The sequence below is a fragment of the Rhodococcus sp. NPDC059968 genome (assembly GCF_042738615.1).
In the GTDB taxonomy this organism is placed as follows: Bacteria; Actinomycetota; Actinomycetes; order Mycobacteriales; family Mycobacteriaceae; genus Rhodococcus_F.
Genome location: NZ_JBHWUE010000014.1, coordinates 57,672 through 151,895, shown reverse-complemented (window position 1 = coordinate 151,895; position 94,224 = coordinate 57,672). Strand labels below are relative to the sequence as shown.

73 protein-coding genes, 1 tRNA gene and 2 pseudogenes are annotated in these 94,224 nt (G+C 65.6%); 33 read left to right on the top strand and 43 right to left on the bottom strand.

The genetic code is table 11. From position 1 onward, the window contains the following. The coding region (locus ACFWAY_RS15165) for a dihydrodipicolinate synthase family protein (protein WP_378511110.1) at nt 1–182 on the bottom strand (182 nt) is incomplete at its 3' end. 143 nt (nt 183–325) lie between these two features. Between ACFWAY_RS15165 and ACFWAY_RS15160 the strand changes: the two genes are divergently transcribed. Continuing rightward, entirely contained in the window at nt 326–655 is a 330-nt protein-coding gene (locus tag ACFWAY_RS15160; RefSeq protein WP_378511109.1) for a serine hydrolase, read from the top strand. Between the two features lie 476 nt (nt 656–1,131). Here the strand turns inward: ACFWAY_RS15160 and ACFWAY_RS15155 are convergent, their stop codons facing one another. From ACFWAY_RS15155 to ACFWAY_RS15140, 4 genes are all read right to left on the bottom strand, one after another. Then, nucleotides 1,132–2,169, bottom strand: coding sequence for an MBL fold metallo-hydrolase (locus ACFWAY_RS15155; RefSeq protein ID WP_378511115.1), 1,038 nt, complete (start codon nt 2,167–2,169; stop codon nt 1,132–1,134). Nucleotides 2,170–3,015: 846 nt separating this feature from the next. Beyond that, nucleotides 3,016–3,435, bottom strand: a complete 420-nt coding sequence (locus ACFWAY_RS15150; RefSeq protein ID WP_378511108.1) for a LysR family transcriptional regulator substrate-binding protein — start codon at nt 3,433–3,435, stop codon at nt 3,016–3,018. A gap of 81 nt (nt 3,436–3,516) precedes the next feature. Beyond that, a tRNA-Gly gene (locus ACFWAY_RS15145) sits at nt 3,517–3,590 on the bottom strand. A 96-nt stretch (nt 3,591–3,686) separates the two neighbouring features. Next, complete coding sequence (locus tag ACFWAY_RS15140) at nt 3,687–4,511, bottom strand: oxygenase MpaB family protein (protein WP_378511107.1); 825 nt, start codon at nt 4,509–4,511, stop codon at nt 3,687–3,689. A gap of 86 nt (nt 4,512–4,597) precedes the next feature. Here ACFWAY_RS15140 and ACFWAY_RS15135 point away from each other — a divergent pair, with 86 nt between their 5' ends. The 7 genes from ACFWAY_RS15135 to ACFWAY_RS15105 all read left to right on the top strand — a co-directional run bounded on the left by ACFWAY_RS15135 (nt 4,598) and on the right by ACFWAY_RS15105 (nt 14,131). After that, nucleotides 4,598–5,266 carry a TetR/AcrR family transcriptional regulator gene (locus ACFWAY_RS15135; RefSeq protein ID WP_378456246.1) on the top strand — a complete coding sequence of 223 codons (669 nt, stop codon included), beginning with the start codon at nt 4,598–4,600 and terminating at the stop codon, nt 5,264–5,266. Between the two features lie 9 nt (nt 5,267–5,275). Continuing rightward, entirely contained in the window at nt 5,276–5,845 is a 570-nt protein-coding gene (gene dcd, locus ACFWAY_RS15130; RefSeq protein ID WP_005238072.1) for a dCTP deaminase, read from the top strand. 124 nt (nt 5,846–5,969) lie between these two features. Beyond that, nucleotides 5,970–7,370, top strand: a complete 1,401-nt coding sequence (locus ACFWAY_RS15125; RefSeq protein WP_378511106.1) for a hypothetical protein — start codon at nt 5,970–5,972, stop codon at nt 7,368–7,370. Nucleotides 7,371–7,382: 12 nt separating this feature from the next. Beyond that, complete coding sequence (locus ACFWAY_RS15120) at nt 7,383–10,337, top strand: CHAT domain-containing protein (RefSeq protein WP_378511105.1); 2,955 nt, start codon at nt 7,383–7,385, stop codon at nt 10,335–10,337. Nucleotides 10,338–10,420: 83 nt separating this feature from the next. Next, nucleotides 10,421–12,358, top strand: coding sequence for a DNA/RNA non-specific endonuclease (locus ACFWAY_RS15115; protein ID WP_378456249.1), 1,938 nt, complete (start codon nt 10,421–10,423; stop codon nt 12,356–12,358). Nucleotides 12,359–12,380: 22 nt separating this feature from the next. Then, a complete protein-coding gene (locus ACFWAY_RS15110; RefSeq protein ID WP_378511104.1) occupies nt 12,381–13,646 on the top strand; it encodes a zinc metalloprotease in 1,266 nt (421 codons plus the stop codon). A 116-nt stretch (nt 13,647–13,762) separates the two neighbouring features. Next, nucleotides 13,763–14,131: a hypothetical protein gene (locus ACFWAY_RS15105; RefSeq protein ID WP_378511103.1), complete on the top strand. Its 369-nt coding sequence runs from the start codon at nt 13,763–13,765 to the stop codon at nt 14,129–14,131. Nucleotides 14,132–14,135: 4 nt separating this feature from the next. Here ACFWAY_RS15105 and ACFWAY_RS15100 read toward each other — a convergent pair whose 3' ends face one another. From ACFWAY_RS15100 to ACFWAY_RS15080, 5 genes are read right to left on the bottom strand one after another with little or no spacing between them, the layout of a single operon-like run. Then, on the bottom strand, nt 14,136–14,741 hold the full coding sequence (locus ACFWAY_RS15100) for a hypothetical protein (RefSeq protein ID WP_378511114.1): 606 nt from the start codon (nt 14,739–14,741) through the stop codon (nt 14,136–14,138). A 46-nt stretch (nt 14,742–14,787) separates the two neighbouring features. Next, the gene (locus ACFWAY_RS15095) at nt 14,788–16,476 is read right to left on the bottom strand and encodes an ABC transporter family substrate-binding protein (protein ID WP_378511102.1); all 1,689 of its coding nucleotides are present in this window, start codon (nt 16,474–16,476) and stop codon (nt 14,788–14,790) included. A gap of 30 nt (nt 16,477–16,506) precedes the next feature. Beyond that, entirely contained in the window at nt 16,507–18,363 is a 1,857-nt protein-coding gene (locus ACFWAY_RS15090; protein WP_378511101.1) for a dipeptide ABC transporter ATP-binding protein, read from the bottom strand. Then, complete coding sequence (locus ACFWAY_RS15085) at nt 18,360–19,286, bottom strand: ABC transporter permease (protein WP_268791322.1); 927 nt, start codon at nt 19,284–19,286, stop codon at nt 18,360–18,362. The genes ACFWAY_RS15090 and ACFWAY_RS15085 overlap by 4 nt, the downstream gene beginning before the upstream one ends. After that, the gene (locus ACFWAY_RS15080) at nt 19,283–20,260 is read right to left on the bottom strand and encodes an ABC transporter permease (RefSeq protein ID WP_378511100.1); all 978 of its coding nucleotides are present in this window, start codon (nt 20,258–20,260) and stop codon (nt 19,283–19,285) included. The genes ACFWAY_RS15085 and ACFWAY_RS15080 overlap by 4 nt, the downstream gene beginning before the upstream one ends. Nucleotides 20,261–20,397: 137 nt before the next feature. Here ACFWAY_RS15080 and ACFWAY_RS15075 point away from each other — a divergent pair, with 137 nt between their 5' ends. Further along, nucleotides 20,398–21,171, top strand: a complete 774-nt coding sequence (locus tag ACFWAY_RS15075; RefSeq protein WP_378511099.1) for a serine aminopeptidase domain-containing protein — start codon at nt 20,398–20,400, stop codon at nt 21,169–21,171. A gap of 39 nt (nt 21,172–21,210) precedes the next feature. Here ACFWAY_RS15075 and ACFWAY_RS15070 read toward each other — a convergent pair whose 3' ends face one another. After that, entirely contained in the window at nt 21,211–21,336 is a 126-nt protein-coding gene (locus ACFWAY_RS15070) for a hypothetical protein (RefSeq protein ID WP_378511098.1), read from the bottom strand. Nucleotides 21,337–21,474: 138 nt separating this feature from the next. Here ACFWAY_RS15070 and ACFWAY_RS15065 point away from each other — a divergent pair, with 138 nt between their 5' ends. Continuing rightward, on the top strand, nt 21,475–21,771 hold the full coding sequence (locus ACFWAY_RS15065) for a SelT/SelW/SelH family protein (RefSeq protein WP_105414154.1): 297 nt from the start codon (nt 21,475–21,477) through the stop codon (nt 21,769–21,771). A 2-nt stretch (nt 21,772–21,773) separates the two neighbouring features. On the opposite strand, the gene ACFWAY_RS15060 is transcribed toward ACFWAY_RS15065, so the two are convergent. Further along, nucleotides 21,774–23,165, bottom strand: a complete 1,392-nt coding sequence (locus tag ACFWAY_RS15060) for a wax ester/triacylglycerol synthase family O-acyltransferase (protein ID WP_378511097.1) — start codon at nt 23,163–23,165, stop codon at nt 21,774–21,776. A 332-nt stretch (nt 23,166–23,497) separates the two neighbouring features. Here ACFWAY_RS15060 and ACFWAY_RS15055 point away from each other — a divergent pair, with 332 nt between their 5' ends. Beyond that, a complete protein-coding gene (locus tag ACFWAY_RS15055) occupies nt 23,498–24,169 on the top strand; it encodes a type 1 glutamine amidotransferase (protein WP_378511096.1) in 672 nt (223 codons plus the stop codon). A gap of 96 nt (nt 24,170–24,265) precedes the next feature. Beyond that, the gene (locus ACFWAY_RS15050) at nt 24,266–24,670 is read left to right on the top strand and encodes a VOC family protein (RefSeq protein WP_378511095.1); all 405 of its coding nucleotides are present in this window, start codon (nt 24,266–24,268) and stop codon (nt 24,668–24,670) included. Between the two features lie 3 nt (nt 24,671–24,673). Here ACFWAY_RS15050 and ACFWAY_RS15045 read toward each other — a convergent pair whose 3' ends face one another. From ACFWAY_RS15045 to ACFWAY_RS15035, 3 genes are all read right to left on the bottom strand, one after another. Continuing rightward, complete coding sequence (locus ACFWAY_RS15045) at nt 24,674–25,657, bottom strand: sigma-70 family RNA polymerase sigma factor (RefSeq protein ID WP_378511094.1); 984 nt, start codon at nt 25,655–25,657, stop codon at nt 24,674–24,676. A gap of 62 nt (nt 25,658–25,719) precedes the next feature. After that, on the bottom strand, nt 25,720–26,220 hold the full coding sequence (locus ACFWAY_RS15040; protein ID WP_378511093.1) for an SRPBCC family protein: 501 nt from the start codon (nt 26,218–26,220) through the stop codon (nt 25,720–25,722). After that, nucleotides 26,217–26,534, bottom strand: coding sequence for an ArsR/SmtB family transcription factor (locus ACFWAY_RS15035; protein ID WP_378472576.1), 318 nt, complete (start codon nt 26,532–26,534; stop codon nt 26,217–26,219). The genes ACFWAY_RS15040 and ACFWAY_RS15035 overlap by 4 nt, the downstream gene beginning before the upstream one ends. A 192-nt stretch (nt 26,535–26,726) precedes the next feature. On the opposite strand from ACFWAY_RS15035, the gene ACFWAY_RS15030 reads away from it, so the two are divergent. Then, on the top strand, nt 26,727–28,139 hold the full coding sequence (locus ACFWAY_RS15030) for an alkaline phosphatase PhoX (RefSeq protein WP_378511092.1): 1,413 nt from the start codon (nt 26,727–26,729) through the stop codon (nt 28,137–28,139). 32 nt (nt 28,140–28,171) lie between these two features. Here ACFWAY_RS15030 and ACFWAY_RS15025 read toward each other — a convergent pair whose 3' ends face one another. The 3 genes from ACFWAY_RS15025 to ACFWAY_RS15015 are packed head-to-tail and all read right to left on the bottom strand — an operon-like array spanning nt 28,172 to nt 31,076. Further along, entirely contained in the window at nt 28,172–28,621 is a 450-nt protein-coding gene (locus tag ACFWAY_RS15025) for a GtrA family protein (protein WP_378456265.1), read from the bottom strand. Nucleotides 28,622–28,626: 5 nt separating this feature from the next. Continuing rightward, nucleotides 28,627–30,570 carry an MDR family MFS transporter gene (locus ACFWAY_RS15020; protein ID WP_378456266.1) on the bottom strand — a complete coding sequence of 648 codons (1,944 nt, stop codon included), beginning with the start codon at nt 30,568–30,570 and terminating at the stop codon, nt 28,627–28,629. Continuing rightward, the gene (locus ACFWAY_RS15015) at nt 30,567–31,076 is read right to left on the bottom strand and encodes a MarR family winged helix-turn-helix transcriptional regulator (protein WP_378511091.1); all 510 of its coding nucleotides are present in this window, start codon (nt 31,074–31,076) and stop codon (nt 30,567–30,569) included. The genes ACFWAY_RS15020 and ACFWAY_RS15015 overlap by 4 nt, the downstream gene beginning before the upstream one ends. 117 nt (nt 31,077–31,193) lie before the next feature. Here ACFWAY_RS15015 and ACFWAY_RS15010 point away from each other — a divergent pair, with 117 nt between their 5' ends. Together ACFWAY_RS15010 and ACFWAY_RS15005 are read left to right on the top strand one after the other, a co-directional pair. Further along, entirely contained in the window at nt 31,194–31,601 is a 408-nt protein-coding gene (locus ACFWAY_RS15010) for an ArsR/SmtB family transcription factor (RefSeq protein WP_378456268.1), read from the top strand. Then, nucleotides 31,598–32,611: a cation diffusion facilitator family transporter gene (locus ACFWAY_RS15005; RefSeq protein ID WP_378511090.1), complete on the top strand. Its 1,014-nt coding sequence runs from the start codon at nt 31,598–31,600 to the stop codon at nt 32,609–32,611. Before ACFWAY_RS15010 ends, ACFWAY_RS15005 begins: the two co-directional genes overlap by 4 nt. A 7-nt stretch (nt 32,612–32,618) precedes the next feature. On the opposite strand, the gene ACFWAY_RS15000 is transcribed toward ACFWAY_RS15005, so the two are convergent. From ACFWAY_RS15000 to ACFWAY_RS14985, 4 genes are all read right to left on the bottom strand, one after another. Continuing rightward, complete coding sequence (locus ACFWAY_RS15000; RefSeq protein ID WP_378511113.1) at nt 32,619–33,452, bottom strand: sulfurtransferase; 834 nt, start codon at nt 33,450–33,452, stop codon at nt 32,619–32,621. Nucleotides 33,453–34,118: 666 nt separating this feature from the next. After that, nucleotides 34,119–35,150, bottom strand: a complete 1,032-nt coding sequence (locus ACFWAY_RS14995; protein WP_378511089.1) for an IS110 family transposase — start codon at nt 35,148–35,150, stop codon at nt 34,119–34,121. A 93-nt stretch (nt 35,151–35,243) separates the two neighbouring features. Continuing rightward, nucleotides 35,244–37,583 (bottom strand): glycoside hydrolase family 65 protein, encoded by a 2,340-nt coding sequence (locus tag ACFWAY_RS14990; protein WP_378511088.1) that lies wholly within the window; start codon nt 37,581–37,583, stop codon nt 35,244–35,246. A gap of 2 nt (nt 37,584–37,585) precedes the next feature. After that, nucleotides 37,586–38,311 (bottom strand): HAD family hydrolase, encoded by a 726-nt coding sequence (locus ACFWAY_RS14985; RefSeq protein ID WP_378456302.1) that lies wholly within the window; start codon nt 38,309–38,311, stop codon nt 37,586–37,588. Nucleotides 38,312–38,455: 144 nt separating this feature from the next. Between ACFWAY_RS14985 and ACFWAY_RS14980 the strand changes: the two genes are divergently transcribed. Together ACFWAY_RS14980 and ACFWAY_RS14975 are read left to right on the top strand one after the other, a co-directional pair. Next, nucleotides 38,456–38,992, top strand: coding sequence for an ester cyclase (locus tag ACFWAY_RS14980; protein WP_378511087.1), 537 nt, complete (start codon nt 38,456–38,458; stop codon nt 38,990–38,992). A 344-nt stretch (nt 38,993–39,336) separates the two neighbouring features. Beyond that, nucleotides 39,337–40,470: a glycosyltransferase gene (locus ACFWAY_RS14975; RefSeq protein ID WP_378511086.1), complete on the top strand. Its 1,134-nt coding sequence runs from the start codon at nt 39,337–39,339 to the stop codon at nt 40,468–40,470. 81 nt (nt 40,471–40,551) lie between these two features. Here the strand turns inward: ACFWAY_RS14975 and ACFWAY_RS14970 are convergent, their stop codons facing one another. Beyond that, entirely contained in the window at nt 40,552–41,298 is a 747-nt protein-coding gene (locus ACFWAY_RS14970) for a hypothetical protein (RefSeq protein WP_378511085.1), read from the bottom strand. Between the two features lie 190 nt (nt 41,299–41,488). Between ACFWAY_RS14970 and ACFWAY_RS14965 the strand changes: the two genes are divergently transcribed. The 7 genes from ACFWAY_RS14965 (at nt 41,489) to ACFWAY_RS14935 (ending at nt 50,196) form a co-directional block, all read left to right on the top strand. Beyond that, complete coding sequence (locus ACFWAY_RS14965) at nt 41,489–41,854, top strand: hypothetical protein (protein ID WP_378511084.1); 366 nt, start codon at nt 41,489–41,491, stop codon at nt 41,852–41,854. A 531-nt stretch (nt 41,855–42,385) separates the two neighbouring features. Next, nucleotides 42,386–43,900 (top strand): sugar transferase, encoded by a 1,515-nt coding sequence (locus tag ACFWAY_RS14960; RefSeq protein WP_378511083.1) that lies wholly within the window; start codon nt 42,386–42,388, stop codon nt 43,898–43,900. A gap of 85 nt (nt 43,901–43,985) precedes the next feature. Beyond that, nucleotides 43,986–45,074 carry a glycosyltransferase family 4 protein gene (locus ACFWAY_RS14955; RefSeq protein WP_378511082.1) on the top strand — a complete coding sequence of 363 codons (1,089 nt, stop codon included), beginning with the start codon at nt 43,986–43,988 and terminating at the stop codon, nt 45,072–45,074. Nucleotides 45,075–45,127: 53 nt separating this feature from the next. After that, nucleotides 45,128–46,234 (top strand): DUF1972 domain-containing protein, encoded by a 1,107-nt coding sequence (locus ACFWAY_RS14950; protein WP_378511081.1) that lies wholly within the window; start codon nt 45,128–45,130, stop codon nt 46,232–46,234. A gap of 42 nt (nt 46,235–46,276) precedes the next feature. Then, nucleotides 46,277–47,686 (top strand): O-antigen ligase family protein, encoded by a 1,410-nt coding sequence (locus ACFWAY_RS14945; protein ID WP_378511080.1) that lies wholly within the window; start codon nt 46,277–46,279, stop codon nt 47,684–47,686. A 3-nt stretch (nt 47,687–47,689) separates the two neighbouring features. After that, nucleotides 47,690–48,901: a Coenzyme F420 hydrogenase/dehydrogenase, beta subunit C-terminal domain gene (locus ACFWAY_RS14940; protein WP_378511079.1), complete on the top strand. Its 1,212-nt coding sequence runs from the start codon at nt 47,690–47,692 to the stop codon at nt 48,899–48,901. A 17-nt stretch (nt 48,902–48,918) separates the two neighbouring features. Beyond that, nucleotides 48,919–50,196 (top strand): lipopolysaccharide biosynthesis protein, encoded by a 1,278-nt coding sequence (locus tag ACFWAY_RS14935; protein ID WP_378511078.1) that lies wholly within the window; start codon nt 48,919–48,921, stop codon nt 50,194–50,196. On the opposite strand, the gene ACFWAY_RS14930 is transcribed toward ACFWAY_RS14935, so the two are convergent. The 3 genes from ACFWAY_RS14930 to ACFWAY_RS14920 are packed head-to-tail and all read right to left on the bottom strand — an operon-like array spanning nt 50,187 to nt 54,142. Next, nucleotides 50,187–51,296 (bottom strand): polysaccharide pyruvyl transferase family protein, encoded by a 1,110-nt coding sequence (locus ACFWAY_RS14930; protein ID WP_378511077.1) that lies wholly within the window; start codon nt 51,294–51,296, stop codon nt 50,187–50,189. The genes ACFWAY_RS14935 and ACFWAY_RS14930 overlap by 10 nt on opposite strands. Further along, nucleotides 51,293–52,258: a glycosyltransferase family 2 protein gene (locus tag ACFWAY_RS14925; protein ID WP_378511076.1), complete on the bottom strand. Its 966-nt coding sequence runs from the start codon at nt 52,256–52,258 to the stop codon at nt 51,293–51,295. The genes ACFWAY_RS14930 and ACFWAY_RS14925 overlap by 4 nt, the downstream gene beginning before the upstream one ends. Before the next feature lie 51 nt (nt 52,259–52,309). Next, nucleotides 52,310–54,142, bottom strand: coding sequence for a DUF4012 domain-containing protein (locus tag ACFWAY_RS14920; RefSeq protein WP_378511075.1), 1,833 nt, complete (start codon nt 54,140–54,142; stop codon nt 52,310–52,312). Between the two features lie 412 nt (nt 54,143–54,554). Between ACFWAY_RS14920 and ACFWAY_RS14915 the strand changes: the two genes are divergently transcribed. Further along, nucleotides 54,555–65,354, top strand: a complete 10,800-nt coding sequence (locus ACFWAY_RS14915; RefSeq protein ID WP_378511074.1) for an amino acid adenylation domain-containing protein — start codon at nt 54,555–54,557, stop codon at nt 65,352–65,354. A 5-nt stretch (nt 65,355–65,359) separates the two neighbouring features. On the opposite strand, the gene ACFWAY_RS14910 is transcribed toward ACFWAY_RS14915, so the two are convergent. Both ACFWAY_RS14910 and ACFWAY_RS14905 read right to left on the bottom strand, forming a co-directional pair. Continuing rightward, on the bottom strand, nt 65,360–65,671 hold the full coding sequence (locus tag ACFWAY_RS14910; RefSeq protein ID WP_378511073.1) for a hypothetical protein: 312 nt from the start codon (nt 65,669–65,671) through the stop codon (nt 65,360–65,362). A gap of 48 nt (nt 65,672–65,719) precedes the next feature. Beyond that, nucleotides 65,720–65,878: a hypothetical protein gene (locus ACFWAY_RS14905; protein WP_317567875.1), complete on the bottom strand. Its 159-nt coding sequence runs from the start codon at nt 65,876–65,878 to the stop codon at nt 65,720–65,722. 233 nt (nt 65,879–66,111) lie between these two features. Between ACFWAY_RS14905 and ACFWAY_RS14900 the strand changes: the two genes are divergently transcribed. Further along, nucleotides 66,112–66,564, top strand: a complete 453-nt coding sequence (locus ACFWAY_RS14900; protein WP_378456286.1) for an SPW repeat protein — start codon at nt 66,112–66,114, stop codon at nt 66,562–66,564. A gap of 80 nt (nt 66,565–66,644) precedes the next feature. On the opposite strand, the gene ACFWAY_RS14895 is transcribed toward ACFWAY_RS14900, so the two are convergent. The 10 genes from ACFWAY_RS14895 to ACFWAY_RS14850 form a co-directional block, all read right to left on the bottom strand. Beyond that, nucleotides 66,645–67,835: a TerC family protein gene (locus ACFWAY_RS14895; RefSeq protein WP_378511072.1), complete on the bottom strand. Its 1,191-nt coding sequence runs from the start codon at nt 67,833–67,835 to the stop codon at nt 66,645–66,647. A 124-nt stretch (nt 67,836–67,959) separates the two neighbouring features. After that, nucleotides 67,960–69,453, bottom strand: a complete 1,494-nt coding sequence (locus tag ACFWAY_RS14890) for a gamma-aminobutyraldehyde dehydrogenase (protein WP_378511071.1) — start codon at nt 69,451–69,453, stop codon at nt 67,960–67,962. Beyond that, a complete protein-coding gene (locus ACFWAY_RS14885; protein ID WP_378511070.1) occupies nt 69,450–70,835 on the bottom strand; it encodes an aspartate aminotransferase family protein in 1,386 nt (461 codons plus the stop codon). The genes ACFWAY_RS14890 and ACFWAY_RS14885 overlap by 4 nt, the downstream gene beginning before the upstream one ends. Next, nucleotides 70,832–71,293 (bottom strand): Lrp/AsnC family transcriptional regulator, encoded by a 462-nt coding sequence (locus ACFWAY_RS14880; RefSeq protein ID WP_378456291.1) that lies wholly within the window; start codon nt 71,291–71,293, stop codon nt 70,832–70,834. Before ACFWAY_RS14880 ends, ACFWAY_RS14885 begins: the two co-directional genes overlap by 4 nt. 86 nt (nt 71,294–71,379) lie before the next feature. Next, on the bottom strand, nt 71,380–72,930 hold the full coding sequence (locus ACFWAY_RS14875) for an APC family permease (RefSeq protein ID WP_378511069.1): 1,551 nt from the start codon (nt 72,928–72,930) through the stop codon (nt 71,380–71,382). A 95-nt stretch (nt 72,931–73,025) separates the two neighbouring features. Continuing rightward, the gene (locus tag ACFWAY_RS14870) at nt 73,026–73,406 is read right to left on the bottom strand and encodes a cupin domain-containing protein (protein WP_378511068.1); all 381 of its coding nucleotides are present in this window, start codon (nt 73,404–73,406) and stop codon (nt 73,026–73,028) included. Beyond that, entirely contained in the window at nt 73,403–74,827 is a 1,425-nt protein-coding gene (locus tag ACFWAY_RS14865) for an NAD(P)/FAD-dependent oxidoreductase (RefSeq protein ID WP_378511067.1), read from the bottom strand. The genes ACFWAY_RS14870 and ACFWAY_RS14865 overlap by 4 nt, the downstream gene beginning before the upstream one ends. Before the next feature lie 182 nt (nt 74,828–75,009). After that, entirely contained in the window at nt 75,010–76,452 is a 1,443-nt protein-coding gene (locus ACFWAY_RS14860) for a family 43 glycosylhydrolase (protein ID WP_378511066.1), read from the bottom strand. Nucleotides 76,453–76,576: 124 nt separating this feature from the next. Continuing rightward, a complete protein-coding gene (locus ACFWAY_RS14855; protein ID WP_378511065.1) occupies nt 76,577–77,008 on the bottom strand; it encodes a nitroreductase/quinone reductase family protein in 432 nt (143 codons plus the stop codon). 10 nt (nt 77,009–77,018) lie between these two features. Then, nucleotides 77,019–78,863: an MFS transporter gene (locus ACFWAY_RS14850; protein WP_378511064.1), complete on the bottom strand. Its 1,845-nt coding sequence runs from the start codon at nt 78,861–78,863 to the stop codon at nt 77,019–77,021. Between the two features lie 350 nt (nt 78,864–79,213). Between ACFWAY_RS14850 and ACFWAY_RS14845 the strand changes: the two genes are divergently transcribed. Then, the gene (locus ACFWAY_RS14845) at nt 79,214–79,612 is read left to right on the top strand and encodes a hypothetical protein (protein ID WP_378511063.1); all 399 of its coding nucleotides are present in this window, start codon (nt 79,214–79,216) and stop codon (nt 79,610–79,612) included. On the opposite strand, the gene ACFWAY_RS14840 is transcribed toward ACFWAY_RS14845, so the two are convergent. Together ACFWAY_RS14840 and ACFWAY_RS14835 are read right to left on the bottom strand one after the other, a co-directional pair. Then, nucleotides 79,590–80,099, bottom strand: coding sequence for a hypothetical protein (locus ACFWAY_RS14840; RefSeq protein ID WP_378511062.1), 510 nt, complete (start codon nt 80,097–80,099; stop codon nt 79,590–79,592). The two genes, ACFWAY_RS14845 and ACFWAY_RS14840, sit on opposite strands and share 23 nt — an antisense overlap. 106 nt (nt 80,100–80,205) lie before the next feature. Beyond that, nucleotides 80,206–80,784, bottom strand: coding sequence for a cold shock domain-containing protein (locus ACFWAY_RS14835; RefSeq protein ID WP_378511061.1), 579 nt, complete (start codon nt 80,782–80,784; stop codon nt 80,206–80,208). 86 nt (nt 80,785–80,870) lie between these two features. Here ACFWAY_RS14835 and ACFWAY_RS14830 point away from each other — a divergent pair. Next, a pseudogene (locus ACFWAY_RS14830) lies at nt 80,871–82,186 on the top strand (DUF222 domain-containing protein). Between the two features lie 91 nt (nt 82,187–82,277). Here the strand turns inward: ACFWAY_RS14830 and ACFWAY_RS14825 are convergent. Then, nucleotides 82,278–84,896, bottom strand: coding sequence for a LuxR C-terminal-related transcriptional regulator (locus tag ACFWAY_RS14825; protein WP_378511060.1), 2,619 nt, complete (start codon nt 84,894–84,896; stop codon nt 82,278–82,280). Between the two features lie 286 nt (nt 84,897–85,182). Here ACFWAY_RS14825 and ACFWAY_RS14820 point away from each other — a divergent pair, with 286 nt between their 5' ends. The 4 genes and pseudogenes from ACFWAY_RS14820 to ACFWAY_RS14805 form a co-directional block, all read left to right on the top strand. Beyond that, nucleotides 85,183–85,605, top strand: coding sequence for a hypothetical protein (locus ACFWAY_RS14820; RefSeq protein ID WP_378458119.1), 423 nt, complete (start codon nt 85,183–85,185; stop codon nt 85,603–85,605). Between the two features lie 164 nt (nt 85,606–85,769). Continuing rightward, complete coding sequence (locus ACFWAY_RS14815) at nt 85,770–86,441, top strand: hypothetical protein (protein WP_378511059.1); 672 nt, start codon at nt 85,770–85,772, stop codon at nt 86,439–86,441. Nucleotides 86,442–86,578: 137 nt separating this feature from the next. Then, nucleotides 86,579–87,862, top strand: coding sequence for a S8 family serine peptidase (locus ACFWAY_RS14810; RefSeq protein ID WP_378511058.1), 1,284 nt, complete (start codon nt 86,579–86,581; stop codon nt 87,860–87,862). Between the two features lie 16 nt (nt 87,863–87,878). Then, a pseudogene (locus ACFWAY_RS14805) lies at nt 87,879–88,103 on the top strand (hypothetical protein); the annotation flags it as partial. An 852-nt stretch (nt 88,104–88,955) separates the two neighbouring features. Here ACFWAY_RS14805 and ACFWAY_RS14800 read toward each other — a convergent pair. Continuing rightward, complete coding sequence (locus ACFWAY_RS14800) at nt 88,956–91,097, bottom strand: acyltransferase family protein (RefSeq protein ID WP_378511057.1); 2,142 nt, start codon at nt 91,095–91,097, stop codon at nt 88,956–88,958. 1,322 nt (nt 91,098–92,419) lie between these two features. On the opposite strand from ACFWAY_RS14800, the gene ACFWAY_RS14795 reads away from it, so the two are divergent. Next, nucleotides 92,420–93,097 carry a serine protease gene (locus ACFWAY_RS14795; protein WP_378511056.1) on the top strand — a complete coding sequence of 226 codons (678 nt, stop codon included), beginning with the start codon at nt 92,420–92,422 and terminating at the stop codon, nt 93,095–93,097. 606 nt (nt 93,098–93,703) lie between these two features. Here ACFWAY_RS14795 and ACFWAY_RS14790 read toward each other — a convergent pair. Beyond that, a complete protein-coding gene (locus tag ACFWAY_RS14790) occupies nt 93,704–93,850 on the bottom strand; it encodes a hypothetical protein (RefSeq protein WP_378511055.1) in 147 nt (48 codons plus the stop codon). Between the last annotated feature and the right edge of the window lie 374 nt (nt 93,851–94,224).

Genomic DNA, 94,224 nt, shown 5'->3' with positions numbered 1-94,224 from the left:
AGCTGTGCGACTCGCTTGCGCTCTTCTCTGGTCAGGTAGGCGTAGCTACCGGTGGACCCGAGGGCGCTGATGGAATCGACCCCCGCGTCAGCCAGCCGCGAGATAATTCCGGAGAACGCGGGCTCGTCGATTTCTGTCTCGTTCATGGGCGTAAGGGGGAAGGTGGACAGTCCGGTGAACATCGGTCGAACCTCACTTCGCTCTGGTGTAGGAGAAAGTATGCAAGGGGTTGGCAGGGATTCCGATCGCCTCAAGCGCGACGGATCGGTGTCGTAGAGGTCATCGATCGAGAACGGGGGCATCCATCCGGGCAATCCCGAGGTATGTGACAACAGCCTGCCGGCGACTGGCTGCCCAGCAACCGCGCTGGGCACCGGGCCGAGAGGCCGGATACCAGGCGCAGAACTACGGCCACGTCATCGGTGAGCTCGTCCGGCGCACGACAGGCTGTCGTTGGGCAGCTTCATTCGGACAGAACTCGTCGATCCGGCGGGCGCCGAGTCTCCGCCTGGGCGCGCGACTGACGTCGACCTCCGGCGTATCGCGGAACTTGTTGGGCCGGAGACGGTCCGAATGTCGTTCCCGCCAGACCTGGATCGGAAAGCCATGGTCGACGCGTTTACAGCCCCCCGAGTCGACACCGCGGAGGCGATGACGACATGGTGGCGCGCAGCGGAGCTCGGCGCAGCGAACGGGCACGGCCACGCACGTTCGGTCGCCACTTTGCTGAGCGTCTGACCGTAGACGGTGCCATCGGCGACCGACGTCTGCTGTCCGAGGCGACGGTGGACGCCGTCTTTTATCCACACTCATCGGGACTCGACCGGGTGCTCGGGCTGCCCCTTCAATGGGGTTTGGGACTCGCCACAACAGCCGCTGCGAACCCCGCCCAGGTCCGGTCGGACGACGCCTTTTCTGGGGAGGCTGGGGCGGCTCGATGGTGGTCATCGCCCCAGAGAACCGAACGACGTTTGCATATGTCGAGAACAGCGATAACGGGTATTCCGTCACCTCGGATCGGACATCTGGTGCAGTATCAGGCCGTTACTGGTAGCCCTGCATATTCGACTCGTGCATATTCGTCGAGGCAAGTGGGATGGGAAGGAGCACAGCAACAACATCGGTCGAGGGTCATTCAACCGATGATGATGGTGCGCCCATCGAGTCGTCGAGCACGGGTCGGCTCCATGTCTGTTGCGGACCTTTGCCTTTCGCGACGAGGCCCAGCTCGCGCAGCTTGGCGATCGTCATCATGGTGTTGAACATGGGGTTCGGGTTCGCACCCGATACGCCAAGCGCCTGGGAGCGCGCAACGAAGGCGTCGACGAACGCCGGAAGGTCGTCGATGCCACCGCTGAGCAGTGCCTGTGCGGCGCCGTCTAGCGCCGAAGCCTGATCGAGCAGCGTCGACAGACGCCCGACCGCGGTCGGGCGATCGAACACCTCGAACGCATGGCCTTCGGTGACGATGTCGACAGCATCGGTCTCGACCAGCGTCAGCGCCTGGGCGAGCGCGGCGAAGATATTCATCTGGTTGGCGTCGTGCATCGCGCCGCACGGGCCGTTCGGTTCGTCGGACAGGTGCAGCAACCGCGCCTCGCGAAGGTGGACGACGACCTGGCCGGCGCAGTGGCCGTGGGTGCGGATGACCTGAACGGCACCTTCACCGAACGACCAACCCGACATGTGTTGAGAGCCGATGACGAGGTGCTCGAGCGGGAGTTCCTCGTAGGTCCGGGTGATGTCGGTGATGGGAACGTAGGGCTGGTACATGGCGAGAAGCCGGCGAGCTGCCGCAGACGGATCTTCGAAGCCCGGTACCAAGCCGGACACGCGATCAAGGCTCGTTGTCCAGTAGGGAAGCCCGTGATCGTGGTACTGGCTCGCGTCGTGCGCGCTGACGAAATGGTGCACGTCGGAGCGGTCGAGCCCGTCGCCGAGGTCTGTGATGATGTCGTTGTTCCCGACATGGTCGGGGTGACCGTGGGTGGTGAGCAGCAGGATCTTCGACCACGGAGCGAGGTCGTCGGCAGCGGATCGGATAGCGTCGCGGATAACGGATGTGACCCCGCTGTCGACGAGCACCAAGAGATCTCCGGCTCGGTGAACGATCACGTTGCCCACATCTGGCTGGCGAGCGGCCATATCGAGCTCTTGACCCACAATCATGCGTGTCCGAACGTCGATCTCGATCTGTTCGCCGAGTGCCACACCTTCGTTCTAACACGCCACTCGACTCGTGTGCGGCGGTTCACGACATTTCCGCCTGGCCCTTCCAGGCCGGCCTTTGGGTTTTACGGGACAGGAGCTTGACTGATGACCACTGCTTGCAGGCCAGCTTGACGTGCATCCGATAAATGCGGAGCAGTCTACTGGTAACCCTGCATATCAAGACTGGTCGTATTGCCTCGCGCCTCGCCGACGGTTCCCGGCGAGCACCGTCACCATCAAGATTTCCTGTCGGTGCCTGGTCTGACATACAACCGGGTTATCGGTCCCGACGGATTCGACCAGACGTAACACCGAGTTTATCGGCGGCCTCCCATCCGGATCGCAGGAAGCAACGGCGGCGGGCCAGCGATGCGAGTGCGGGAAGTATCTCGCCGAGAACTAACAACAGACAGCTGTGATGGTCACTGCGGGTCGGCAAGTGCCGCCAGCGTAGCGATTGCAACAGCTACAGATATCTTGCCAATCCATCCGATCGACAACCAGTGCTGCACGAGGCGCGCCCTCACCGCAGAGGACGTCGATGAGCCCCATGCCGGCCCTGCCATCCCCGATTCGGGTACTGTCCCGTCGTCGCGATCCCGGCGCCGCACAGGGCCATGCATCACCGCCGCAATATTCGTCCGGTCAATTGGTACCGACAATGAGAATAAGTACGAAACTTATTCATGACAGAGAACACTCGGACTTCACGCCCGTCTCTGGGCACGTTCGGACTGTCCGGAAGCCTCCCCGGAACACGCCTCTCGGTTGGCTGAAAAATGTATCCGTTTCCCTTTCTCGAGATCACTTCATCGAAAGGGCACCGTTTTCGAGCTGCCACAATTCGTAATTCCCGCATTCTGCCGTGATCTCGGCGGTCGCTTGCGCCGCGGTGAAGAAGTCGTTGGCCAGCGGCGAGGTGTTCGATGCCGCCATCGCGAAGCACACCTCGTCGGGCGCGAGTTCCGGGATGGGTACGTAGCTGATGTCCGGATGTGAGTAGAACATTGTCGCTGAACGGGCCAGGAACGAGATGCCCCGGCCGGCCGCGACGTGCTCGAGCTTCTCTTCCACGGCCCGCACCCGGAGCCCGGAGTCGGGGTGCGGGCGCCTGGTGGGCTGCGTGCTCGGATCGTCATGCCAGACCAGCGGCTCACCGGCCAGGTCGGCCTCGGCGACCTCCTCCTTGCCGGCCAACCGGTGACCTGCGGGCAGCACCACCATGAGCGGCTCGGTGCGCGAACACCCCACGCCGCGCGCGCGAGCTGGATGGATGGATGGAATGGAGTTCGTTCGTAGGATGGATGGAGCCGATGACGGGAATCGAACCCGCGTATTCAGCTTGGGAAGCTGATGTTCTGCCATTGAACTACATCGGCGCGCACGATATTGGGCGCCCGTAGGCAGGCCCAACACCCTGCGGCGGAAACATTATCAGATGGTGATCCGGACTACGTGAGCACACACGCGGAGTGTCATACGAGCGGTTTGCCCGCCTTCATTCTGCGTCGCAGATCGAACATGAGCAGGTTGTAGGGGAACTCCCGGATGCGGACGGGGATGCGCCTGCTGATGGCGCCGATGGTGCCGAGGGTCCGGTCGAAGCGCTTCTGATCCTTGTCGGTCCATGTCAGGTGCATTTCTTCGCGGAACTGCTGGGGCAGGAAGCCGTTGGTGAAGAACATGTTGAGCCGGCCGAAGATGCGGGACACGATGGCGGGCAGGAATTCGAGGCGCGCGATGGAGAGGACGTGTGCGCGGATGGTGTCGTCGATCGACACCTTGTCGAGGGCCTTGTTCCAGTACTCCTCGAACGCGACGCGGTCTTCGGGCCACATCTCCGGGGGCACCTGGAGAGTGGTGCCGAACGTGGCGCCTTCCTTATAGAAGAACTCGGCGGCCGCGGGGGAAAGGTTGCCGTGCAGGGCGCGATTGACGTCCTCGAACCCGCGGTAGATGCAGGCGGCCACCCACAGCTGCAGTTCGGGGTCGAAGGCGTTGTACTGCACGAGGCTGTCGGGCGTGGAGCGCACCTTTGCGTGGGCGCGGTTGACGCCCGTGCGGAAGGCCGCCTTCTCCTCGTCGGTGCCGCGGGCTGCCACCACGAGGTAGGTCAGCGTGGTGCGGGTCCGCTTGATCGGATGCCTGAACAGCTGGCCGCTCTCGACCTTGCTCTCGTATACGCCGTACCCGACACCGGGATGGGCGAGCTGCATGATGATGTTCGCAGCGCCTGCCAGTAGTCCGGCGCCGTCCATGACCTGATCGAGACGGTCCGGTACTTCGAGTGACGTCGACATTCTTGTTCCCTCTCCCCACCACGGATTCGCTATCTGAACACGACCGTACTCACATATATGTTCGCCGTCCAGAGTCCGGTGGAAAGATGGTGCGCATGGCTACCGCACCGGTGAACGCGAACGTCGGAAACTCGACGAGCGACGGTGGGCGCGTCTATGGCGGCCAGGAGCGTGACCAGCGCAAATCGGAACGACGCGGCCAGCTCATCGAGGCCGGACTCGACCTGCTGGGCAGCGCGGACGGCGACCACGCCCTGACCGTCCGCGGAGTCTGCAAGCAGGCCGGGCTCGCCACCCGCTACTTCTACGAGAGCTTCACCGACCGCGACGCGCTCACCGTCGCCGTCTACGACCACGTGGTGGACCGGATCGCCACCAGCACCCTGGATGCCGTGTCGAACGCCGGGCCGGGCGAACGCGACATCGTGCGTGCCGGCGTCAGCAACATCGTGCGGGAGGTTGCCGAGGATCCGCGTCAGGGCCGTCTCATGTTCTCGGTGGCGCAGTCGAGCGCGGTGTTGGCGCAGCGCCGCCTCGACAGTTCGCGGCTGTTCGCGGGCCTGGTCACGAAGCAGACGGTCGGCTACTACGAGGTGGCCGAGAGCCCTCGCCTCGACCTGGCCGCGCACTTCATGGTCGGGGGCCTCGCGCAGACCCTGACGGCGTGGTTGAACGGCACCGTGACCCTGCCCGAGGAGGAGCTCGTGGACACCTGCACCGAACTGCTGCTCTCGATGGCCATCCACACCCGTTAACCTCTACGTGTGCTCCTCTCCGATCGCGATCTCCGTGCCGAAATTTCCGCTGGACGTCTGGGCATCGACCCGTTCGACGATTCGATGGTCCAGCCCTCGAGCGTGGACGTGCGCCTCGACAGCCTGTTCCGGGTGTTCAACAACACCCGCTACACGCACATCGACCCAGCTCAGCGGCAGGACGAGCTGACGACGCTGGTCGAGCCGGCCGAGGGTGAGCCGTTCGTCCTGCACCCCGGAGAGTTCGTTCTCGGCTCCACGCTCGAGGTGTGCTCGCTGCCCGACGACCTGGCGGGACGCCTCGAGGGCAAGTCCTCGCTCGGCCGCCTCGGGCTGCTGACGCACTCCACGGCCGGGTTCATCGACCCCGGCTTCAACGGGCACATCACGCTGGAACTCTCCAACGTCGCGAATCTGCCCATCACCCTGTGGCCGGGCATGAAGATCGGCCAGCTGTGCCTGCTGCGGCTGTCGAGCGCGGCGGAACACCCGTACGGCAGCTCCGCCGTCGGCTCCAAGTACCAGGGCCAGCGCGGCCCGACGCCGTCGAAGGCCTACCTCAACTTCGCGCAGAGCTGAGCCCGCGCGGCCCGCAAAAATAGTTGCAAACCGAGTGGTCCGCTACTCGTGTGTATTGCGGCGGGTGAGAGAAGACTGAGATTCGAAGCCGCCCTCTCCTGGGCGTTCGATCCCGGAGGCCGCCATGAAAGACGTAGTCGTGTTGTTGCCCGGCATCGGCGGGTCGGTGCTCGCCCGTGACGGCAAGGACATATGGGCACCGACACCGGGCGTCGCGCTGGCAGGCGTGCTGTCGCTGGGCGGGAACATCAAACGCCTGAAACTCGACGGTGACGACCCGGACGTCGACGACCTCGGCGACGGCGTCGTGGCCACCCGCCTGGTCCCGGACTTCCACTTCGTTCCCGGGCTGGACTGGAAGATCGACGGGTACACGAAATTCCGTGACGACGTCGTCCGCCGGTTCGGGCTGGTTCCCGGCGACAACTATTTCGAGTTCCCCTACGACTGGCGGCGCGACAACCGGGTGGCAGCGCGGGCCCTGGCCCGACGGACCCACGAGTGGCTGGCGCGGTGGCGCGAGAAGTCGGGCAACGCGGACGCGAAGCTCGTGCTGGTGTGCCATTCGATGGGCGGAATCGTCGCTCGACTGTTCCTCGAATTCCTGGACGGCTGGCGTGACACCCGCACCCTCGTCACGTTCGGGACCCCGTACTCGGGCTCGGTCAACGCGCTCGACTTCCTCGTCAACGGGTTCCGGAAGGGCTGGGGTCCGTTCACCGTCGACCTCAGTGCGCTGATCCGGTCGTTCACGTCCGCCTACCAGTTGCTGCCGTCGTATCGGTGCATGGCGGGCGACGACGGGTCGTGGCTCGCGCTCGACGACAAGAAGCTCGACTGGTCGGGGACGGGTCTCGACGCCGGCCGGATGGGTGCGGCAGTGCGCCTGCACCGGGAACTGCGCGACACGGTCACCGCACGGCTGAATTCGGGACACGAGGGCTACGACATCCGGCCGGTGATCGGCGACTTCCAGCCCACCAAGTGGGCCGCCCGGCTCGCCGGGACGAAGGTCGAGACGATGACCGTGCGCGGACCCGACGAGAGCGGCGGCGACGGCACTGTTCCGAAATTGTCGTCCACCCCGCACGAGCTCATGACGGGATGGAAGAACGCGGCCTTCTTCAGCCAGCGGCACGGATCCCTCCAGAACGACGACCCGGTGCTCGACCATGTGGGCGGAATCCTGAACACCGCAACGCTCGCGCCTCCGAACGTGTTTCCGGCGGTGAACGAATCGGTCGCACTGGAAGTCGACGACGTCACGACCGCCGAGCCGTTGGTGATCCGCGCGCGCACCGGTGCCGGAGGCGCTCGGCTTCTCGCGACGGTCGAGCCCGTCGCCGGCGGCCCGAGTCGCGAACATCCGCTGGCGTCGACCGCAGACGGCTGGCAGCAGACCAGCCTCGACGGGCTGACCGCCCAGGACTACCGGATCACCGTGCGCGCACCCGGGGTGCACCCGGTCACCGACGTCGCGAGTGTGGTCGACCTCGACGAGATCGCCCGGTCCGTGGACGTCTAGGAGCGCCGACACATGGGACCGACACCTGGTTTCGAGGCATTGGAGATCAGCGTTCTCCGGGCGGGCGACCACGTCTGGCTGTCGGCGCAGTCGCGAATGGGTTCGGTCTTCGCGGTGCGGCGACCGGTCCCGGAATGGAAACTGTCGAACGACGTCACCGGACGGACGATCGACACACCGTCCGAGTGGTTGACCGACACCGTCCGGCACGCGCGCACCGACGCCGCAACCCATGCGCTCGACGTGGGAAAAGTGTTGACGGATCTGGTGTTCGGAGTCCCCGACATCGTCACGCTGCTGCAGCAGAGCCGGGGGTTGGCCCGCACCGAGGGAACCCAACTCCTCGTGCGCGTCCTCGCCGCGCCGCAGGAAGTGTGCGCCTGGCCGTGGGAGTTGCTGCTGGATCCGCAACGACCCGACCAGTTCCTCGCCATGGCACGCGATGTCCACGTGGTGCGGTCGGGACGGTCGCGCACCTACCCGTTGCGGCAGACACCGATCGAGCCGCCGCTCAACCTCCTGCTGGTGATGTCGAGCCCCTTGCGGGAGGGTCCCTCGGATTCCGAGGCCCCGTTCGACCTGTATGCCGAGAAACGCAGCCTGCTGTCGGAACTGCAGCCGCTGATCGACCGTGGCCTGCTGCGCGTGGTGGTCGAGGACCGCCCGTCGGTTGAACGGCTCCGCAGTCGAATGGGCATGCAGAGACGCGGTTTTCACCTCTTCCACTACCTCGGCCACGCCAATCCGGACGGGCTCAAGCTGGAGCGTCGCAACGGTCGCGGGATGTTGCTGCCCAGCCAGGAATTCGCGTTGCTGTTGCAGCAACTCCCGGACCTCCGGCTGGCCGTGTTCGCGGGCTGTGAGACGGCCCGCGCGCCGGACGGTGCCGCCGACGACGATCCCTGGCCCGGACCACTGTCTTCCGCCGACATCTGCGTGCGTGATGCGTGCCCGATGGTGATCGGGATGCAGGCGGTGCTGCCCTTCAGGACGGAGCGCCTGCTGACACGCTTCTTCTACCAGGCACTGACCGCCGGCCAGCCGGTGGCCGAGGCGTTGCGGCTGGCGCGGCTCGCGATCAACGGCGACGAGAACAGCGGTGACCCGCTGCTCGACTGGGCGGTGCCGTGCCTGTTCGTCGGGGGTAGCGAGCCCGGCGCGATCATCGACCCGGAGGCGAGGGCGCGGCCGGAGCCGCCGTCCCGGCGGGTCGGGTTGCGGCTCGGTATCCGCCAGGGCGAACTCCGTTTCATCTCCCGCCTCGCGGAGCTGCGCGAGGGGGTGGACGTGCTGTCCGGGCAGACGCCGGCGCGGTTGCTCCACGTCGTCGGAATGCCGTCGACGGGAAAGACTTCGCTTCTGGACCGGGTGCTCGACGAGCTCGACCCGCAGATCGCGCATCTGTACATCAGCGCGAAACGGCTGCTCGCGGAACCCGACCCGGTCCGCGAACTGGCCCGCCTCGTCGACGAGCTGATGCGCGACGTCGGGGTGCGCACCGTCCGGCCGGGCAGATTCAGCGCCGGCGACTGGTGGGAGCGACTGCTCGGCGACCTCACCGAAGTCCCGGTTGCGATCGTCATCGACGACGGTGACCTGTTGGTCGGCGACGCACCCGGCGCCCCGGGCCTCCTCGACGCGCTGGTCCTGCTGACGCAGCGGCGCAGCAAGGCGCGGCTCGCGGTGGCGGCCACCGCGGACCTGGTCGAACTGACGCGACCGCTCCGCCCCTCGGAGGTGCGGACGATCCGTCTCGACGCACTGTCGTGGCCCGAAGTGTGGCAATGGATCCGGCGCAATCTGCCGACCCTGACCCGCTATCCGGAGAAGGACCTGTCCCGCCTCTACGCGGACGTGCGGCACCTGGAACTGTGGGAGCAGTTGGCGGATCTGGCCGCCCAGAACGGCACGTTCGACCCGCGGGACCTGCCGGTCCTCGTCCGGCAACTCGGCGTCGGCGCCGCGAAACCGGCTCCCCAGGTATCGAACGGCTCCGACTTCTTCGGCGCCGAAACCGCTGTGCCCGAAGCAGAGGCGGCGGCGTCGCCGGTGCGGCGCGCGTTGCGGTTGGCGGTCGCGGGTCCGTTCACGGTGGGCCGACGCGAGGAGATCGCCGTCGCTGTCACGCAGTGCGCCATCAAGCACGGGGTTCCGGGGCGGGTGGTAGCCGGCGAGACGGGGGAGGGCGAATCGGCACTGGCCGAACTCCTGCCCCGCGAGCTGGCCTTCGGCGACGGTGTCCCGTCCGAGCACGACGTCTGCCGGTGGATGGAAGACGCCGCCCTCGCCGATGCCGACATCCTGGTGTTGGACTACGGCAATGCCGTGCCCTCGGATGCGCAGAATGCGGTGATTGCACGCCTGGTGAGCGACGGCAGACTGGTGATCGCCTCGGGCGACCACTCGGACGAGCCGACCTACCCCGCCTGGACCGCGGACGCGTTCGCGGTCGGCGCCATCGAGGACGACGGCACACTCACCCACGAAACCCCGTACTACCCCGACGTCGGTAAACCGGACGTCTACGCGCCGCGGACGATCACCGAGACGGCCTGCGAGCAGCTCGTCGACCGCCCGGAGATGGACGGCACGACGTTCGCCGCGCTGTACGTGGCGGTCGCCGCCATGCTGGTGTGGGCCACCGACCGCGATCTGGCAGCGCAGGAGGTCCGGGCACTGCTGGTCGAGACGGCGACACCGATATCGACGGCGCGGGGCGACACCGCGAGGCAACTCGACGTCGAGGCGGCACTGGACTACGCGCGGCGGCAGGTCATCGTCGGCGCCCTCGGTTCGGACGCACTCGAACTCGGCCAGCTCCTCGCGGAAACCCCCATCCGGCCGGAACTGGCGGTGCCGCTGCTCGACGACCTCGTGGCCGACGGCGACCGCATTCGACGGGTCGTCCGGGACGGCGTCGAACAGTACGAACGCGCCGACACCGTCGTCGGACCGAGAAACGAGTAGCCGACTACGCATGACCGACGTGCCCGCGACGAGAAGGCTCGCAATCACAGCATCGAGCCGCCGACCCACGTGAGGACCGAGTCATGACCATCGTCGACAACATCGGAGACGGACAGTCGCAGCGCGCGATGCCCGCGGGAACGTTCGAGGCGGAACGCCAGCGACAGCGCGATGCGGCAGAACTGCGTGCCCGCGAACGGGCACCGCAGCGGGGCGAACACGTGGACGCACTCAACGGTCCCGGCGGCGTCGCCGCGGCGGATACTCCCGAACGGATCGCGAAGCGGGTGGACCGGCTCGGTCGCTACTACGCGGCAGGGGACTGGGAGTCGGACACCCTCCCGGATCAGTTTCTCGAGAAAGTCTTGGGCACCGCCGATTTCGTCGGCGCCCGGTACCTCGATGCCGGCGTCGCCGCCGCCCGGTCGATCGGGCGTGTGAACATCCGGGACGCACGGGGAACCCTGCAGGGCTACGGCACGGGCTTCCTCGTCTCACCAACGTTGCTCCTGACCAACCATCACGTGCTGCCGGACGCGGATACCGCCCGCAGCAGCGTGATCGAGTTCGACTACCAGGACGGTATCGATGGGAAGCCACGCCCGGTGCAGATGTTTCCCCTCGACCCGGCCCGGTTCTTTCTCGCCGACCGCGAACGCGACTTCGCCCTCGTCGCGGTCGGTGCCGAACCCGGGACGCTCGCCCAGTTCGGGTTCAACCCGCTGATCCAGGCGGAGGGCAAGGCCATCATCGGCGAGTTCGTGACCATCGTGCAGCACCCCCGCGGCGAGAAGAAGCAGGTCGCCTTGCGGGAGAACCGCATCGTCGACATCCCCGAGCGGTTTCTGCACTACTCGGCCGACACGGAACCCGGATCCTCGGGTTCCCCGGTGTACAACGATCAGTGGGAGGTGGTCGCGTTGCACCACGCGAGTGTGCGGGCCCCGCAGCACACCGAGTTCGGCGGGTTCCTCAACGAGGGGGTGCGGATCAGCCGGATCCTCGAATTCGTGCGGGCCCAGAACCTGCCACCACACTCGCGCGGCCTCGTCGACGAACTCCACACCGCCGAGCGGACCCCACCGACCGTCCCGCCGGCGTTCGAACGCGAACGGGAAGTGACCGTGCGGGTGCCGCTCGAAATCACCGTACGCCTCGGCTCCGTCGAATCGCCCGCCGCTCGACCACCCGCTGCGCCCGAGGCGATCTCGATCGACCCGAACTACAGCACGCGCGGCGGGTACGACTCGAATTTCCTGCGTGTGCCGCTGCCCCTTCCGCTGCCCGGGGTTCCGTCGGTGGCCTCCCCGGAGTTGCGGTATCACCACTTCAGCGTCGTGATGCACCGCGAGCGGGCGCTGGCGCTGTTCACCGCCGTGAACATCGACGGAACGCAGTCGCAGAGCCCCCGGCGCGACAGCGACAGATGGATTCTCGACCCGCGACTTCCGGCCGATCAGCAGACCGGGGAGGACGTGTACCGCGACAATCCGCTCGACCGCGGACACCTCGTGCGCCGACTCGACCCGGCGTGGGGACCGCTCGCCAAGGCGGCGAACGACGACACGTTCCACTTCACGAATTGCACTCCGCAACATCACAATTTCAATGCAGGTCAGACGCTGTGGCTGGGCCTGGAGGATTACGTGTTGAAGAACGCGGACAACGCCGATCTCGCCGTCAGCGTCGTGACCGGACCCGTTCTCGCACCCGACGACCCCGAGTATCGCGGGGTGGCGCTGCCCCGTCAGTTCTGGAAGGTGGTGGCCATGGTCAAGCAGGACGGCGGTCTCTCGGTCACCGGATACCTGCTCAGCCAGGCTGCCTTGCTGGACGAGTTCGCCGAGGGGGAGGAGGCGTTCTCCTACGGCGCGTACCGCACGTTCCAGGTACCCGTGCGGCGAATCGCCCAGTTGACCGGTCTGGTCCTCGATCCCCACGTCGCGGCCGATCCGCTCGAGCACATCGAGACGAGCAGCCTGCCTCGCGAACTGATCCGCCCCCAAGATCTGATTCTCTGAAACCGGAAGGGAACCCGACGCCATGAGTACCAACGAATCAGCAGTCGATCTGCCGGCGCGCCGCACATGCGGGGCGATGGACGTGCACCGCCGGCTGTTGACCGAGTCGGAGTCGTATCGCATCGCCCGATCGGAGATCGAGAACCAGACCATCGACCTGGAATCGCTGCAGTCGATCGCCGCCCGCGGCGTCGCACGGATTCCGGTCGTCGTCCACGTCGTGTGGAAGACTGCGGCGCAGAACCTTTCCGACGCCCAGATCGCGAGCCAGATCTCGGTGCTCAACCAGGATTTCCGGGGCACCAACGACGACGTGGACACCGTCCCGTCCGCGTTCGAGCATCTGGTCGGCGACGCGGGAATCGAGTTCTTCCTCGCCGAGACGGACCCGGCCGGACGGCCGACGAACGGAATCACCCGAACCGCAACCGAAGTCGATTCGTTCGACCAGAACGACGGCGTCAAGTCGGCGGAGACCGGCGGCGCCGATCCGTGGACGACGCAGAGATACCTGAACATCTGGGTCTGCGCGCTCGGCGGTGGTCTGCTCGGCTACGCGCAGTTCCCCGGCGGTCCGGCCTCCACCGACGGCGTCGTGATCACGTACACCGCGTTCGGGACGACGGGCACTGCACGGGCGCCGTTCAACCTCGGGCGCACCGCGACCCACGAGATCGGCCACTACTTCAATCTCTTCCACATCTGGGGCGACGACGGCACCGGGTGCCGGGGCTCCGACGAGGTCGGCGACACCCCCAATCAGGGCGGGCAGAACGTGGGAATGCCGCGATACCCCCACATCAGTTGCGGGAACGGCCCCCACGGCGACCTGTTCATGGACTACATGGACTACACGGACGACGCCGGGATGGTGATGTTCACCCAGGGGCAGGGCGCGCGGATGGGAGCGTGCCTCGACGGGATCCGGAAGCAGTTGTGGACCGGACACGCCGTGAGCCCGGCATCCTCCGCCGTGATCGCGCGGGGCGCCGCCGGCCGTTGGGGGCATTCGTTCGAGGAAGACCACGACGGCCTCCGCGTGTACCGGCCCGCCGGCTTCGAGTTCCCACGGGCGCGGGGCCGCGGCGGTATCGAATTCCGGCCCGACGGCTCGTTCGTCGACTGGGCGATCGGCCGGGGAGACGCCAACGAACCACGAGAGGGTAGGTGGGTGTCCGACGACGGCGGGCGGCTCGAGGTGACCACGGCGGCGGGCGACTCGCGCACCGTCCGGGTGGTCCGGCTCGAGGAGGACCGTCTGGAATTGGACGTGGGCGACCCCTCCTGACCCTGGCGGTGGACGGTACCTGCGGGGATATAATTCTCTGACCTGGCATTCACACTCAGTGACGCGGTTCCGCCGTACTCGGGGAGACGGATTGGCGCGCCCCGAAAGGAATTCCGATGTCTACTCGACAAGTGGTGGGCCGGTTGGGCGCAGTGATCGCCGTCGCCGGCGCACTGTCGTTCGCATTGCCCTCGGCCGTCTCGGCGGCGCCCTTCATCCCCGGCTCGATGTCGACGTGCGCCCCCGGCGCATGGCTGACGTTCAACGCGGAACGGGTCGCGCCCGACCGGATCCGCTACACCACCGCCGCGCCGCTCGCGCAGTGGAACGGCGCCGTCGTGCAGTTCACGAACCTCACCACCGGGTTCCGGGGTGTCGCGTTCGTCAACGACCCGGTTCCCGCCGCCGTGGGATTCGGTCCCGTGCTGAGCGAGATCGCCGGACTGCTGCCGTGCTTCGTCAGCGCGGGTGTCACCATGTCCTGACCTCTCAGCTGGGGTCGGAGCCGCGGACGGCCGCCAACCACACCGCACCGGCCGCCGCGACGCAGGTCGCACCGGCGAACGCCGGAAGCCCCCCGCCCGCGACGTACACCCACAGTGCCCCGATGAACGGCGCCGCGACCGCGAACTGGGCATCGAGGACGAGCCGGCGGACCGGCCGAGCGGCCATCCGCGCGCGCACAGGGCCGTCCGGATCCGGACGCGACGGGTTGTCTATCAACCGCCCGGCCGGCTCCGAACGACGCGCTCGCCCGGAGGGGAGCAGTCGACGGCCTTCCCAGACGACGACACGGCGCCGCCCCGCGTGGTGCACCGTCGCCGCGGTCGGGGTCGGCAGGGTGACCAGGGCGGGATCGAAGAACACCGGAATCCACAGTGAACCCGGTTCCTCGCGAACCTCGATCCAGGACCTGCTGGTCAGCCGATTCTGCTGGCGGACCCGGTGCACCGTGGCAGGGCGACCCGGCTCCGACCCCGTCCGGGTGGCAGCGAACCACGTGTAGCCGGTGACACCGAGCACCGTCGCCGCCACGACGACCAGTGCGCTGAGCTGATCGGCGTCGGCGACCACGGCGAACGCGCCACACACCACCAGCGCACACACACCGACGGCGACGGGGTAGCGCACGGCCACGGGACTACTGATTCAGGAAGCCGATCGTGGTGTAGTCGTACGACGCGAGGCCCGGGGCGCCGAAGTTCGCCAGGTCGTCGCGCACCGCGACATTGCCGGGCGCCTGCACGAGCGGCAGCGAGAAGCCCTCCTCGAACACCGCCGTGTCCACCTCGTTCGCGAGTTCGACCGCCTTGTCCGGATCGAGTTCCGAGATCGTCCGCTCGATCAGCGCGTTCAGTTCGGGCGAACCGATCCGGCCGTAGTTGCCCTGCAGGTCGTCGGGGTTGTACGCGTAGATCTGTGGCAGGCCGCTGAGCGGGAACGGATCACCCACCCAGGAGAATTGGGCGATGTCGAAGTCGCCGGGCTGAATCACATCGGTGAAGAATCCGGTACCGCCACGGGTGTCGATGTTCAGCTTGGCGCCGATCTGCGCGAGGTTCTGCTGAAGGATCTGCGCGATCTGGACCCACGTGGTCGACTGGTACATCACGTCGCGGATCTCGAGTCTGCGGCCGTCCTTCTCGCGGAACTCGCCGTTGAGTTTCCACCCGAGTTCGTCGAGCCGCCGCGCCGCCTCCTCGGGGTCGTAGGCGACCGGTGCGCTGTTGTCCTGATAGCCCTGCTGACCGTTGAGATACACGTGATTGTTCAGCGGCTGCGGATCGTCGACCAGACCGTTCTGAATCGCGGTCGCGATGCCCTGCCGGTCGATGCCCTTCGAGAGTGCCACCCGCAGTTCCGGATCGGCGAGGATGGAACCCTCCGCTCCATTGAACGTGATGTGCGAGAACTGGTTTCCCGGTGCCCGGCGGATCGCGATGCCGGCCGAGCCCTGCGCCGTCTTCACTTCGTCGATGGTGGCCAGCCCCGACGCGTCGATTTCGTTGTTCTGCAACGCCGGTATGCGGGCCGAGTCGTCGAGCACGCTGTAGGTGATGGTGTCGAGTTTCGGCGTGTCACCCCACCACGCGGGGTCGCGGCCCAGCGTGATCCGGTTCTGCGCCTTGTCGATCGACTCGATGCGGAACGGACCCGACGTCAGCGTGATCCCGTCGCGCAGACTCGCGTTGAAGGCCTCGGGGGACGCGGTCACCGACTTCGGGTAGAGCATCGAGTTACCCGCGAACTGGCCCCGCCATTCGGCGTACGGCTCGGCGAACGTGATCACCGCCTGACGGTCGTCGACGCCGCGCTCGACCCGGTCGACCCGCTCGAACCCGGACGTGTTCGCGATCAGGAATTCCTTGTTCGTCCCGCTCAGCGCCGCGGCCTGGGACTGGATGTCCGCCCACGTGATCGGGGTGCCGTCGGACCACACCGCCTTCGGGTCGATCGTGTACGTGACCTGCTGGGGATCCGTGCCGGTGAGCGCCACGTCGGTGAAGTAGTCGTGATTCACCGACAGCGCCCCAGACGCGTCGGTGCTGAACGCCCGCGGCAACATCGGCTTCAGCATGCCGGCGATCTCGGAGTCGTTGCCGTCGTTGGACAGGGCGTTGAAGTTCGGGGGGAAACCCGACAACGCCAACCGCAGATTTCCGCCGTCGCGCAGCTCGCTCGCATCGTGCGGATTGATGTCGTTGGTGCTCCCGATCGACCCGGAGCCGGCGTCGACACCACCGGTGTCCGAACCCCCGCAGCCACCGACAAGCAGGCCGACGGCCAGAAACGATACTGCAAGGCGGGCACGCACCGAACGGATCTTCATGGCAATGGCCCTCCTCGACGTTCGCTGAACCTAGTGTGCCAAATACGTCGGATCCGGAACGGGAATTGCCTCGAGCAGTGCCCGGGTGTACTCGTGCTGCGGATCCTCGAAGATCTCTTGCGCCGGCCCCGACTCGACGATCCTGCCCCGGTACATCACCGCGACGTCGTGCGCGATGTTGCGGACCACCGACAGGTCGTGGGAGACGAACAGGTACGACATGCCCCGCTGCTCCTGGAGATCGCGCAGGAGGTTCAGCACCCCGGCCTGGATCGAGACGTCGAGCGACGACACCGGCTCGTCCAGGATCAGCAGTTCCGGATCCAGGGCGAGCGCCCGGGCGATGCTGATCCGCTGCTTCTGGCCGCCCGAGAAATCCGCCGGATAGCGATCGGCGTGCTCGCGTCGCAATCCGACGAGGTCGAGCAACTCCGGTACCCGGCGGCCGACCTCTTCGCGCCTGCGGCCGTCCAGCCGGAGCGGCTCGGCGAGGACGTCGAACACCGGCAGCCGGGGGTCCAGGGACGCCGTCGGATCCTGGAAGACGACCGCCATCTTGCGCCGGATCGCGCGCTTCTCGTGTGGGCTCAGCGCTGCGACGTCGGCACCGAGCACCTCGATCGAGCCGGATTCCGGCGCGGCCAGGTCGAGGACCTGCGTCAACGTGGTCGATTTGCCGGAGCCGGATTCGCCCACCAGCGCCAGCGTGCGGCCGGCGCGGATGTCGAAGCTGATGCCGTCGACCGCCCGGATCTCGCCCCGCTTGCGGCGGAACACCAGGCCGCTGGTGATCGGATACGTCTTCACGAGATCGGCCACCTGCAGCACCACCCGGTGCTCGGGGACCGTCTCCGCGGTGGAGGTGGGGGCCGGCTGGTCCCGCCGATATGCCGTGAAGAGGTCGCGGGTGCCCATCTCGCCGACGCGGATGCACGCCGCATGATGGCCACGCCCGGTCGAGACGAGTTCCGGCTCGGCGAGCAGGCAGGCGTCGACCGCGAGCGGGCAGCGCGGCGCGAACGTGCAGCCCGGTGGCAGCGAATGCAGCGCGGGCGGGGCACCGGCGATCGAGACCAGGCGGCTCCGGATCGGCGCATCCATCCGCGGTACGGACACGAGTAGCCCTGCGGTGTAGGGCATTCGGGGCTCGGCGAACAGCTCGCGCACCGGCGCGGACTCCACCACGCGGCCCGCGTACATCACCACCACGCGGTCGGCCAGCGTCGCGGCGATGCCCATGTCGTGGGTGATCATCACGACGCCGGCGCCGGTGAGGTCGCGAGCCTTGCGCAGCAGGTTCAGGATCTGCGCCTGCACGGTCACGTCGAGGGCGGTGGTGGGTTCGTCGCAGATGATCAGCGCGGGGTCGTTGGCGATGGCGATGGCGATCACGACGCGCTGGCGCATGCCGCCGGAGAACTCGTGGGGAAAGGCCCTGGCGCGCACCGCCGGATCGGGTATCCCGACCAGGTCGAGCAGGTCGACAGCGCGCTGCGCGGCGTCCTTCTTGCTGCTCGCCCGGCCGTGGACGAGCAGCGCCTCGGCGATCTGGTCACCGACCCGGTACACCGGCGTCAATGCGGACAGCGGGTCCTGGAACACCATGCTGACCGTCTTCCCGCGCAGCGCCGACAGCTCCCGGTCTCCCATGCCCAGCAACTCGCGGCCCTGCAACCGGATGGAACCGGTGACGCGCGCGTGCTCGGGCAGCAGACCCATCACGGCGAGGGACGCCACCGACTTGCCCGAGCCCGACTCACCCACGATGGCGAGCACCTCGCCGTCGGAGACGCCGTAGCTGACGCCCCGGACCGCTTCGATGCGGCCCTCCTCGCTGGGAAAGCTGACCCGCAGGTCCTCGATCTCGAGCAGTGGTTGCCCGGTCACCGCTTCGCCTTCTTCTTCCGCTTGCGGGACCGGGCGCGCGTCGAGCTGGGGTCGACCGCGTCGCGCAGGCCGTCGCCCACCAGGTTCGCCGACAACACGGTGATCACCAGCAAGCCGCCCGCGAACAGGAACAGCCACGGATAGGTGAGGGCGGATTCGGTGCCGTCGGCGATCAGCGACCCGAGAGAGATGTCCGGCTTCTGGACGCCGAACCCGAGGAAGCTGAGCCCGGTCTCGGCGAGGATCGCGGCACCGACGTTCAGGGTCGCGTCGATGATCAGAATCGACGCGATGTTCGGGACGATATGGCTGGTGATGATCTTGTGCGTCGGTGCCCCCATGTACCGGGCCGCCTGGACGAATTCCCGCTCGCGCAGGCTCAGCGTCATCCCCCGAACCATCCGGGCGGTGATCATCCAGCCGAACACTGCCAACAGCAGGATCAGCAGGACGATCGAGCTCGAGGACTTCAGCCGCGGAGTGAACACGGCGATGATGATGAAGCTGGGAACGACGAGCAGCAGATCGACCAGCCACATGATCACCCGATCCGGCCAGCCGCCGACGTACCCTGCCAGAGCACCGACGAGCGCCGCGATGGCAGTGGAGAAGATCGCGACGCAGATCCCGATGATCAGCGACTTCTGCAGCCCGCGCAAAGTCTGGGCGAGGACGTCCTGGCCGATCTGGTTGGTGCCGAACGGATGTTCGGCGCTGGGCGGCTGCAGCAGCGCGGTGTAGTCGAGTTGCTGATAGTCGTAGGGGAGCAGGTACGGTCCGACGAAACTGCCCACGAACAGCAGCACCAGGACGCACACCCCGGCAATGGCAGGCTTGTTCCGGAGAAACCGCCGCCACAGCAGGGTCCGGCGGCCGACGGCCGACACCGCCGCATCGGTGGACGCGATCTGGATCTCGGTCACCCGACACGCACCCTCGGGTCGAGCGCCGCGTACACCACGTCCGAGAGCAGGCCCGACAACAGTACGATCAGCCCGGTGAACGACGTGATCGCCACGACGATGTTGGTGTCCTGATTGTCGATGCCGATCACGATCCACTCGCCGATACCGTGCCAGCCGAAGATCGTCTCGGTGAACGTCGCGCCGACGACCAGCGCCCCGAATCCGTAGGCGAACAGTGTCGCCATCGGGATCAGCGCCGTCCGGAGCCCGTGCTTGAGCAGTGCCGCCCGCCGGGTCAGCCCCTTCGCCCGCGCGGTCCGGATGAAGTCGCTCCCCAGAACGTCGAGCATCGCGTTGCGTTGATACCGGCTGTAGCCGGCGATGCTGCCCAACGCCAGCGCGATGGTCGGCAGCACCAGATGCTGCACGCGGTCGACGAACTGCGGCCAGAACCCGGTGATCGTGCTGGCCGAGGACTCGCCGGTGTACAGGAAGATCTGACTGCCGGTGGCCGAGTTGATCTGGAGAGCGCCGTATTTGAGCAGTGTCGCGACGAGGAACACGGGCGCGCTGAGAATCAGCAGCGACACGACGGTGCTGAAATAGTCACTGAACTTGTACTGCCGGATCGCACCGGCGGCGCCGATCAGCACACCCAGTACCGCTCCGATGACGGAACCGAGGATCAGCAACCGCATGCTCACCAGGATCCGGCGACCCAACTCGTCCGACACCGGCTGACCCGTGATGGTGGTGCCGAAGTCGCCGTGGACCACGCCGCCCAGCCAGTTCGCGTACCGCACCGGGATCGGATCGTCCAGGTGCAGTTCGGCGGCCTTCGCGTCGATCACCGATTGCGGTGGCCGGGGGTTGCGCTGCTCCAGGCTGTCGAGCGGACGGAAGGTGAGCGAGGCGAGACTGAACGTCAGGAACGACGCGAGCAGCAACAGCACCACGTAGTTGAGCGCTCGTCGTAGCAGGAAGCCGGTCATCGGTCCACCTCGCAACTAGGGCTCAGGCCTGAAATTATAGGAGCGTGCCGCCGGGCGTCAGCTCGACTCGGCGAAACCGGTGCCGGGTCGGAGATCGCCGCCAGGCACGTCGCGTCCCCGCTTGTTAGCGTGGCGGGGTGACACTTCGTGCCGGGTCCGCCGAACCGCTGACGCGGCGCACGGCACACCTCACGACGTACGACGAGCACGCGGTGACGGTCCCGCGTTCCGGCGATCGTGCGCTGGTCGCGGTGCCGCGCGGGGTGACACCGTCGGCGGTCGCGTACTACCTGCATGGGCGGACGGGAGACGAGAGGTCGATCGACGATCGCGCCGGCCTGCGGGACGGCCTGCTGGACGCCGGATACCTGGTCGCCAGCCCGTACCTGCACGGCGACCAGTGGGGAAACCGGTGCGCACAGGACGCCGTGGTCGCACTGGACGAGTGGGTATCCCACCGGTGGCCGGTGATACGTCGGTTCCTGATCGGCGAATCGATGGGCGGCAACGCCGCCGCCAACGCCGTGCGCCTGCGTGAGGTCGCGTGGGACGGCGCCGTGTTCATCGCTCCGTCGCTGTCGCTGCGCGCGGTGTGGGAACGGGGCGAACATGGACGCGACACCGTGCGGGACGCCTTCCGCTTGTCCGCGGACGGACGCGACCTCGAACCGAAGACCGCGAGCTGGGACGCCGTCCGGCACGAGCCGGGAGACTATGTCGGAGTGCCGATTCGGGTGTACGCGTCGCGGGAGGACGAGGTGGCGAACATCGCCGGTGTCACGGGTCCGTGGGTCGAGATGCTCCGCCGCGGCTCGGACGCCGTCGAGTTGGTGGAGGTGAGCGGTTCGCACGTCTCGGAAGATCACTTCCGCACTGCGGAGGTCGTGCAGTTCTTCGGGTCTATCCGGTGAACGTGGGGAGGCCTTCTCGGCGAAGGTCTCCCCACGTGTTCAGGCCTCGGTCCGGTGCGTGGTGTCCAGCCGGAAGACGTTGGTGAAGAAGTCCTTGACGGCCTGGATCTTCTCGTTGGTCAGGTCGATGGCGTGGCGACGCGATTCTTCGAGCGCGGTGGACATGGCGGCTTCCTTTCGTCGAGGTGGCACAGCATGGCGTTCGACAGTCTGCCTCAGGATGCTGACGTCCGCATGACGAACAGGTGTCCTGCGTGCAACTCGAACAGCAAGCGGGGGAGCACGTTCGGTTAACCTGGCACGATGACGACGAGCAGCGCAGACGGCCGGGTCGCTATCACGTATTGCACACAGTGCCAGTGGCTGTTGCGCGCAGCGTGGATGGCGCAGGAACTACTCGGCACGTTCGGGCAGGAACTCGGCGAAGTCGCGCTCGTCCCCGGCACCGGCGGGATCTTCCGCATCACCGTCGACGACGAACTGATCTGGGACCGCAAGGAGCAGGGCGGCTTCCCCGATATCACCGTGCTCAAGCAATTGGTCCGGGACCGGGTGGCGCCCGACCGCCACCTCGGCCACAGCGACCGTAAGAGTCCCTAGGCTCAGATTCCGACCGCGCGCTCGAGGGCGCGCAGTTCGTGCCCCAGCCGGGCGGGGATCGACTTCAGGTCGGGCACCGCGCTGCGGCAGCCGGTGACCCCGAACGAGATGATGTCGTCGTTGCTGGTGCACGTGATGTTCAGGCCCTGGCCGTCGACGGGCACCGACAGCGGGTAGATGGCGTCGAGCCGCGCTCCGTTCCAGTACAGCGGCGCGCTGGGGCCCGGAACGTTGGAGATGATGAGGTTGAACGGCGGGCGGACCCGCGAGTTGTGCCCGAACAGCATGCTCGCGCCGATCGGTGCCGCGCCGAGAGCGCTCATCGCGAGGATCTGCGTGGCACTCATCGTCTCGTACGCCTCCTTGCCCTCGCGCATGGACGTCCGGATGGTGTCGAGGCGATCCGCCGGCTCGGGGAGGTGGGTGCCGAGGTTGCACATGAGCACCCCGATGTTGTTGCCGTTCGACGCCTCGCGCTGACTCTTCAGCGACACCGGCACCATCGCGATCAGCGGCTCGGCGGGCAGCGCGTTCTGATCCTCGAGGTAACTGCGGAGCGCTCCCGAGGACATCGCGAGCACGACGTCGTTGATGGTGGTGTCGGACAGCTTGGCGACGAGCCGGAGACGTTCGAGCGGCCACGACTGCGCCGCGAACTGGCGGGCACCGGTGATCGGCACGTTGAACGGGGTCCTGGGTGCGGACAGGGCGAGCGGGCCGCCCTGGTCGCGGAAGGCGCGGGACACGGTGCCGGCGAGCGCGGGCACGAGCCCGGCGACCTCACCGACGGTGTCGCGGGCGGTTCGGAACGTGGAACCGGCCAGACCTGACAGGCTGAACCCCTTCGACGGCGTCCGCTGCGGCCGCGGGCCCCGCGGCTGCCACGGAGCCGGCACGTCCCGATCCTCCGAGTTCTCGCTGAGTGCGTTCCGCAGCATCTTCATCGCGGTGACGCCGTCGGCGACCGCGTGGTGGATCTTGGTGTAGACGGCGAACCGTCCGTCGCTCAGTCCCTCGATCAGGTGCATCTCCCACAGCGGGCGGCTGCGGTCGAGCAGCGATCCGTGTAGCCGCGAGCACAGCGCCATCAGCTCGGCCTCGCCGCCGGGGGCGGGCAGTGCGTCGTGCCGGATGTGGTGACCGAGGTCGATGTCGTCGACGGTCTCCCAGCTCCACTGACCGAGCGACGAGAAGGACCGGCGGGCCCGCTTGGCGAGCCGGGGTGTGACGATCCCGTCGCCGTCGGCGAGCGCGCGGTCGAGCATCGCGCGCATGTCGTAGGTGTCGGCGCCGTCCGGGAGCTGGAAGATCTCCACGCCGCCGACATGCATCGGGTGCTCTCGGGACTCGCCGAGAAGGAACATCGAGTCGAGGGGGGACATGGGGAGCGGCATCTGAGCCCTTTCCATCCCGTGGACGACTTCCCGGATCGCGGGGGCTCGTCTGTGGTCTGAGGTAACGGGAGATGGTGACGTTCCGTTTGTCAGGAACTACCACCGGATAACTGTTTGGTATGGGACGGGTCACGAAAGAGTGACGCTCGTATTTCTACAGGTTTCGGGTGAGCCATGCCACTAGACAAGCGTCCAGTTTGGACGGTGTCATTCGGGTGGTGGACACTGAACATGAACTCCGTGTGAACATCCCAATTTTGTGCACTCAGTGCGGAATTCGCGAATCCGGACCTGCATAGGGCCGAAAGTCCCTACTCGGTAAGAATTGTGACATGAACAAGCCATGGGCAGTTGTTGAACATGTGTCGTTCGAAGGACCGGCGCTCGTCGGTACTTTGCTGGCAGAGCGGGGAATTCGCTACATCGAGTACCCCATGTACCGAGCGTGGGAACTCCCGGCCGTTCACGACCTCGGCGGCCTCGTGGTGATGGGCGGTCCGATGGGTGCACTCGATGACGTTACCCACCCGCAACTTCCGCGAGAGCGAAACTTCATCAAAGAATTTGTGGATGCCGGACTCCCGATGCTGGGAATCTGCCTCGGCGCTCAGCTTCTCGCCGCCTCGTTCGGCAGCGCGATCCGCCGGGGGCCGACCCCGGAGAACGGCGCCGGGACGGTCACGGTGTCCGAGGACGGGCCGCGCGACCCCGTGTTCGGTTCGGTCGGAGCCGAGGTGCCCGTCGTCCACTGGCACGGCGACACCTTCGACCTCCCCGACGGCGCGGTCCGGCTGGCGAGCAGTCACCTCTACGAGAATCAGGCGTTCGTGATCGGCCGCCGCGCGTACGGGTTGCAGTTCCACGTCGAACTGACCCGCGCGCAGCTGTCGGTGATGCAGGCCCACATGCCGCCGGGCACCGCCCCGTCGGGCGAGCACATGGACGACGTGGAAGCGGCCGGACGGATCATGATCGGTTCATTCCTCGACCTCGCCGAGAGCTGAGAGGATCGGGGAAGCGGTCACCGATGAGTTTTGTGCACCGCTGGGGTCTGTATCGATGACCGTCCGCACTGGGCGGAACCCGAGAAGGAGAATCACATGTCCCGGATGCTCTTCGTGAACCTGCCGATCAAGAACCTCGACGCGACCAAGACGTTCTTCGCCGGGCTCGGCTTCGAGTTCAACTCGACGTTCAGCGACGACTCCTGCACAGCCATGGTGATCAACGAGTACACGTCCGTGATGCTCCTCGTCGAGTCCCGGTTCAAGGATTTCATCGAAGGCGGCATCTGCGACACCTCGAAGTCCGTCGAGGCCCTGATGTGCATCTCGGCCGACAGCCGCGAGGAGGTCGACAGCCTCGTGGACAAGGCCCTCGCCTCCGGCGGGACATCGTGGGGCAAGCTCCAGGACGAACACTTCATGTATGGACGCGCGTTCCGCGACCTGGACGGTCACGTCTGGGAGGTCATGTGGATGGATCCGGCCGCCGTGCCGGCGTAGGGGTCAGGCGGGCGGGGTCTCCGGTAGTCCGAACTTCTCGAACAGATCGACGTCGAAGAAGCAGACGACATGGGAGACCCCGTCGGCCGTGACGTCCAGGACGTGGAGCTGGAACGGGCGGTGGACGCCGTCCTCCCCGCGCATGTACAGGCCGAGGGCCGGCTGTCCGTTGGCCGCCGTGGGCACCAGGCGCATGTCGCCCGCAGCGTTGGCCGGGCAGTTTCCGCTGATCAGGGTGCCGATCGAGGCGCCGCCGCGGTACCAGCCGTCGAACGGCGGCATCTCCCAGACGGCGTCCTTGGTGAACAGTTCGACGATCGCGTCGATGTCGTAGTCCTCGAACGCGGCGACGTAGCGGTCGAGGAGGTCGCGTTCCTCGGGGGATTCCGGTTCGACGAGCGTGTCGGCCGTCGGGGTGGCCAGTTCGAGTTGCGTGCGTGCGCGCTGCAGCAGGCTGTTGACCGCCGTCGTAGTGGTACCGAGAGCCGTTGCGACCTCCGACGCCTTCCACTGCAACACGTCGCGGAGGACGAGAACGGCGCGCTGACGTGCAGGAAGATGCTGAAGGGCGGCGATGAACGCCAGCCGCACCGACTCGCGCGACGTCACGACGTTGGCGGGATCGTTCGCGTCGTCGTCGATGAGGCGGTTGGGGAGCGGTCCGAGCCACGGCACCTCGTGACGTTCGACGAGGTCGGCGGTCGGGTCGGAGTCGGGAGCACCCAGCCCGCTCGGCAGCGGACGCTTGGATTTACTCTGCAGGGCCGTCAGGCACGTATTGGTGGCGATCTTGTACAGCCACGTCCGCAGCGACGCCTGCTGCTGGTAGCCGTCGTACCCCCGCCAGGCCCGGATGAAGGTTTCCTGCATCTGGTCTTCGGCGTCGTGAAGTGAGCCCATCATGCGATAACAATGGGCGAGCAACTCGCGCCGGTAGGGGTCGGCGAGTGCGAGGAAATCCCCGTCGAGCGACTGCGCAGCCGTCATGGTTGGAGCTTACTGCGGCCGTCCGACAGATGTCGGGCCCTCGCGCCCACCGACCCCCGCGCTCAGCCCCAGTTCACCATCGGCTGTCCCGTCTCGAGCAGAGTCTTCATTCCGCTCAGCACCTCGTTCCAGCCGCCGCCCGCGCCCTCGGACTCGCGCCTGCCCGCGACCATCTCGGCCAGGCCCGGTGCGTTGGTGAGGTCGTGTGTGACAGTCAGTTTCGCGACTCCGGGCCGGCTCGACTGCACGATCTCGTAGGTGAGCGTGGTGAAACCCTCCACGTTGTCGGCGTCCATCAGCATGCGCCACGTCTGGACCAGCTTCTTCGGCGGATCGGATTCGATCACCTCGCCGTCGACGATCACGTCGGGCACGCCCGGGTATTCCTTCATCGCGTCGTCTGCGCGCGACTGGAACGCGCCGCCCGCGCGGAGGTCGTAGTCGACCAGGCCGCCGTAACCGTACTGCTGCGACCACTCGGGTTTGGTGATGGCGTCCCAGATGGCCTCCGGCGTTGCCTTGATGTAGACCGCATAGATCTGGATTGCGTCGGCGGTAGTCATTTCTCTTCCTCCAGTTCGGATTTCAGCTGAGCGAGCGCAGTGGTGTGACGCTCGGTGTATTTGTCGATCCACCGGTTGTGGATCAGCTGTATCGGCACGGGGTTGAGATAGTGAAGTTTCTCCCGGCCGGAGCGGCGCGTGACGACGAGTCCCGCGTCTTCGAGCACACGCAGATGCTTCATGACCCCGAATCGCGTCATCTCGACCTGCGACTCGAGTTCGGTGAGCGTCTGACCATCCTGGGCGAACAATCGGTCGAGAATCAGGCGGCGGGTGGAATCTGCCAGCGCCTTGAAGACGTGATCGTCGTCCATGAACCGACAATAGGTGACCATTTAGTCACATGTCAACGCCTGTGAGCACTTCTCAACCGCGGGCGGTTAAGAAGTACTCACAGGGGAAGTTCGCGTCCGGTTCATGCGCCCGCCACGGTGCGTCCACGAGGCAGGGCACTCCGGTACCTACCGTCCGGGGGTCCCGGTTCGTCACCATGGAGGTTTCAGACAGTGTCCACTGCACCACTCAACCGCCGCGGATTCCTCGGTCGCACCGCGCTCACCGGCCTCGGTGTGGCACTCGCCGGAAGCGTCGAAGCCCTCGTCCGGCCGGCGTTCGCGTCCGCGGCGCCGGGACAGGCGATCGGCTACGGACCGCTCGTGCCCGACCCGAACCGTATTCTGTCTCTCCCGGTGGGCTTTTCGTACACCGTCGTCGCCCGTTCGGGTGAGACGCAGTTGGACGGTGGCGTGCCGGTGCCGAGCGATCCCGACGCCATCGGGGTGTTCGCGCGACCCGGCGGTTCCACACTCGTCACCAATCACGAGATCGGCAGCGACGAACCCTTCGGTGTGCCCGCTCTCGACGGATTGACGTACGACCCGGGCGCGCGCGGCGGCACGACCACGACCGCGGTTGGTGCCGACGGCGCACGGCAGGGCCAGTACGTCAGCGTCGCGGGCACCGTGAACAACTGCGCGGGCGGCATCACCCCGTGGGGAACGTGGTTGACCTGCGAGGAGACCGAGGCCCGCGCGGGGCAGGGCGGGTTCCTGCTCGACCACGGTTACGTCTTCGAGGTCGACCCGGCGAGTCAGGAGGCGAACAGGGGCAAAAGTCCTGTGCCGCTGAAGTTCCTGGGCCGGTACGCGCACGAGGCCGTGGCGGTGGATCCGTCGTCGAGCACCATCTACCTCACGGAGGACGCGTCCGGGCCGAACGGTCTGTACTACCGGTGGACGCCGCCGCAGAGTTTCCGGGGCGGGCCGAACGCGCTGCGCGAACTCGCGCAGTCTCCGGGCGGCGACACCGCGGGCGCTCTGCAGGCGATGGCATGCTTCCAGGGGGGAACGCACGTCCCCGACCTGTCGCAGGCCACCGAGCCGGGCACCGTGTACGCCGTGCAGTGGGTAGGTGTGCCGGACCGTGACGCGACGAGCACGTCGGTGCGCGAGCAGTTCGGGGACGACGTCGTCACCCGGAGCCGCAAGCTGGAGGGGCAGTGGTGGGGCGACGGCGGCGCCTACTTCGTCGCGAGTTACGCGCGGACCAGCGACGGCAGCGTCGCCGAGCACGACGGCCAGGTGTGGTTCTACGATCCGGCGAAGCAGACGGTCACGCTGAAGACCCTGTTCGGTGTGAATCCCGATCCGGCTGTCGACACCAGAAACTACGACGGGCCCGACAACATCACCGTCTCGCCGTACGGCGGCGTGATCCTCGCTGAGGACGGCGAAGGAATCAGCCACCTCGTGGGCGTCACGGCGGAGGGCGAGCCGTTCGCGATGGCTCGGAACGAGTTGAACGACAGCGAGTTCTGCGGTCCGGCATTCAGCGCGGACGGGAGGATTCTGTTCGCGAACATCCAGTCGCCCGGGCTGACGCTGGCGATCACGGGTCCGTGGCACCGTCCCCTGCCGTGAGTACTTATTAACCGCGGGCGGTTAATAAGTACTCACGGGGCGAAGACCCATCCGCGGAGCGCGAGGAATCTCAGTCCGCCGACGACGGCGCTGACGGCGATGACGAGCGCGACCTGAGCCAGGCCGTCGGCGCCGGGGAAGAGCATGTGCAGGAGGGCGAGCGCGAGTGAGCTGACGGCCAGGCCGATCAGCGCGAGGGTTCCGCCTTCCCATTGCGCGACGAACCAGCGGACGCGGTCGACGGCGCGGAAGGTGAGCCGCCGGTGGAGTTCGTTGGCCAACATCGAGCTGGTCACCACGCCGACCAGGTTGGCGACGAACGACCCGTACATGTCGAGGGTGAAGAACGCGAGAGCGTAGAGCACATTGCTCGACGTGCCCACCAGGGTGAACCGGGTCAGTTGAGCGAACACGCCGCCGGCCCGCCCACGTAGAGGGGGATACGTGGCCGGGCCGACGGCGTCGTGGAACTGAACGATCATCTCATTCAGCGGATGAGGGCACCGTTGCCGGTGTCCGTCACGTGGCCGCCGCCGAGGACGCCGGCCACTTGCTCTTCGCTCAGTCCCAGCTCGCGCAGGCGATCCCAGACCGCGTCGAATTCGACGAGCTTGGCGTTGAGATCGTTACGCAGGCGGTTGACCTCGTCGCGGATCTTCTCCGCTTCGTCGATCGCCTCGAGCGTCCGCTCCGGCTGGGGCAGAAGCATGGACAGGAGACGGTCCCGGGCGTCGGCGCTCAACCCCGCGAAGGGCTGCCGCTGATCGGCGGGGGCCTCGTGCTTGCCGCCGCGGATGTCGGACGACTGGATCGGCGCCGTGTCGGGCTCGAGTGCGTATTCCGGAACGGGGGCGTACTCGGGTTCCTGGACGGGTTCCTGCTCGCTCGACAGGTCGATGGTGCGACGCAGCGGGCGGTTGGGCAGCAGGATGACGGCGATCAGGGTGATGACCGCGACGACGGCGGCGATCAGGAAGATCCGGCCGGTCGCGTCTCCGTATGCGGCGCGGATGACGCCCTGGACGGGAGCCGGCATGGACGTCAGGTCCAGGCTTCCGCCACCGCTGCTCGATCCGCCCCGGATGCCGATCTTCGCGAAGCCATCGGCCGACAGGTCGGCGACACGGGTGGCCAGCACCGAACCGAGAACCGAGACGCCGATCGCGCCGCCGAAGGTCCGGAAGAAGGCAACCGAGCTGGATGCCGCACCGATGTTCTGGACGCTGACGGTGTTCTGCACCGCGAGGACCAGGTTCTGCATCAGCATGCCCATGCCGAGGCCGATGATCGCGATGTAGGTGCCGACCAGGGTCAGACTGGTCTCGTGATCGATGGTGCCGAGCAATCCGAAGCCGACGATCATCAGGACGGCGCCGCCGACGACGAACGGCTTCCACTTGCCGAAGCGGGTGATGAGCTGTCCGGATCCGACCGTGCCGATGAGCATGCCGGCGACCATTGGGATGGTGAGCACTCCGGCCATGGTGGGGGTGTAGCCACGCGAGGTCTGGAAGTACTGGCCGAGGAACGTGGTGGAACCGAACATTCCGACACCGACGGCGACGGACGCGATGATGGCGAGTCCGGTGGTCTTCTCCGTGACGATCTTGAGCGGGATGATCGGCGACTTGGCCTTCGCTTCGACGAGGATCGTCGCGGCCAGCAGGAGCACACCCGATCCGACGTACATGACCGTCTCGCGGGAGAACCACTCGTAGTAGCCCGCCTTGCCGGCGAACGAGACCCAGATCAGCAGGATCGACACACCGGCGGTCAGCAGCAGGGCGCCGAGCCAGTCGATGGAGACGTCGTCCTTCTTCTCGGTCGCGAGGTGCAGCGTGCGCTGCAGCAGGAACAGTGCGATGACGGCGAGCGGCACGCACACGAAGAAGCACCAGCGCCAGCCGAGGGGGCTGTCGACGATGACGCCGCCGAGGATCGGGCCGCCGGACATCGACACGGCCATGACGGCACCCATGTAACCGGAGTAGCGGCCGCGCTCACGGGGGGCGACGATGGTGCCGATGATGGCGACGACGAGGGCCGTCAGGCCACCCATGCCGATGCCCTGGATGACACGCGCGGTCAGCAGGATCGGCACGTTGTGTGCGAAGCCGGCGATCACCGAACCGATGACGAAGATGACGATCGCGCTCTGGACCAGGACCTTCTTGTTGAACAGGTCGGCGAGCTTGCCCCAGATGGGCGTCGAGGCGGCATTGGCGAGCAATGCGCTGGTGATGACCCAGGCGTACGCGGTCTGCGTGCCCTTCAGGTCACCGATGATTGTCGGGAGGGCGGTGGCGACGATCGTGCTGCTCAGCAGCGCGGTGAACAGCGCCGCGAGCAGGCCCGTGAGTGCTTCGAGGATTTGGCGGTGCGTCATGGCCGTCGTTTCTTCAACCGGCGGCCGAGTCTGTGTTTCGGTCATACGCTTTGTGTTCCAATCGGGTTCGAGCTCGTGACGATCCGGTGCTCTGGATCGAAGAGTGTTTCCTTCAGGTGCCGGATGGACTCGAGGGCAATTGTTGCCTCGGTCTCGTTCCATCCGGTCATCAATTTCTGCATTCGTGTGGCTCGCTGTGTTCTCACGTGCTTCACGTACGCCATTCCCTCCGGCGAGACGCGTATTCGGAATGCGCGTCCGTCGGCGGGATCCGAGTGGCGGGTGACGTAGCCGACGTCCACCAGATCGGTGATCTGGCGACTGAGTGAGGACTGGCTGACACACAGTTCGGTGGCGAGTTCGTTCTGCCGGCATTCCCCGCGAGCCGCGAGGACGAGGAGGACCCCCGTCAACGCCCGCGGGATGTGACCGTCGCCTTCCGACACCAGGGCGTCGCGAAGCACGCGGCCGAAGAGGAAGACCTCGTCGATGAGCGCTTCGGTGGTGCCGAGAGATACGGACGACACGGAAGGCAATGACGAGACGGACATGGCAACCCCTGAAGGACGACTTACTTGATGCAAGCAACTATATACATCGTTAGTGCAAGCAAGTAAGTCATTTCGGTGTCTGATGCATCACAAAGCGAAGTGACCTACTATCTGCGTATGAATGCAGATAAGCGTGCTTGTCGGCGCCGGCTCGACGAAGACCAGGTCGGGCTGGTGGTCGAGGTCTTCCGCATGCTCGCTGACGCCACCCGGGTGCAGGTGCTCTGGCAACTGGTGGGAGGCGAGCTGTCGGTGAACGAGCTGGCCGAACGGGTGGGGAAGCCGGCGCCGTCTGTGTCGCAGCATCTCGCGAAGCTCCGGATGGCGCGGCTGGTGCGCACGCGGAGGGAGGGCACGTCCATCTACTACAGCGTCGCCAATGAGCACGTCGAACAGTTGGTTACCGACGCCGTGTTCAATGCCGAGCACGCGGGCCCCGGCATCCCGGGGCACCACCGCGCCACCGGCGACCTGCAGGTCATCCACGAGGACGCGGACCTCGCCGCGGAAGGAGGCGGCTCGTGAACACCCACGGTCATTCCCATGGGCACGGCCACGGCCACGGACATTCGGGCGGCGTCCGAGGCGCGATTCGCGAGGTCTTCGCCCCGCACAGCCACGACTCCGCGGACAGCGTCGACGACGCACTCGAGGCGAGCGCGATCGGGATCCGGGCGGTGAAGATCAGCCTGATGGTGCTGGGCGTCACCGCCCTCGCCCAGGTGATCGTGGTGGCGCTGTCCAGTTCCGTCGCCCTCGCCGCCGACACCGTGCACAACTTCTCCGACGCGCTGACGGCGGTCCCGCTGTGGATCGCGTTCGCCCTCGGACGGCGGGCGGCCACCCGGCGATTCACGTACGGATACGGCCGGGCCGAAGACCTCGCCGGGTTGTTCGTCGTGCTGATGATCGCGTTGTCCGCGGTCGTCGCGGGTGTGGAGGCGACCCGCCGCCTCCTCGATCCCGTGCCCATCCATCACCTCGGGTGGGTGGCCCTCGCCGGTGTCATCGGTTTCGCGGGCAACGAATGGGTGGCGCTGTATCGCATCCGGGTCGGCAAGCGGATCGGCTCCGCCGCGCTCGTCGCCGACGGGATGCACGCACGGACCGACGGATTCACGTCCCTCGCCGTGGTATTGGGCGCCGGCGGTGTGGCGGTCGGGCTTCCGCTCGCCGACCCGGTGGTGGGCCTGGTCATCACGGCCGCGATCCTGCTCGTGTTGCGGACCGCCGCACGCGACGTGTTCCGGCGGCTGATGGACGGCGTCGACCCGGAACTGGTCGATGCCGCCGAAACGGCCCTCGCCGCCGAACCGGGGGTGGTCGGGGTGCGGAGCGTGAAGATGCGGTGGATCGGCCATCACCTGCATGCCGACGCCGAACTCGACGTCGATCCGTCGACCAGCCTGCGCGACGCGCATCGCGTGGCGCACACCGCCGAACACACACTCACCCAAGCCGTTCCGAAGCTGAGTACCGCCCTCATCCACGCCTACCCGGCGCACGACGCGGCGGCGGTCGGTCAGACGGCGTGACTCGCCGTCACCGCAGGTCGGGGCCGGTGGCGACCGGTCGGGCGGGATCGGACGACCACTGCGACCAGGACCCCGGGTACAGGGCGGCGTCGACACCGGCGATCGCGAGTGCCGCAACCTGGTGGGCCGCCGTCACACCCGATCCGCAGTAGACGCCGACGGGACGCCCGGGTTCTCCGCCGACCGCGGCGAACCGTTCGCGCAGCGCGTCGGCAGGCGCGAACCGTCCGTCGGGCCCGAGATTCTCGGACGTCGGGGCGCTGCGGGCACCGGGAATGTGTCCGGCGCGGGGGTCGATGGGTTCGGTCTCGCCCGAGTATCGCTCGGCGGCACGGGCATCGAGAAGGCGACCGTGGGCGGCGAATTCGGCGGCCTCGTCCGCGGTCAGCGTCGGCAAGTGGCCCGCGGTGAGCACGACGTCACCGGGTAGTGGTGGGTGCTCGTCGCCGGATCGGACGGGACGGCCCGCCGACGTCCACGCGCCGAGACCACCGTCGAGCATCGCCACGTCGGCGACTCCGGCCCAGCGCAGCAGCCACCATGCGCGAGCGGCGGCAAGGTTCCCCGTGGCGTCGTAGACCACGATAGAACTGTCGGACCGGACGCCCCACCGGCGCGCGGCGTCCTGGAGGTCCGTCACCGTCGGCAGCGGATGCCGGCCCAGTTCCGGGGAGCCCGGGGCGGCCAGTTCGGTGTCCAGGTCGACGAACACGGCACCGGGAATGTGCGAGTCGAGATAGTGCTGCCTGCCTTCGGTGTCGCCGAGCGCCCACCGCACGTCGAGAAGGACCGGCGGAGCGTCGCTGCTCAGCGATTCCGCCAACTCGTCGATCGTCACCACAGGGCTCATCGCACCACTGTGGCACAACGAAGGTTCGGTGTGCCACGCACGCGTGCCCCGGGTGCAGGCCTGGACGGCTTCTTCGGCAGTCTGCCGAAGGGGTCGCTCACCCGGTTCAACGCATTCCAGTGGCACGAAATTGAAGTGAGACTCCACGCTTCTCGTCCAGAGGGCTGCTTCGGCCCCGCAGCATGCGAGAATGGCGCGTCGGTACGATCCCAAGGCTGCCGACGCGCAGACGATTTCCTCTCCTGTGGTCATCCCTAAAGAGGCGGGGCATTGTCAAGGGTCGCGTTTACGCGGTTTCGGCTCCATGCGGACAGCGCCGGGTGAGGGCCGGGGGTCAAGACACAGCGCCCGCAGCGTGAGCGAGGACGAATGGTCTTGACGGTGGCCCGGCCCGGCGCAGACTGGAATGAGCCCGAGAACAGGTCGAGGACCAAACGACGTGATTCGGTTTCGTTATGTGGTTGTGGTGCAACGTCTCCAATGTGATGCGTGTGGGGTTGGGCAGGGCCGAGCTTCCTCGGCTGCCGGTCATCCCTTCGCCCGGGGTTGCGGGCATGGAGCGGTGCGCTGGCAATACGCGGGGTCAATCAGGTCAGCGACCACGCCGTAGGGGGGTCAGACCACATCGCGGCCGCGCGCGTGTTGCGTCCGGGGTGCTCACGCCGCCGCCCGCTGCCGAGCCAACGCACGGATATGCCCGTCACGCAGCCCGTAGTAGACGAGGGTGAGCAGTTTGCGGGCCGCGGCGACCTTGGCGATGTTCCTGCCGCGTCGGGCCTCGATGCGTTTGCGGTCGACCGAGATCTTCGTGCCGGCCGGTTGCCGCTGGATGGCCTCCACCGCCGCCCAGCGCACCAGTTTGGAGCCCTGCTTCGTGATGTGCCCGCGGCGCACGACGGTGTCGGACTCGCGGTGCTTGGGGGTCAGGCCGGCCCACGAACACAGGCGGCTGGGGTCGGTGAACCGGTGCACGTCACCGATCTCCGCGACAAACACCGCCGCCAGGGTGGGACCGACCCCGGGCAGCTCCTGAATCGCCCGATAACCAGGATGGCCACGCAACTCGGCGGCGATCCGGTCGAAGAATCGTCCCTCATGCGCGTCGAGGACGTCGATCAGCTCGAGCAGCGAAATCACCCGTTGCGCGTACGCGACACCGAGCGGCACCTGCGTCAGACGCTCACGCCCCTCGACGCCGAACAGGTCCGACACCGGGATCAACACCCCGGCCTTGGCGAGCACCGAGTGCACCTGGGCCTTCAGTCCCGACCGCAACGCGACGAGCTTGGCTCTGTAGCGCACCAGTTCCCGCAGTTCCCGCGTCGGTGGCGGGGCAATCCACGCCTCGGGCAACCGGTTCATCCGCAACAGATCCGCCAGATCCCGGGCGTCGCGTACATCGTTCTTCACCCGCCGGTACCGGAATCCCTTGACACCCAAAGGATGTGCGAGATGCACGCTCGCGCCGGCGGCCTGCAGGGCGTCGGCCGCCCAGTACCAGCCATAGGTTGCCTCGAGCACCACCTCCGGATGCTCTCCGGCCTTCTCGAGCTGCAGGGCCAGTGAGGCGGGGTCGTTGACGATCCGCGCCACCGCGAGTTGCTCACCGGAATCGGTTTGCCGGACGATCACCGACCGTTGCCGGTGCAGATCGATCCCGACGAACTGTTTTCCGTCATACTCACTCATAGGGGCCTCCTCCGACACGTGTGGATGTGACACCCCCAGCATTCGCCGGGAACCACGAGGAGCGGGAGGCCCCGCCCCTTTCATCGCATCAGATCAGCCCCGACGGAGGGGTGCCCGGCCGTACGGTTGCCGCACTGGCGCGTGGCTCGGCAGTTCGGGGATCGGCCGCGTCACCGGAAACGAGTCGAGCGTGAATGGGTTGCCGTGATGGGCGAGCTGAACCGGTTCGCCGGACAGCAGGCGGTAGGTAGCGGTCATGGCGCGAATGTCCACGTGGATCTGGCTGCCCCGCACCGTCATCCGGAACGACAGATTGACCAGCTGTGGTGGTATCCGCGGTGCGAAGGAGATGTTGCCGCCGTGATCACGCATTCCACCGAATCCCGCGACACACGCCATCCAGGTCCCGGCGAGTGAGGCGATGTGCAATCCGTTCTCCACGTTCGCGTGGAGGTCGTGAAGGTCGGTCAGAGCGGCCTCGGCGAGGTAGTCGTAGGCGAGTTGAAGTTGCCCGACCTCGGCGGCCATCACGGACTGCACGCACGCGGACAGGGACGAGTCCCGAACCGTCAGGGCCTCGTAATAGGCGAAATTGGCGATCTTCTGTTCGTCGGTGAAGGCGTCGCCGCGCAGATACATCGCCAGCACCAGGTCGGCCTGCTTCACCACTTGCTTGCGGTAGAGATCGAAGTACGGGTAATGGAGCAGTAGCGGATAGTGCTCGGGGGGTGTGCCTTCGAAGTCCCACTCGTCGTGGTGTGTGAAGGCGTCGGATTGCTGGTGTACACCGAGACCGTCATCGAACGGAATGCGCATGTGCTCGGCGGCATCTCGCCAGAGAGCTGCTTCCTCGTCGTCCACACCGAACTCGCGCGCCAGCCCCGGGCGTCTCTCGCAGGCGGCCGCCGCGTCGTGCAGATTCTTCTGCGCCATCAGATTGGTGAACACGTTGTTGTCGGCGACGGCGGTGTACTCGTCCGGCCCGGTGACACCGTCGATTCGGAACTCGCCCTGCGCATTGTGGTGGCCGAGCGACGTCCACAGCCGGGCGGTCTCCACGAGCAGTTCGACGCCGCATTCGGCTTCGAACTCCTCGTCCCCGGTCGCGGCCAGATACCGGGACGTAGCCACGGCGACATCGGCACCCACATGGAAGGCCGCGGTTCCTGCGGGCCAATAGCCGGAGCATTCTTCGCCGTTGATGGAGCGCCACGGGAACACGGCGCCTGCCTGACCCAGCTGTGCGGCGCGGTTCTTCGCCTTGTCGAGCGTGGAGTGCCGCCAGCGCAGTGCGTCGCGGGCCGAGTCCGGCACCGTGTACGTGAGGAGGGGGAGGACGAACGTCTCGGTGTCCCAGAACGCATGTCCGTCGTATCCGGGCCCGGTCAGGCCCTTTGCGGGGATCGCGCGTGACTCACCGCGAGCACCCGCCTGCAGCACGTGGAACAGCGCAAACCGCACCGCTTGCTGCAGTTCCGCGTCGCCGTCGATCTCGACATCCGCCGTCTCCCAGAACGCATCGAGGTATTCGCGCTGACGTTTCAGCAGGGTTTCCCAGCCGGTTTCGAGTGCGCCGGCGAGCGCCCCCTCCACCTGGCCGCGCAGGGCCGGAGTCGACCGCCGCGCCGACCACCCGTACGCCAGGTATTTCGTCACCTTCAGGCGTTCACCCTGCGGGATGTCGACGGCGACGGTGAGCCGGGCCAGATCCTCTTCGGTCTCGATGCCGCACCGTCCGTTGGCGGGGTAGTCGACCTCGTGGTCCATACCCGCGGCCATCCGCAGTCCCGACGCCCTCGTGTGGTGGGCGAGCACTGCCCTGAAGTCGTGGGCGGCCGCGAAATCGGAGACCAACGGAGTGTCCAGGGCAGCAGCGACTCTCGGGTCGTCCGTGCGGGCCGGGATGTGTTCGTTGGCGAGCAGATCCGACTGCAGGACGAGTTCGATGTCGCCGTCGAGCGGCTCGACCTCGTAGTGGATGGCGGCGACCGCGCGCGAGGTGAACGAGACGAGTCGTTCCGAGTGGATACGCACGCGGCGTCCGGTCGGTGACGTCCACTCGGTGGTGCGGCGCAGGGTGCCCGAGCGGAAGTCGAGGACGCGCTCGTGCGCCGGTGCGCTCCCGTACCGCATGTCCATGGGCTCGTCCTCGACGAGCAGGCGGATGATGCTGCCGTCGGTCACGTTCACGACGGTCTGCCCGTCCTCGGGGTAGCCGTAACCCGCCTCGGCGTACGGCAGGGGCCGTTGCTCGTAGAACCCGTTGAGATAGGTGCCGGGGAGACCGCGTGGTTCACCTTCCTCGAACGTGCCACGAATCCCGATGTGTCCGTTGGACAGTGCGAAGGTGGACTCGGTGGCGTGCAGTGCCTGCAGATCCAGTCCGCGCCACTTCAGCTGCCACGGTGAGATCTCGTAGCCCTTGTCGTCCATGCTCACCTTTCCAGGAGTTCAGCCAGGTCGTTCACCACCACGTCGGCGCCGTGCTCGCGTAGCGCCTCGGCCTGATCGCCCCGATTCACCCCGACGACGTAACCGAATTCGCCTGCTCGCCCCGATTCCACTCCGGACAGGGCGTCCTCGAACACGGCCGCCTGATCGGGATGCACGTTGAGGGCGCGGGCGGCGGCGAGGAACGAATCCGGCGCGGGCTTCCCCCGGAGACCCTGCTCGCTGATCACAACCCCGTCGATGCGGACGTGGACGTAGCGGCTGAGATCGGCCGCGTCGAGGACGGCCTTGCCGTTCGCGGACGACGTGACCACGGCGATCTTCAGGCCGGCGTCGTACGCAGCGCTGATGTAGCGGACCGAACCGGGGTAGGGGCTGACCCCCTCCTCGTCGATGACTTTCAACAGCAGCCGGTTCTTGCTGTTCCCGACACCGTTCACGGTCTCGGCGCCGGGCGGATCGTCCGGCGACCCCTCCGGCAACGTGATGCTGCGGGACGTGAGGAAGGTCCGGACTCCGTCGGCGCGGGGACGTCCGTCGACGTAGTCGTAGTAGTCCTGGTCGGTGAACGGCCGGAAGTTCGCGCCCTCGCGATGCTTCAGGAACTCGTCGAACGTGCGTTTCCACGCCTTCCGGTGCAGTACCGCCGTTGCCGTGAGCACACCATCGAGATCGAACAAGCAGGCCGAGATCGCATCAGGCAGTCCCATCACCTCCCCGACGGTACCGCCGTCGACGCCGGTTTCGCTGAGGCGCGCGCAAATCCTGCGCCGAACGGACCGGCATCAGGTCGTTGACTCCGGTCGACGGCGGTCGAATACTGAGTGTTCCAACCGACTGTTGCGGAGTGCACCGTGAACGTGGAGGAACCGGCCCCGTCGGAGCAAGTGAAATCTCTCGCCGTACGCGCGATTGAGATCATGGCGAACGGAAGCCGCGCCGATTTCGATTCCGTCGTCCATTCGGGCGCATTCAACCGGGAGAGCATGTCGGAACCCCCGCGGACGCGAGGTCGTGGACCCGACGCGTTCTACGCCACCGCGGTGTGGCTGCGCTCCGCCTTCACCGAGCTGCGGTTCGACGTCGAGCATGTCGTCGTCGAGGGCGACCTTGCGGTCGTCGACACGATCATGAAGGGCAGGCACGTCGGACCCTTCGTCGTCTACGACGAGCAGGGATCGATCGACCAGGTGTTCGCGCCCACGGGGCGATCGTTGGCGGTCAAGCAGTCGCACTGGTTGCGCGTCGAAGACGGCCGCGTCATCGAGCACTGGGCCACCCGGGATGACCTCGGGCAGGCGGTCCAGCTGGGCTGGGTGCCGCCGACGCCACTGTCCATGGTCCGCAATGCCTGGGCCAAGCGTGCGGCGCGCAGGAACGCGCAGAGCTGAGCCGCAGTTCGTGTCGGAAGAGTGACGATTCCTCGCAAGAACACCAAAACGTACCAAACGGACCGTATGTTTCGTTCGATCGACAGACGGCCGGCTCGACGGCCGAGACGACCACCGCCGCCGTTGACGGCCCGATAGTGCAAAGGCCATCGTTGTAGCCATGAATGTCGGCTCGCCCGCGCGTACCGGATGCCGGCGCAGACTCTGTTGTCCGCGACATCGCAGTGGATCGGCGGAGAAGTCTCCGAGACAGACGTTCTCGTCTGACACATTCTCCGCGACGATCTCGACCGGTCGCCCGACCAACCCATCAGGCCCGACCTCGAGCCCCCTGGAGGCACCCTATGGCACGCATCCTGTTCGTGACCTGGGACGGCGGCGGCAACGTGCCACCCGCTCTCGGCATCGCGACGGAGGCACGCAACCGCGGTCACCAGGTCCGATTTCTCGGACACGCCCAGCAACGCCGGCGGATCGAAGGATGCGGTTTCCGGTTCACGCCCTACACCCACGCACGACCCTGGCAGTCGACCACCAATCATCCCGGTATCACCGGCTTGTACCAATCGCTTGCTGTCTTCACCGACGCCGGGCCCGGAATCGATCTACTCGACACCGTCGCGCGCGAGCCGACAGACGTGGTCGTGGTCGATTGCCTGCTGTATGGGGCCCTGCAGGCCGCCGCCGACGCGCACCTGACGCGTGTGACACTGGTGCACACCTACTACGAGTTCATGTATCAAGGCGTGACACGTGGTGTGACGCCCGTGATGGCCCGTCTGAAAGGTCAGCGGCCACTGAGGCTGTGGACGTCATCGGACCTGGCGCTGGTGACGACCGACAAGGACCTCGATCCGGCCTCCCGCCGAAGCCTGCCGGACTCCGTCCACTACACCGGGGTGGTGCGACATCCGATGCCGTCCACGTTGACACCCGTGTCCGAACGCGACCCGCTGATCCTGGTCAGCCTCAGCAGCCTCAACTTCGACGGGCAGCAGCGGGCACTGCAGAACATCCTCGAGGCTGTCGATGGACTGCCCGCCCATGCCGTTGTCACGACCGGACCGTCCGTCGACCCAGCAACCTTCATGGCGGGCCCGAACACCGAAATACACGGCTACGTCCCACACGAACAGATCTTGCCGACCGCCACCCTCGTTATCGGGCACGGCGGCCACGACACCACTATGCGCGCCCTCGCGCACGACCTGCCCCTGGTCATTCTGCCGATCCACCCGGCGCTCGATCAGAAGATGATCGGCCGCAGTCTGGAGCAGCGCGGCGTCGCCCGTTGCCTGCGCAAGACGGCCGCGCCCGAGCGCATCCGGTCGGCGGTCGGTGAGCTGCTCGTGGCCGGACCACACAGGACGGCCGCAGCAACTCTGGGAGCCCGGATCCGGGCCCACGACGGTGCCGTTCATGCCGCGGACCTCATCGATCAACTGCCGATCCGAGAACGACGGAGGGGAGTGCGATGACCGGCGGGCGTTGAGCAAGAAAAGTATCTGGGTTTCCGCCCAGTGCGGCCCCTACTCTGAAATCCCTCGGCGTGCGGGGGATCAGTCCGAAAGGCTGCTGACGCGATCGGCGAGCAGCTCACAGTAGGTGCGATCGGTGCCCGGGGCGATGCGCACCCAGTAACTGGTGTGGTCGCCTCGGAACAGGTAACCGTTCACGTCGTCGATGGCCTCGGAGTACTGCTGCCACACTGTCCAGGGTCGCCACCAGTTCAGGATGACTGCCTGCCACCGGCGGGTGCGGAGCCGATCGAGGAGGTCCGCCGCCCACGCCCTCGGGTCGGCGAGTGAGAAGGCCGCCGACTGGTCCGCGAACGTGCGCAGCGGCGAGTTGCCCGGGCAGCAGCAGATCGCGTCCAGCGGGTCGGCGATCTGCCACACGGGCATCCCCGTGATCGGGCGTTGCCCCGCGATGCCCCAGCCCGGCAGGTCCGGCGACGCCGGTCGGAGAGGGTCGGCGATCAGACCGACCCCGCGCACGTCCAGGGTGGGGTGCTGCCCCCGTCCCACCTCGGCCGCCACGTTTCCGGCGAGCGCAGCGCCGCCCGAGTAGCCGAGCAGAACAACGGGATTCGGGCCGTCGGCGATCATCCGCAACAGGAGTGTGCGTCCCTCGGACAGGGCCTTGTCGAACGCTGATCCACCCGGATCGGGCACCGGTCCGTAACTTGCCTCCCACGGGACCTGCTTGACGACGAACCGTGCGGGATCCAGGAGTTGTGTGGTGTTGGTGAGCATGTTGACGTCGAGATCCTCGCCGATGCCGCGACAGCACAGAACCGTGATCATCCAACCTCCCAGGTGAGTGCCGATGGGTGCCCGAGCACACTTTCCCACTCACGTGCGGGGGTGTCCCCTGATCGGAGGAGTCGAGATTCATCCGATGCACGGCCTGATCGGGGGACATACGGGGGCGCCAGGGCGGGAGAGAGTTGTCTCGTACCGGGATCAGCCGTTCACGTGGACAGGAACCTTTGGCATGTCACCCATCTCCAGCATCGAGGTCGCTCGAGCCCGTCGGTCTCGCCGCGTGTTGTTCGTCGGCAACCCCACCCGCTACAACGACGTGTCGCAGTGGGCGATGGTCCGGCAATGGGTGGCGCTCCACGGGCTCGAACCGATCCGGGAACTCGACGGAGACGTGCTCTGCGTCATCGTCACCGAGGACATTCTGGACGGGCGGTGTTCGCAGAAGGAATCGGCCGCCGTTCAGCACGCCCGCGCACTCGGCGTCCCGTGCATCAGCGTCCACGACACCACCCTGATCTGGCAGGTCACCGCCCGCGTGCGGTCGCGGATCGGACGGTCGCCGGTACGTTTTACGCCCCAGCACGACGGCGCGTGAAATGGGAGAGAGTCGATGGCGGCCGCCCGAATTCTCGAGGCAGTCACCGAATTTCGGTGCTGGGCCGTGAAAAATGTCTCCCGATTCGGTGATGGGATCGAATACGTCTCGTAATCGTCAACTTCGGGTATGCAATTCGACTGTTGGCGGGACTTCGGGTGTGTGGAGACGCCCCGATGCGGACTTGACCGGGTGAAAATCCTTCCGCCTGAACACCTGTGGTCAGTTTGCCGAAAATCACTGCCCCCGAACCAATTCTAGGAGCGAATAACCGCTGCTCAGTGTGCATTTAGTGCAGACCGCACGGTCTCATGTCGCCGGTGCAGATGAGACAGGACGGAATCGCGCTGATAGCGTCCACACTCGTTGTGAATGTTCGATGTCGTCTATCTACATGGCGGTGCTCGGGGCACTTCTGGTTTTGCTCGTTGGTGACGACGGCACTGTCCGCGTCCGGAGATCCGCTGTCGTGAAACGACCGACTCGACCATCACACTCTGCCGACGGTCGGTTCGACAGTGGAGGGGATGCATGGCGACGTTCAACTCGACTGTGGAGAGATCTTCAGCTGTTCACGGTGTTGCGGCCGTTCCAGCGCAACGAGGGGTCGCGCGCCGACACTGGCTGGCCGTGTACATCAGGCGAATCCTCCTCACCGACACGCTCGTCGTGGTGGCAGCGGTGGCTCTGGCTCAATGGGTGCGCTTCGGGGGCTCCGGAACTCTCGTGGACTCGCGCACTCTGAGCAACGTGAGCTACGGTCTGATTTCTGTCGCTCTCATGACTTCGTGGCTCGGCATGCTCGCCGTCTTTCACGTGCGATCCCCCCGAGTGGTCGGGAGCGGCCCGGAGGAGTATCGACGCATCGCCACCGCGACGCTCCGACTGTTCGGGCTCATCGCGATCGCAGCGCTCCTCCTGCAGTTGGAATTGGCACGGTTGTACCTGGCGATCGCATTCCCCACAGGTCTCCTCGGTCTTCTGCTGACCCGTTGGATGTGGCGCCGGGTCCTCGCCCGCAAGCGTGCGCGCGGCCTGTGCCAGACCTCCGTGTTGGTTGTCGGAGCCGAACACTCCGTGCGCAGCCTCGCCAGGACGTTCGACCGTGGAACAGCGGACGGGTACAACGTGGTCGGGGTATGTATCCCTGCTCACAACCGGTCGTCCGGCGACACGATCACCGTGGACGGACGATCGATACCGGTCCTCGGCGACGAGCACGACGTCGTCGATGCGATCGAGCGATCCGGTGCCGACACCGTGGCGGTCACGGCGACCGAGCATCTCGGCCATCAAGGGCTTCGTGAAATGGTCTGGGACCTCGAGCAGTTGGACGTCGACATGGTGGTTGCTCCGGGGATGATGGACGTCTCCGGGCCGCGCCTCGAGATGCGGCCCGTCGCGGGACTTCCGCTGATCCACGTGGAGAAGCCGCGCTATCACGGCGCCAAGCGATTCGGGAAGACGTCGTTCGATCTGATGTTTGCGATCCTCGCGCTCATCGTCGTGAGTCCGCTGATGTTGTTCGCGGCCGCCGCCGTCAAGATGACGAGTCGAGGACCCGTGTTCTACAAGTCGGAACGAATGGGCATGGATGGCAGGCCGTTTCCGATGCTGAAATTTCGGTCGATGGTGGACGACGCCGACAAACACAGCGCGACGTTGAGCAGGCACAACGAGGGCGCTGGGGTGCTGTTCAAATTGCGAGACGATCCGCGGGTCACTCGTGTCGGCCGGGTCTTGCGCAAACTCAGCATCGACGAGTTGCCGCAGTTCATCAACGTGTTGCGCCGAGAAATGAGTGTGGTGGGACCGAGGCCTCCATTGCGCGTCGAGGTCGAGTCGTACGAGAACGACGTGCATCGCCGGCTCCTGGTGAAGCCCGGCGTCACCGGACTGTGGCAGGTGAGCGGGCGCTCGGACCTGTCGTGGGAGGACTCGGTGCGTCTCGACCTGTCCTATGTCGAGAACTGGTCGATGGTCGGCGACATGCTGATCATCGCCAAGACCCTGAAGGCCGTGGTGGCGGGTGACGGTGCGTATTGATCCACGACGACGACGTCAATGATGTGGTGCCCATCTCGAGATGTGTTTCGAGGCCGATCGACACGGGAAAACTGGTGATCTGGTAATGCGAATCCTGGTCGATGCCTATTGGTGGATCGACGGCCCGTATTCGAACCGGCTCGTGTTGCGGGAGATCGTCGGCAGATGGCGGTCGGCGTTCCCCGGCGACGAACTTGTCCTTGCGATTCCGTCCAAGTGGCGTGATTCCGATGCAGAGTTGCCTGCGGGAGTCGAGCGTATTTCGACGCGAATGAGACGGCATCCGGCAATCAACGCGATCGAGCTTCCCCTCTACCTCAAGTCAGGGCGAGATTTCGACGCTCTCTTTCTGCAGAATTTCGGTGCACCGACCTCGAGCGCAGCGGTTCTCGTTCATGACGTTCTCTTCCAGAGCAACCCTGAGTGGTTCACGAAGATCGAGCGACTTTACCTTTCGGCAATTCCGATCCTCGCGAAACGCACCGGCCTCGTCATGACCACTACGCAACACGAGGCGAAGCGCGTAGTCGCGCACAACTCCCTCTCGTCGGAAGTGGCTGTGACGGGCTTGGGGCTGTCGACGACACTTCTGACCGCTCCTGCGCGAAAGCCACGGTTCGGATTGAAGTCCCACGCGTTCCTGCTGACCGTAGGCCGACTGAATATTCGCAAGAATCTGGAGAACACCATCGCCGCCGCGATCGAATCAGGTGCAATCTCGGAGCACTTTCCCCTCGTCGTCGTCGGTCAGAGATCGGGCCGCTTCTCGGAGTCCGGTGTGGTCAGGTCGGGGGTGGCCACGGGTGCAGTCGTGTTCGTCGAGTTCGCGCCGGATGACGAGTTGCGGTGGCTCTATGAGAACTGCGCGCTCTTCTGTTTCCTGTCCCTCGGTGAGGGATACGGCCTGCCGCCGGTGGAGGCGGCGTACTTCGGCGCGCGCGTTCTCGTGAGCGACATACCGGTCTTCCGAGAGAATCTCGGCGGGGCTGCAGAGTATGTCGATCCGAACGACGTCGCGGCGATCTCGAACGCGATCACCGATTTGTTGGCCCCAGCCAGGCGTGAACGGAGATATACCACGCTGCCAGGTGCGGAATGTCGGATAACAGGGGACTGGGACTTCACCGTGGAAACCATCAGAACTGCCATCGCGGAACTAGCCGACAGCACGTAGTCCGACCGCTTGTTTGTGAACAGTGTGGTTTCGACAGGAAGAGCAGGAGTTCAATGACGTCAGTGGGCCGTTCGGTTGCAATCATCGGTACGAGGGGTTATCCGAGTTACTATGGCGGCTTCGAGACCCTGATCCGGCGTCTCGCTCCGTGCCTGGCGGAGAAGGGGTGGGATGTCACCGTCTATTCACGCCCGGGCGCAACGGTCCCTACCGACCCGGCCCGCGACCGGAGAGTCGTTGTCCGCAACACGATCGGGTTCGAATCGCGCTCTCTCAGCACGCTGTCCTACGGGCTGACGTCATGCCTGGATGCGGCGGTGAAGAAGCCCGACGTTGCCCTTGTCCTGAACGTGGCGAACGGGTTCTGGCTGCCTGCGCTGAAGTCACGTGGGATTCCCACTGTCGTCAACGTGGACGGGATCGAATGGGAGCGCGCAAAGTGGGGTAAGGGCGCCAAGAAGGTGTTTCGCACGGGTGCCTCCCTGACGGCGCGTTACGCGACGCGCTTGGTCGTCGATTCCCTGGAAATCAAGCGTCGGTGGGAAAACGACTTCCATCGTGAGGGCGATTTCATACCGTACGGAGGCGACTTCGTCGCTCCGCTTCCCCCCGTCGACGGACTCACTCCGAAGAAGTACGTACTGATGGTGGCACGGTTCGTGCCGGAAAACACCGTGGTCGAGTTCTTCGAAGCCGCAGAAGTCCTGAGTCGCGATCGCGACGTCGTCATCGTCGGATCATCGGGGTACGGAGGCGAGTTGGATGAGCAGGTGCGCGTCCTGGCTCAGCGAAATGAACGAATCACGTGGATGGGCCACGTCAGCGACGACCGAAAACTGTTCTCACTATGGCAGAACGCCGGAGCCTACTTTCACGGTCACAGTGTGGGTGGAACAAATCCGGCGTTGGTTCAGGCTATGGCGTGTCAAGCACCCATTGTCGCCCGCGACACCGTGTACAACCGCGAGGTACTCGGTGACGCAGGAAGATTTGTCGCGGCCGAATCCTCGGCGATCGTCACCACGGTCAAGGACGTTATCGCCGATTCGGCGGGCCAGCAGGTAATGCGAGATCGGGCACTCCAACGGGCGTACGACTACTACACCTGGGAAGATGTCTGCCAACGTTACGAAGAGTCTCTCCTCGCGGCGATCGGCTGATCCTCTTAGAGTTGTTCGACAAATCTCCAAGGACCTTGATTGATGATTGCGCAGTCCACTGAACCTCGACGTGTCGCCGGTTGGCGCACTCTCGTCCACGAGCGCGACAGGCATGAGTTGGTGACCCTCGCGCTGGTGGTCGCTGTTGTCGTCTCCTCCTTCCTCGGCCATTACAGTGTGGCGATAGCCGGTTACAACGTCCGTGTCGAGCAGGTGGTCCCGCTACTCCTCGTAGGGTGGCTGACTGCGCGGGCGCGGACCAGGGTCGACTTCTTCCGCGCCCTGACACATCCGGTGGTGCTCGTCTTCGGTGCGTTCATCGCGTGGAATTTCTTCGCCACGCTGATGTTCTCTCCGAGCCTCGGAAAGAGTGCGTCGATTCTTGTTTGGTTGGTCATCGATCTACTGCTGCTCGCGGGAATCATCTCGCTCGGCACGCGTGCGAAATGGGCCGAGAACACAGGTATACGTTGCGTCGTTCCATGGGGACTGGCAGGATTCGCCGCGTTCATCGTCGCCAACGTTTCGCATGGCGGCTTCACACCCGGTACGGATTTCGACGGGATGTACCAGGTCTACGTCGCGCGCATGACGTCGCAGGAAGCCAACATCTATGCGTCGATCCTGGTGTTGTGGACTCTTCTCCTGGTGGGGCGAAAGGGACGCAACCGAATCTGGATGATCGCCGCTGCCGTCGCTGTGCCCCTGGGAGTTATCGGTTCACAAACGCGCACGGCCGTCTTCTGCCTGGTCGTAGGTCTGATCGTCTATCTCGCGTACGAAGTGGTGCGTTCGTATCAGAGCGGTCGGCAACGCACAGGGCTTTGGTTCGGCCCGGTGCTCGTGATCGTGGGGATTGTTGTCGGCTACGGCGCTGCAACCTTCCTTCCCGCCTTCGGTGAGGATGTCGGGCGGGCAGAACCGGCAGCGACGGCGTCGTCCTCCACTGCGGAGGCACTCGAGCCGTCGGGGAAGTTGGGTGACATCGACTTTCAGGGCGGAAACATAGGTTTCCGGATCGAGGTAGCGAAGGCTGCCGCCGAAGACATGCACGGAGCACACCTTTGGCTCGGCAACGGCACCAACACATTCAGTCTGCGTCACGACCAGCCAGGCTCGCCCGGAGTTCCCGGCCACATCATCATGCTTCCGGTGCAGATCCTCTACGACGTGGGCATCGTTGGTTTGTTGTTGTTGGTGGGGCTCGTCGTCACGGTGTTGCGTCACGTGCCGTGGCAGAGAAGACCGATTGCCTACGCGGTCGTGGTGACGTTTGCCGCGGCAGCAACGATGACCAGCATGTTCTGGTTCGGCGTTACCTGGATCATCATGGCGTCGCTGATCCGTCCGATGACAGACGAGGACGAGGGGACGAATGTCGACAGGGATTCCGCGGCGCGCGGGCACGGCGACAGCTCTGCGACGGCCTCCCCTGCGATGAACGGACTCTGACTCATGCACCGGAACCTCCTGCACGCCGAGATTGCGGAGGTCGTGCGGCGCGGAAACTGTTCGGGTTGTGGGGCATGTGCGCTACTCGACAAGGGCGTTGCCCTGGCACTCGCGGACAACGGGTTCGTTCGTCCCCGTATGAGCTCGTCCGATTCGTCGGAAACCGACCCGACAGCCTTGGCGGAGTTCCGCCAGTCGTGTCCCGGTATTTCCGTGCAGGCACAGCGTCCAGCCGATGCCACACGTCACGATTTCCTGGGCCCGATAGTGTCGATCTGGGAGGCTTACGCACTCGACGAGGACATCCGATTCAAGGGAAGCAGTGGTGGCACCCTCACGGCCCTGAACGGATGGTTGCTCGCCACTGGGCAGATCGACAGTGTCGTTGTCGCTGCCGCCGCGGAGTCGGGTCCTGAGAGGACCGAATCGAGTGCAGTCCGGACGAGATCGGATGTCGTCAGGGCCGCGGGGTCACGGTATGCACCCACTGCGAATGCGGCGGTGGCCGACATCGACAATCCAGGGTCAGCCGTCGTCGGGAAGCCCTGCGAGATAGCCGCGCTGAGAGCGCTGGCGAAGTCCCGCGATCAACAGCCTCCGCTGCTGCTTTCATTCTTCTGCGCGGGTGTGCCCAGTCAGCACGCGACCGACTCCCTGATCCGCGAGCTCGGCGTGGAAGAGGGCGCCGAGTTGGCAGCAGTGCGATACCGGGGGCATGGCTGGCCAGGTGACTTCTACGCGGAGGATGTGCGGGGCAACTCGGTTCGGACGTCTTATGACGACTCGTGGGGGAAGCATCTCGGGCCGGCGGTCCAGCAGCGTTGCAAGCTGTGTCCGGACGGCGTCGGCGAAAGCGCGGATATCTCTGCCGGTGACTTCTGGCGCGCGGACGCCAAGGGCTATCCCGACTTCACCGATCAGGATGGGCTCAGCGTTTTGATCGCGAGGACAAGGCGAGGCGAGGAGGTCATCCGGCGTGCCGCTCAGGAAGGCGTGATCTCGGTCCGCGCCGTCGACCCGGACGATGTTGCGGCTGTGCAACCGTTCCAGGTGGTTCGGCGCGCCACCCTGCTGGGACGTCTGGCGGGAAGCAGGCTTGCGGGACACCCGACGCCCTCGTATCGCGGCTTCCACCTGTGGTGGTTGGCGTTGCGGTCACCGGTCAGAACCCTGCGTGCCGCGGCCGGAACGTTTCGACGGGCCCGGCGATGGTAGCTGGTAGCGATGCGCGGATGAAGATCTCGGCGGCCGTCCAGTCGCCGAGCATCATTGCGGTGACACGACTGATCGTCCAGCTTTCCCCCCTGCTCACTGCGCCGGTGATCGCGCGAGAGTTGGGACCCGCGGGGCGGGGACTCTATTCGGCCTGCTTCGCCGCCATGGTTCTCGCGCCGGTAGTTCTGGGGATGGGGCTACCGCTTGCCGTGCGCCGGCGTGCGTCGACAGGTGCTCCTGACGCGACGCTACGTGCCGTATACGTTGTTCTGCCGTTTTTGGTTCCCGTGGCAGTTGCGGTTGGCTTCCTGATCGAGCGGTATGTCGTCACTGAACTCGATCCCGACAGTGCCAGGGCGTTCATTCTCGGGATGGGTTGTTCCGTTGGATTCATCGCAACACTCTGCTTTCAGAGTGTGTTGATCGGAGGCCGGCGATACGGCGCTATCGCGCTCCTGCAATCGACGCAACCAGTTGTGCTCACATCCGGAGTCGCCCTCGGATGGATTCTCGGAAGCCTGACCCTGCCGTGGGTACTTGTCTGTGCGGCTGTGAGCACACTTCTGTCCACCCTCATGGGGGTGTATCTCACGCGTATATCGCCGCGTGGACCGAGATCCCGCCTTCGTCCACTGGCGCGGGAAAGCATTGCCTTTTCCGGGAGTCAAGCGGCAGAGACCGCGTCGAATACGCTTCCTCAGATCATCGCAGTGGTCGCGATCGGGGCTCACGATGCGGGATTGTTTGCTATCGCGATAACGGTTGCGAGTTTGCCGATGACCCTGGGGCACACGATTGCGTCCGTAATGTTCCGGGATGCCGCTGCCTCGGCGGGGGAGGCGAATATGCGTTTGTCGGCGTTGTCGATTCGTATCACCGCCCTGACCGCTATCGTGCCTGTCGCGGTGTTGGCATGTATGACGCCCCTGCTCATTCCGCTCATCTTCGGTGAGGGCTTCCGGGGTTCGGTATCGATCACTCTGATCTGTCTGTGCGGATCAGTCCTTCTCACCGTGAACTACGTTGCGTCACAGATGCTTGTGGCGCAAGACAAAGGTGTCCTCATGACCGCCGCGCAGCTTGTCGGACTGGGCATGAGCGTCGCATTGATGTTCGTTCTGGGGCCTGCTCTGGGCGGGGCAGGGGCGGCGCTGGCGTCTGTTGCGGGCTGGCTGTTGACAACCCTCGCGAGCGTGCGTGCCCTCCGACTGAGTGCCACGTCGTTGCTGTTTCACGCCGGTGACCTCCGTCAAGCCTTCACTGTCGTGACCAAGGGCCACATCGATCATGTCTGACGGACGACTGTGTCGCCGAGGGTGGCGCCGAGTTCGTCCATCCTCGAATCGGTCCCGACTAGGAGTTGCAGCACCCGGTTGCGTGCCACGGTGAAGTCCGTCGAGTCGATGAGCGTGAGGGTCTCGCGAGCTGGATCCGTCGTCGTTCTCAGATCGACGTGCAGGTTCCACCCCAGCGCATCCATCAGCGGTGCGAACTTGCGCGAGTACGCCCAGGCAATCGCCGGCGTACCCACGGACAGTGAGTTGAGGCAAGCGTGCATGCGCGCACCGACGACCACGTCGGCCGTGGCGAGAATGCCGCGAACCGAGGTGAGGGAGTCCGGAACGAGGACCTCGACGGAGTCTCCGAAATGCCTCCCGAGTTCTCGGACCGCCGGTACATCGTTATCTGTCACAGTCGAATCGAGGACGTGTGCAAGGAGGGAGACCCTGCGACCGCGTCGCAGCAGCCCCTCGATCAGGGCTGTGACGGATCGACGATAGCTCTCGTAGTCGACGTGCGGATTTTCGTGCCAGAGAAGCCCGGAGACGTTGATCACCACGTCCCGCTCGATACCGTCGGTGTGTTCCATACGCGGCAGCGCGAACACCAGGTCGGTCGACTCGGACGTCGACTGCCTTCCCAGCTGTTTCGCATACTCGAGACTGACTGGATCGCGGGCGAACACGCTGGTGGCCCGTTGGAGGGATCTTGTCGCGATGATCCGCCCGAGCGTGCTGTCGAAAGGGCCGATCGTCTGGGGCATGAGAATGGTCGGCACTCGCAACTGTGCGGCGACGCGCTGTACATAGGCCATCAAGATGAGGCGTCGAAGCCCGTAGATGTCCGTGAAGCTGTCGCCGGCGCCGGTGTCCAGAATCGCGTCGTATCGGGAGAGTTCCCGCTTGATCGGTCCGCGTGAGCGGAAGATGTCCCGGAGCACGCTTCGCTTGCTGAGTGGGGTGTCGTCACTGTCCTGGGTGTGGAAGGTCAGTTCGGCGTTCGGCCATCTCCGTTCGACTATCGACTCTGTTCCCTCCGCCAGAGCGCGAAGGCCGAGATTCGTCGACTCCCGATCGGCCCAGAGCACGAGGATTCGCGGATTCGGACCGGTCATGTCGTGACCTCATCGATTCTGCTGGATTGCGCGAGAAGTGAGCGGGTGTACCAGAGGAACTTGTGCGACTCGGACCGCCACAGCACCGACCGTTCCGGTGCGCCGAGCGATTTCACGTAGAACGCCACAGATCTCGACAGTAGGCCCGCGGCGACGGAGGCCTTCCACACCACACTCTGCACACGATTCTGGGCCATCTTCCACTTGTACAAATCGTAGAGATTGATCACCCATGCAGGATTCGGCCTTTTCGATGCGTTGGGGCCTGTACTGCCTCCGACAACGTGGGTTCCTGATTGTTCGGCACTCATGATGATCCGCATGCCGTGTTGCCGTGTGCGAAGACAGAACTCCAGGTCCTCGGCATACATGAACCATCTTTCGGTGAGTCCGCCCAATTCGTCCCATGTGTGCTTGCGGATCATCATGCATGCTCCGGATACCCAATCCAGCTCTCGGGTTGCGAAATCGTGGGTATGGAGGAGATATAGACCCTCGAAGCGCGGATGTCTGTGCGACAGTCGCGACAGACCCGAGAAGTGGTTGAACACGCTGACGACGTTGGGTCTCCTTCCGCCTTCGCGGATCTGGAGGCGTCCGGCTGGTTGACTGAGGGTGGGTGCGACGATCCCGGCCTCCGGCGACTCGTCGAAGATGGTCGCCAGCGCGAGTACGTCTCGAGGGGAGATGCGTGCATCGGGATTGAGCAGCAGTATCGCTCGCCCCTGTGCATGGCGTGCCGCACGGTTGACACCTCGGGCGAAACCCACGTTCTCCTCGTTCCGAACTACGACGGCGTCCGGCGCTTCCTCAGCGAGAACCGCCAGTGTGCGATCCGCGGATGCGTTGTCCAGCACGATGAGTTCGATTCCGTCCTGTCTGGACAGTGGGCGAACGCAATCGCCGATGACGGCCTCGCTGTTGTAGGTCACTATGATCACGGAAACTTGCGGCTCGCTCATCACGTTCCTTCGATTCGTGCGCGGGTAGTGCATATCCGACGAACGGAAGGATCATCCACCGCACACTGGCGCATTGACCGTCACTTTCGGATCATCGACGAGCGGCTGGACCGGCACTCGCGCCTCGCCGGTTGCCGTCGGCTCGTTCAGTTCGTATCGCAGTTCGACCGTCGCGCCCTTGGGGATGGTGACGGGGACCGTGAAGACGGGATGTCCCAGTTCATCTCCGTGAATGGCGAACGACTGCTTGCCGTCGATGCTTGCCTTCGTCAGAGTCGCGCCGTTGGTCGACAGCAGCGACACCATGGCGAGGTTCGTTCCGTACGGCAGGGGCTTTTCCTTGAACGTGCCTGCGACGATGCGTGGAAAGTCGGAGTCCGGTGTGTTGTTGGTGAGGCGCACGGTAACCGCCGTCGTGCGTGTGTCACCTGTGCAGTCGCCGGCGGTGTAGTCGATCTCGCGGTCGAGGTAGTAGTCCAGCTTGTTGCCGCCGTTGTTGTTGATCACGACGCCGGCGTAGGGGGCGGGGTCCTGGGGCACCGTGTATCCCAGCGTGGTGTCGGCGAGAATCGCCTGCTCTTCCGGATGCGCACTCCATACCGCGATGCGTCGCTCCCCGGCGGCCCGCCCGACAGCGTCGAGCAGGCGCTGCGGTGACTCGATCTTGCCGGTCATCTTCTCGACGACCTTCCCGGCGATGGTCTGCAGGTATTCCTTGCGGTCGGCGTTGTCGGCGGTGTAATTGGCCTCGTCGGTGATGAATCGGGTGTAGGCGGTGGATTCGGTGAGTTCCACGACGTTGTCGGCGTCGACAACCTCGCCGTCGGGCAGGGTGACCGGGCCGACGGCGGCCAGGACGTAGCTCAGCGCCACCGGGTCGGTCGCGATTGCTCCGTCCACCTGCTCGCCCGACTCCTGCGCCCACATCGACTGCCAGATCCGGCCCGCGTACGGGAAATGGGAGCTCAGGTTGCTGTTTCGGATGTCGACCGAGGGGTTGTAGTTGCCGTACATGCTCTTGTAATCGGGGCCGAGATCGAGAGGTCGTTTGTCGTAGGACACTTCGGAGTTCTTGCCGAGCTTCTCGATGCCCAGTTTTCCGTTGCTGGCGCGGATGACGCTGTAACCGCCGACGAGTCCGCCGGTGGCCCGTGCCTCCGCGTTGGTCTGAAACGCGAGGAAGTAGCTCCGAGGTCCGTCGAGGCCGAGCATCGCCGGAAGTACTTTGGCACCGATCGTCGTGTTCTCCAAAAGTTTTGCCACGTCGTCGGTCTGATTCTGTAGCTCGGTGCGCGCATCGTCCACCAGGCCGAGGTATCCCGCGCCTCGAATGCCCTGCGCCTGAGTTGCCAGGTTCCGCGCTGCGGTCGACGTCTCCTGCAGCGCCGGGGCGGCGTCGCGCAGCGGCTGGAGTTGCACGCGGCCGCCTTCGCCGATCAGATCCCGGGGCGACAACGCGACGCCGACGTCGACCGCGGGGGTGAGAACGTCACGAGTAAGCCCGACCACGACGTCGGACATCTGCTGCGCTGACTCGAACGGCGCGCCGAGCCCGGGAACGGCAGCCAGGGAACTCCACGGGACCGAATGCAGGTTGTCCTGTGCGCCGGCGGCCCGTTCCCGGGCTTCGGTCGCCGCTCGCTGCGCGCCCTCCGTGTCGCCGTCGAGCAGTGAATCCTTGGCGAGCTGCGCGTTGTCCCGCGCACCGGTGAGGTTGTGCTGGACCTGCCAGGCCGAGTAGCCGAACCATGCGACGACAGCGACAGTGGCAATGCCCACACCGGTCAGTACGTGCCGTCGAACGGTCCATCGGCGCGGCGCTGTCGGCGCCTCAGCGGGTATCGAACCGTCGCTGTGGGAGTTGTTGGGCGACTTCGCGTCCACTTAGGTCTGCTCCTAGCTATCGAGGATAAGGTTTCTGGTCGCGTAGCTGAACTGCCAGTCGCGGGAGGAATGCACGGGACTACCGCTGGTCGTGTCATGGCGACGGTTTCCGCTGCCGCATTCACGTTTTCCGCGAAGTTCGTAGACCTGCGCCAACTTGTCGTATCCTCCTCTGGCCGTGTCTGTTCGGTTATCAAAGAGTAAGGGTAAGCGTCGCCATGTTCCTGTTCGGTGGTGGCACGGGCACCCGCCGCACGAGCGCTGCGAATGAGCTGGGACTGCGAGTAGGGTCACCGTAACGATTTCCTCTGCAACACCCATACGTATACGGCCCGCGTTCGGGCTGTTCGTCAAGTTGTAGATCGGGGGACAGATAGTGGGCTCGGGGTTCCCGCGCAAGAATGCAGGTGAAGTGGATTCACGTGCCTTCCCGCTTTCGCATGCCCAAAAGGGGCTGTGGTTCGCGCAGCAGTTGGAACCGAACGTTCCGATTCTCGTTGCGCAGTATGTCGAGCTTCGTGGGCCTGTGGACGTCGGAGCGTTGAAGTGGGCGTCCGAGCAGGGCTCGTTCGACATCGAGTCACCTGGGGTGCGGATCGTCGACTACACGGGTGAGCCGTACCAGTTGGCGGACGAGACGATCGACGACGAACTCGCCTACGTCGACCTGCGGCCTCGTGAAGATCCCGTGGCGGAGGCGCACCGGTGGATGGATGAGCGGCGACGCCGCCCCATGTCGGTGTACCGGGACCGGCTGATTTCGGCGACACTGCTGCACGTCGGCCGTGACCACTACCTTCTCACCACCTTCGCGCACCACCTGATTCTCGACGGCTACGGCGCCATGGTGCTGATGAATCGGGTTGCCGAGCTCTACACGCACGCAGTCGAGCGCACGGAAGCTCCCGCGTCGAAAGCGCTGCCGCTACGCGCACTGTACGAGGCCGAGGATGCGTACCCGCAGTCCCGCCGGTTCGAGATCGACCGACAGTACTGGTCCGAACGAACAGCGAATCTGCCCGAGCCGTCCCGTCTGACCGATCGGGAGAGCGCCCCGTCGGCGGTATCGTTGCTCGCCGGCAAGGTGATGGATCCCGGCGTCGTCGACGAGCTGGAAGCGCTCGCTCGGGAGTGGAATTCGTTCGAGGTACCGATCGTGGTCGCGGCGTTCGCCGCATTTCTCGCTCGGATGACGGGCAATTCGGATGTCGTGCTGAGTCTCCCGGTGTCTGCTCGCACCACCGCGGGGGCGCGCCGGTCGGGCGGCAGTGTGGCCAACATCGTTCCGCTCCGGATCGTGGTGGATGCGCACGGGACTGCACGCGACCTGGTGCGCCGTGTCCAGCTCGAACTGACCGGTGCGCTGCGGCATCAACGTTTCCGGTACGAAGACATACTCCACGACATGCGTTCGACCTCCCGCGTCGGCCGCGGCTTCGGTCCGATGGTCAACATCATGATGTTCCACAGGGAGACGTGGTGGGGTGAAGTACTCGGTGAATTGAACGTTCTCACCGCGGGGCCGGTCGACGACCTTGCGGTGGCGATCTATCCGGGTGCCGCGGGTCAGAACGTCCGCGTGGACTTCGAGGGCAACCCGGCAGTCTACGAGCGAGACGAACTTGCGGGACACCATGCGAGATTTCTGGAGTATCTGGGCGGATTCGTGGGCGCGGACGCCGAGGCGGCGGTGGGCAGCCTGCCGTTGCTTACCGACGACGAACTCGAAGTGCTGGCGCCTCTCGCGGGTCCTCCCTCGGTGTCTCCGCTCACGCTTCCGGACATGTTCGACCTGACAGCGGATTCCGACACGGTTGCGGTCCGCTGTGGAGATGTCGAGATGACGTACCGCGCTCTGCACGAGCGATCGAATCGGCTCGCGCGCAGACTGCTCGCACAGGGTGTGGGCGTCGGCAACCGTATTGCATTGATGCTGCCGCGCTCGATCGACCAGGTGGTGGCGGTGTGGGCCGTCGCGCGGTGCGGCGCGGCGTTCGTTCCGGTGGACCCTGGCTACCCGGCCGAACGCATCGCGCACATGATCGAGGAATCCGGCGTCACCATCGCTGTCGCAACAGAACCGGAGGTGGTGCCTCGGGGTGTCGAGTGGGTGGATGTGGCCGATGCGCCGGGGGACGGCACACCTGTCGCGGATGCAGAACTGGCACACCCGATCAGGCTGGACAACGCGGCGTATGTCATCTACACGTCCGGCTCGGTGGGGGCCCCACGCGGTATCACCATGCCCCATCGGGGACTTGCGAATCACGCCGCCGCATTGCGTCGTCTCTATGCAGCAGATTCCCGATCGCGAGTGCTGATGTGCGCCTCGCCCTCCTACGACGCGTCGATTCACGAGTTGTTGGTCGCGGTCACAGCGGGCGCGACGTTGGTGATTGCGCCGCCGCCGGTGCGCGGAGGGAAGGCGCTGGCCGACCTGCTGCGGCGTGAGCGGATCACCCACTGGACCACGACACCGGCGGTCCCGGCGCAGATGGATCCGGCTGGATTGACCGATCTCGAGGTACTCGCTGTCGCGGGTGAGGTCTGCCCGCCGGAACTGGTGGCGCGGTGGGGCGTGGGCCGCACCGTGCTGAACTTGTACGGGCCGACGGAAGTCACGGTGTGGGCCACGGCCACCGGAGCGCTCGTCCCCGGTTCCCGCACCACGATCGGGCGACCGATCGAAGGTGTGTCGGCAGTGGTGTTGGACCGCTACCTGCAGCCGGTGCCGGCCGGAGTGGTGGGCGAGTTGTACCTGTCCGGTCCGGGGGTGGGCCGCGGATACTTGGAGCGGCCGGGTGCGAGCGCGACTCGTTTCGTCGCCAACCCGTTCGCGACCGATCTGCAACGCATGTATCGGACGGGCGATCTCGTACGGTGGTCGACGGACCACGAGTTGGAATTCGTGGACCGGGCCGACGATCAGGTGAAGATTCGCGGATTCCGGGTCGAATTGGGCGAGATCACCGCGGTTCTCGGCCGGCATCCGGGTGTCGACACGGCGATCGCGGTGGCACACGACCGGAACGGTGAGTTGGTGGTGGACGGTTATGTTCACGGCATCAGCCTGGATCCCGATGACGTTCTCGCCGGCGTGGCCGAGCGACTGCCGGCGTACATGGTGCCCTCGACGGTCACCGTTCTCGATGCGGTGCCGCTCACCCCCAGCGGCAAGGTCGATCGATCCGCGTTGCCGATTCCTGCGCCGTACGAACGCGAGTTACGTTACTGGGCACAGCAGCTCAAGGGCCTGCCGTGTTCCCTGCCGTTGCCGGTGGACCACGACGTCTCGGTGAACTCCGGTGCACTCACCGGTGCGGTTCCGTTCGCCGTGGATCCCGCACTGTACCGAGGTGTGAACCATCTTGCGGCCCAGCACGAGGTCTCGCTCTTCACCGTTGTCCACGCAGCCGTGGCGGTATTGTTGTCCGTGGTGAGCGGTGCGGACGATCTGGCCGTCGGAGCGGTCCTGTCGGACTGCCCCGACGGAGGGGACGGCCACGATTCCGAGCCTCTGGTGCTGCGCAGCAGACTCGATCCACGTCTGACGTTCGAGGAGTTCCTGGTCGAAACCCACCACGTCGAGCGGGCCGCACGCGCACACGGTGCGGTCCCGTTCGCGAACGTGGTCGATGCTGTCGGGCAAGACCTTTCGCCGGATCGTCACCCGCTCTTCCAGGTGATGCTGTCGGTGGAAGCGGAGACGGAGCGGGAGTTCGACGGCCTGGATCTGGTGGTGTCGCTGCGCGGTCGGGTCGACGGACACGGTGACCGAGTCGAGGGTGTATTACGTTACGCTGAACCTCGTTTCGAGCGACCGACGGTGGAGCAATGGACGCGGCGGCTGCACCGGCTCTTCGTGGTCATCGCCGACAACCCCGGCGTTGCGCTGAGCTCGATCGACCTGCTGACGCCGGACGAGCGGGCCGGAGCCATCGGAGGGACGAGGGATTCGGCGCACCAAGACGTGTCGTTGTCCGACGTGTTCCGGCAGCGAGTTGCCGACCACCCGGACGCCGTGGCCGTCGGCCGCGGTGGCGAGGTGCTCTCCTATGCCGAAGTCGACCGTCGCGCCGACCGTCTGGCGCGAACGCTGACGGCATCCGGCATCGGAGATTCGAGCATTGTCGCTGTCGGACTGTCGAATCCGGTCGACACGGTTGTAGCGCACATTGCCGTGCTGCGGGCAGGCGCAACCTGCCTGCCCCTGAGTCCCGACCATCCCATCGAACGCATCCGGTACATACTGGCCGACGTGGTGCCGGCACTGCTGCTCATCAGTCGGGCCGACGCCGGAGCGATTCCTCACGGCGGATACCGGACACTGCTGCTCGACGACGTCGAGCGGAACAGCGATGGCGGCAACGGAGTTACGGCGTCGGAGTGGGAACCGATTCACCCCGACCGCGTTGCCTATGTGCTCTGCCCCGTGGGCTCGGAACCGGTCGCGGTGACCCACGCGAATGTGCTGGCGCGTGTGCGGTCGGGCAACGACTGCGACGCCGTGGTCGCGGACATGTGGGATCCACTCGTCGATGGGGGGACGGTGGGACACGATCGACAGGATCGACAGGATCGCGAGCCTGCGCAACCCGCCGACCTGGATGCCGGGTCCCGCATCTATGTGCTGGACCGGGCGTTGCGGCCCGTTCCGCCCGGCACGGTCGGGGAATTGTATGTGGGAGGGCAGCAGGTTGCCCGAGGATTTCACCGTCGGCCCGGGGGTACTGCCGAACGGTTCGTGGCAGACCCGTTCGTGCCCGAAGGTACGGAGGGCACCGGGGGAGTACGGATGTACCGAACCGGGGACCGAGGGCGGTATCGCGACGGGCGACTGGAGCGGCTACCGGGTGCATCCGGCGACAGCAGCCTCGCCCGGTGGCAGCGGGCGTTGCGCGGCGTCGGTTCGTCGTCACCGGTGCCGACCGACCGGATAGTCGGGGGAGTTGCCTCCCCGTCGGACTGCGTGCACGAGTTCGCGATCGGTTCCGATCGCCACGAGGCCGCCCTGCGGTTGGCACGAGAGCAGGGCGTGACGCTGTTCACGGTGTTGCGGGCGACTCTCGCAATCCTGCTCGCACGCATCGGCGTTCACCGCGACATCGTCGTCGGTGGCAATGCGGGGCTGGCGGGAGATCGGGCCCACACGGTGGCGTTGCGGACCCGCGTCACCCCCGCCATGTCGTTCCTCGAGGTCCTCGAGCAGGTCCGGAACTTCGATGTTGCGGCTTTCCAGGATGCGGACGTGCCGTTCGAGGCCCTCGCCGACCTGCTCGGTGGCGAGCGACCGCAGGTGTCGCTCGCGCTCGCGCCGACCTCGGAGAACGGCACCACTCCGACGCCATTCGATCTGGCGTTCACGTACTCGGAGCGCTGGTCGGATCACGACCCGGTCGGAGTGGACGGTGTCGTCACCTACACGCCGTCGCTGTTCGACGCCGCGACGGTTCGATCGCTGGCCGAGTTGTTCGTGGACGTGCTGGCCGTCGTCACCGACCGTCCCGAGATCGACGTGGGCAGCATCGGCCTCGCTGCCGGCGCAGTCCTCGACGGCGGCGAACCTTCTGCACCGAGGTCCCTTTCCGAGATTTTGACCGGCACTGCCCGCGACTTCCCGACTGCGTCGGCACTCTCCGACGGTGCCGTGACCCTCACCTACCGTGACCTCGACGCGCGGTCCGATTCGCTGGCGCGCGTCCTGATCGACGCAGGTGCGCGGCCGGGCCGCGTGATCGCGCTCGCCCTGCCGCGGTCGGTGGATTTCATGATTGCGCTGTGGGCCATCACCAAGACCGGTGCGGCCTTCGTCCCGGTGGATCCGACACATCCGGCCGAGCGTCTGGAAAGAGTGCTGACCGAGGCCGACGTGTGTGTCGGGGTCGGGGCGATGTCGGTGGGCGGTTCCCGGATCGCGTGGCTCCCGGTCACCGCGGGTGACCATCTGAACGATGTTCCTCCGGTGCATGTTCCGGTGCATCCGGACGAGGTGGCGTACATCATCTACACGTCGGGTTCCACCGGCACACCCAAGGGGGTGATGGTGCCGCACCGCGGTGTGTCCTCACTGACCGAGGAGGCGGTGCGTCGGTATCGGGTCACGTCGGACTCCCGGGTGCTCCACGCCTACAACCCCACCTTCGACGCCGCGCTCCTCGAGGCGCTGCTCGCGTTCGGAGCGGGTGCCTGCCTGGTGGTCGCCCCCGCCGAGGTGTATGCGGGACCGGATCTGCACCGTGTGCTCGTGGATCACCAGGTGAGCCATTATCTGTCGACGCCGGCAGTGCTGGCCTCCCTGAAAATGGAGGGGCTCGAGCACATCGAGGTCGTCGCGGTCGGCGGTGAGGCTCTGCATCCGGATCTGGCCGCGGCATGGAGCGACGGCCGGCGGATGCTCAACGCGTACGGGCCGACGGAGTCGACCGTCGTCGCCACCCTTGCCGCGGTGGACGGCCACGTGACCATCGGTGGACCGATTTCCGGCACCAGCGGTCGGGTGCTCGACGACCGATTGCGCCCGGTTCCCGTCGGTGCGATCGGTGAGCTGTATCTGTCCGGTTCCGGACTGGCCCGCGGATACGTCGGTGATCCTGGGCGAACCTCGGTGCGATTCGTTGCGGGTGCGGGCGGTACTCGCATGTACCGGACCGGCGACCTGGTGCATCGCCGTGCCGACGGCAATCTGCAGTTCATCACGCGAGTGGACCGGCAGGTGAAGATTCGTGGCGTCCGCATCGAACCGGGGGAGGTCGACGCGGTGATCACCCGGGTCGCCGACGTCGACGGTGCGATCACGGTGGCCCGGCCCAACGCTGCCGGTGCCGACGCGTTGGTGTCGTATGTCGTGCCCCGCGGTTCCCTCGACGTCGAGTTGTTGCGCAAGAGGCTCGAAGACGTGTTGCCGTCGTACCTGGTGCCTGCCGCGGTCGTGGTGCTCGACGCATTTCCTCTCAACGCCTCGGGCAAGATCGACGTGAAGGCGTTGCCGGCGCCGGTACTCGAGTCGAGGGTCTTCCGAGCGCCCGTGTCGGCGGTGCAGGAGGCCGTCGTTGCCGTCTTCGCCGAGGTGCTCGCAGTGGAGCAGGTCGGGCTCGACGACGAATTCTTCGCGCTGGGCGGTAACTCGCTGATCGCGACGCAGGCGGCCGCCCGATTGGGTGAGGCGCTGAATGCGCACGTGCCGGTCCGGATGCTGTTCGAGGCGTCGACGGTGGAAGCGCTTGCCGAGCAGGTGTCTTCGCTGGTGGGCACGGGTAACCGTCCGGTCCTGTCGCGGCGGCCTCGACCGGAATGTGTTCCCCTGTCGCCGGCGCAGCAGCGGATGTGGTTCCTGAGCCGCTTCGACCCGGCATCCCCGGCATACAACATGCCCCTGGCCGTGCGGTTGACGGGAGAGCTGAACGTGCCCGCACTGCAGCAGGCGGTGCGCGACGTGCTGGAACGGCACGAATCTCTCCGGACGGTGTTCCCGGAACACGACGGTGAGCCGGTGCAGATCGTGTTGCCCGCAGAAACTGTCGAATTGGATTTGTCGCCGACAACCGTGACGGAAGATGCCGTGGACGCCCACGTGCTCTCGGTCGTCGCACGGGGTTTCGACGTCTCGGTGTCGGTGCCGATCCGTGGACGACTGCTGCGGGTGAGCGACAACGAACTGATCCTGGTCGTGGTGGTTCACCACATCAGTGCGGACGGCTTCTCCATGGCACCGCTGGCGCGGGATGTGGCGACGGCATATTTGGCGCGGTCGAGGGGCGAACGTCCCGGGTGGACACCGCTCGAGGTTCAGTATGCCGATTTCGCGCTGTGGCAACGCGAGGTGCTGGGCGACGAAGGTGACCCGGAATCGCCGGCGGCGACGCAGTTCGACTATTGGACGCGCACACTCGCGGGAATTCCCGAGTTCCTCGAACTACCGACCGACCGCCCCCGGCCCGCGGCACGCACCAATCGGGGTGCTGTCGTGCCCGTGACCATCGGTGCCGACACGCATCGACGTCTCGATGCGATTGCACAACAACACAATACGACACTTTTCATGATGGTGCACGCCGCTCTGGCGGTGTTGCTGGCGCGCGTCACAGGAACCTCGGACATCGTGATCGGCACTCCGGTCGCGGGTCGCGGCGAGCGGGTGCTCGACGACGTGGTCGGCATGTTCGTGAACACGCTCGTGCTGCGTACCGAGGTGGATCCCGACGCCTCCCTTCTCGACGTGCTGGAACAGGTGCGCGAGACCGATCTCGGGGCGATGGCCCACGCGGAGGTGCCGTTCGAGCGGCTGGTCGAGATTCTGAATCCGGCTCGTTCGCAATCGTATTCGTCGCTGTTCCAGGTCATGCTCGCGTTTCAGAACCAGACCGAGGCGGCGCTGGAACTGCCGGGACTGACCATTGCGCCGTTCGAGATCGATGCGCAGGTCACCAAGTTCGACCTCGACTTCTCACTGTCGGACAGCTACGACGACAAGGGTGACCCTGCCGGTGTCTCGGGGACTCTCACGTACTCCACCGAGCTGTTCGATTCCGCGACGGCGGATCGGTTCGTCAGCGGGTTGGTGCGCGTCGCCGAGGCTTTCGCAACGCAACCGGGTCGTCAGGTCCGCGATCTGTCCCTGCTGACGGACGACGAGACGGTCCAGATGCTGGACACGTGGAATTCGACGGACGTGGAGTTGCGCGCAGCGACTCTGGTCGATCTTCTCGATGCCCAGATGGCCCGCGTCCCGGGCGCTGTTGCCGTCGTCTTCGAGGGCGATTCGTTGACGTACGGCGAGCTGGACTCGCGTGTCAACCGCCTGGCGAGGCTGCTCGTCGAGCGTGGAGTGGGCCCGGACTCCCTCGTGGCGCTTGCGTTCGAGCGCTCGCCGGAGATGATCGTCGGAATGTGCGCCGTCCTCCGGGCCGGCGGTGGTTACGTGCCTCTCGACCCCGACCACCCGGCGGAGCGTATCGAGGACGTGCTGAGCTCCGCGGCGGCGGATCTGGTGTTGACCACATCGTGGACCCGCGCGTCGTTGCCTGCCGGCACCGCGCACGTCGACATCGACACCGTCGATCTTTCCGGGTTCAGTGCGCGGCCGATCTGCGATGCCGACCGAGTGCGCCCGCTGCGGCCGCAGAACACCGCCTACGTTCTCTTCACGTCGGGATCGACGGGACGACCCAAGGGCGTGACCGTCAGCCACGCGGCAATCGTGAATCAGCTGCGCTGGCTCGCCGATGAGTACGAGGTCACCGCTGACGACCGCGGAGTGTTGAAGGCCCCGTACACATTCGATGTCTCGGTGTGGGAGGTCTTCCTGCCCCTGATCGTGGGAGCCCAACTGGTGGTGACGCGGCCCGGCGGGCATCGCGACCTCGAATACCTGGCGTCAGTCATCCGCGAGCGCCGGATCACCATGATGCATTTCGTGCCGTCGGTACTGGCCGCGTTCCTCGTGATCGGTGAGGGGGACGCCCTGTCCCCGTTACGACACCTCTTTGTGGGCGGCGAGGAGGTGTCGTCCGAGCTCGCGGAGGACGTGATCGCTCTCCGTCCGGGCGCATTCCACAATACGTATGGTCCCACCGAGGCGGCGATTACCACGACAGCGTTCAGGCTGGGCGACTCCGTGGATGCGCGAGTGCCGATCGGTGCGCCGGTGTGGAACACCCGGGCGTATGTGCTGGACGCACGGCTGAATCCCGTTCCGGTGGGTGTCGCCGGCGAGCTCTATCTCGGCGGCGACCAAGTGGCCCGCGGCTATGTGGGACGGAGCGAACTCACTGCGGAACGATTCGTGGCCGATCCCTTCGGACTGGCAGGAGAACGCCTGTATCGCACAGGTGATCTCGTGAAGTGGACCCGAACTGGTCAGCTGGTGTATCTGGGCCGAACGGACCTCCAGGTCAAGTTGCGTGGCCTGCGAATCGAACTGCGGGAGATCGAGTCGGTACTGGAGGCGGCGGCGGGGGTGTCCCAGGCCGCCGTGGCACTGGTCTCGGACGAGCGTGGCGGTGACCACCTCGTCGGTTACGTCGTGGCCGACCAGGGCTGGCGTATCGATACTCACGAATTGGCGGCGTCTGCCCGAGAACGGCTACCCGCGTACATGGTGCCGTCGCAGATCATGATTCTGGACGAGCTGCCCTTGGCGTCGGCCGGGAAGCTCGACAGGCGTGCGCTTCCGAAGCCGCGGTTCGAACCACGGGCGTTCCGCGCCCCGGTGACGGACACCGAGGTTGCGGTGGCCACCGCCTTCGCGGAGCTGCTGAGTCTCGAGAGGGTGGGTGCAGACGACAATTTCTTCGAACTGGGCGGAAACTCTCTGATGGCGGTACGCGTGGTGAGTGCGCTCGAGGCGTCCACCGGCGTTACGGTTCCGCTGCAGATGGTGATGACCGATCCGACCCCGAGTTCGATAGCGGCACGGTTGAGTTCGGCCGATCGGCACCGTGACGGCGCGCTCGACGTCGTCTTCCCGATCCGGACGGCAGGGGAGGGGCGCCCACTGTTCTGCATCCACCCGATCGTGGGTCTCGCCTGGTGCTACACGGGTCTGACGTCCAGGATCGATCCCGAACGGCCGATCTACGGCCTTCAGTCGCCGGCGATCACAGGCGAGGACTCGCTGCCGGCGTCGATCGACGATCTCGCGGCGAGGTACGTGGAGGAGATCCGCCGGATCCAGCCTCGCGGGCCGTACGAACTCCTGGGTTGGTCGCTCGGCGGAGTCCTCGCGCATGCGGTCGCGGTGCAACTCCAGGCAGCGGGTGAGGAGGTGGCGACCGTCGTGATGCTCGACAGTTACGCGCATCAACCGGACCCGAGGGACACGGAGATGCCGGTGAGCGTGGGTGACCTGCTGGCGGGAATCGGTGTCGAGGGGGACGTGCCGGCGGCCGTCGCGGACATGACACCCGCATCGGCGGTGGACCTGCTGGCGGCGACGGGCGGTCCGATGGCCGTTCTCAGCCGCGACCAACTCCAGGGGCTGGTCGAAAGTGCCGCACACAACTGCGCGCTGCTCGAGCGCCACAGTCCGGGTGTCTTCCGCGGTGACGTCGCGTTCTTCACTGCCGGCCGGGACGATCCCACGGGATCGGCGGCCGCCGCGAGCTGGGAGCCCTACGTGGCAGGCGCTGTCCGAAACCGCATCGTCGACAGTGCGCATTGGCACATGACGTCACCGGGCGTGTTGAGGGTGGTCGGGGCGGCCTCGAGACGCTGAGCCGGTCAGTACCGAATCCGGAACGGCGTTCGGCGGCGTCGCCCGGTTCGTCGAGCCCACGGTCGGTCCCCGGTGGTCGAGAACGTCCAGACGGCAACGGCGATGGCCGCAACGGACAGCAGATCGGACACCGTGAGGCCGTGCGTGGCATCGAACTCCCAGAGGACCTGACCCTCGAGCGGGCCATTGCCGAACAACCAGAGCACGGCGGCAGCGACGGTGGCTGCGGCGGACAGGCGCGAGGGGCGTGCAAGGCACAGTGTGGTAGCCGCAAACAACAGGTTCATGAATACGAGTGGATAGAAGGACAGCGCCATCCCGTCATTCTTCCAAGCTGCCCAGGGATCGCGCCCGCTGGGGCACGGTCATGCAACCGTTCGGTCGGGAGGGTCGTTCTTACTCGTCGCGTCCTCTTTGGCGGGCAGTTCGTGCAGGTCTTTCTGCCGAATCGCTTTCCCGATGAGGATCGCGAGCGGCACCGACAGCGCTATCCAGGCGAGCGCGACCCAGGCAATCCACCACACACATCGAGTATGCCTGGCCCCTTGACAGCTGCCCAGGCCCAGCCGTTTCTCCACTACCGGGCAGGAAAATTCCTCGGGCGGGACAGGGTCTGCACGACTGGGGTCCGTCGAGGTCCGTGGGGACTGGTCGGTAGCGGAAATTCGGAAAAATTACCTGGTCATCGCTGGTTTGCGGTATCGAGTTCGGGGCACCCCCTCGGTAGGGATTGGTTCTCTTTTCAAGGAGGTGGGTGATGACGACACCAGGTATGTCGATCGAGAGACACCCTGATATCGCCGAGTTGCGGGCTCGCTACGACCGGGTCTCGGAACAGCCGATGACGCAGGTCACCGAGGGCCTGATGTTCATGGCGGGCCTGTACATGGCGGCGTCGCCGTGGATTGTCGGGTTCGCGAGCCAGTCGGGCCTGGCGATGTGCAACCTGTTGTCGGGTGTTGCGGTGGCACTGCTCGCGGTCGGTTTCACGTCGGCCTATTCACGCACGCACGGCATGGCGTTCGTCGCGCCGCTGCTGGGTCTGTGGATGATCGTCAGCCCGTGGCTGGTCGTCGGAGTAACCACCACGGCGGGAATGATCTGGTCGAACGTGGTCTGCGGCATCGTCGTGTGTCTGCTGGGTCTCGGTATCACCGCCATGGGGATGGCGGACGGTGGAATGAGCATGAGGAGCATGAGGAGGAGGTAGTCGCGGCGCGTGCCTTCATGGGGATGGGGCACGAGTCACAGAAGCGCCCGCCGATTCGGTGGGCGCTTCGCTGAGTTCACCTAACTTTGTTTGAGGAACGCGTCGTGCTCCTGGTGGGAGCGTTTGATGAGGTCCATCAGTGCGGTTTCCTCGCGGACCATCTTCTTGAACTTCGGGTCGAGCTTCTTGAGTTGTTCCTCCTCATTGAGCAACTTGTCATACATGCGTTCGCGCTCCGCCAGGTCGGCGGTGTAGTCGAGGTCGAGGTAGTTGATCGCGTGCCGCCGTGCGCCGGCGATGGCGGACTGTGCCCTGCCCCGCTTGCTGGTGAGCGACGCGATCACGGTGATCACGAGGATGCCGATGATGACGGCCAGCGACGCGAAAGTGCTGATTTCGATGACGTTCACGGGTTCGCCGTCGTTGACGAACGGCAGGTTGTTCTCGTGCAGCGCATGCAGTATCAGCTTGACCCCGATGAACGCGAGGATCGCGGACAGTCCGAACGACAGGTAGATCAGGCGGTCGAGGAGACCGTCCAGGAGGAAGTACAGCTGCCGCAGACCCATCAGCGAGAACACGGTGGCCGTGAAGACGACGAAGACATTTTGCGTGAGGCCGAAGATCGCGGGAATGGAGTCGAGCGCGAACAGGATGTCGGTGCCGCCGATCGCCACCATCACCAGCAGCATCGGCGTCATCGCCCGCTTGCCGTTCTCGATGGTGAAGAGTTTGTCGCCGTCGTAGTGCTCGGTGGTGTGCATGAACTTCTTCGCGATCCGGATGATGAAGTTGTCGGCCGAGTGCGAATCCTCGGTCTCGGGTCGCAGCATGTTGCCGGCGGTGATCAGCAGGATCAGGCCGAAGAAGTAGAACACCCACGCGAACGAGTTGATCAGCGCGGCGCCGAGGAAGATGAACGCGGTCCGGGCGAAGATCGAGAACACGATGCCGAACAGCAGGACCTTCTGCTGGTCTTCGCGCGGCACCCGGAAGCTGGACATGATGATGAGGAAGACGAAGAGGTTGTCGACGGACAGCGCCTTCTCCGTGACGTAGCCGGCGAAGTATTCCGAGCCCATGTCGACGCCGCCGAAGATCAGGACCGCGACACCGAAGAGCAGCGCGAGGCCGACGTAGATCGACGACCAGATCGCCGCTTCCTTCAGCGTCGGGATGTGCGCGTGGCGGACGTGGAAGAAGTAGTCGAACGCGAGCAGAGCGACGATCACGAGGATCGTCACAATCCAGGCGAACGGAGTCACATGCATCGTCTCTGCCTTTCAGCTGAAGCGAACGCGCCTTTTCGTCAGCGTAGTCGCGCGCAGGGCGGGACTTGGCGGAACTGCCACGGTCGCCGGGACGGCACACGCATTGCCGTCCCGGCGATCGGGCTCATCCTCGGTCGCCGAACACCGTCCGGTGCCAGTCCTTCCTGGCGATTCCGGTGATGTCGGACATGACGTGCTTGACGTTGGTGTATTCGTCGAGCGAGTACGTCGACATGTCCTTGCCGTAACCGGACGCTTTGTACCCGCCGTGGGGCATCTCGCTGATGATCGGGATGTGGTCGTTGATCCAGACACAGCCTGCGGCGATGTCGCGGGAGGCGGTCTGTGCCCGGTACAGGTCCCGTGTCCACGCCGACGCCGCCAGCCCGAAGTCGGTGTCGTTGGCGAGTGCGATTCCGTCCGGATCGTTTTCGAACGGCAGGACGACGAGAACCGGGCCGAAGATCTCCCGCTGCACGATCTCGCTCGACTGGTCGGCACCCACGACGAGTGTCGGCTCGTAGTAGAAGCCGGACGCGAGGTCGCCGCCGGGGATGGAACCGCCGCGGACGATCTTCGCCCCGGTGTCGCGGGCGCGGTCGATGAACCCGGCGACGTGCTGCTGCTGTCGCCGCGACACCAACGGACCCATGTCGGTGCCGGGATCGGACGGGTCGCCGAGGCGAACGGTATCCATGAGCGCTGCCACTCCGGCGACGAAGTCGTCGTACAGCGGCCGCTGCACGTAGGCGCGGGTGGCCGCGGTGCAGTCCTGGCCCGAGTTGATGAGGGCACCGGCGACGGCTCCGTTGATCGCGGCCTCGAGATCGGCGTCGTCGAACACGACGAACGGGGCCTTGCCGCCCAGTTCCAGGTGGAGTCGTTTGCCCGCAGCTGCGGCCGCGATCTGTCGACCCACGGGCGTCGATCCGGTGAAACTGACCATGCTCACGTCCCGGTGTGACACCAGCGACGACCCGGTCGTCGCGCCGCGGCCGGTGATCACGTTGACGACGCCGTCCAGCATGCCGGCTCGGGACGCGGCCTCCGCGAACAGCAGCGACGTCAGGGGAGTGATCTCCGCGGGTTTGAGCACGATGGTGTTGCCTGCGGCGACCGCGGGCAGGATCTTCCACGCGGCCATCTGCAGCGGATAGTTCCACGGCGAGATCGAGCCGATCACCCCGATCGGTTCACGGCGGATGCTGGACGTGTGGTCGGGGGAGTACTCGCCCGACGCCTTTCCCTCCAGATTGCGGGCCGCCCCGGCGAAGAACGACACGTTGTCGATCGACCCGGGAACGTCGAACTCGGTCGACAGTTTGATGGGTTTGCCCGTCTGCCGGGTTTCGGTGCGTGCGATGTCGTCGGACATCTCCGTGAGCTCGGCAGCCCATCGGGTCAGGACGGCGGAACGCTCGCCCGGGCTCGTCGTCGACCATTCCGCGTAGGCGGCCTTCGCGGTGGCGACCGCGTCGTCGACGTCGTCGACGGACGCCTCGGTGCGGGACGAGATCACCTCACCAGTGGCCGGATCGAGCACCTCGTACCGGTCGGCCGCCCGGCCGTCCCGGTAGCGGCCGCCGACGTACAGCCCGGGAAGGTCCTGGTGGTTCACAGCAGGGTCCAGGCTTCGGTGAGGACGCTGCGGAGGATGCGTTCGATCTCGTCGAATTCGGCCTGACCGCAGGTCAGGGGCGGGGCGAGTTGGATGACCGGGTCGCCGCGGTCGTCGGCCCGGCAGTACAGGCCGGCGTCGAACAGGGCGGTGGAGAGGAATCCGTGCAGGATCCGCTCGGCCTCCTCGTCGCTGAACGACTCCTTGGTGGCCTTGTCCTTGACCAGTTCGATGCCGTAGAAGAAGCCTTCCCCGCGCACGTCGCCGACCATCGGCAGATCGGTGAGCTTGTCGAGGGTGGCCCTAAACGCCGGCGCCTGCTCGGCCACGTGGGCGTTGAGGCCCTCGCGTTCGAAGATGTCCAGGTTCGCCAACGCGACCGCCGCGGAGACGGGGTGCCCGCCGAAGGTGTAGCCGTGCGCGAACATCGACGTCCCGTCGGCGAACGGTTCGAACAACCGGTCGGAGGCGATCATCGCCCCGATCGGCGAGTACCCGGACGTCAGGCCCTTGGCGGAGGTGATGATGTCGGGCACGTACCCGAAGTCGTCGCACGCGAACATCGACCCGATCCGCCCGAACGCGCAGATGACCTCGTCCGAGACCAGCAGCACGTCGTATTCGTCGCAGATCTGCCGGACCCGTTCGAAGTAGCCGGGCGGGGGTGGGAAGCAGCCGCCGGCGTTCTGCACCGGTTCGAGGAACACGGCGGCGACGGTGTCCGGGCCCTCGAATTCGATGGCCTCGGCGATCCGGTCGGCGGCCCAGATCCCGAACGCCTTCGGGTCGGAGCCGAGGGGTTCGGGGGCCCGGTAGATGTTGGTGTTGGGGACCCGGAACGCGCCGGGGGTGAGCGGTTCGAACGGGGCCTTGAGGGCGGGGATGCCGGTGATGGCGAGGGCGCCCTGCGGGGTGCCGTGGTAGGCGATGGAGCGGGAGATCACCTTGTGTTTGCCGGGTTTGCCGACCTTCTTGAAGTACTGCTTGGCCAGTTTCCAGGCGCTTTCGACGGCCTCGCCGCCGCCGGTGGTGAAGAAGACCCGGTTCAGGTCGCCGGGGGCGTAGCCGGCGAGGCGTTCGGCGAGTTCGATCGCCGGTGCGGTGGCGTAGGACCAGAGCGGGAAGAACGCGAGCTGTTCGGCCTGCTTGGCGGCGGCCTCGGCGAGCTCGAGGCGGCCGTGCCCGGCCTGGACGACGAACAACCCGGACAGCCCGTCGAGGTAGCTCTTGCCGGTGGCGTCCCAGATCCGGGCGCCCTCACCGCGGGTGATGATCGGCGGGGTGATGCCCTCCCCGTGCCGGGAGAAATGACCCCACAGGTGGCGGCGGGCGGCCGCCTCGAGGTGCGACGTAGTGGGCGAAGAGTTGGTAACCGTGGTCATCGGGTTCCCCAATCATATTGCTGTTTGACAAGTTTCAGGTACACCATCGTCTCGGTGCCGAGCACACCGGGAATAGTGCGAATTTCTTTGTTGAGCACGGTCAGGAGGTGGTCGTCGTTCTCGCACACGATCTCGGCCAGAATGTCGTAGGCGCCGGCCGTCAGCACGACGTAGTCGATGGCGTCGACGTCGGCGAGCCGGGCGGCGATCTCGGTGACGTCCCCCGAGCAGCGGATTCCGACCATGGCCTGTCGTGCGAATCCCACTTGGACGGGGTCGGTCACCGCGACGATCTGCGTGACGCCGGTGTCGATCAGCTTCTGCACGCGTTGGCGTACAGCCGCTTCCGACAATCCGACGACCTTGCCGATGGCCGAGTACGACCGTCGTCCATCCTCCTGAAGTTGCTCGATGATCTGCTTGGACACGGGATCGAGAGAGGTGGGCTGCTCAGACATGGTCGAATCCTCCCTTGCGCGTCGTATCGAAGACAATCGGCTCGGACATTTCGGAAACTATCGCCTCTTCCCGGTGACGGCGGTACTCACGACTCGGGCACCTTCACTTCCGTGTCGGCGGTGAGGGTGCGTCCGCGGAAGAAGTTCCGGGAACCGGTCGCGAAACACAGCAACATCAGGGGGATTCCGACCACCAGCATTCCGACGCCGAGAACGAACACACCCCCGAACGGGCCGAACGCGGTGAAGCCGTAGTCGGGACGCAGCATGTCGACGGCGCTCTGAACGAAGGCCCACGTCATGCAGAGCGCGCCGAGCAGCGGAAAGATGCCGCGCATGAACAGATTACGTGCCGAGTCGAACAGGGTCCGGCGGAAGTACCAGACGCACGCGTAGGCGGTGATGCCGTAGTAGAAGGCGACCGCGAGTCCGAGCGACGCCACCGAATCCTGCAGGGCGTTGGCGCTGGCGAACGACAGGACCAGGTAGAACAGAAGCGCCGCCGCACCCATGACCAGGGTTCCGAAGCCGGGGGTCATGTATCGGGGGTGCACGGAGGCGAACCGGCGCGGCAACGCTTCGTAGACCGCCATCGACAACGTTCCCCGAGCAGTCGGCAGGATGGTGGTCTGGGTCGAGGAGAGCGCGGAGATCGACACCGTCAGCAGCAGCAACGAGGCTGCCACCGGACCGGCGACCGGCCCGCCCAAGGTGGTCAGCACGTCGTCGACGTTCTCCGGGTTGTTCAGGCCGATGCCGGTGTCCCCGAACCCGGCGAACGACTGGACCGCGTACCCGACCAGGACGTACGTGGCGACGAGGATGACCGTGGTCAAGACCGCGGCGCGGCCAGGAGTCCGCTCGGAATCCTTCGTCTCCTCACCGACCGCCAGGCAGGCGTCCCACCCCCAGTAGATGAAGATGCACAGGATGATCGCCTGCGCGGCGCTGGACATCGAGACACCGGTCGGAATGATCCAGTCGAGTTTCGGGGTGACGGCCTGCGGTCCGGCGGTGCCGCCGAACACCTTCGACAGTGCGAGGACGCTGACCCCGATCAGGACGGTGAACTGCACCGCGATCAGGACATTCTGCAGTCGTTCGCTGATGAGGATGCCGCGAAAGCTGACGTAGGTCATGGCGGCGATGAAGAAGCACCCCAGCAGAACCTTCGCGGCGAGCGACTCGGCGGCCGCGTGCAAACCGAGAACCTCGAACAGGTAGATCGCCGCAATCTCCGCGGTGTTGGCGAGGACGATGATCGCGGACACGGCGAGTCCCCATCCCGCCATCCAGCCGATCCACGGACCGAACGCCTTGGTGCCCCACGTGAACGAGGTGCCGCAGTCCGGGGTGTCCCGATTGAGCTCACGATAGGCAAATGCCGTGAGCAGCATCGGAATGAACGCGACGAGGAACATCGACGGTGCCTTGTCGCCGACGGCCAGAACGACGTAACCCAGCGTCGCGGCGAGGCTGTAGGCGGGAGCGACCGAGGACAGCCCGATCACCGTGTTGCCGACCAATCCCAGTGCCCCGCTGTTGAGGCCCTTCGCGGAGCCGAGCGGGTCGTGGGTGTTCGAGGACTGGGTGTTCGAGGGCTGGGTCTTCAAGGGTGGAGGTTCGGCAATGCTCATCAAATTCTCCCTCGAGGTGTGTGGCTGCGGGCAGAAGTGCCCTTGCAGGTGTAGTGAAGGGGTGCAGTGGTTTCCGTGTCTTGGTGGCGCCGGGGCTAGGTGGTCGACGCGGCGATGAAGACTTTCCGCAGCCTGTCACGCACGATCCACCGGGTCTTCTGACCGGACCGCAAGTGGACGACACTTCCGGGACCGAGCTCGAGATCCGGGGTGTCGTCCTCGAACTGCACTGTCGCGTCGCCGCTGAGCACCACGAACACCTCGTCGATCTCGACATCGTGCGAGACGCTGGGCTCGATCTCCCACACGCCGACGGTGACACCGGCGAAGTCGCCGAGCACTCGTTCGCCGACCATCGGCACGCTGTCGCCGATCGCCTGCTCGACCGGGAGACGGTGGTAATCGAGATCGGTGGTGCGAGCCTCGGTGTGCGGTCCGGATTCCCAGGCGACGACCCCGGTCGCGGGGTCGCTCACGAGTCGAACCCCAATCCGACCGCGTCGAGAGCCTTGAGGAAGAGGTTCCGCCGGCCTTCCGTGTGATCGGCGCGGTCGAGGGACCACCGGGTGGCGTTGATGCCGGCCGCCGCCAACGGTTCGGGCGGGAAGGGGAGGGGCATGGACTTCACCAGGTCCAACTCCGTCAACGCCGTCGTCTCGCCGGACACCTTGTCGAGCATGACGTTCGCCGCGAAGCGGGAGGCGCCGACGCCGAGACCGGTGAAGCCGGCCGCGTACGCGATCCGCCCCTTGGCCGCGGAACCGAAGAACGAGCAGAAGCGTGTCGACGTATCGATGACGCCGCCCCACCGGTGGGTGAATTCGAGGCCCTCGAGCTGGGGGAACGTGGTGAAGAAGTGGCTCGCGAGCAGGGCGTGGGACTCGGGACGGTCTTCGAGGTCGTGGTGCATTCCTCGCCCGAAGTGGTAGATCGCGTCGTATCCGCCCCAGAGGATTCGGTTGTCCCGGGTGAGCCGGTAGTAGTGGAACTGGTTGGACATGTCGGCGATGCCCTGTCGGGCAGACCATCCCACCTCGGCGAGCTGTGCGTCGGACAGCGGTTCGGTCATGAGCACATAGTCGTACACCGGAACCGTGTGCAGCCGGTACCTCTTCAGTAGGGACGGAAAGGCGTTGGTTGCCAGGATGACTCGTCCTGCCGACAGGGTCGCGGACGCCGTCCGAACGCCGACCCGGGACGACGATCGGGAGCGGACGAGATCGAGCACCTTGGTGTGCTCGAACATCTCGACACCGTGCTCCGCGCAGGCCCGGCCGAGTTCGGTGGCGAGCTTCGCCGGATGCACCAGCGCGGTGGATTCCTTGTCCCACACACCGGCCAGATACGTGGGCGAATTCACCTGCGCGCGCATCGCGGGCCCGTCCAGCACCGTGGTGGTAGCGCTCGGGGCCGTGTCGAACACGTCCTTCGCCTGGTAATCGGCGATCGCGACCGAGATCGCGCCGTTCCGTTCGAAATCGCAGTCCAACCCCAGGGTGTGGACGGTCTTCTCGATGGCGTCGAGGTTCTCGAGCCCGAGCGCCTCGAGGGTGTCGATCTCCCCCGGCCAGCGTCGACGGCCGTTCTCGCTGCCGTGGGTCAGGCTCGCTTCGACGAACCCGCCGTTACGGCCGGATGCCGCCCATCCGATGGTCTCGCCCTCCACGAGGGCGACGGACAGGTCGGGGTGGCGCTGTTTCGCGAGGAGAGCACTCCAGAGTCCGGTGTATCCGCCGCCGACGACCACCAGGTCGTACGCGGCGTCGGCCGAGGCGGCCGGGTAGGTGGGTGTGTCGGCGACGTCCTCGATCCAGAACGGTGCCAACCGGGTGCGCCGGAGCGCATGGTCGACAACCTTGGCGTTCGGTTGATGCTTCTCGAACACTGTCTGCAGCAATGGGGCACCTTTGTCGATGGACTGACCGAAGGTGACGTGTGAGGCACGTCACCGTGGCCCCTATCCTGACGTGGAGCCGCCACTATTTCAATAGCAAATGAAGAAAATCATTGCTGATTTCGTGGTCGATGTGGATTTTGGAAACCGAATCGGTTGTCTTGGTCGATTCGTACGGCCGGCCCCTAGCGGCGCGCGATGGTGCCGAGGTGCAGCGACACCGAGCGGACCGGGCTGATTCTCGCCTCGTCGCCGGACTTGACGGCGTGAACGGTGCCGAACTCGACGGTCTCGTCGGGGTAGGCGCCCGCGAACGCGTAGGCGTAGTAGGTCCCCGCGACCGCATCTCCCGGGACCGTGTAGGCGATGGCCTCCTCGAGGACCTCGCCCGGTTGCAGGTCGACGTCGATCGGCCCGAAGAACGGGTCGCTGGTGCGGCCGTCCGGGGAGACCGCGCTGACCCATACCTGCCCAGCGAAGGGACGGTCCTCGGGGGCCTCGACGAGCATGGTGGTGTCGACGGTCCCGCCCTCCGCCGGCAGCGTGGTGTCGGAATCGGCGCGCAGCGTGACCCGCACCGGCAGATCCGTGTCGGGATTCGCCGGCCCCGTCGACGCGGGCGAACCATCACCGACCTCGGGCCAGCCGTTCGCCCACACGATCCGGTCGATCATCCCTTCGCGCCGGCGGGCCCCGCTGGGCAGATCCCGGTTGTCCCGCGGAATGGCGTGGTACACGATCCAATCCGAGCCCGCGTCGTCGGAGACCACCGTGTTGTGGCCCGGCCCGGCCCACGGTTCGCTGCCGGCGAGGATGAGGGCGCCGCCGCCGTCGTTCAGGTCCTGGCCCTTCCGGTCGAGGTACGGCCCGGTGAGCGACTCCGACCGGCCGACGAGGACGCGGTAGGCGGTGTCGGCGCCGTTGCAGCAGTTGCCGGCCGAGAGGAACAGGTAGTAGTAGCCGTCGTGGAATTCGACGTACGGGCCTTCGAAGCGCTCGTCCGCGACGCGCACGGGTTCGCCGGCCGCCGCGGTGCCGTCCGGGCTGAGCGGGATGGCGTGGACGCCCTGGAAGTTGCCGACGAACATGGTCTTCGTCGTTCCGTCGTCCCACACGAACGGGTCGATGGTGCCGCCGACGCCGACGTCGTGGGCGCAGAACACCGGACGGCCGAGATCGGTCCACGGTCCGGTCGGGCTGTCGGCGGTCGCGAGGCCGATGCACGGGTTCGACTCGTCGTAGAGCGAGTAGTACAGGCTGTAGCGGCCGTCGGATTCGAGGACGTTCGGCGCCCACGCGAGTTTGCCGTCCGGATGCCACGCGGGCCGGTCGGGGAAGACGTCGCCGAGGTACATCCAGTCCATGAGGTCGGCGGACTTGAAGATCGACATGTTGTGCATGCCCTGGCCGTCGCCCCAGTCGTCGGCGGTCGTGTACATGTAGAACATGCCGTCGGACGCGCGGACGACGCTCGGGTCGGCGGCCACCGGTTGCACGATCGCTTCTGCGGTGGCCGACGGGGCAGGCGCACCCATGAAGACGAGAAGCGTCAGGGTCGTCACGATCCACCCGCGCCGTGGACGGTGCCCAGTGCCGGACCTGTGTAGCGCAGCATCGTCAGTGTCCACGTCACTCCCAAGTCTCGCCCGCCCGGAATCCGCAAATCTATAAGGGTGAGGTCGAGGTTAAGGGTGGAACCGGCTCACTGCGCCGGACTGCAACCGAACCGTGTTCTGCGGACGGTGACCGACGTCAGGTCGTGGGGTCGAGCAGAACCAGAGGGATCTCGCGGTCCGTCTTCTTCTGGTAGCCGGCGTATCCCTTGTAGGCGGCGGTCACCTGCGGCCACAGACGGGCCCGCTCGTCGGGGGTTGCCACGTGGGCGCGCATGGACTGCGCGGGGTTTCCCTGGAGCGACAGTTGGACCACCGGGTTGGCCTGCAGGTTCAGGAACCACGCGGGGTTGCGGTCGTCGCCGCCGCGGGACGCGACCACGACGAGGGTGTCGCCCTCCCGCACCGGCACGGTCAGCATGACGCTGTGCACCTTCCCGGTCTTGCGGCCGACGGTGGTCAGCTCCACCGCCGGCATCTTGTTGAAACTCTGCCCGACCCGCCCACCGGTGACGCGCAGGAGGGCGCGGTGGGCGGCGTTCATGAACTTGAGTCCGCGGTCCGAAGGCATGCAATTGAGCCTAACGGTCTGGGTGCCCGCCGGAGGCGACTCGCGCTGTTAACGGATGGTCGTCGACGAGTTCGCTCGGGCCGATTCCGGCCTCGCCGGCGATTCCGGCGAGTTCCGCGCCGACCGACTCGTGCGGCTCGTCCGCCGTCGCCTTCTTCTGCGGACCGGTGAGCAGCGAGGCGATTCCGCCGATCACGCACGCGACGATCGCGAAGGCGAACGCCATTGCCAGGCCGTCGGCGAACGGGCCGGAAATCAGCTGGGGGAAGAAGTCGAGGCCGGTCAGCTGTGCCTGTTGCTGCTCGGTGAGTGACGACAGATTCGGCCCGAGCAGTTCCCGGATCGGGTTGACGCCGAGGAACGCCGCGAACAGCACCGCGACGGCGGGCAGGTTCGCGATCTGGGTGGCCTGCGCCGCGGACACCCCGTACGCGATGAGCCCGTCACTCATCGCGGCCGGAAGGTTGGAGCTGAGGCCGGCGATCATCAGGCTGAAGAAGAAACCGATCGACAGCACCATCGCCGCGTTCTGGAATGTCGTCATCATGCCTGCGCCGACGCCGCGCGCGTTGGCGGGCAGGCTGTTCATCACCTCGGCGCGGTTCGGTGCGGAGAACATGCCCATGCCTATGCCGTTGATCAACAGCGTCACGGCGAATGCCCAGTAGTGGAAGTTCACTGGGAGCGCGATCAACAATCCGAACGTGCCCGCGGTGATGAACATGCCGGTGCTGGTGAACCACTTGGTGCCGAGCTTGTCGGAAATCAAGCCGGACACCGGTGCCGACAGCAGGAATCCGACGGTCATCGGCAGCATGTAGATGCCCGCCCACAGCGGGGTGCGGCTGAAGTCGTAGCCGTGCTGCGGCAGCCAGATGCCCTGGAGCCAGATGATCAGGATGAACTGCAGACCGCCGCGGCCCAGCGACGCGACCAGGTTCGCGATGTTTCCCCAGGTGAACGACTTGATCTGGAACAGGTGCAAGTTGAACAGGGGATTCGCGACCCGGGTCTCGATGACGCAGAAGACCGCGAGGACAGCGAGGCCGCCGACGAGGCACCAGAGCACCAGCGGACTGCCCCATCCCATCGACGAGGACCCGTACGGCTGGATGCCGTAGGTGATGCCGACCAGGACGGCGATCAATCCGACGGCGAACGTGATGTTGCCCCACCAGTCGATGTCGGCGTGCTGGCGGACGCCGGTGTCGTGGAGTTTCAGGTACGCCCAAATGGTGCCGACCACGCCGAAGGGAACCGAGACGAGGAAGATCAGATTCCAGTGGATCGGTGCGAGAATGCCGCCGATGAGCAGGCCGAGGAAGGATCCGGCGATCGCGGCGACACCGTTGATGCCGAGCGCCAGCCCACGCTGATCCGCGGGGAAGACGTCGGTGAGGATCGCCGACGAGTTCGCCATCAGGAACGCTCCGCCGACCCCCTGCACGACCCGCCACCCGATCAGCCACAGTGCCGCCTCGGACCCGTCGAACCACGTCACGGCCAGGAAGATCGAAGCGATCGTGAACACCGCGAAGCCCATGTTGTACATCCGGGCGCGGCCGAACATGTCGCCGAGCCGTCCGAAACTGACGACCAGGACCGCGGTGACGACGAGGAAGCCCATCATCATCCACAGCAGGTAGCTCGTGTTGCCGGGTTCGAGTGGGTTGAGGTGGATGCCCTTGAAGATGTCGGGGAGGGCGATCAGCACGATCGACGAGTTGATCGTCGCCACCAGCATGCCGAGGGTGGTGTTCGACAACGCAATCCACTTGTAGTGCGGGCCGAGTTCCTCGAGTGTCCGGTTGTCGTCACCGATCGGGACGGAAGGTTCCTTCGTGTGGGAGACCAAGGGATTGCACCTCTCGGGTTTTCATAGTTTTCAAAAGTAAGTAAATGGAAAGCAAAGTGTTCGGTTGTCGCGTGTTCTTTGTGGTGGGCAATCGGCCGACCGAAGCATCCCCCGATTGGAAATGCCCGGTTTGTCCGTTATGCCGCTGGCGCTCAATCGGTTCCGTCGAGACGGTCGATCAGGCTTGTGATGATACGACGTCCCGATTCACCCCGCACCCCAGGCGCCGTGACCCGATCGGGGGACAGACGAATCCCCCGATTCTGGGTCCGATCGGGGGACAGTCGCCGCGTCCGATTCGCGACAGGATGATTCTCATGCGAGTCGGACGCAGGAACAGGACGAGGTAGATGTCAACGATAGCGAGCACCACCCTGGCGGAGGTGGCGTCTGAGTGGTGCACCGAAGCGGAGATTCAGGTGCAGCCGTCGGCTGTCGCGAGCGGCCGGAACATGACGAGGAGCGTGCTGTTCATCGGCAACCCGTCCACCGTCACCGAAGTGACGCACTGGGCCGCTGTGCGGCACTGGACGGTGGAACAGGGGCTGAAACCTGTACGCGATCTGCAGGGTGACGTGCTGTGCGCGATCGTCACCGAGGCCGTTGCCGACGGGACCTGCGCGTCGGCGGATGCGGCGGTCGTGCAGCGCGTGCGCGCCCGTGGCCTGAACTGCATCCCCGTCTACGACATCGAGCCGTGGGGGACGGCCCGCTTGTCGGGCGCACTCACGCCACCGGTGGCTCCATGAGTGCGCGTTGGGCGGCGGGCCAGAATTCGAATCCCGCGGTCATCAGCCCACCGAGCCCGATGATGATCACCGCGGCGTCGACGCTGGTCCGCCCTTCCTTCGCCCAGTAGACGTCTTGCAAGTCCAGCAGCAACGCCAGTTCGTCGACGATGAGCGCGGCGCCGACGCCGTACGAGACGGGCACCGTCGGGTGGTGGCGTTGCTTCTCGGAGCCACGTACCGCCACGGCCCCGACCCCGGCCAGTGCGGCGATGCCGAGGTTGTAATGGTGGAAATGACGGCCGTGGAGACTCAACCCGCCGCCGGCCGGTCCGTGCCCGCGCCTGATCCAATGAGTCAACGCCCGCACCCCCGCGAACGTCAGCGTGAACGCGCCCCATGACACCACCGCCGACTGCTCACTCGGATCGAGCTTCCTCCGCCACGCAGCGCGCAGACGTCGCCATCGGCTGCGGTGGGGTGCATCCTCGAGCGGGCGACTGGTCATCTCGTCAATCGTGCCACCCGCTGGTGCGCTTCGTATGTCGTTCACGGCGTTCTTTCGGGGGACGCTGCTCAATCGTCCTCGGCCAAGAAGGATGCGGTGAGTCGGTCTACTCCATCTTCTGAACGTCCAGTGCGCGGTAGTGGTAGCCGTCCTGTGTTCCGCCGACCATCGTCTCTGGCTCGAACGTCACCTGATGTCCTGGCGTCAGCGAACGAAAGCCCGAGCCGGCGACGCAACTGAAGTGCGTCCACGCGCCACCGGGGGTGGCATCGGAATCGATGACACCCCAGCCCTCTTCGTCGCTCCAGGTGCGCACGATCCCGATGGTCCGTTCGGCGTGGATCCGTGGGGGCGCGGGAGGCCGGTCCGCTTCGGTGATTTCCCTCGCCGTGCCGTCGGGAAAGGTGAGCCACAGATGAGACGAGAATGGGCTGTCCGACGGCGGCGCGACGTACGGTTCGCGGCCCGAGGGCCACGCACGAATCGTGTAGAAGTTGCACCCATGCATGGGGCTGTCGAGTGCGTCCCACTCGAATTCGACCTGCTGGCCCTCGCGAAGCGAGGGGAAACCCTCGACCGCCACGCTGTGGAACAACGTCCAGCAGCCGCCCGGAGTCTCGTCGGAATCGATGATGCCGTGCATCTCCTGGATGCTCCAGCTACGGACGACGCCCGTGGTTGTCATGCCGCAATTGTCGCTTGGCTCGCGTGCGAAAGGACGAGTTTGGCTTGGCTATTGACTCGAACGAATGTTCGAACTAGGATCGAAACATGGGGCTCGGGGGAGATATCCAGGGGGCGTTGTCGGACGAGATTCTGGCAACCGCGGTCGGTGACGCGTGGCGTCTGGCCGAGGCGGAGCTGCTCGAATCGGTCGTTCGCATCTCGGAAGAGATTCAGAGACTCGAAGCCCTGCGCGTCAGGCTCGTCGGCGCCGTCGACTACCGCTGCAAGGTCGATGTGCTGGGATTTCCGAACGCCAAGATGTGGCTGGCCTCCAAGGCACTGCTCGAGGTGGGTGCGGCGGGGCGAATCGTGCTGTTGGGCCGAGGTTTGCGTTTCCAACCGGAAATAGCGGACGAGTACTACGACACCAACATTTCGGCGGATCACGCAGCGCTGATCATGAAGTTCTGCGAGAGGCCGCCCAAGGGCATGCCGCTCGAAGCGATGGATGACTGCCGAAATGCGTTGCTGTTCGCCGCAACCGGTCCCACCGCCAACACGGACGCAGTGCGCGCCGTCATCGCCCGACTGGAACGCGCCTTCGAATCCGACGACCCGCCGCCCAGCGAAGACACCGAACTCAACGAGTTCCACGCCTCCAAGACACTCAACGGACGCGTCGCCGTCAAAGGCGACCTGGATGCCGTTACCGGCGAAATGCTGCTCTCGGCTCTCTCCGGACTCTCCAAGCCGCGGCCCGCGCAGGACGGAACCAAAGACAATCGCACGCCCGGACAGCGACGGGCCGACGGATTCACCGAACTCCTACGCCGCTACTCGACTCCGGGATCGCCGGCGAAGAAGGCGGCGAACGGCCACACGTCTCACTCCATGTCAACGTCAAAGATCTCGCCGAGCACGCCGACTGCAGCGCGCGAGAACAGCGCGATGCCTCCGCAACTGACGAGTCGCTCTTCGCCGTCGATGGGGTGGCGTGGACCGAGTGGATGGGGCCGCTGAGTATCAAAGCAGCCCGGCTCCTCAGCTGCGACTCGATCTACACGCCGATCGTGCTCGACGAGAACGGGGCGCCACTCGACCTCGGCATTTCGACTCGAACCGTCACCAAGAGGCAGCGAAAAGCGTTGGTGGTGAGAGATCGAGGATGCGCATTCCCCGGGTGTTGTGCGCCGCCATCGTGGTGCGAAGGTCACCACATCATCCACTGGTCCGCCGGGGGGCCGTCCGACATGGGCAACCTCGTACTGCTCTGCGGATTCCACCACCGACTGCTCCACCACAGTGACTGGGAAATGGAGATGGGAGCCGACCGGCACCCCACGTTCATCCCGCCGCGGCAGGTTGACTGGGAACGGAAGCCGATACCGGCGCACAACCGGGCACGGCCCCGAGCGTCCTGATCCGGGGCACAGCACACCACGCCGACTCTGCAACAGGACGATTCCTGTTGCCGAGCCGGCATGTCGTCGTGCCCGTAGTCCAGGCCTGGTGTCACCGAACCGTGGTCCCCATCGACTCCGCAAGCCCATTACGATCGGCGACGTCGAGCTTCATACACGCACGGTAGATATGCCCCTCCACCGTTCGCACCGACACGAACAACCGATCAGCGATCTGCCGGTTCGACAAACCGGCCGCAACCATCGACCCCACCTCCCGTTCACGGCTCGTCAGGGGGAGTGGGTGGGCCGCTTCCACCAGTGCGGGGGACGACATGTGATCGCATCGGGCCGACAGGGCTTCGGCCGCGGCAGCACACTCGATCGAACGCCGCTTGTCTCCGGCATGCGTGAACGCGATCGCCGCCCGGGCGTAGGCGTCGGCGGCATCGGGCAGAGCACCGATCTTTTCGAACTCGGCTGCTGCCGATGCCACACCGCATCCGTCCCCTGCCGTAACTGCCGCTGCATGCCGGGCAACGATGTCGACGAGTTGGCCGTCGCAGATGTCGGCCAACTCGGCGAGCCGCGTAGCCGTGGTCGTGTCACCGAACCGGGTGGCAAGATGAAGTGCTGTCGCCTCGATGCCGAATTGTCCGGCCGCGCAAGCCGAATCAGCCGCCGATCGCGACAGGTCGATTGCCCGTGATGTTTCACCGCGCGCTGCGGCGAGCCACGCCTGCGACATCATGAGTTGTGGCCCGAACACGGCCACGTGCCGGCCGTTCCGAGCCTGCGCTGCGGTGATGATCCCGTCCGCCTCGTGAATGCGGCCGAGTTCCGAGTACGCCTGACCGAGCACGATGTAGGCGGGAAAACTCCACGAGATGGCATCGGCCGTATCGCCGACGTTGAGGGCGGCGATCGCCTGCTCGAGGCGACCCGCGGCGTCGTTGAACCGACCGCGGGCAAGTTCCACCGTCCCGACGAGGATGTTCGCAAGCCCCCAGGCAACGTATCGGCCGCTCGACGCCAACGAGAGGTACTCCTCGGCCCGGCGTTGCGCCGCGGCGAATTGTCCGGTCAGGGTCAACGCGAGGATCTCACCGTGTGCGGCCGGGAACCGCAGTAGCCCGTCGATCTGATCGGCCACGGCAGCGCTGCGCGCCGCCAGTTCCGGCACTCGGCCGCCGCATCCCATCAGTGCCAGGGACAGCCCACCACCGAAGAACGCCCACTCGATCGCCCACGGCAATACTCGGTCACAGGACAGAATCGCCGTCGCCGCCGCTGCGGCCTCCTCGGGGCGATTCTCGAATACCGCGCACACCGAGCCGATTCCCTCGATGATCGGCACGAGACTAGGATGAGTGACCCTCTCCCGCAGAACCGCCAGGACCTCGTCGGCCTTCTCCGACTCGCCGCTCGCCCAGAACAGGTTTGCGATCCGCGACGTACCCCAGCGCACCAGCTGCACCTGGTCCAGACTGTCGGGCGAGAAGGACAGCAGCAACGATTCCGCCTCGGTGGCGTGCCCCTGCCACAACAGTGCTCGGGCGAGGAGGTCGGCCGCCTCGAAGTTGCCTGTCTGGTCGAGCGCCGCGCGCGCGAGCCGTTCCCCCAGAGGAACATTCGCCAAACCGATGGCATCCTCGGCGGCGTCGACCAGCAGATCGGGTTCGACCGACCGGTCGCTGTCGAGCGCCAACTCTGCCAGGCGAATCCGATTGGAGGATCCGACCACAGCCCGGCTGCTTAGAGCCTCCACGAGCTGCCCGCGGAGCCGTCGACCTGCCGCGCGTCCCACCCGTCGTCGAATCACCTCACCGAAGAGTGGATGCGTGTAACGGACGTCGAGCCGGTGTCCATCCTCGACGATTCTGACGAGGCCGCGTCGCTCGGCCTCCTCCACCGAGTCCTCACCCGCCAGCTGTCCGAGGATGTCCAAGTCGAGCGGCTCGCAGAAAGTGAGAAGCTGCAACGCCTGCAACACGTCGTGGGGAATCTGATCGATCCGGTGCTCGAGCAGGGATGCGAGTTCGGATGTGATGGCGGCACGCCCCCGCAACTGCCAGACGCCACCGGAACGGCGCAGCGTCCCCGCTTCGAGGGCACCCTCCACCAGATGTCGGACGAACAGCGCGTTCCCGCCGGACGCCTCCCAGATCATGTCCGCGCTCAACCCCTCGAGGGGGCCGTCCAGCACCGACTCGATCAACTCGATGCTCTGTTCCCGGCTGAACGGCGCCAGTTCGAGCCGCAGGAGGTGACCGTCCTTCCACAACGACGTGATCGCATCGGGCACGGTCTCGCCGTTGCGAACGGTGGCGACGATGTGGACCGCCCTGTCCAGCGCAAGCTGATGCAGGAACGTCGCCGAGAGCTGATCGAGGAGGTGCGCGTCGTCCACGCCGACCACCACATCGCGACTGGGTCCGTCGTCGAGGAGCGCCTGCCGCGCCGCGGACAGAAAGGCGACCGGATCCCGGGAAGTGGACGCCCCGACCAGATGGGCGAATACGCCCAACGGGATGCTGCGCGCCGATTCGGTGCCCGCCACCCATTTCACCTTACCGGGCAATGACTCGGTGGCGAACCGTGCGAGGGTGGTCTTGCCGACGCCGGGATCGCCCGTGAGGACGACACCGCATCCCCCGGACCGAGACGCGAGCGACGCGGTGATCGCGTCGAACTCGACTTGCCGCTGAATCAGAGGCCACGTCGGACCCATGCACTGATTCTAGATTCTCGAGGCACTGGTGACAGCACCGTGACGAGTATTGAGCACGAGTTATCCAGCGAAACAATGCAATACAACCTTGGAGTCGCTTTCGGCCGCAATACTCCAGAAGCGTCGATGGGTTGAGTGGCGAGTCACGGGCACGAGTTCGGTTTCGAGATCGACCGGAGGCGTGTCCCACGATCGGGTAGGACGCTACTCGCGAGATCAGCCGACATCCAGGCCACTCTGAATGGGTATCGCGGAAAGTTATTGCGTCGAACTACAGGAGCATGTCATGACCGCGCGGCCGGAGCCGTTCTTCAGTTGGACGGCAAGACGAGTCGAACTCGACGAACTCCGTGAGTCCGAGTCCGCCGTCCTGGTGTTGGACGAACGCGTGCCGCTGGGAAGGAACACGGCGCGACTGATCGCCACCCGCGACGAGGGCGCCGATGTCGACTACCTTGCTCTGATCGTCGGCGACGTCGCCGACGGACACGACATCGCGGTCCGCGGCGTCGACGAGGAGTCCATCCTCATCGAGGGCCGCCGCTCGGCATCGTCACCGGAAATCCTGATCGGGTTGAGGGCCGCGCCCACCTTCGGTGGATGCTCCAGCCGGATCTGTCTCGAAGGTCCCCTCCTGACGATGATCGCCTCGGTCGGGGTCAGATCTGTCGTCGTCGACTGGTATCACACCGCGTCTGCGGTCGCGTGAACCGAACTACTCTGCCCGCCAGGTCGGTCGACGAGAAAGTCGGGTAGCGCAGCACTCGCGGAATCCCGGCCGTCGTGCTGGACCGTTGAAGACGTCCGACGAGCGACACTCCGGAGGCGTCGACAGTCACCTTCCCGTCGCCATCCCATTCGAAAGGAACGGTCATGTCAGTAATCAACGTCCCGCAGGACACCACCGACCAGTACGCGGACGCCGGCGAGTTGTCCGAAGACAGTGCCCCCCGCCCTGGCGCGGGGCCCATCGTCACGGGAGCCGACCGCGTCGCACCTCCCGCGCTGCCGGACCCGGAGCGCATCAAGGAGAAGGTGGAAAGTGAAGGGGCCGAATTGGACAGCATCGACTGGGACGCACTGACCACTGAGGAAGATCCCCTGTCGCCGACCGCGGAGGTTCTGGGTTTCACCCGCATCGGTGGGTCAGGACGCATCGTGTTCGGCGGGGGTGTCCCCGTCGGCGGGTGGACGCAGATGGTGGTGTTTCCCGACGGAAGCTACAACTACAGTGGTCACCTTCATGTTTCGGGCGCCACGAGTTACACCGTCTCGATCGCGTGGATGCTCACCACAGGCTCCGGTCATCCGTCGTTCGTGATGCCCGCGAAGGGCCGCCTGCACGGCACGTTCGAGCCGGGTTCACGGGATTTCGACTGGAACAGGAGCGGAACCAACCCGGCTCTGCGCAACGCGTGGCCCATCTTCAATGCGCAGGGGTACCGATGGCGCTGGTCGGCCTCGGCGAACCTCGACATCGGCCCGCTGATCACCGGCCTGGGTCAGGCAATCGGTGTCGTGGGTGCGGTCGTCGCGCTGCTCTGAGCGCGCAGTGGATTCGTGACCAGCGACAGTGCTGCGCCCGGTTTCGCAGTTACCGGGCGCAGCACGCGAAACCTGAAGAAACATAGATGCATTGACGCGGCGAGTACGCTGCGTTCCAGAATTGTGAGGACGAAACAGTGATATCTCGAGAAGATTCCGACCGGAACGGGGACGGTGGACGGCCTGCCGCCGATTCGACGGCCGAAACGACGGGCCGCTACGTGGTGGTGTTCACGGAGGACGGCAGGCGAACGGATCCCACGGGACTCCTACGATCCCTCACCGGCGTCTCGAACGTGGCGAGAAGTAGCGAGTTCGATTCTTCGGCAATGGATCTCGAACGGGCGGAAGTGGCTGACGCAGTTCTGTTCGACGAACTCGGAATTGCCGTGGTCGCCGCAGATCCCGGCCAGTTGGAGGCACTCCGCGCCGCGGCTGCCGCACCGGACGTCGCGGTTCTCTCCGTTGAACCCGAGTTGGTGCACCATGCACTGGATAGCGAAGACACCGTCGTAGAGATCGCACGGCCTGCGAACGGCGCCGCCGCGGTGGAGGACGCCGAGCACTTCCTGGATTCGCCGGAGTTCACCTGGGGATTGCAGGCGACCCGCACCACGACGTCGGCGTGCAGTGGGCGCGGTGTCAGGATCGCCGTCCTCGACACCGGACTCGACCTCAGCCACCCGGATTTCCACGGTCGCACCATCACGGCCCAGTCGTTCGTACCCGGCGCAGAACCCCAAGACGGACACGGGCACGGCACGCATTGCGTCGGAACGGCCTGCGGTCCGGCGGCAGCCACCGGCACCCGCCGGTACGGAGTGGCTCACGAGGCCGACATCTTCGTAGGGAAGGTTCTGTCGGATCAGGGGCGTGGCGTGGACGGTGGCATCCTCGCAGGCATCGAGTGGGCCATCGCCAACGGTTGTCAGATCGTCTCGATGTCGCTCGGCGCCGACGTCGCGTCGGTGTCCGTCGCCTACGAGACGGTGGGGCAGCGTGCACTGGCGGCCGGAGTGCTGATCGTCGCCGCGGCCGGCAACAACGCGAACAGAGGTGCCGGGCGCCCGGGACTGGTGGGCGTTCCCGCCAACAGTCCGTCGATCATGGCCGTCGCTGCAGTCGACCCCGATCTCGGGCTGGCCAATTTCTCCGCCGCCAGCAACCCCGTCGCCGGTGGTCAGATCGACGTGGCAGGACCTGGCGTGCGCGTGTTCTCGACGGTGCCGATGCCCGTGCGGTACGGCTCGAAGAACGGAACGAGTATGGCGACTCCGCACGTAGCGGGTATCGCTGCCCTGTGGTGCGAGAAGTCCGGGCGCACCGGCAGCGATCTGTGGTCCCTGCTCACCCAGCATTCCCGGCGGCTCGCGTTGCCGTCACTCGATGTCGGTGCCGGCCTGATCCAGGCATCCGGGTAGAAGGGCCCGACGTATCGTGCCGGGCATGGTCGGAATCAGTGTCACGGTGGACGCCGACCACGTCGAGGACATCGACGTGGTCGGCGTCGCGCTGGCCGAGGAGGGCATGCGGATCGACGCGGTGCACCGCACGATCGGAATCATTTCCGGTTCCGTCCCTGCGAGCCGATTCGCAGCCCTCGAGGCAGTCCCGGGCGTCCTGGCCATCGAACTGGAGCACCACGTCGACATCCGCCGTAACCGGGGTAGGCGACCTCAGACGCGGATGCTCTGCGCGATCACCCGCACCCCGGCGAACGTCAGCGTGAACGCGCCTGGGACACCACCGCCGACTGCTCACTCGGATCGAACTTCCTCCGCCATGCGGCGCGCAGGCGACGTCAACGGCTGCGGTGGGGTTCATCGTCGAGCGGGCGACTGGTCACGGCGTCAATCGTGCCACCGGCGCAGGGGGTCTACCCGGACTTCGCGCTCAACTAGCAATCAGGGATGGAACACCACTGCCGGAGCTGGGCCGGATCCGATCGGCAGCCATCTCCAGATGGCGTTGCCGGCGGCGTCCGAGCCACCTTCGTACGTGGTCACCGGTGTGGCTCGGAGTCGTTGGAAGTCTGGATTTCGGCCTGAAGCGAGTGCCGGGCCAAGGAACGGTGATGGTTTGCGGCGGCAACTGTGACACATGCGGGCATGTCGTCATTAATCGAAATCGGGATGCCTGGGGAGGACCGATTCGAACGCTCGTCTTTGTCAGATCGACTACCACACCACAGACCACCCGCCTCAGCCGGGATTTGTGCCGGGGACGCCTACCGGCCCGCAGATCGATGTCACGTTGCGGTGCCGGGACGGCCGCTGTTTGCTGAGTCGCCCGCACCTCCGTCGCAGCCGGGGATTCTGTCGTCGCACTCGATCAGGTGGACACCCTCGTCGAGAATGCGAGCTCGTATGCCACGACCATGACTGTGCGATGCACGGGCCCGCGTGCCGCGATGGTGCTTCTGTACCCGTGCCACCGACTGCTACTCAAGCCTGAGCTTGGAGAATATCAAGAGGATGCTATAATCCACGCCTCGCTCGGCCTTAGTCGTGTTCGTCAATTATTCAGTGCCTCTTTCAGCTCAGTGGCTAGGCCGCGTGAGTACTCAGGGGTGATGTGCACCCCGTCGCGGCGAACGGTCGTCGTGCCAACAAACGGCGGGCACACGTCATTCTTGGTGCAGAACCATTCCTTGGTGTCCACGTACTTGGCCCCCGTGGCGGCGGCTGCCTTCCGCTCGGCGGTAGAGTCTGCGTACCAGAGCTGACTCACGATGTAGGTGCAGTCCGATGGGACGCCGATCTTCGTGGCACACTCCGGCATGTTCTTTCCACCCGGCAATGGGGACAGCGCGACAACCCGCGCCCCTGTGGACTTGTACAGGCGGAAAGCCTGCTCGGAACCGCTCTGCCAAACATCGATGGCATCGGCACCCTTCAGAGGTCCGTTAATCTCATTCATCAGCCCCTCAGTTCCGGAGGAGATGATGAGATCCGGCTTTTCGCGCTGAAGCTCGTCCGCAACCCACTTCCGGTGGGTATCGCAATCCGCGTTGGGCAGATCCTCGCGGAGGATGGGCACCAACGCCCCTGGGCAGGCCGGTTTCACTAGCCCACGGATTGTCCACCCGTCGTTCTCCAGCGCAGCCCGTACCCCTGGAAGCCAGGTCAGCGCGATCGAGTCGCCAACGACGACCGCAAGCTTGTCGCCGCTCCCATATCGGCATTGATCCGCAGACAGTGGCGAGGAACCGCACTTGTCTTTCTCCTCCGGTGGCCTGGCATTGGTGAGGTCATCCAACGACGGACTCAGGTTCGACGGCCATTCGATCGAATTCACGGCATCCTGAATGTCCTTGGCGCGGCCCGTCAACTGTTGGGCCTGCGTGGCGGCGGAGGTGTATGGGGTGGCGTATGAGTTCACGGGCTTCGGGGCCGTAGCTGCGAGTGCGACCAAGGAGAAGCCGGCAACGATCACGACCAATGAGAGGGTGCCGATTGTCTGGCTGGACTCGCTCATTCTGAGGTTCTTGAGCCGCCACCTAGACAGGTCGAGCAGGTTCCGCTCACGCTTCTCGGAGTCGTTGCTGAGCCAATTGGACTCGCGGATCTTGTTCTCGAAGAAATGGTAGGAGGGGATTGAAATGCCGAACATCAGGAAAAGCGCTCCGGCGTAGTACAAGGTCCCTTCGGGTTTGATCAGTGCGGCCAGCAGGATGATGATCGGCCAGTGCCACAGGTACAGCGAGTACGAGATGTCCCCGATGTGGTTGCTTACTCGGTTGGTCAGCACTTGCAGGTACTTCTGTTCGCCGGCAACGCCGGCGGCGATGACCATCGCGGCACCGAGCACGGGCACGGCAGCCCATGGGGCGGGGAACCCCCCGCCGGTTTCAGTGATAACAAACGCGCTGACTGCAATCGCAATAAGTCCGGCCCAGGCGATGAACGGGCGAGCCTTGTCGGGGATGCGCTCGAAGTAGCTGATGGAGATCGCGAGGAGCGCGCCGACACCTAGCTCCCAAACACGGGTAAGAGTAGAGAAATACGCCCAGGTCGGACTGCTCGCAGTATTCAGCAGCGAGTAGCCGAACGACACCAAGACCGCGGCCCCCATTACCCCGGCTGACAGTGCGAGCCGCGCCTTGGCTGACCATGCATTGCGCATCACGACAACCCCGATTGCCAAGATGACGGCAGGCCACACGAAGTAGAACTGCTCCTCAACGGACAGCGACCAGTAGTGCTGCAACGGGGACACAGGTCCGGAGGAGTTGAAGTAGTCGGTGCCTTCGATTCCGAACCGCCAGTTCGACACGAAGAAGAACGCGGCCAACGCGTCGAGGCCGGTGGACTTGAACCGGCTACCTGTATAGATGAAGTAGGCGGCGATGACAGTCACGACGAGGACGAGAGTGGCTGCGGGGACGATGCGCCGGATTCGCCTTCGGTAGAAACTGGAGAACGAGATCCGCCCAGTCTTCTCGAAAGTGTGTAGAAGTGACCCGGTGATGAGGAACCCGGAGATCACGAAAAACACATCGACGCCGATGAACCCACCACGCGGGAAGTGGAACAGATGTGAGAACACGACGAGCATGACCGCGACCATGCGCAAGCCTTGGATATCGAGTCGCTGTGTCGCCTTCGGTTCAGCCGGTTTCCGGCGCGACGAACTAGACCGCGTGATGGTTGCCACGGAGTTCCCCTCAGAATCTCTCAGCCCCAGTTAAGGATGGGGATGGGGACAATATAGACCGCCCGGTCCTACTCGCTGGATTTTGTCATTCGACCGAATGACGCTGGCAGGCAGCCCAGAAGGCCTAGCCTTTCTATTGGAACGCGACAGACCGCGGGTTCACCCGCCCGTATATAGTCAGCCGCTGCTTGCATAGATCCCAACAAGAACACCAAAGCCGATGATGGACACAGCTGCAATCCAAGGTGCCGCTTCGCGGATCAGGTTCATAGTGCGCCTCGCTTCTGCGGCTGGGTCCGCAGTTCCCGAAGGAGTGCGTTTGTGGGCTGAGCGATCTGGACAAGCTCGTGACATCGTATGACGACGATCCGGTTACCGGCGCGTAGTAAATGTCCTGCGTGGCACTGGATAGCTGGGGCCCGCCCACAGAATTGCTCATGGGGAGATCACAACACGTTACCGTCCTGGGCTAGTTCGCTGGCGGATGGCCAGCCGAGGTTCGAGATTGGTGGTCGCTCCGAGCGCTAGAGATCGCGTTCGAATCTGGTGCACTCTTGCGTGGCAGAAAACGGCTATACACGCGCCGATCCGGCTCTTTCCGATCGTCACGTAGACATCCGGTTCGGGGTCCGCACCTATGGCGAAGACCCCGTCGCTGAAGGCAGCCCGTCTCCTAGCCGGCACAGCATCGGGCGTACGCGACAATCTGCACCGCCGTCGTTTCACGGGCGGATGCAGAAGCGGTGACGGTTCTTTACACAGTGACCGTCTTGGCCGAGGCCGTTTGTGAAGGCGTTCGGTGGATGTGCCTGAGCTCTGAAATCCTAGGGTGCGGAGTCGGTCCGCGCAGTTCGCCTGGTCATTTTTTGCTCAGAATCCCCGACGATGTTGCGGAAACGCGACTGCGATTGCGGGAGAGCGGCGTTGGAGGTCCTACAATCGGGTAGTTCGGACCGCCGAAGCATGGAAGACCCCGCCAGCCACTGGGGGGTAGGGGCTGGCGGGGTCGGTGCACCGCCCGAATGCGGGGGAGGGCGGCGCGCGCCCAACTCTATGACTCGTAGATCGCAAGTCCAGTGAGTGTGATGTAGACAACACGGGTTTTTCCCCGCCGCGCGAGCACGATAATGCCCCATCCTGGTTGTGAGGGGGCTACTTGCTGTTCTTCAGGAGAACTCGGTAGTTGTATCCAACCCGCCGTTCGAGAACGGGGCCTTGCCCAGAATGATCCTTCGTCCGGCTCAGTGTGAGGGCTTCTCCTGTAGCGCGCGAAGTTGACGGAATAGGAGAATGCTCCCCAGCAGAAGGAATGGGAGAAGTGGATGAAGATGATCTTGGTGGCGGCTCTTGCCGCGCTCGCGGTGACGCTCGGTGTCGCCCCGGTGGCGCAGGCGGGACCAACCGTCCATGTCGGGCCGGGTACCGCGTACACCCCGTTCCCGGACGCCGAGGGGTACTGCTCGATCGGGGCGGTCGGCACCGACAACGCGGGCCGCTTGGTTGCGCTGACTGTCGGTCATTGCCACCAGGGCGCGGGTAACGCCGTATACAAGGTTGGTGAGGGGGCCAAGGGGCCGATCGGGTGGGAGACCGACGTGTACTCGCGCAACACGGACGGCACGTTCACGGCGCTCGATTACGCGGTGATCCGGCTGAACCCGGATGTTGTTGTGCCGAGCAAGTACAGCGACACCACTGACGTCGTCGTCTCGACTGTCGGTGATGCCTCGCTGTCGAACGTGGGGTGCAACCACGGGGCAACCACCGGCAAGAATTGCGGGATCATCGGCAAGGTAGACGGTATTCACCTGCAGAACTGGGCGGTGATGTGGCAAGGCGATTCAGGCGGTCCGATCGTGGTGGGGGAGACGCTCGTCGGTCTCAATATCGGCATGGACTTCGGAACCCAGCCGACGACGTTCTATGGGAGGATCACGCCGATTCTGGCGGATATCGACGCAAGAGGTAGCTACGGCGCTGGGTTCACTTTGGTGCAGTAGCCCCAGGGGCCACCACACACCTGAGGGTGGGGGAGATTCGTTCTCTCTAGGAGGCGCTACCAGTGGTGAGGAAGGTGATCACTGGCGCTAAGACAATCAACCACTCCGGCCACATGCCACCCGGATTCCACCAATCGTCCATTCCATTTCCTCCTTCTGTAGATCCGGGCGGATGCCACTGCCTCCCATCGGCACCATTCTCCCGAATTGAACTGCGGTAGCTGGCTGTACCTCGAGCGGTCGGTCTGTGGCCGGATTGGCCTCGCTACCAAGGTGCACGATGACGCCCCATCCTTCCGGGGCGTCGCCGTTTCTAGTTGACGCTGCCCCAGTTGAGGGTGTGCAGCACTCCCGAGACGAACTGGATGAACATGCCAGAAGGTGTATCCCAAACGCCGGTGTCTATGAGCACTCTTTCTGAAGGTAGGACGAATCCCCGCTCGACGTCGGGGTGAACGCGGGGTTTCCGCGCCGGCCGTCGGTCGGGGTCCGCCGGGCGCGAGCTGATCATAAACAGGGCGGTTGGCTACCCACCAGTTCGGCCCGTGTGGGTATACCACCCGAATGACAAAGGGATGAAACATTTCTGGCCGGCACTGGATACAGCTATTCCGCACCGGGTGTCGCGCTCAGGTGGGTGAGCAGTGCGTTCAACTGAGCTTCGAGTTGCATGACGCCGATGAGGTCGCCCTTCCCGTAGGCGTGCTTCAGGAGGGCGGCAAGGTCGTAGAGGCGGTCGGGAATGGGCTGCATGCCGAACCTCCGGAGCGCGTGATCGAGCTAATGCTCATCGAGAATATGAGGAGCGTCGACGTCACAGCGATGTGATCCGGCGGCGTTAGATCAGCGAGTGGGGACGAGACCCCGTCGGAACCAGGGGAGGAACTTCGGCGGGTCTTTGCACTGGCTCTCGGTTGCGGGTTGCGACCGGGGTGCGCTGAGCGTATCCGCGGGTTCGGTTTGCCGCTACAGCGCCGGCGAGTATCTCACCGCCGACTGCCTCATACCCTGCCGCGAAATCGGATTCCCGATCCCAGTGCGCATCGAAAAGAGCGGGAATTCGAAATTTTGATGCTACGAGCTATGGTTGATCTGGTTTGCGGTCACCTTTCCGGGCTCTGGTTATC

Excerpts from the sequence above, each read along its gene's own strand:
- ACFWAY_RS15155 (WP_378511115.1), bottom strand. The coding sequence starts at position 2,169 with ATGATTGTGGGTCAAGAGCTCGATATGGCCGCTCGCCAGCCAGATGTG.
- ACFWAY_RS15150 (WP_378511108.1), bottom strand. The coding sequence starts at position 3,435 with ATGGTGGTGCTGCCCGCAGGTCACCGGTTGGCCGGCAAGGAGGAGGTC.
- ACFWAY_RS15140 (WP_378511107.1), bottom strand. The coding sequence starts at position 4,511 with ATGTCGACGTCACTCGAAGTACCGGACCGTCTCGATCAGGTCATGGAC.
- ACFWAY_RS15135 (WP_378456246.1), top strand. The coding sequence starts at position 4,598 with ATGGTGCGCATGGCTACCGCACCGGTGAACGCGAACGTCGGAAACTCG.
- ACFWAY_RS15125 (WP_378511106.1), top strand. The coding sequence starts at position 5,970 with ATGAAAGACGTAGTCGTGTTGTTGCCCGGCATCGGCGGGTCGGTGCTC.
- ACFWAY_RS15120 (WP_378511105.1), top strand. The coding sequence starts at position 7,383 with ATGGGACCGACACCTGGTTTCGAGGCATTGGAGATCAGCGTTCTCCGG.
- ACFWAY_RS15115 (WP_378456249.1), top strand. The coding sequence starts at position 10,421 with ATGACCATCGTCGACAACATCGGAGACGGACAGTCGCAGCGCGCGATG.
- ACFWAY_RS15110 (WP_378511104.1), top strand. The coding sequence starts at position 12,381 with ATGAGTACCAACGAATCAGCAGTCGATCTGCCGGCGCGCCGCACATGC.
- ACFWAY_RS15105 (WP_378511103.1), top strand. The coding sequence starts at position 13,763 with ATGTCTACTCGACAAGTGGTGGGCCGGTTGGGCGCAGTGATCGCCGTC.
- ACFWAY_RS15095 (WP_378511102.1), bottom strand. The coding sequence starts at position 16,476 with ATGAAGATCCGTTCGGTGCGTGCCCGCCTTGCAGTATCGTTTCTGGCC.
- ACFWAY_RS15080 (WP_378511100.1), bottom strand. The coding sequence starts at position 20,260 with ATGACCGGCTTCCTGCTACGACGAGCGCTCAACTACGTGGTGCTGTTG.
- ACFWAY_RS15070 (WP_378511098.1), bottom strand. The coding sequence starts at position 21,336 with ATGTCCACCGCGCTCGAAGAATCGCGTCGCCACGCCATCGACCTGACC.
- ACFWAY_RS15065 (WP_105414154.1), top strand. The coding sequence starts at position 21,475 with ATGACGACGAGCAGCGCAGACGGCCGGGTCGCTATCACGTATTGCACA.
- ACFWAY_RS15060 (WP_378511097.1), bottom strand. The coding sequence starts at position 23,165 with ATGCCGCTCCCCATGTCCCCCCTCGACTCGATGTTCCTTCTCGGCGAG.
- ACFWAY_RS15055 (WP_378511096.1), top strand. The coding sequence starts at position 23,498 with ATGAACAAGCCATGGGCAGTTGTTGAACATGTGTCGTTCGAAGGACCG.
- ACFWAY_RS15050 (WP_378511095.1), top strand. The coding sequence starts at position 24,266 with ATGTCCCGGATGCTCTTCGTGAACCTGCCGATCAAGAACCTCGACGCG.
- ACFWAY_RS15045 (WP_378511094.1), bottom strand. The coding sequence starts at position 25,657 with ATGACGGCTGCGCAGTCGCTCGACGGGGATTTCCTCGCACTCGCCGAC.
- ACFWAY_RS15040 (WP_378511093.1), bottom strand. The coding sequence starts at position 26,220 with ATGACTACCGCCGACGCAATCCAGATCTATGCGGTCTACATCAAGGCA.
- ACFWAY_RS15035 (WP_378472576.1), bottom strand. The coding sequence starts at position 26,534 with ATGGACGACGATCACGTCTTCAAGGCGCTGGCAGATTCCACCCGCCGC.
- ACFWAY_RS15025 (WP_378456265.1), bottom strand. The coding sequence starts at position 28,621 with ATGATCGTTCAGTTCCACGACGCCGTCGGCCCGGCCACGTATCCCCCT.
- ACFWAY_RS15020 (WP_378456266.1), bottom strand. The coding sequence starts at position 30,570 with ATGACCGAAACACAGACTCGGCCGCCGGTTGAAGAAACGACGGCCATG.
- ACFWAY_RS15015 (WP_378511091.1), bottom strand. The coding sequence starts at position 31,076 with ATGTCCGTCTCGTCATTGCCTTCCGTGTCGTCCGTATCTCTCGGCACC.
- ACFWAY_RS15010 (WP_378456268.1), top strand. The coding sequence starts at position 31,194 with ATGAATGCAGATAAGCGTGCTTGTCGGCGCCGGCTCGACGAAGACCAG.
- ACFWAY_RS14995 (WP_378511089.1), bottom strand. The coding sequence starts at position 35,150 with ATGAGTGAGTATGACGGAAAACAGTTCGTCGGGATCGATCTGCACCGG.
- ACFWAY_RS14990 (WP_378511088.1), bottom strand. The coding sequence starts at position 37,583 with ATGGACGACAAGGGCTACGAGATCTCACCGTGGCAGCTGAAGTGGCGC.
- ACFWAY_RS14985 (WP_378456302.1), bottom strand. The coding sequence starts at position 38,311 with ATGGGACTGCCTGATGCGATCTCGGCCTGCTTGTTCGATCTCGATGGT.
- ACFWAY_RS14975 (WP_378511086.1), top strand. The coding sequence starts at position 39,337 with ATGGCACGCATCCTGTTCGTGACCTGGGACGGCGGCGGCAACGTGCCA.
- ACFWAY_RS14970 (WP_378511085.1), bottom strand. The coding sequence starts at position 41,298 with ATGATCACGGTTCTGTGCTGTCGCGGCATCGGCGAGGATCTCGACGTC.
- ACFWAY_RS14965 (WP_378511084.1), top strand. The coding sequence starts at position 41,489 with ATGTCACCCATCTCCAGCATCGAGGTCGCTCGAGCCCGTCGGTCTCGC.
- ACFWAY_RS14960 (WP_378511083.1), top strand. The coding sequence starts at position 42,386 with ATGGCGACGTTCAACTCGACTGTGGAGAGATCTTCAGCTGTTCACGGT.
- ACFWAY_RS14955 (WP_378511082.1), top strand. The coding sequence starts at position 43,986 with ATGCGAATCCTGGTCGATGCCTATTGGTGGATCGACGGCCCGTATTCG.
- ACFWAY_RS14950 (WP_378511081.1), top strand. The coding sequence starts at position 45,128 with ATGACGTCAGTGGGCCGTTCGGTTGCAATCATCGGTACGAGGGGTTAT.
- ACFWAY_RS14945 (WP_378511080.1), top strand. The coding sequence starts at position 46,277 with ATGATTGCGCAGTCCACTGAACCTCGACGTGTCGCCGGTTGGCGCACT.
- ACFWAY_RS14940 (WP_378511079.1), top strand. The coding sequence starts at position 47,690 with ATGCACCGGAACCTCCTGCACGCCGAGATTGCGGAGGTCGTGCGGCGC.
- ACFWAY_RS14935 (WP_378511078.1), top strand. The coding sequence starts at position 48,919 with ATGAAGATCTCGGCGGCCGTCCAGTCGCCGAGCATCATTGCGGTGACA.
- ACFWAY_RS14930 (WP_378511077.1), bottom strand. The coding sequence starts at position 51,296 with ATGACCGGTCCGAATCCGCGAATCCTCGTGCTCTGGGCCGATCGGGAG.
- ACFWAY_RS14925 (WP_378511076.1), bottom strand. The coding sequence starts at position 52,258 with ATGAGCGAGCCGCAAGTTTCCGTGATCATAGTGACCTACAACAGCGAG.
- ACFWAY_RS14910 (WP_378511073.1), bottom strand. The coding sequence starts at position 65,671 with ATGGCGCTGTCCTTCTATCCACTCGTATTCATGAACCTGTTGTTTGCG.
- ACFWAY_RS14900 (WP_378456286.1), top strand. The coding sequence starts at position 66,112 with ATGACGACACCAGGTATGTCGATCGAGAGACACCCTGATATCGCCGAG.
- ACFWAY_RS14895 (WP_378511072.1), bottom strand. The coding sequence starts at position 67,835 with ATGCATGTGACTCCGTTCGCCTGGATTGTGACGATCCTCGTGATCGTC.
- ACFWAY_RS14885 (WP_378511070.1), bottom strand. The coding sequence starts at position 70,835 with ATGACCACGGTTACCAACTCTTCGCCCACTACGTCGCACCTCGAGGCG.
- ACFWAY_RS14880 (WP_378456291.1), bottom strand. The coding sequence starts at position 71,293 with ATGTCTGAGCAGCCCACCTCTCTCGATCCCGTGTCCAAGCAGATCATC.
- ACFWAY_RS14875 (WP_378511069.1), bottom strand. The coding sequence starts at position 72,930 with ATGAGCATTGCCGAACCTCCACCCTTGAAGACCCAGCCCTCGAACACC.
- ACFWAY_RS14855 (WP_378511065.1), bottom strand. The coding sequence starts at position 77,008 with ATGCCTTCGGACCGCGGACTCAAGTTCATGAACGCCGCCCACCGCGCC.
- ACFWAY_RS14845 (WP_378511063.1), top strand. The coding sequence starts at position 79,214 with ATGTCAACGATAGCGAGCACCACCCTGGCGGAGGTGGCGTCTGAGTGG.
- ACFWAY_RS14840 (WP_378511062.1), bottom strand. The coding sequence starts at position 80,099 with ATGACCAGTCGCCCGCTCGAGGATGCACCCCACCGCAGCCGATGGCGA.
- ACFWAY_RS14835 (WP_378511061.1), bottom strand. The coding sequence starts at position 80,784 with ATGACAACCACGGGCGTCGTCCGTAGCTGGAGCATCCAGGAGATGCAC.
- ACFWAY_RS14825 (WP_378511060.1), bottom strand. The coding sequence starts at position 84,896 with ATGGGTCCGACGTGGCCTCTGATTCAGCGGCAAGTCGAGTTCGACGCG.
- ACFWAY_RS14820 (WP_378458119.1), top strand. The coding sequence starts at position 85,183 with ATGACCGCGCGGCCGGAGCCGTTCTTCAGTTGGACGGCAAGACGAGTC.
- ACFWAY_RS14815 (WP_378511059.1), top strand. The coding sequence starts at position 85,770 with ATGTCAGTAATCAACGTCCCGCAGGACACCACCGACCAGTACGCGGAC.
- ACFWAY_RS14795 (WP_378511056.1), top strand. The coding sequence starts at position 92,420 with ATGAAGATGATCTTGGTGGCGGCTCTTGCCGCGCTCGCGGTGACGCTC.
- ACFWAY_RS14790 (WP_378511055.1), bottom strand. The coding sequence starts at position 93,850 with ATGCAGCCCATTCCCGACCGCCTCTACGACCTTGCCGCCCTCCTGAAG.